Source organism: Spirochaeta isovalerica, assembly GCF_014207565.1.
In the GTDB taxonomy this organism is placed as follows: domain Bacteria; phylum Spirochaetota; class Spirochaetia; order DSM-2461; family DSM-2461; genus Spirochaeta_F; species Spirochaeta_F isovalerica.
On sequence record NZ_JACHGJ010000001.1, the window covers coordinates 980,416 to 1,095,758 of the forward strand.

100 protein-coding genes (2 of these 100 only partly in view) are annotated in these 115,343 nt (G+C 43.7%); 59 read left to right on the forward strand and 41 right to left on the reverse strand.

The features are described from left to right. From HNR50_RS04290 to HNR50_RS04305, 4 genes are all read right to left on the reverse strand, one after another. Positions 1-913: the 5' portion of an ABC transporter ATP-binding protein gene (locus HNR50_RS04290; RefSeq protein WP_221439799.1), read on the reverse strand. Its footprint begins 593 nt before the window's first position; the window shows 913 of its 1,506 coding nt (coding positions 1-913); its start codon is at positions 911-913; its stop codon lies off the left edge, out of view. A 324-nt stretch (positions 914-1,237) separates the two neighbouring features. Beyond that, entirely contained in the window at positions 1,238-2,323 is a 1,086-nt protein-coding gene (locus tag HNR50_RS04295; protein ID WP_184744178.1) for a BMP family lipoprotein, read from the reverse strand. A 132-nt stretch (positions 2,324-2,455) separates the two neighbouring features. Next, complete coding sequence (locus HNR50_RS04300; RefSeq protein ID WP_184744180.1) at positions 2,456-3,652, reverse strand: phosphopentomutase; 1,197 nt, start codon at positions 3,650-3,652, stop codon at positions 2,456-2,458. A gap of 56 nt (positions 3,653-3,708) precedes the next feature. Continuing rightward, entirely contained in the window at positions 3,709-4,842 is a 1,134-nt protein-coding gene (locus HNR50_RS04305; protein ID WP_184744182.1) for a thymidine kinase, read from the reverse strand. A 110-nt stretch (positions 4,843-4,952) separates the two neighbouring features. On the opposite strand from HNR50_RS04305, the gene HNR50_RS04310 reads away from it, so the two are divergent. The 4 genes from HNR50_RS04310 to HNR50_RS04325 all read left to right on the forward strand — a co-directional run bounded on the left by HNR50_RS04310 (position 4,953) and on the right by HNR50_RS04325 (position 11,502). Continuing rightward, the gene (locus HNR50_RS04310) at positions 4,953-6,032 is read left to right on the forward strand and encodes an adenosine deaminase (RefSeq protein WP_184744184.1); all 1,080 of its coding nucleotides are present in this window, start codon (positions 4,953-4,955) and stop codon (positions 6,030-6,032) included. 111 nt (positions 6,033-6,143) lie between these two features. Continuing rightward, on the forward strand, positions 6,144-8,657 hold the full coding sequence (locus tag HNR50_RS04315) for an ankyrin repeat domain-containing protein (protein ID WP_184744186.1): 2,514 nt from the start codon (positions 6,144-6,146) through the stop codon (positions 8,655-8,657). Positions 8,658-8,815: 158 nt separating this feature from the next. Continuing rightward, entirely contained in the window at positions 8,816-9,664 is an 849-nt protein-coding gene (locus tag HNR50_RS04320; RefSeq protein ID WP_184744188.1) for a phosphate/phosphite/phosphonate ABC transporter substrate-binding protein, read from the forward strand. Further along, the gene (locus tag HNR50_RS04325) at positions 9,664-11,502 is read left to right on the forward strand and encodes an ATP-binding protein (RefSeq protein ID WP_184744190.1); all 1,839 of its coding nucleotides are present in this window, start codon (positions 9,664-9,666) and stop codon (positions 11,500-11,502) included. Before HNR50_RS04320 ends, HNR50_RS04325 begins: the two co-directional genes overlap by 1 nt. A gap of 95 nt (positions 11,503-11,597) precedes the next feature. Here HNR50_RS04325 and HNR50_RS04330 read toward each other — a convergent pair whose 3' ends face one another. From HNR50_RS04330 to HNR50_RS04345, 4 genes are all read right to left on the reverse strand, one after another. Further along, a complete protein-coding gene (locus tag HNR50_RS04330) occupies positions 11,598-13,196 on the reverse strand; it encodes a response regulator (protein ID WP_184744192.1) in 1,599 nt (532 codons plus the stop codon). Then, positions 13,189-14,661 (reverse strand): sensor histidine kinase, encoded by a 1,473-nt coding sequence (locus tag HNR50_RS04335; RefSeq protein ID WP_184744194.1) that lies wholly within the window; start codon positions 14,659-14,661, stop codon positions 13,189-13,191. The genes HNR50_RS04330 and HNR50_RS04335 overlap by 8 nt, the downstream gene beginning before the upstream one ends. Position 14,662: 1 nt before the next feature. After that, positions 14,663-15,622, reverse strand: a complete 960-nt coding sequence (locus HNR50_RS04340; protein ID WP_343060089.1) for an ABC transporter substrate-binding protein — start codon at positions 15,620-15,622, stop codon at positions 14,663-14,665. 103 nt (positions 15,623-15,725) lie between these two features. Continuing rightward, the gene (locus HNR50_RS04345; protein WP_184744198.1) at positions 15,726-16,058 is read right to left on the reverse strand and encodes a cupin domain-containing protein; all 333 of its coding nucleotides are present in this window, start codon (positions 16,056-16,058) and stop codon (positions 15,726-15,728) included. Between the two features lie 124 nt (positions 16,059-16,182). Between HNR50_RS04345 and HNR50_RS04350 the strand changes: the two genes are divergently transcribed. Further along, positions 16,183-17,127 (forward strand): GGDEF domain-containing protein, encoded by a 945-nt coding sequence (locus HNR50_RS04350; protein WP_184744200.1) that lies wholly within the window; start codon positions 16,183-16,185, stop codon positions 17,125-17,127. Here the strand turns inward: HNR50_RS04350 and HNR50_RS04355 are convergent, their stop codons facing one another. The 3 genes from HNR50_RS04355 to HNR50_RS04365 all read right to left on the reverse strand — a co-directional run bounded on the left by HNR50_RS04355 (position 17,128) and on the right by HNR50_RS04365 (position 21,488). Next, the gene (locus HNR50_RS04355) at positions 17,128-19,179 is read right to left on the reverse strand and encodes a UvrD-helicase domain-containing protein (protein ID WP_184744202.1); all 2,052 of its coding nucleotides are present in this window, start codon (positions 19,177-19,179) and stop codon (positions 17,128-17,130) included. A gap of 207 nt (positions 19,180-19,386) precedes the next feature. Next, positions 19,387-20,835 carry a tetratricopeptide repeat protein gene (locus HNR50_RS04360; protein ID WP_184744204.1) on the reverse strand — a complete coding sequence of 483 codons (1,449 nt, stop codon included), beginning with the start codon at positions 20,833-20,835 and terminating at the stop codon, positions 19,387-19,389. Positions 20,836-20,951: 116 nt separating this feature from the next. Beyond that, entirely contained in the window at positions 20,952-21,488 is a 537-nt protein-coding gene (locus HNR50_RS04365) for a hypothetical protein (RefSeq protein ID WP_184744206.1), read from the reverse strand. Between the two features lie 95 nt (positions 21,489-21,583). Between HNR50_RS04365 and HNR50_RS04370 the strand changes: the two genes are divergently transcribed. Then, the gene (locus HNR50_RS04370; protein ID WP_221439780.1) at positions 21,584-22,156 is read left to right on the forward strand and encodes an FHA domain-containing protein; all 573 of its coding nucleotides are present in this window, start codon (positions 21,584-21,586) and stop codon (positions 22,154-22,156) included. 1 nt (position 22,157) lies between these two features. After that, positions 22,158-23,168 (forward strand): potassium channel protein, encoded by a 1,011-nt coding sequence (locus HNR50_RS04375; RefSeq protein WP_184744210.1) that lies wholly within the window; start codon positions 22,158-22,160, stop codon positions 23,166-23,168. Here HNR50_RS04375 and HNR50_RS04380 read toward each other — a convergent pair. Both HNR50_RS04380 and HNR50_RS04385 read right to left on the reverse strand, forming a co-directional pair. After that, positions 23,165-24,880: an EAL domain-containing protein gene (locus tag HNR50_RS04380; protein WP_246433865.1), complete on the reverse strand. Its 1,716-nt coding sequence runs from the start codon at positions 24,878-24,880 to the stop codon at positions 23,165-23,167. The genes HNR50_RS04375 and HNR50_RS04380 overlap by 4 nt on opposite strands. A gap of 2 nt (positions 24,881-24,882) precedes the next feature. Beyond that, positions 24,883-25,848, reverse strand: a complete 966-nt coding sequence (locus tag HNR50_RS04385; protein WP_184744214.1) for a GGDEF domain-containing protein — start codon at positions 25,846-25,848, stop codon at positions 24,883-24,885. Positions 25,849-26,016: 168 nt separating this feature from the next. On the opposite strand from HNR50_RS04385, the gene HNR50_RS04390 reads away from it, so the two are divergent. The 6 genes from HNR50_RS04390 (at position 26,017) to HNR50_RS04415 (ending at position 31,315) form a co-directional block, all read left to right on the forward strand. Further along, the gene (locus tag HNR50_RS04390) at positions 26,017-26,919 is read left to right on the forward strand and encodes an ABC transporter permease subunit (protein WP_184744216.1); all 903 of its coding nucleotides are present in this window, start codon (positions 26,017-26,019) and stop codon (positions 26,917-26,919) included. Next, positions 26,916-27,812 (forward strand): ABC transporter permease subunit, encoded by an 897-nt coding sequence (locus HNR50_RS04395; protein ID WP_184744218.1) that lies wholly within the window; start codon positions 26,916-26,918, stop codon positions 27,810-27,812. Before HNR50_RS04390 ends, HNR50_RS04395 begins: the two co-directional genes overlap by 4 nt. Then, positions 27,790-29,187, forward strand: a complete 1,398-nt coding sequence (locus HNR50_RS04400) for a M1 family aminopeptidase (RefSeq protein ID WP_184744220.1) — start codon at positions 27,790-27,792, stop codon at positions 29,185-29,187. The genes HNR50_RS04395 and HNR50_RS04400 overlap by 23 nt, the downstream gene beginning before the upstream one ends. Next, positions 29,166-29,909, forward strand: a complete 744-nt coding sequence (locus tag HNR50_RS22550) for a hemerythrin domain-containing protein (protein ID WP_184744222.1) — start codon at positions 29,166-29,168, stop codon at positions 29,907-29,909. The genes HNR50_RS04400 and HNR50_RS22550 overlap by 22 nt, the downstream gene beginning before the upstream one ends. 6 nt (positions 29,910-29,915) lie before the next feature. Beyond that, positions 29,916-30,521, forward strand: a complete 606-nt coding sequence (locus HNR50_RS04410) for an HAD family hydrolase (RefSeq protein ID WP_184744224.1) — start codon at positions 29,916-29,918, stop codon at positions 30,519-30,521. A gap of 71 nt (positions 30,522-30,592) precedes the next feature. Then, the gene (locus HNR50_RS04415) at positions 30,593-31,315 is read left to right on the forward strand and encodes a GIN domain-containing protein (RefSeq protein WP_184744226.1); all 723 of its coding nucleotides are present in this window, start codon (positions 30,593-30,595) and stop codon (positions 31,313-31,315) included. A gap of 45 nt (positions 31,316-31,360) precedes the next feature. On the opposite strand, the gene HNR50_RS04420 is transcribed toward HNR50_RS04415, so the two are convergent. After that, positions 31,361-32,248 (reverse strand): DMT family transporter, encoded by an 888-nt coding sequence (locus HNR50_RS04420; RefSeq protein WP_184744228.1) that lies wholly within the window; start codon positions 32,246-32,248, stop codon positions 31,361-31,363. 148 nt (positions 32,249-32,396) lie between these two features. On the opposite strand from HNR50_RS04420, the gene HNR50_RS04425 reads away from it, so the two are divergent. From HNR50_RS04425 to HNR50_RS22685, 3 genes are read left to right on the forward strand one after another with little or no spacing between them, the layout of a single operon-like run. Then, positions 32,397-33,083, forward strand: coding sequence for a Crp/Fnr family transcriptional regulator (locus tag HNR50_RS04425; RefSeq protein WP_184744230.1), 687 nt, complete (start codon positions 32,397-32,399; stop codon positions 33,081-33,083). A 5-nt stretch (positions 33,084-33,088) separates the two neighbouring features. Further along, positions 33,089-33,937: a DNA/RNA non-specific endonuclease gene (locus HNR50_RS04430; RefSeq protein ID WP_184744232.1), complete on the forward strand. Its 849-nt coding sequence runs from the start codon at positions 33,089-33,091 to the stop codon at positions 33,935-33,937. Then, positions 33,934-34,653 carry a protein DA1 gene (locus tag HNR50_RS22685; RefSeq protein WP_184744234.1) on the forward strand — a complete coding sequence of 240 codons (720 nt, stop codon included), beginning with the start codon at positions 33,934-33,936 and terminating at the stop codon, positions 34,651-34,653. Before HNR50_RS04430 ends, HNR50_RS22685 begins: the two co-directional genes overlap by 4 nt. Here HNR50_RS22685 and HNR50_RS04440 read toward each other — a convergent pair. Further along, entirely contained in the window at positions 34,650-36,218 is a 1,569-nt protein-coding gene (locus HNR50_RS04440) for a class I adenylate-forming enzyme family protein (protein ID WP_184744237.1), read from the reverse strand. The genes HNR50_RS22685 and HNR50_RS04440 overlap by 4 nt on opposite strands. Positions 36,219-36,414: 196 nt before the next feature. Between HNR50_RS04440 and HNR50_RS04445 the strand changes: the two genes are divergently transcribed. Further along, positions 36,415-36,813: a hypothetical protein gene (locus HNR50_RS04445; RefSeq protein WP_184744239.1), complete on the forward strand. Its 399-nt coding sequence runs from the start codon at positions 36,415-36,417 to the stop codon at positions 36,811-36,813. 26 nt (positions 36,814-36,839) lie between these two features. Here HNR50_RS04445 and HNR50_RS04450 read toward each other — a convergent pair whose 3' ends face one another. Beyond that, positions 36,840-38,378 (reverse strand): polysaccharide biosynthesis/export family protein, encoded by a 1,539-nt coding sequence (locus tag HNR50_RS04450; protein ID WP_184744241.1) that lies wholly within the window; start codon positions 38,376-38,378, stop codon positions 36,840-36,842. After that, positions 38,375-39,583: a GumC family protein gene (locus HNR50_RS04455; RefSeq protein ID WP_184744244.1), complete on the reverse strand. Its 1,209-nt coding sequence runs from the start codon at positions 39,581-39,583 to the stop codon at positions 38,375-38,377. The genes HNR50_RS04450 and HNR50_RS04455 overlap by 4 nt, the downstream gene beginning before the upstream one ends. Positions 39,584-39,673: 90 nt before the next feature. Here HNR50_RS04455 and HNR50_RS04460 point away from each other — a divergent pair, with 90 nt between their 5' ends. The 17 genes from HNR50_RS04460 (at position 39,674) to HNR50_RS04540 (ending at position 58,032) form a co-directional block, all read left to right on the forward strand. Next, entirely contained in the window at positions 39,674-40,345 is a 672-nt protein-coding gene (locus tag HNR50_RS04460) for a response regulator transcription factor (protein WP_184744246.1), read from the forward strand. A gap of 260 nt (positions 40,346-40,605) precedes the next feature. Then, a complete protein-coding gene (locus tag HNR50_RS04465; protein ID WP_184744248.1) occupies positions 40,606-40,947 on the forward strand; it encodes a PilZ domain-containing protein in 342 nt (113 codons plus the stop codon). Between the two features lie 120 nt (positions 40,948-41,067). Next, positions 41,068-42,210: a sugar transferase gene (locus HNR50_RS04470; protein ID WP_184744250.1), complete on the forward strand. Its 1,143-nt coding sequence runs from the start codon at positions 41,068-41,070 to the stop codon at positions 42,208-42,210. 32 nt (positions 42,211-42,242) lie between these two features. Further along, positions 42,243-43,034, forward strand: a complete 792-nt coding sequence (locus HNR50_RS04475; RefSeq protein WP_184744252.1) for a WecB/TagA/CpsF family glycosyltransferase — start codon at positions 42,243-42,245, stop codon at positions 43,032-43,034. After that, positions 43,034-43,993, forward strand: coding sequence for an SDR family NAD(P)-dependent oxidoreductase (locus tag HNR50_RS04480; RefSeq protein WP_184744254.1), 960 nt, complete (start codon positions 43,034-43,036; stop codon positions 43,991-43,993). The genes HNR50_RS04475 and HNR50_RS04480 overlap by 1 nt, the downstream gene beginning before the upstream one ends. After that, a complete protein-coding gene (locus HNR50_RS04485) occupies positions 43,990-44,934 on the forward strand; it encodes a glycosyltransferase family 2 protein (protein ID WP_184744256.1) in 945 nt (314 codons plus the stop codon). The genes HNR50_RS04480 and HNR50_RS04485 overlap by 4 nt, the downstream gene beginning before the upstream one ends. A 32-nt stretch (positions 44,935-44,966) precedes the next feature. Then, on the forward strand, positions 44,967-45,965 hold the full coding sequence (locus HNR50_RS04490) for a glycosyltransferase family 2 protein (protein WP_184744258.1): 999 nt from the start codon (positions 44,967-44,969) through the stop codon (positions 45,963-45,965). Continuing rightward, on the forward strand, positions 45,965-47,011 hold the full coding sequence (locus HNR50_RS04495; protein ID WP_184744260.1) for a polysaccharide deacetylase family protein: 1,047 nt from the start codon (positions 45,965-45,967) through the stop codon (positions 47,009-47,011). Before HNR50_RS04490 ends, HNR50_RS04495 begins: the two co-directional genes overlap by 1 nt. A gap of 11 nt (positions 47,012-47,022) precedes the next feature. After that, complete coding sequence (locus HNR50_RS04500; RefSeq protein ID WP_184744262.1) at positions 47,023-48,228, forward strand: glycosyltransferase family 4 protein; 1,206 nt, start codon at positions 47,023-47,025, stop codon at positions 48,226-48,228. A 24-nt stretch (positions 48,229-48,252) separates the two neighbouring features. Further along, positions 48,253-50,052: an asparagine synthase-related protein gene (locus HNR50_RS04505; protein ID WP_184744264.1), complete on the forward strand. Its 1,800-nt coding sequence runs from the start codon at positions 48,253-48,255 to the stop codon at positions 50,050-50,052. 159 nt (positions 50,053-50,211) lie between these two features. Beyond that, positions 50,212-52,104, forward strand: a complete 1,893-nt coding sequence (locus HNR50_RS04510; RefSeq protein WP_184744266.1) for a PKD domain-containing protein — start codon at positions 50,212-50,214, stop codon at positions 52,102-52,104. A gap of 97 nt (positions 52,105-52,201) precedes the next feature. Beyond that, the gene (locus HNR50_RS04515; RefSeq protein ID WP_184744268.1) at positions 52,202-53,287 is read left to right on the forward strand and encodes a glycosyltransferase family 4 protein; all 1,086 of its coding nucleotides are present in this window, start codon (positions 52,202-52,204) and stop codon (positions 53,285-53,287) included. 19 nt (positions 53,288-53,306) lie between these two features. Beyond that, positions 53,307-54,698 carry an oligosaccharide flippase family protein gene (locus HNR50_RS04520; protein ID WP_184744270.1) on the forward strand — a complete coding sequence of 464 codons (1,392 nt, stop codon included), beginning with the start codon at positions 53,307-53,309 and terminating at the stop codon, positions 54,696-54,698. Positions 54,699-54,933: 235 nt separating this feature from the next. After that, entirely contained in the window at positions 54,934-55,665 is a 732-nt protein-coding gene (locus tag HNR50_RS04525; protein ID WP_184744272.1) for a PIG-L deacetylase family protein, read from the forward strand. A 77-nt stretch (positions 55,666-55,742) separates the two neighbouring features. Then, positions 55,743-56,303 carry an acyltransferase gene (locus HNR50_RS04530; protein WP_184744274.1) on the forward strand — a complete coding sequence of 187 codons (561 nt, stop codon included), beginning with the start codon at positions 55,743-55,745 and terminating at the stop codon, positions 56,301-56,303. 55 nt (positions 56,304-56,358) lie between these two features. Further along, a complete protein-coding gene (locus HNR50_RS04535; protein ID WP_184744276.1) occupies positions 56,359-56,775 on the forward strand; it encodes a VOC family protein in 417 nt (138 codons plus the stop codon). 129 nt (positions 56,776-56,904) lie between these two features. Next, positions 56,905-58,032, forward strand: coding sequence for an acyltransferase family protein (locus HNR50_RS04540; protein WP_184744278.1), 1,128 nt, complete (start codon positions 56,905-56,907; stop codon positions 58,030-58,032). Between the two features lie 169 nt (positions 58,033-58,201). On the opposite strand, the gene HNR50_RS04545 is transcribed toward HNR50_RS04540, so the two are convergent. After that, positions 58,202-59,107 (reverse strand): glycosyltransferase family 2 protein, encoded by a 906-nt coding sequence (locus HNR50_RS04545; RefSeq protein WP_221439781.1) that lies wholly within the window; start codon positions 59,105-59,107, stop codon positions 58,202-58,204. 165 nt (positions 59,108-59,272) lie between these two features. On the opposite strand from HNR50_RS04545, the gene HNR50_RS04550 reads away from it, so the two are divergent. Both HNR50_RS04550 and HNR50_RS04555 read left to right on the forward strand, forming a co-directional pair. Continuing rightward, positions 59,273-60,505 carry a glycosyltransferase family 4 protein gene (locus tag HNR50_RS04550; RefSeq protein WP_184744280.1) on the forward strand — a complete coding sequence of 411 codons (1,233 nt, stop codon included), beginning with the start codon at positions 59,273-59,275 and terminating at the stop codon, positions 60,503-60,505. A 104-nt stretch (positions 60,506-60,609) separates the two neighbouring features. Then, on the forward strand, positions 60,610-61,905 hold the full coding sequence (locus tag HNR50_RS04555; protein WP_184744282.1) for a hypothetical protein: 1,296 nt from the start codon (positions 60,610-60,612) through the stop codon (positions 61,903-61,905). A gap of 5 nt (positions 61,906-61,910) precedes the next feature. Here HNR50_RS04555 and HNR50_RS04560 read toward each other — a convergent pair whose 3' ends face one another. Together HNR50_RS04560 and nadE are read right to left on the reverse strand one after the other, a co-directional pair. Continuing rightward, complete coding sequence (locus HNR50_RS04560; protein ID WP_184744283.1) at positions 61,911-62,429, reverse strand: serine acetyltransferase; 519 nt, start codon at positions 62,427-62,429, stop codon at positions 61,911-61,913. After that, the gene (gene nadE / locus HNR50_RS04565) at positions 62,407-63,432 is read right to left on the reverse strand and encodes an NAD(+) synthase (protein ID WP_184744285.1); all 1,026 of its coding nucleotides are present in this window, start codon (positions 63,430-63,432) and stop codon (positions 62,407-62,409) included. Before nadE ends, HNR50_RS04560 begins: the two co-directional genes overlap by 23 nt. A 184-nt stretch (positions 63,433-63,616) precedes the next feature. Here nadE and HNR50_RS04570 point away from each other — a divergent pair, with 184 nt between their 5' ends. Continuing rightward, positions 63,617-64,408, forward strand: coding sequence for a hypothetical protein (locus HNR50_RS04570; RefSeq protein ID WP_184744287.1), 792 nt, complete (start codon positions 63,617-63,619; stop codon positions 64,406-64,408). Between the two features lie 11 nt (positions 64,409-64,419). Next, positions 64,420-64,692, forward strand: a complete 273-nt coding sequence (locus tag HNR50_RS04575; protein WP_184744289.1) for an acyl carrier protein — start codon at positions 64,420-64,422, stop codon at positions 64,690-64,692. 1 nt (position 64,693) lies between these two features. Here HNR50_RS04575 and asnB read toward each other — a convergent pair whose 3' ends face one another. Then, positions 64,694-66,685, reverse strand: coding sequence for an asparagine synthase (glutamine-hydrolyzing) (gene asnB, locus HNR50_RS04580; RefSeq protein ID WP_343060093.1), 1,992 nt, complete (start codon positions 66,683-66,685; stop codon positions 64,694-64,696). An 89-nt stretch (positions 66,686-66,774) separates the two neighbouring features. On the opposite strand from asnB, the gene HNR50_RS04585 reads away from it, so the two are divergent. After that, complete coding sequence (locus tag HNR50_RS04585) at positions 66,775-67,731, forward strand: hypothetical protein (RefSeq protein WP_184744293.1); 957 nt, start codon at positions 66,775-66,777, stop codon at positions 67,729-67,731. Then, on the forward strand, positions 67,635-69,509 hold the full coding sequence (locus HNR50_RS04590; protein WP_184744296.1) for a fibronectin type III domain-containing protein: 1,875 nt from the start codon (positions 67,635-67,637) through the stop codon (positions 69,507-69,509). The genes HNR50_RS04585 and HNR50_RS04590 overlap by 97 nt, the downstream gene beginning before the upstream one ends. Before the next feature lie 242 nt (positions 69,510-69,751). Here HNR50_RS04590 and HNR50_RS04595 read toward each other — a convergent pair whose 3' ends face one another. Next, entirely contained in the window at positions 69,752-70,366 is a 615-nt protein-coding gene (locus HNR50_RS04595; protein ID WP_184744298.1) for a hypothetical protein, read from the reverse strand. Between the two features lie 17 nt (positions 70,367-70,383). After that, positions 70,384-70,800 carry a hypothetical protein gene (locus HNR50_RS04600; RefSeq protein WP_184744300.1) on the reverse strand — a complete coding sequence of 139 codons (417 nt, stop codon included), beginning with the start codon at positions 70,798-70,800 and terminating at the stop codon, positions 70,384-70,386. A gap of 136 nt (positions 70,801-70,936) precedes the next feature. On the opposite strand from HNR50_RS04600, the gene HNR50_RS04605 reads away from it, so the two are divergent. Next, complete coding sequence (locus HNR50_RS04605; protein WP_184744302.1) at positions 70,937-71,620, forward strand: hypothetical protein; 684 nt, start codon at positions 70,937-70,939, stop codon at positions 71,618-71,620. A gap of 239 nt (positions 71,621-71,859) precedes the next feature. Here HNR50_RS04605 and trpB read toward each other — a convergent pair whose 3' ends face one another. Next, positions 71,860-73,056: a tryptophan synthase subunit beta gene (gene trpB, locus HNR50_RS04610; protein WP_184744304.1), complete on the reverse strand. Its 1,197-nt coding sequence runs from the start codon at positions 73,054-73,056 to the stop codon at positions 71,860-71,862. 128 nt (positions 73,057-73,184) lie between these two features. On the opposite strand from trpB, the gene HNR50_RS04615 reads away from it, so the two are divergent. Together HNR50_RS04615 and HNR50_RS04620 are read left to right on the forward strand one after the other, a co-directional pair. After that, on the forward strand, positions 73,185-74,612 hold the full coding sequence (locus HNR50_RS04615; protein ID WP_184744306.1) for a LuxR C-terminal-related transcriptional regulator: 1,428 nt from the start codon (positions 73,185-73,187) through the stop codon (positions 74,610-74,612). An 89-nt stretch (positions 74,613-74,701) separates the two neighbouring features. Next, on the forward strand, positions 74,702-77,485 hold the full coding sequence (locus HNR50_RS04620; protein ID WP_184744309.1) for an alpha-amylase family glycosyl hydrolase: 2,784 nt from the start codon (positions 74,702-74,704) through the stop codon (positions 77,483-77,485). A 31-nt stretch (positions 77,486-77,516) separates the two neighbouring features. On the opposite strand, the gene HNR50_RS04625 is transcribed toward HNR50_RS04620, so the two are convergent. Next, a complete protein-coding gene (locus HNR50_RS04625; protein WP_184744311.1) occupies positions 77,517-78,725 on the reverse strand; it encodes an SPL family radical SAM protein in 1,209 nt (402 codons plus the stop codon). A 170-nt stretch (positions 78,726-78,895) separates the two neighbouring features. Here HNR50_RS04625 and vapB point away from each other — a divergent pair, with 170 nt between their 5' ends. Next, a complete protein-coding gene (vapB, locus tag HNR50_RS04630; RefSeq protein WP_184744313.1) occupies positions 78,896-79,126 on the forward strand; it encodes a type II toxin-antitoxin system antitoxin VapB in 231 nt (76 codons plus the stop codon). Beyond that, positions 79,127-79,528: a type II toxin-antitoxin system tRNA(fMet)-specific endonuclease VapC gene (gene vapC, locus HNR50_RS04635; protein WP_184744315.1), complete on the forward strand. Its 402-nt coding sequence runs from the start codon at positions 79,127-79,129 to the stop codon at positions 79,526-79,528. A gap of 197 nt (positions 79,529-79,725) precedes the next feature. Here vapC and galE read toward each other — a convergent pair whose 3' ends face one another. The 4 genes from galE to HNR50_RS04655 all read right to left on the reverse strand — a co-directional run bounded on the left by galE (position 79,726) and on the right by HNR50_RS04655 (position 84,548). Then, positions 79,726-80,739 carry a UDP-glucose 4-epimerase GalE gene (galE, locus tag HNR50_RS04640; RefSeq protein ID WP_184744317.1) on the reverse strand — a complete coding sequence of 338 codons (1,014 nt, stop codon included), beginning with the start codon at positions 80,737-80,739 and terminating at the stop codon, positions 79,726-79,728. 91 nt (positions 80,740-80,830) lie between these two features. Continuing rightward, positions 80,831-81,478, reverse strand: coding sequence for a class II aldolase/adducin family protein (locus HNR50_RS04645; RefSeq protein ID WP_184744318.1), 648 nt, complete (start codon positions 81,476-81,478; stop codon positions 80,831-80,833). After that, positions 81,475-82,947, reverse strand: a complete 1,473-nt coding sequence (locus HNR50_RS04650; protein WP_184744320.1) for an aminotransferase class III-fold pyridoxal phosphate-dependent enzyme — start codon at positions 82,945-82,947, stop codon at positions 81,475-81,477. The genes HNR50_RS04645 and HNR50_RS04650 overlap by 4 nt, the downstream gene beginning before the upstream one ends. Beyond that, a complete protein-coding gene (locus tag HNR50_RS04655; RefSeq protein WP_184744322.1) occupies positions 82,944-84,548 on the reverse strand; it encodes a xylulokinase in 1,605 nt (534 codons plus the stop codon). Before HNR50_RS04655 ends, HNR50_RS04650 begins: the two co-directional genes overlap by 4 nt. A 108-nt stretch (positions 84,549-84,656) precedes the next feature. Between HNR50_RS04655 and HNR50_RS04660 the strand changes: the two genes are divergently transcribed. The 6 genes from HNR50_RS04660 to HNR50_RS04685 all read left to right on the forward strand — a co-directional run bounded on the left by HNR50_RS04660 (position 84,657) and on the right by HNR50_RS04685 (position 92,241). Further along, the gene (locus tag HNR50_RS04660; RefSeq protein ID WP_184744324.1) at positions 84,657-85,139 is read left to right on the forward strand and encodes a hypothetical protein; all 483 of its coding nucleotides are present in this window, start codon (positions 84,657-84,659) and stop codon (positions 85,137-85,139) included. 93 nt (positions 85,140-85,232) lie between these two features. Beyond that, complete coding sequence (locus tag HNR50_RS04665) at positions 85,233-87,506, forward strand: efflux RND transporter permease subunit (protein WP_184744326.1); 2,274 nt, start codon at positions 85,233-85,235, stop codon at positions 87,504-87,506. Positions 87,507-87,619: 113 nt separating this feature from the next. Further along, a complete protein-coding gene (locus HNR50_RS04670) occupies positions 87,620-88,561 on the forward strand; it encodes an ABC transporter permease (RefSeq protein WP_184744328.1) in 942 nt (313 codons plus the stop codon). A 12-nt stretch (positions 88,562-88,573) separates the two neighbouring features. Beyond that, on the forward strand, positions 88,574-89,455 hold the full coding sequence (locus tag HNR50_RS04675) for a carbohydrate ABC transporter permease (RefSeq protein ID WP_184744330.1): 882 nt from the start codon (positions 88,574-88,576) through the stop codon (positions 89,453-89,455). 60 nt (positions 89,456-89,515) lie between these two features. After that, positions 89,516-91,138: an extracellular solute-binding protein gene (locus HNR50_RS04680; RefSeq protein WP_184744332.1), complete on the forward strand. Its 1,623-nt coding sequence runs from the start codon at positions 89,516-89,518 to the stop codon at positions 91,136-91,138. An 86-nt stretch (positions 91,139-91,224) separates the two neighbouring features. Next, positions 91,225-92,241 (forward strand): LacI family DNA-binding transcriptional regulator, encoded by a 1,017-nt coding sequence (locus tag HNR50_RS04685; RefSeq protein ID WP_184744334.1) that lies wholly within the window; start codon positions 91,225-91,227, stop codon positions 92,239-92,241. Positions 92,242-92,244: 3 nt separating this feature from the next. On the opposite strand, the gene HNR50_RS04690 is transcribed toward HNR50_RS04685, so the two are convergent. The 9 genes from HNR50_RS04690 to HNR50_RS04730 form a co-directional block, all read right to left on the reverse strand. After that, positions 92,245-94,101 (reverse strand): carbohydrate binding domain-containing protein, encoded by a 1,857-nt coding sequence (locus tag HNR50_RS04690; RefSeq protein WP_184744336.1) that lies wholly within the window; start codon positions 94,099-94,101, stop codon positions 92,245-92,247. Further along, positions 94,098-97,559: a hypothetical protein gene (locus HNR50_RS04695; protein WP_184744338.1), complete on the reverse strand. Its 3,462-nt coding sequence runs from the start codon at positions 97,557-97,559 to the stop codon at positions 94,098-94,100. The genes HNR50_RS04690 and HNR50_RS04695 overlap by 4 nt, the downstream gene beginning before the upstream one ends. A 168-nt stretch (positions 97,560-97,727) precedes the next feature. Continuing rightward, a complete protein-coding gene (locus HNR50_RS04700; protein WP_184744340.1) occupies positions 97,728-98,222 on the reverse strand; it encodes a ferritin family protein in 495 nt (164 codons plus the stop codon). A 75-nt stretch (positions 98,223-98,297) separates the two neighbouring features. Further along, positions 98,298-98,804, reverse strand: coding sequence for a 4Fe-4S binding protein (locus HNR50_RS04705; RefSeq protein ID WP_184744342.1), 507 nt, complete (start codon positions 98,802-98,804; stop codon positions 98,298-98,300). Positions 98,805-99,006: 202 nt separating this feature from the next. Further along, positions 99,007-99,777: a TPM domain-containing protein gene (locus HNR50_RS04710; RefSeq protein WP_184744344.1), complete on the reverse strand. Its 771-nt coding sequence runs from the start codon at positions 99,775-99,777 to the stop codon at positions 99,007-99,009. Next, positions 99,778-100,452: a TPM domain-containing protein gene (locus tag HNR50_RS04715; RefSeq protein ID WP_184744346.1), complete on the reverse strand. Its 675-nt coding sequence runs from the start codon at positions 100,450-100,452 to the stop codon at positions 99,778-99,780. A 4-nt stretch (positions 100,453-100,456) separates the two neighbouring features. Next, positions 100,457-101,059: a LemA family protein gene (locus HNR50_RS04720; RefSeq protein WP_184744348.1), complete on the reverse strand. Its 603-nt coding sequence runs from the start codon at positions 101,057-101,059 to the stop codon at positions 100,457-100,459. A gap of 102 nt (positions 101,060-101,161) precedes the next feature. Then, positions 101,162-101,869, reverse strand: coding sequence for a VIT1/CCC1 transporter family protein (locus tag HNR50_RS04725; RefSeq protein WP_184744350.1), 708 nt, complete (start codon positions 101,867-101,869; stop codon positions 101,162-101,164). Beyond that, positions 101,869-102,423, reverse strand: coding sequence for a rubrerythrin family protein (locus HNR50_RS04730; RefSeq protein ID WP_184744352.1), 555 nt, complete (start codon positions 102,421-102,423; stop codon positions 101,869-101,871). Before HNR50_RS04730 ends, HNR50_RS04725 begins: the two co-directional genes overlap by 1 nt. A gap of 128 nt (positions 102,424-102,551) precedes the next feature. Between HNR50_RS04730 and HNR50_RS04735 the strand changes: the two genes are divergently transcribed. Genes HNR50_RS04735 through HNR50_RS04745 form a run of 3 tightly spaced genes read left to right on the forward strand, consistent with a single transcriptional unit; the run spans position 102,552 to position 108,568 of the window. Continuing rightward, complete coding sequence (locus tag HNR50_RS04735; protein WP_184744354.1) at positions 102,552-104,645, forward strand: methyl-accepting chemotaxis protein; 2,094 nt, start codon at positions 102,552-102,554, stop codon at positions 104,643-104,645. A gap of 24 nt (positions 104,646-104,669) precedes the next feature. Continuing rightward, positions 104,670-106,751: a methyl-accepting chemotaxis protein gene (locus HNR50_RS04740; protein ID WP_184744356.1), complete on the forward strand. Its 2,082-nt coding sequence runs from the start codon at positions 104,670-104,672 to the stop codon at positions 106,749-106,751. 11 nt (positions 106,752-106,762) lie between these two features. Further along, positions 106,763-108,568 (forward strand): methyl-accepting chemotaxis protein, encoded by a 1,806-nt coding sequence (locus tag HNR50_RS04745; protein ID WP_221439782.1) that lies wholly within the window; start codon positions 106,763-106,765, stop codon positions 108,566-108,568. Here the strand turns inward: HNR50_RS04745 and pgl are convergent. Both pgl and zwf read right to left on the reverse strand, forming a co-directional pair. Next, a complete protein-coding gene (pgl, locus tag HNR50_RS04750; protein WP_184744358.1) occupies positions 108,565-109,269 on the reverse strand; it encodes a 6-phosphogluconolactonase in 705 nt (234 codons plus the stop codon). The genes HNR50_RS04745 and pgl overlap by 4 nt on opposite strands. Continuing rightward, positions 109,270-110,778 (reverse strand): glucose-6-phosphate dehydrogenase, encoded by a 1,509-nt coding sequence (gene zwf / locus HNR50_RS04755; protein ID WP_184744361.1) that lies wholly within the window; start codon positions 110,776-110,778, stop codon positions 109,270-109,272. Positions 110,779-110,934: 156 nt separating this feature from the next. Between zwf and bcp the strand changes: the two genes are divergently transcribed. Further along, positions 110,935-111,396 (forward strand): thioredoxin-dependent thiol peroxidase, encoded by a 462-nt coding sequence (gene bcp, locus HNR50_RS04760; protein WP_184744363.1) that lies wholly within the window; start codon positions 110,935-110,937, stop codon positions 111,394-111,396. Between the two features lie 33 nt (positions 111,397-111,429). Here bcp and HNR50_RS04765 read toward each other — a convergent pair whose 3' ends face one another. Further along, positions 111,430-112,410: a hypothetical protein gene (locus HNR50_RS04765; protein WP_184744365.1), complete on the reverse strand. Its 981-nt coding sequence runs from the start codon at positions 112,408-112,410 to the stop codon at positions 111,430-111,432. 300 nt (positions 112,411-112,710) lie between these two features. Here HNR50_RS04765 and HNR50_RS04770 point away from each other — a divergent pair, with 300 nt between their 5' ends. The 4 genes from HNR50_RS04770 to HNR50_RS04785 all read left to right on the forward strand — a co-directional run. Next, positions 112,711-113,679, forward strand: a complete 969-nt coding sequence (locus HNR50_RS04770; protein ID WP_184744367.1) for an acetylxylan esterase — start codon at positions 112,711-112,713, stop codon at positions 113,677-113,679. Between the two features lie 10 nt (positions 113,680-113,689). After that, positions 113,690-114,541: an MYG1 family protein gene (locus HNR50_RS04775; protein WP_184744369.1), complete on the forward strand. Its 852-nt coding sequence runs from the start codon at positions 113,690-113,692 to the stop codon at positions 114,539-114,541. A gap of 110 nt (positions 114,542-114,651) precedes the next feature. Then, the gene (locus HNR50_RS04780; RefSeq protein ID WP_184744371.1) at positions 114,652-114,999 is read left to right on the forward strand and encodes a PadR family transcriptional regulator; all 348 of its coding nucleotides are present in this window, start codon (positions 114,652-114,654) and stop codon (positions 114,997-114,999) included. Further along, positions 114,996-115,343: the 5' end (the start) of a hypothetical protein gene (locus tag HNR50_RS04785; protein WP_184744373.1), read on the forward strand. Its footprint extends 615 nt past the window's final position; 348 of the gene's 963 nt are visible here — the first part of the coding sequence; its start codon is at positions 114,996-114,998; its stop codon lies off the right edge, out of view. The genes HNR50_RS04780 and HNR50_RS04785 overlap by 4 nt, the downstream gene beginning before the upstream one ends.

The following is a 115,343-nucleotide window of genomic DNA, read 5'->3' on the forward strand; positions in this document are numbered from 1 at the left end:
ATTCAATCTTTTTGAGGCCGGTCAGGGCTTCGACAAGTTCTGTCTGTCCGTTTCCATCTACTCCGGCCAGTCCGACGATTTCTCCGGCTCTGACTTGAAGAGAGAAATCTTTCAGTCCCATAACGCCGTGATTTCCCATTACCGAGAGCTTATCGATATCAAGAACGAGTTCTCCCGGTTCCTGATCTTTTTTATCGACAGTAAAAGACACGACACGACCGACCATCATTTCAGCCATTTTGGCTTCGTTCGTATCGGCTACTTCTACTGTTCCGATCACCTTACCTCTCCGGATAACCGTACAGCGATCTGCTGCAGCTTTTATCTCTTTGAGCTTATGAGTGATAAGAAGAATGGACTTGCCCTCTTCCGTAAGGTTTTTCATTATCTTCATTAACTCCAGGATTTCCTGGGGTGTGAGTACCGCTGTAGGCTCATCAAATATAAGCACATCGGCATTGCGGTAAAGCATTTTAAGAATTTCGACTCTCTGCTGCATACCGACTGAAACATCTTCAATCAGTGCGTCGGGGTTGACATCGAGTTTGTATTTTTCTGAAAGTTCCTTGATTCTTTTGGAAGCGGCTTTCAGATTGAGAGTCAGGCCCTGTCTCGGTTCAAGTCCGAGAATGATATTTTCCGTAACAGTAAAGTTGTGAACGAGTTTAAAGTGCTGGTGAACCATACCGATGCCCAGTTCATTGGCCATATTCGGGTTATTGATTGTAACTTCTTTACCGTTAATCCTGATCTGCCCTCTGTCGGGTTTGTACAGACCGAAAAGGATACTCATCAGAGTTGATTTCCCGGCTCCGTTTTCTCCCAGAAGCGCGTGGATTTCCCCTTTCTTAAGATTGATTGAAATATCGTCATTGGCGACAATTCCGGGGAATTCTTTCCGGATATTATTCATCTCTACAACATATTCCACGATCAACCTCCTTTTTTTAAAATTGTATTACTCTTTTTTAAATATGAAACAAAACCGAACGGATAGCAAAACATATTAATCTGTTTCACTTTCATACCGTAATGATCAGTTTCAATCTCTATACTTTCCGGTTTTTTAAATCGAGCGAGTCCTTGATTCCGTTTCAAACCTGATTACCGATGATTCACTGACAAAAAAAGTATGGTCAAAACATTTCAGCAACAGTGAAACCGAAATAAACACGCCCGGTAACTGGCGAAAAAAAAGGGGTGTAACCACCCCTTTCATACATCTGTATCGATTAAATTATTTAATCAGATTGCCCTGTTCTGCAGCGACAACGACTGAACCGTCCTGAAGCTTAGCAAATACTTTAGCAACTTCAGCTTCAACAGAAGCATCGAGGTTGGGGTTCTCTGCAGGGATACCGACACCATTGTTTTTTGCATCGAAAATCAGAGTTTCTCCACCGGGGAAAGTTCCGTCGAGAACAGCTTTTACCATATCGTATGCTGCTACGTCGATTCTTTTCATTGCGGAAGTGATAACGACAGATTTATTACCTTCGTAAACACCATCGGGGTACTGGTTAACGTCTACACCGATAACCCAGACTTTCTCTCCGGTTTTTACTCTGGATTTAGCTTCGTTGATAACACCTACACCAACACCGCCGGCGGCAGCGAAGATAGCGTCAACACCTTTGTCATACATCTGGGCAGCAAGCTGCTGACCGGCGGCAACATCTGTAAATGTTCCCTGGTAGATGATGTTTTCAGCGTTGAGTTTGATGTTTGTTCCGTTGTTTTTATTGGCGTATGCAACACCCTGCTGGAATCCCCAGTTGAATTTCTGAACAGCGGGAATTTCCATTCCGCCAATGAATCCCATTTCACCTTCTTTGATCTGAAGAGCGGCAGCGTATCCGGCGAGGAAACCTGACTCATGCTCAGAGAAGAAGATGGAAACAACGTTTTTCTCAGCTCTGAACTCGCTGTAGTCCGCGCTGTGGGGAGTTCCGTCGAGGATTACGAAGTTAGCTTCAGGCCATTTGTCCTGAGCCGCGAAGATAGCCGCTTCGAACTTGAATCCGGGAGTTACGATTGTAGTGAACCCGGCGTCGTAGAGGTTACCTATCTCTTTGAGATAATCAGCTTCTGTTTCACCTACGGGCTTGAGGTATTTAGTTGTAACGCCGAAATCTTTTTCAGCTTCCAGAATACCTTCCCATGTTCCCTGGTTGAAGGATTTGTCATCGATAGTTCCTGAGTCAGTAACCATACCGACTTTGAGGGCAGGTGCAGCAGCACCGGAGTCACCCTGCTGGCCATTTGCGAAAGCAAAATTGGCAACAAGCATCATGGCGAGTAAAGCAACAATTACTTTTTTCATTTTAGCTCCTAATTCCTTTTTCTAATTTGACAACTTTAAATGTAGACCTAGTGATTGGGGTTGTCAAGCAAAAAAACAGATTGTCAGACGATCAGACAATAGCGTTACCCTCAACAACCTGTCTTTCCCCTTTCAAACCAGCATATCCGACCCGTTTTCAACTACCGGAGCACCGAAAAATGCCGCCAGAGTCTGGGCCGTATCGGCAAAAGTCTCACGGATTCCGAGATTCCTGACCTTCCTGTTTTTACCATAGATCAGCAGGGGAATATGTTCTCTCGTATGGTCCGTACCTTTATATGTAGGATCGCAGCCGTGATCGGCTGTAATGATGAGAAGATCTTCGTCGCCCATCTTGTCCATAAGTCCTTCCAGCCTCTGGTCAATGGCGGAGACGGCATCGCAATATCCTTGGGGATCCCGTCTGTGTCCGTATACCATATCCGTATCCACGAGATTGACAAAGACGAACTGATCCTTCTCCGGTCTGGAAGAAAATATCTCTTCCGTTCTGGCCAGACAGGCGGGGTTTCCCGCGTCATGATAGCTCACATCGATCCCCTGCTCGTCAAAGATCGAGCCGATTTTTCCCACGGCTACCGTCTCCACACCGTTTTTCTGAAGATGATCGAGAATGGTATCACCCGGAAGGGCAATGCTGTAATCATGCCGCTCTTTGGTTCTGAAGAACTCACCGGGTTTACCATCGAAAGGTCTGGCAATAACACGTCCCACATAATATTGATCACAGAGCTTTCTGGCGATTTCGCACATTTCATAGAGCTTATCAATCTTATAGATATCATTATGAGCGGCAATCTGAAACACAGAATCCCCTGAAGTGTAAATAATGGGATAGCCTGTTTTCAGGTGCTCTTCACCCAGTTCGGCTATGATTTCCGTTCCCGAAGCAGCTTTATTTCCCAGAACGCCTTTGCATCCGGTCTGTTCGATAAAATCGTTTACAAGCTTCTCGGGAAATGATGGGAAAGCCGACGGAAACACCGTAAAGGATTTCTCCAGCTGAAGCCCGGCAAGCTCCCAGTGTCCTGTAGTCGTGTCCTTACCCGGAGAGACTTCCTTCATCACTCCCCAGGAGGCAAGGGGTTTGTCAACTGGTTCGCATCCCGGAAGTGTGTTTCCAAGAAGTTCCGAGCCGTTGCCCAGCCCCATTTTTCTAAGTACGGGCCATTTGGAACCCGGTACGTTTTCACATATATGGAGAGCGGTATTCGCTCCTGTATCACCGAAATCTCCGGCGTCGGGAAGTTCGCCGATACCGAAACTATCAATAACCAGAACAGTTGCTCTTTTTGCTTTATCTGACATATTTACCTTCCTCTTTCATAAATATAGGTTAGAAGGCATTAAATCGACAAATAATATTATTTTTCCAGATCAAGATACCTTCTATTGTCTGATAATCTTACCATTAGGTATTTTCTGTCAAGATCCAAAGTTTCCGTTATGGTCCGAAAGAGCTCTTCGGTTAAAAGATTGTGCTCCGCATAGAGGTAAATGAGGGCCTTTTCAGCAATATACGGCACTTTCAGAGCATTCAGATTCATGGACCGCATATCAAATGTCCCTGATACCGGTTCGGAAATATTCTTGTACAATTCCGATTTTTCGATATGGTTTTTCAACTTATCCAATTCGGAGATAAGAGGCCCGGAATCGCCGGAAGCGGCCATTTCACCAAGTGGTTTCAATGTGAAGAAGGTGTATTCTTTTCCGGGAAGGTAGTGGTGCTCGTCACAGCGGGTGCAGTAATCGGGCTCTCCCGAGTCGCGCTTTTCCACATCTCCTCCAATTATAATGAGGGGATCAAAATAAAGAGCGGGACATTCCACGCCTCCGACTGTGTAATATCGATAGGTGTAAAAGGAGTCGCGGATGCAGTCAGAATGATCGCAATAGGCGGTCAGGGGAAAAACATCGCTCGCCGTTTCGAGAAGCAGAGCCGCTGTGGGGTTGAAAATCTCTTTCCGGAAGTTCAGGACCAGTGTCGGATAAATAAAGATCAGTCCTTTTCTTTCCGATGCGTACTTGATAACATAAGCCAGCCGTTCATCGTAAAAAGAGGCTTCATCAATAATCCATGTTCCCACATGGGGATGATCTTCTATAAGCTGTTCCAGATCGAATGAGTTTTTTATAAAGGCGATATTGGAACCGCACCGCTCATATCCGCCGCGGTACCCCAGCGCATCGACGGGATACTCGCTGAACCTCTGCTGATCCAGAATCGATCGGACAAAAAAGACATTCCTTCTGTCCGCGCCGTCGGTGGTCGTCAGTTCGGAGAGGGAATCGGATTTCTTCAGAACGACGCGGGAATCCCTCCAGACCCTGGCACTGTATTCCGTTTTTCCCGAGCCCATTGGCCCTATAACGAGGATTCTTCTCCCCGGTCTTGTAAAGTCAAAATGATTGAAGGAATGGTGTACGGACACAGAGGGGAACCCCAGGCTTTTCAGGAAGTTGTCTGTGTCCCGATTCTGATTAATCTCAGCCAATGTTAATTCTCCGGAATAAGTAAAAGGTAACGGTCATTATCAGGTCTTAACCTGTTTTTTTCAATGGCTAAAATTTGCCTTGAAGGAAAAAAGACTATATCATATCCAGTATGATAACAAAGGAAATAATCAAAAGACTGCCAAAGGTGGAATTGCACCACCATCTCGACGGCGCTGTAAGACCGTCGACAATCATCGAGCTTGCTGAAAAAAACAATATAGACCTTCCGGAAAACGAACCGGAAAAACTGGCCGACTGGTTTCACAGAGGAGCGGACAGAAAAAACCTGGCCCTTTATCTGGAAGGTTTCGGAGTTGTTCTCCAGGTCATGCAGACAGAAGAAGCGCTGACCAGAATAGCCAGGGAAAACCTGGAAGACCTGGCGGAGCACAATGTGGCCTACGCGGAAATCCGATTCGCCCCGGAACTGTGTGTCGAAGGCGGACTGAACCTGGAATCGGTTGTCGAAGCCGTTTTAACCGGATTAAAGGAGGGTAAGGAAAAGACCGGCGTTTCATTCGGTTTGATACTCTGTGCCATGAGAGACCGTCAGAACTCTCTGGAAATAGCGGAGCTTGCCGTATCCTTCCGAACAAAAGGAGTTGTCGGTTTTGATATCGCCGGAGATGAGCACGGCCATCCGCCGAAAAAACACCTGGAAGCTTTTCACTACATCCAGAACCGGAACTTCAATATTACAATTCATGCCGGAGAGGCATTCGGTGTCGAATCGATCTGGCAGAGCATTCAGGTATGCGGAGCTCACAGAATCGGCCACGGGACGAGACTTCTCGAGGATATGTCCATAAAGGGAACTCACATTGAAAGAATGGGGACTCTCTCCCACTTTATCCGGGACAGAAGGATTCCTCTGGAAGTGTGCCTCTCTTCAAACGTTCAGACCGGCGCAGCTGAATCGATAGATGAACATCCCTTTATCATTTTCTACAGAAACAATTTCCGCGTCCTCCTCTGCTCGGATAATCCGCTAATGAGCAATACAACGATTACCAATGAGCATATTATTGCGGCAGAACACTATCATCTGGATATAAGCGATTTTGAAAAACTCACTATTAACGCTATGAAATCGGCATTTGCCCATTACGATGAGCGTGTGAGAATTATTTACGATGTGCTGAAACCCGGTTTCAAGAGAATCAAGGAAGAGATCCATCATATCGACTAATTCCCGGCATTTGGGTAAAAAGACTGCTTCGGCGGTCTTTTTTTATCAACGATTTTAATATATAGCCGAAAATTATTGTGAACTACAGTAAATTTTTTGAAGGATTGGAAGATGAAATATTTCAAACTGCTTCTGGCACCGGTTATTTTAGTTCTCGCTTTGAGCTCCTGTGCTTCCGAACCGGAACCGGTTCCCGAAGAGCCGCAGGTCGTCGAGGACACGGGACCGGAAGAACCCCTTCTCCACAGCCTGATAGCTGAAAACAACAACAGAGAACTGTCCGATATGTTCAATATGGACCTCGATGTGGATGAGAAAGATTCCATGGGCAGGACAGCCCTGCATATAGCAGCCATGAAAGGCAATGTGCAGATGATCGACCGCCTTCTTTTATACGGCGCCTCCATCAACGCTCAGGATAAAGATGGAAAGTCTCCTCTTTCTCTGGCACTGGAAAACGTTCAGTACAGCGCTGCCGGAGTCCTTGTAGACAAAGGCGCGGATATTTATATTCAGGATAATAAGGGAAGCACTCCTGTGGACCATGCCATGGTCAAGGGGATTTCCGCTATCGAGCAGCTTGTTCGTGAAGACAATATCAACCTCCTCGGCCCCGCTGGAAACGGACTGATACACAGAGCCGCATCGGAGGGGATGAAAAGCCTGGTGGATTTTCTGATCGGAAAAGGTGCCGATGTCAATTTGAGAAACAGCGAGGGTATGCTGCCTCTGGATCTCTCTCTGGAGGACAAAATAGATTTAACATACGCTGAAATCTCCGCTGCTCTGATTACGGCCGGCTCGCTTAAGAGTTCCAAAACCGATTTCAACTATCTTTATACGGTTTTTCAGCTGGGAGACTTCAATGTTCGGGATGAATACGGGAAGACACCTCTTCACAAAGCGGCGGAACTGGGACATGAAGGCTTTGTCAAATATTTTCTGAACAATGATGCCGCACTTGACGCCAGAGACAAACCGGGCAACACGCCGCTGCACGAGGCGGTCAGAAGCGGCTATATCAACATCGTCAAAGCTCTTCTGGACAAGGGAGCCGATGTCAATGCAGAGGATTTTAATGAGAACACACCACTCCATGTTTCTCTCTCTGTCGAAAAGAACAGCGAGATCGCCGAGCTCCTCATCAGGGAGGGGGCCGATGTCAATGCGAAAAACAGCTTCGGTAACACGCCGCTCCACCTGACAGTTTCTCTTCAGGAATCAAAGGATATGGCGGAAATCCTCATCAATAACGGGGCTTTTATCGACTCCCGGAACAAAACGGGTAACACACCCCTCATGCTCGCCGTCGATAAGGAACACAGAGAGATCGCGACTCTCCTTCTTACCAAAGGTGCCGATATCTACGCCGTAAACATCAATCAGAAAACACCTGTTCAGCTGGCCCTGGACAAGGGACCGGAAGTCATTGAATGGCTGATAACTCCCTCGAATATAAACAAGAGCGACAACAGCGGTAACACGATTCTTCATATGGCGGTGCTTCTCGGAAAGGAAAGCGCCATAATCAATCAGCTGCTTACCATAGGAGCCATTCCCGATATACGGAACATGCAGGGCAATACGCCGCTTCATGAAGCCGTGATCCTGAGAGATACAGAGATAACGTCAACTCTGCTGGATTCCGGCTCATCTTTCTATATTACGAATAATGCCGGAGAATCCCCTCTGCTTCTCTCCTTTAAAAACGGACCGGAGTTTATCCGGGCGATTCTGACACCGGCTTACATTAATGTGACAGATGCCATGAAGAACACGCCTCTGTTCTATGCCGTCAACTGGAGTACGCCGGAAATGGTTCAGCTTCTTATTGCGCTGGGAGCCCAGGTGAACATCAGAAATATGAACGGATCGACGCCGCTCCATGAAGTCGTCCGCTCCGGTTCTATGGAAAGCGCCGAGATTCTCATTCAGAACGGCGCCGATATGGAAGCCACCGATGCGGCCGGCAACACGCCGCTTCACGAAGTCGTTTTCTGGGATGCTCTTGATGTGGGAAATCTTCTCATTTCCAAAGGCGCCGATATAGACGCCAGGAACAATGCTGGCAGAACCGCTATGCTGGAAGCTGTGAATATGGGCAGAGAATCGGTCGTTAAATTCTTTCTTGATCGGGGAGCCGATATCAATGCGGCTGACAGTTCCGGTAAAACAGCGATCTTCGATGCGGCCATTACGGGATATTACGATATCGTGACTCTGCTCCTTGACAATAAAGCCTCTCTTTCACGAAGGGATGACAAGGGGAATACAGTTTTACATGTATCGCTCATTTCCGGAAACAGAGAAATCTCTCAGATGCTCATCGGCAGAAACAGCGATATTTTCGCTTTGAACAGAAAAGGAGAATCTCCTCTGTCGATTGCCCTTTCACAGGGTGTCGATACGCTGCAGTGGTTCCTGACCGATGACAATATCAATGCCGTCAACAACGACGGCATGACTCCTCTGCACTATGCGGTCAAAAATCGCTCCGGCAGGGATGTCATTTCGCTGCTGATTGAAAAAGGTGCTCTCAAAGATGCGAGAAACTCCTTCGGTCTGACTCCTCTGGAATATGCCAAAGAGGAGAATTACCCGGAAGTCTGGGATTTGCTCAGATAATAATTAACAGATTTTCTCACAACCCGGTCATAATGGCCGGTTTTTTTTACGCTTTCTTAATTTCATAAAGCCCCGGCATCGCGCTATTCCGAAATACAAATCTATTTTCTCATGCTTTTTTTTAACATGTGTCTTATATTTTATTACAGGACAAGATAATGAAAAAGATTCTTATCATTTGCCTGATGTTTCTTGCTGCAACACTTTTCAGTCAAACCGTTTTGAAAATGGGTCTATTTCCCATTTACAATGCCAAAACCATGATTAGATTATTTGCTCCTATCGCTCAGAAACTGGAAGAGGATACGGGCTATTCTATTCAGCTTCTCTCCTCTCCTGACAAAGCGGACTTCAACAATAAAACTCTCAACGGCTATTTCGATATTTCCTGGACCAATAACTCCTGCTACCAGGAGGCTCGGGAAAAGGGGATCATATGCGCTGTTGCCAGAGGAACTCCTGCGTTTAGAGGGATAGTAATGGTTCGAAAAGACAGCGGGATAGACAGCATTGAACAGCTGAAGGGAAAGAAGATCGGAGCAATCGGCCCCTATTCTCTCGCGGGATATCTCTTTCTGAAAAATGACCTCATAGACGCGGGAATTGATATTAATAGGGATTGTCTACTCGAATTCAATCTGAAACCGGAAGCCATTCCCTTCAGAGTACACGACGGGGTCTACGATGCAGGCGTATTCAGTGAAGATACGCTTATCGGCTCGCCTCTTTTCGAGAGCATAAGGGATGATATGAAAATCATTCACAGCTCCATCCCCATTCCCCATTTTCCCTTTACAGTTAAAACTGACATGGATCCGGTTCTCAGGAATTCAATCCAGAGATCCCTGAACGGGATTTCTCATGAATCGGAGACCTTCCGTGAAATACTGGACGATCTGAATCTCGAAAAAATCATGGCCGTAGATGATTCCGATTATGATGAGTTTGTAGAGTTTTACCGGAAATCCATCAATTACGATTCAGTTGGAAATCAGGAAAAAAAATAGTGAAGATAAGAACGCAGCTTTTCAGCTTCATTGCTATTCTTGTCCTTTCGATGAGTTCATTAACGGTGTTTTTCTTTTCATCGGAATATAAAAACTTCGCTCTCAAAAGGTTGGAGGAAACTGGTAATTACATTATTGAAGATATAGCTTCCGAATCGGTTGATTATCTCTTCTACGAAACCTTTCAGACTCTGAACGAAATGGTCGAGACGAAAAAAAACCTTCCCGATATTGCGAGAATTGTGATTTTCGACAGGAATGGAAGAGTCGTTGCATCAAGCGAAGAGTCATTCATCGGCGAAGATTTATCAACCTGCTCTTCAGGCATCAACCAATTGGAAGATGAGATCTGTTTCGTAAGGAATATAGAGTACAGCGGGCGCGTTCTCGGTGTCATCCAGCTATTGATTTCCAAAGATAGAATTAATCAGGAGCTGCTTGAAAGTACGGGAAAATGGATATTTCTGCAAATGCTGTTTCTGGGGATCTATCTTTCAATACTGTTTTTTGCGCTTAACCGTTTTCTCTCTCCGCTCAACGACATGAGACGAGTTGCCGAAGCCGTTTCACAGGGAGACTTTTCGCTACAGGTCAAGGAAAGCCGTTCTCTGGAACTGAAGAGAATTGCTCTTGCCATGAACGAAATGAGCCTGGCTGTACTTCAGAGAGAACAGCAGAACAGGGAGCTGAAAGATTATCTTATCAATATGATCAATTCCATATCAGCAGCGATCATAGGAGTGGACAGGGATGGGAGGATTCATTACTGGAATAGAAAAGTGTTAGATTTTCTGGACCGCGATGTTTTCAATCAGGAACAGAAACTGGAAGGCATGCTTATTGACTCCCTTCCTCTCAAATTCGATTTGAAAAATGATTCACTTGAAGAAGCCATCAAAGCGGAAAAGATATCCCTTTTTGACAATCTCTATTATTACATTGAAGATGAACTTCAATTCGTCGAAATGAAAGTCTTTCCTCTCATTTCGGAAAAGCACAAGGGAGCGGTGCTGCTCATAGACAATATCAGTGAGAAAAAGCGATATGAGGGGATGCTGCTTCAAAATGAAAAAATGTTGACAATCGGCGGAATGGCTGCAGGAATGGCCCATGAGATAAACAATCCCCTATCGGGTATTATGCAGAATGCCGACTTGCTCAATCTCCGCCTTTTTTCCGAGTCTCCCAGAAAAAATAAAGCTGCGGAGACATTAAATATCGATCTGAAGGATATGGAAGAGCTCTGCCGTGAGCTGAAGATTCCCGCCTATATCTCCTATATCACAGAGTCATGCCGCAGAATCAGTGAAATTGTCCGGAATATGCTGAACTTTGCCCGACAGGAAGATACGACTTTTTCTCAATACAGAATCAGGGATTTGCTGGAGCAGACCCTCGTTCTGGCACGAAATGAATTAAACAGATCCCATGCCATCGATTTCAGACAGATCGAGATTGATCAAAATTACTGTGATGATAACCTCTGTCTTTATTGCCAGCCTCAACAGATTGTTCAAGTCATTCTGAATTTACTGAAGAACAGTGCCGAAGCCATGTTTGATACAGGAAGGTCGCCCCGAATCAGTATTGCCTGCCGGAAAGAGAAAGACAACATACTCCTGATTCTTGAAGACAACGGATCGGGGATACCGGAAAACATTCAAAGCAAATTGTTTACACCGTTCTTTACCACCAAGGCGAAAAGAGCGGGAACGGGACTGGGAATGTTTATTTCCTATCGTATCGTAAAAGAGATACATAAGGGCAATATCCTCGTAGAGTCGGATGGGGAAAGCTTCACCCGTTTCACTCTTCTCTTTCCCATAATCCAGAAATAGATCCTGATTTGGCCCGATCATGTCTCCCATCAGCCCATTTGAGAGATCAGACTATTTATTTTTTCAAGTGTTACTCATTGAGGGTAAAGCTGCATTTATTTAAGAGAATGGACGATTTTTTCAGAACGGAAGTCCCTGGGAGACAGACCCACATTCTTTTTAAAGATAAAACTGAAATAATGGGGATCATTGAAACCCGCTTCGTAGGCGATATCAGAACTCCTCAATTCGGTATTCCGCAGAAGATACTTCGCTTTGCCGATCCGCACCGATGTGAGATACTCGATAAAGCTCCGTCCCGTTTCCTGAGAATATACCGTGCTGAAGTGGTTCGGACTGGCATTGACATGTTCCGCTACCGAGTGCAGACAGATATCCGGATCGGCAAAATGGCTGTCTATATACTCATTGGCCTTTCTGATCATTTCATAATGTTTGCCTTTACCCTGTGAATCGCGGAAAGCTAGGACTTTTTCTATCAGATCCCGGACATGGAGAATGAAGCTCTCACGGGAACTGATCATATTGTTCAGCTTCTCCCGCAAAAGGAAAGAGGGAATAACTTCATGTACATCTCCGCCCAGTTCTCCGATTATCGCCGTGGAGGCGATGATAATATCGCCCAGCAGATAGTTGCTGAAAAAAGGAGAATAGGATTCGCTGTCGCCGAAGAGCGAAAGATACTCCTCCATGATCACATCGATCTCGCCGGCCGCGGCATATTTGAGCCTTCCGGCTATACGGCAGCTTTCAGGGGGAAGCAAACTGATTTCCCCTGAGGATGAATCCATATCTCCGGCTCCGAGAATAAGCTGTTGCCCCCGCTCCCCCATAAATCGGGAAACCCTGTCCGCTTCTTCATAGGAGAGGGGGATCTCCCCGATCCTTTTCACAGCTCGGCCAATGCCGATGCTGACAGGGCAGCCGGTCTGTTTGGTAACCTCGGATTTCAATCCCTGGGCGAGAGAATAGGCGGTTTCTTCCACCGATTCCTCTTTCGATTCCTTAACAATTAAAACATGGCGCCCCGGACGCTCGGAAAAGAATATGACATCCGCTCTTTTTGAAAGATGACTCTTGAGAAACAATCTGGCGGAAGGCAGCTCTTTTTTTCTCCCCTCGGGAGCCTTAACTTTTACGATAGCAACCGCGTAGGCTCCTGAAATCAATTCAATCCCGAGATCTCTCGCCTCTTCAATGGCACCGGCCGGAGAAACAAGACCAGCCGCCAGTTCCCGCAGCCATCGGTCCCGGAAAATTTCCTTCGATGAGAGAACCTGATTTCTCAGATTTTCCAGACTGACGATCTGTTCTTTCTCCTCTTCTATCGATGCAGCCACCTTATGAAGGATTTCGAGGAGCTCCGCTGAAGAAAAAGGCTTGAGCAGGTATTCCTCGACACCTATGGATATGGCCTCCCTGGCATAGCGGAACTCATCGTGTCCGGAGAGGATGATGATTTTCACCCAGGGCTGTTCCTTGCGGATGATCCGCGCCAGTTCCAGGCCATCGAGAAAAGGCATCCTGATATCGGTAATGAGAATATCGGGCTTCAACTCCTTGATCATGGACAGAGCCATCTCCCCGTCCGGAGCCTCCCCGACCAGGTTGAAAGGAGTTTCGTCCCAGTGAATATTGCTGCGGATCCCTTCGCGAAGGACAATTTCATCATCAACTAGAAAAACATCATACATAAGAGTTCACCACCGGCAGGGAAAAGAATACCCGGGTTCCTTCGCGGAACCGGCTTTCTATTTCCAATCTGGCAGCGCTGCTGTAATAGAGCTCCAGACGTTTGTTCACATTGTAGAGACCGTAAATATCATTATGAGAATCGGGCTCGGATATCTGGTTGATCTGACCGAGAATGTCCTCAAGCCTCTCTTCGGACATACCGATTCCATTGTCCTCAACGGAAAAACACATGCCCTGCTCATCCATCCAGCCCCGGACACGCAGGGTTCCCTTTCCCCGTTTATTTTTGATGCCGTGATAGAGTGCATTTTCAACCAGAGGCTGAAGAAGGAGCTTGACCATGACATTTTCAGCCATTGTCTTATCGTATTCGACTGTATAATCGAGTATATCGCGATAGCGTATTTTCTGTATGGTCAGATAACTCTCCACATGCTTGAATTCCTCCTCTACGGGAATCCAGTCTTTTCCTCTGCTGAGCGATGTCCGGAAAAAAGAAGAAAAAGCTCTGGTTACGCCGATCACCTGATCGTACTCCCGGGATTCTGCCAGCCAGACAATCGTATCGAGCGTGTTGTAGAGAAAATGAGGTGTTATCTGCGCCTGAAGAGCTTTCATTTCCGATTTTCTGTGATTTTTCTGTTCCTGAATGTTTTTCTCCAGTAGCTCCCGGATCCGCACAGCCATTGTGTTGAGGTGTTCCGTCAGGCTGTCCAGTTCCTTCACCTGGGGAAGACTGACGCTCACATCCAGATCGCCACCGGCGATTCGCCGGGACATCTCCTCCAGTCTCGCGATCGGTTTGTTTATACTAAGAGAAACAGATCTCTGGGCAAAAACTGCAAAAAGGACAACCAGGAGGAAAATAGCGCTCTGTACCCCCGCCAGAAGCCAGGTGGAACGTTTGATGGTTTCGTTGGTCTGAGCCGTGGACTCGATTTCCAGTACGATAAAATCCTGAAGGATATCGGAAATCAGCGCTGTGACCCCGCGGATCTCCTCGACGATCTTCTCATTTTCGAAAACCGATTCATTCCGTCTCATCTGGGCGCCCAGACGATCGACATAATCGGTCATGGTTCTGACAGCCCGTCCTGCCACTTCGAGCATTCTCCGGTTCTTAACGGAACTGGTCTGAGCCATGATTCCATCGAGCCTCATATGGATATCAGAAATAATCTGATACTGGTTCCCTTCGGAGAATTTTTTGTTTCCCGCAAAGATATCCCAGATCTCATCTGTTACGTCGCTAATGATAATCTGATTGAGCTGGTTGGCCATCTCCATATTAGTAATAATTCTGTCGTATCTCATGGTCTGCAAAACCGATGAAGTTATGCTGAATACAACAGGTATGAACATAATTCCGATGATGATGATGTTAAAAGTCCGTATTTTGTTTTTAATGCTGTAGGACCTGAGGAAAGGGAGCATCCCCTCCACGGTCCGGACCATTCGGCTCATATCAGTAACCCCTCGGTTCAATGGCGTCCAGATCATCCCATTCGGTAAAGACTTCCTCCTGAACGTGCATAAGCCTGGGGATGGTTTCGCCTTCCGCCAGTTTCCGTGCCAGATCCATAATGACAGGGCCCGTCCTGGGATTACACTCGATAACGCAGTTGACCTCCCCCTTCCGCAGCGCATCGATAGCCGCCTGTTCCGCATCGATTGTAACGATGACGATATCCTTACCGGGGCGGATCCCCCTCTCTTTCATGGCTTCGATGGCGCCGAGAGTCATTCCGTCATTGTGGGAGTAAAGTACATCGATATTATCTATCTCATCGAGAATTCCCAGCATAATCTCATAGCCTTTGGATTTGAGGAAATCCCCCGAGCTGCTGTAAATGATTTCAAAATCGGGATTGTCATCAATAATATCCCGGAACCCTTCGGCCCGGCCTATGACACAGGAAGCTCCGTCCGTACCGGAGATCTCGACGATCCTCACCGGTTTGTCGCGTTCGGAGGATGAGAATTTCTTCTGGAGAAAGAGAGCCGCCTCCCTTCCCTCACGGATGCTGTCGGTTCCGATAAATCCCGCATAGAGAGTTTCATCAGAGGTATTGATTTTTCTGTCCGTTACCAGAACGGGAATGCCCGCGTCTTTCGCTTCGGTCAGAACATTGTCCCACCCGTCTGCAACGATGGGAACGAAGGCGATAACATCCACCTGATAGACAATAAAAGAGCGGATAGCCTTTATCTGCTTTGCCTGTTTCTGCTCGGCATTTTCAAAAAGCAGCTGAATTCCCGCGTCTTCCGCCGCCTTTTTAACAGAATGAGAATTGAATGTCCGCCAGGCGCTCTCCGCACCGATCTGGGAAAAGCCCAGTATGATCGAATCATCCATATCCTGCTGGGGAACAGGTTCTTTTTTGGGAGCGCAGGATGTAAAGAGGGAAAGCGTTAACGTTAACACTACTATGTAAAAGAATATCGCTTTTCTTGATTTCATATAAATCCTCAATCTGTTGAATAGACAATTATAATACCGGAATTCTCATTCGCTCAAGGATAATTAATTACAAATGCGGCGCACAGGCCCAGGCGGTAACTGATTTTGTCTCGCCGATATTAACCGTGTAATGAGGTTCCCCTTCAGGTATGAGTATGCAATCGCCCTTTGCGAGTTCATGAACTTCGTCCAGCTCCGTCAGATGGATTGCCACCTGCCCCTCTATGACATAACAGGTTTCATCGGCTCCCTGATGCCCCTTATCCAGACAGGCTTTCTGGCCGGGCAGCAATGTGCTCACAGCGAAAATCAGTTTATCCGTATGAAAATAGACTTTGGTAAACTCCTCTCCTTCGAGAAGATTTTTCGTTTGGTTATATCTTACAACTTTTTGGCTCATAAATTCTCCTGAAACCATATTATATCCTTTTCCGCCATAGCGCACCCATTCTTTCCATTCGATAAGACAGGAGTGCAAAACAATATGCGGAAATGATGTTACCTATGAACTATAATTAAGCCATATGAATGGAACTCCCTTATTTTTCACACTGGAACCGGACAGCAATTCACCGGAAATACCCTTACGGCCGGGAAAAGAGTACCTGATCGGGCGGTCTCCCGCCTGCACGATTCTCCTGACCGACGGAGCCGTTTCCCGTGAACACGCCCGGCTGGTCTGGGGCGGATCGACATTCGAACTGAAAGATCTGGGAAGCACAAACGGAACCCGCGTCAACGGGGGGGAAATTAAAGAATGCGCACTGTCCAGCATGGACCGCATCACATTCGGCCGTATCAGCTTTACATTTAAAATCCGGAAAAAAACCGCCAGCGGAAATGTGACATTAACACCGGGCGATACAGCCCTTCTGGACAGGGAACTCGAACAGATCATCGAAAAAACCCTCGAGCCCAATCTCAAGAAGCAGCTCAATGATTTCAAGGAGAAGTTTTCAAAGGCAAAAAAAGGGTTGATGGATCTGGCCTATAACGATGATCTGACCGGACTTTACAACCGCCGTTATTTTGACCGGATGCTCGATACAGAGTGGCGCCGGGCCAGGCGATACGATCGGCCTCTCACACTGATAATGGCCGATATAGACCATTTCAAAAATTTCAATGATAAATACGGACATCAGAAGGGAGATTCCGTTCTCCGAACTGTCGCCACGATACTGAAGGAGAACTGTCGCTCCAGCGATATGGTCTGCCGGTACGGTGGAGAAGAGATGGCCGTCATCCTCCCGGAACAGCAGGAGGATCAGGGATTCGGTACGGCGGAGAAACTGCGCCGCGCCGTTATGCAGCATGCCGAGGAAATAGAAGGGGTCCGGATAACCCTGAGCTTCGGTGTCGCTACGACAGACGGGTTAATGAAGACCGTTGAGGATCTGATAAAGAAAAGCGATACCGCTCTTTACGAAGCCAAAAAGAACGGACGGAACCGCACAGAGAGAGGCTGATCAGTTTTCCATAAGCTCTATCAGATCGGAGATCACAGGATCATCGGTGCTCTTTTTTGTAAATATATTGAGATTTTCCATGGCTCTTGTCATGGATACGTATATAAGGTTCCGAAGGAGTTTTTCCGATTCTCCGCTCTCCAGTTCCCGGTTATAGAAAAGAACGGGAATAAAAAGCATAACGACGGGCATATCAATCCCCTTGCTAGAATGGAGAGGGGACAGTCTTATGCTGCCCCTGTTGTGAAAATCAAAATCGGGATCTTTTATATTGACCGAATCAATTCCTTCTTCTTTCAGCTTGGCAGCTATTTTTTCCAGAAACCGGCCGCCGGGAGCCAGAATGGAAATGTTTTCCCTGTCGTACTCGATCGTATTGACGAAAATCCGGACTTTATCGACCAGCATATTGTACAACTCTTCCGTGTCATCGGAGAGGTAAAGTTCCGGCACCGGCCCTTCCCGGAACGCCCGGGGAGAGATCGAGCCGTCGTAGGATTCATCTACCAGGCTCCGGAAACGCTCCGCCAGATTGTGAATAGGAAGACTGTTCCGGAAGTTGGTTCTGAGGATTTTTGTCCTGGCCGGAGTTGTAATTCCCGCCCGGCTGTAAGGCGCTCCCATGCCATAGATAGACTGATCCGTATCCCCGGCCAGAATAACCGATGAGGAGGACAGGTTCTTCAGAAGCCTGAGCTCCACGGGATATAAATCCTGGGATTCGTCGACAAAGATATGGTCGAATCCACTGTCTGCTTTCTTCTCGAGAAGAAGCAGTCTGGAATAGGCGCGGGAGATTTTCCCCTCTTTCAGCATATTTTTCTCAAGATCTTCCTTTATGGTCCAGATCTTCTCACGCTGTTCCGCCGACAGACGCTCTTTCAGTCCCTTGCGCCGGATCATCCGGTCTATATATTCCTCCCTGGTAATTCCGTAGCCCCAAAGGAATTCTTCCAATTCGAGAACCAGATGTTTCACATCGGAGAATATATCCTGTTCGCTTTTCCCGCATAACCTGCTGACAATCGTGTAATCAATGGCCAGATTGGGATACTGTTCCTCAAAGATTCTATTGAGGAATCGATCAGCTGTTGATATTTCAGCCTCCCCTTCTCCCATATTCATGATTCCGGAGATGTAGCGGTCATACTTCACAAGCGTGTTGGTATAAGTGAGAAGCAGAAGTTTTTTTGAAGCGAAAGCCAGAACCCCGTCGTTGGCCTGTTTCATAGCTTCCAGAAGAACAAGGGTTTTACCTGTTCCCGCTCCGCCTTTGACGAGAAAATCATTTTTCAAGCTGATGGATTTCAGTACATCCTTCTGCTCCTCGGTCAGCGAGGTCATATTGCGTTCGTAATCCATTCTTGTCCGGGAATACAGGCTGACACGAAGAAGATTCTTCAGATAGCGATCGACATGATCATAAGCGGGAAGTTTCCCCCGGACATCCTTCAGCTTCTCTGCCAGCTCCTCGCGGACTTTTTTCTCACCCTCCACTTCCCGGCTCAGGTTTTCCAGGCGCGATTCCAGGTATTTCTTAACGGTTTTCAACTCCTCCAGTTCGCGATACTGCTCCAGAAGGAGATCATTTTCCCGTTTCAATCGCGAGAGCTCTTCCTTGACCCGTTCAAGCTCAGCCAGATCTTCACTGATACTTTTTCTGTTTTCCCATTGGGAGAGATTCTTCTTCAGCCTGGAAAGAGACTCGTCTTCTATGCCGGCCACGCGGCAGAACTGCAGAAAATTAAAAGTAACGGCCCTCACCTCCTCGGCACTGACCGTGGCAAAGTCGCGATAAATATCTTCCACGAGAGAACTCATATCCATCAGCCCTTTGAAAGAGCTGAGTTCGACCAGATGTTTTCCGGGATTCTTTTCTATAAGATATCGTTTGTAATTGTACAGATTGGTACTGAAAGTTATGGTCCAGCTATCATCAAATTGCGGAAAATGGCGCCGCATATGATGTTCCAGATAAGACCGGACAGCCAGAATAAAAAAAGCTCCGTCGGCGCCGGCCATGCTGATAAGCCTGCTGATTTCATCATTCACTGTTCATCTCTCCCGGGACCATTGTACACGAAAAAAAAGAGCTGATCCACATAAGACCCGGCAACGCCTGAATCTCCTGCAGAACAGCCCCTATAAGAAGGTTGTGAAAATGATTTATATGCATAAGTGCTGAAATCATTTATCAATATATATTATTCATCTAATATATGCAAGTCCTAATTTTCTAAAACTGATTATCATTATGACTTATACGGAAGCCCTCGAATTATATTTCTTTACTAGCTTTATATAACCGGGATCTGTTTTAAGATTTTCCAGACCGGCCATTGTGCTGATTTTCCTGTTGACTTCATCGGGAGTCAGTTTCAGGTATTTTTCCAGATTAACAAGAGCTTCCTCTTTATCGCCTTTCTCCGCATGAACTGAAGCCAGCTTCTGATAGGTATCGGCATGATCCGGTTTCAGTGAGGCAACTCTATTGAAAGCGTCAACTGCTTCTCTGTCACGGCCCAGTATATTGAGGACTTTACCCTGCAGATACCAGGCTTTAGCAAAGTCGGGAACCATTTCCAACAGACTGACCAGATGGTCGGACGCCTCTTCATAACGTCCCAGCCGGGCCAGAATCCTGCATCGGCAGAAACGGGCTTCGCGGTCATCGGGCTTGATTTTCAGGATTTCCTCATAGGCTTCCAATGCCTCTTCGTTGCGGCCGAGCTCGGAAAATTTACTCCCCATGGCATAGTAGCTGTCCAGCGCCTCCTGCTCCCGCTCCAGCATTTCCAGATCGACTTTCCCATGGGAAAGGGGATTCTCCTCTTCGGGAACCAGCTTGATCAAATCCACAGCCATATTGCTGTAGGCTTCGATCGCTTCATCCTCACGACCCAGGCGGACAAGGGTATCTCCCATTCTGCCGTAAGTCTGCACGGCTTCCTCTTCTCTTTTAAGTTTTCTCAGATCCAGTCCCAGTTTCTTATAGGCTAAGGGATAATCAGGTTTCAATTCCACGGCTTTCCTGAATGATTCGACAGCCTCTTCATTCTGTTCCAGTTCTTCCAGAACAATTCCGAGATTGCAATATACTTCTGCTGTATCGGGAGAAATCTCCGCCGCCCTTCTGAAAGCTGTTGCGGCCTCTTCATAATTTTCCAGCTGACTGAGCACGAGACCTCTGGCGAAATGTAGCCTCAGGGAATCGCTTCCCCCGGAGAGAGCCTTATCAAGAGCATCGAGAGCCTGCTCCGGATCTTCCCTGTAAAAGAGTTCAAGGCCGCGCATAACCCAGTCTCCGGGCTGAAAACTCCGTTCCGTAACAGAAAGTTCAGCCAGATTACGGCTGTAATCCTTAATCATTAAGACCTCGCGTTCTCTTCCGGCTGCATCATCGGGAATAATCAGAGCGATTTTTTCTCTGTAACCTCCGAGAAGCTGCCTTTTCAAAGCTGTCAGCTCACGGGAAATCCTGCGGCGAAAGGAATAATTGGAAACCAGCAGGATTATGAGAAAAACCGTTCCGAAAATGGCGACAAGAATGAAATTGAGAAGATCGACCTCACCCAGTTTGGACTGGAGGATGGAAACCAGGCTTTCCAGTTCGACAATTCTCTCCTGCAACTGTTCTGTTGTATCCTGTGCGAGAACCGCAGCCGGTAGACAAAAAATTAAAAAGCCAAAGAGTCTGAACCTTTTCATATTAGAATATTATACAACTGCGGGACAGGAGTAGCCATAAGGATTATTTATGAAAAAACCGCCTCGGGAGTATGAGGCGGTTACAAACAGATTCTAATGAGTACTACTTTTGACTACTACTCAAGAAGCATTGTGTCCTGATTGATTCCCGCAAAGGAATCGATAATCATGGTCGTGGCCTGTTCGATCAGATCCTCCTGGTCCGATGCTGAAAGATCCTCCGGACAGACTACGATTTTATAGAGAGGCGAAGTCTGTTTTATCGGCCCGTCGAGAAATTTAATTCCCCTATCCAGAACCATGTTTTCCGCCAGTGTGCAACCCTCTTTCGTCAGCGTTTCGGGAACATCCTGCCTGAACCCGATACTGGTGTAATCCACTTTTCTGTCGCCTTCGACCATAGGCCCTATGCTTATGAGGGACCCGGAGTATGTCAGAGCCAGGGCTCCCCTTTTATCGTCGCTGTCAAACTCTCCCGTTTCATCCATTCCCATATTGCACATCTGGTCCCGGAAAGATTCCTCTTTATCCTGCCATCCCCGCACCAGCCGGGCCATTGTCTGCTCATCATTATCGAGTCCGAAAGTTTTTATAACGCTGTTGAGATGGCTCTGAATATTCTCAGGCAACCCTGTTATTGAAGTGCTTTCCATTATCAGCTCCTTTTTTTCCTTTTTTTTTTAAAATATCCCCCGGCGGCAGAGAAAAAAATATGCTGTTCGGTACGATCGGGGTTATGCTTAGATGTATGAGAGATAAAGCAGAAAAGACTCAATGGTACCTCGAAGGGGAAACCCGGGACAAAGCTCCCTGGATCATTCCCCTGAATGAAAATTTCTCCATAGGAAGGCTCGATTCCAGCGACCTGATCCTGTCATCGGGATCTGTCTCCAGACGTCATGCGAGAATGAATTTCGACGGGGAGGACCTCTATATACAGGACCTAAACAGCAGCAACGGAACGTTCGTCAACGGAAGCCGGATAAAAGAAAGATCACTTTTACGGCACGGAGACCTCCTGAAAATAGGCCAGACCGAATTCCGCGTTTCCGAAGGGATGCCTGCTTCAGGAGAGCAGGAGGAACACACTCTTGTCGGCATTGGAGACGGGCAGCTCGATTTCTCAGCTCACTACGGACTGTCGGAACGGGAAACGGAAATACTATATTTCCTTGTCAAAGGTTTCAATCTTCAGGACATAGGAGATAAGCTCTTCATCTCTCCGGGTACTGTTAAAAACCACGTTTTGAAAATTTACAAAAAGACGGGAAGCCACTCCCGCATAGAACTGGCAACAAGCTTCCGGGAATTCAATAGTTGAAATGACGCCTTTACGCCGCTTTATAATGGCACTTTTCTTTATTCTCTTTCTCATTTCCGCCGGAACCGCAGGGTTTATGATCATAGAAAGCTGGACCTTGAATGAAAGCCTGTATATGACCTTCGTAACTATTTCGACAGTGGGTTTCGGTGAAATCCATCCTCTCTCTCCGGAGGGCAGGATTTTTATGATGATTTTTCTGACTGTCAGCATTCTGACCGTCGGATTCACCCTGACGGCCCTTCTCTCTTTCTTTTTCGAAGGGCATATGAGCAAAACCGTTAAGGAGCGACGGATGAAACGGATACTCTCTTTAATCAAAGAACACTATATCATTTGCGGATTCGGAGATGTGGGCCGGGAAACCGCCGCCGAGTTTTCCAGAAAAAAAATCCCCTTTGTCATTGTCGATAATGACCTGCCGGAAACGGAAAAAGAGCTATTTAGCAGCTATGTCTTTATTTCAGGCGATGCCACAGAAGAGAGCGTTCTTGAAGAAGCGCGGATCAACAAAGCGGAAGGTCTGGTATCCTGTCTTTCAACAGACCAGCAGAACGTTTACGCGGTTCTGACGGCCAGGCAGTTAAACGGAGCCTTGAGAATCGTCGCCAAAGCTTCGGACGAACGGGCAGTGAAAAAACTTGAAACGGCCGGAGCCGACCGTGTCATCCTTCCCAAGCAGATTGCCGGAAGACGGCTGGCAACGGTGAGCACGCATCCGTCCATTGTCGATTTTCTCGATGTGCTCACATCGGGAGGCGATGAATTGATGCATATAGACTCGGTGGAGATAGGCAGCCATTCGCCGCTGACAGGCAAATCGCTGAAAGAGAGCAATATCGGCCAGAATACGGGAGCTATCATAATCGGAATACTGGACAGCCAAGGCCGGACCAGAATGAATTCGTCTGAGATGGCGTCGCTGTCATCCATGACACTGCAGCCGGGAAACAGGCTCATTGCTCTGGGGAATACGGAACAGATAATGAATCTTCAGAAATATATTGGTTAGAAAAGCCTGAGGAAGCTCTCCTGCGGGACAGCTTTGCTGAAGAGAAAACCCTGAACCTCATCGGCGCCGAGTTTTTTAACCAGTTCCAGGTGGTCTTCTTTCTCAACCCCTTCGACAACGACAGGATATTCCAGATCGTGCAACAGCCTGATAATGCTTTCCAGCATCCGGTCGCCTTTTCCCATAGCTGTTGCATTGAGTAGCAGGCTTCTGTCTACTTTAACCCGGTCGAAAGGGATTCTGTTGAGACAGGAAAGCGAGGAATATCCCGTGCCGAAATCATCGAGAGCAATGCGGATCCCCATCTCCTTTAGCTGATAAAGCTTGTTGACCGAAAGCGGGTTGCGGTCGAGAAAGGTCCTTTCGGTAATTTCAATCTCAACATTTTCAGGATACAGGCCTTTGAGGAGCATTTCCTTTTCGATAAGCGTCAGGACATCGAAGTGGTGAAGCTCGTAGGGAGAAATATTGATACTCACGATAAAATGAGGGTCAATATGATCACGCATATAACGACAGAAACTGAAAGCCTGGCTGACAACGATTTTTGTAAGCTTATGGATAAGGTTGCTCTCTTCGATTATATCGATGAAAGTATCGGGTTTGAATATGGATCCGTCCGGTTTTATCCATCGGATAAGCGCCTCGGCGCCGATATACCTCTTCTCCTTCAAGGACCATTGAGGCTGGAACCAGCTGTGCAGTTCTCCGTCATTCATGGCCTTTGAGATTTCTTCGAAAAGAGCGCCCGCATGGAGTTCCTCGCGATCCCGGCTGTCAAGCCTGTCGTAGAGGTTGTTCAGTCTATTGTTGAGTTCTTCGTTCCTCTGCCTGAGCGTATTGAGAGTCATGATCTCTTCTTTCAGTTTATCTCTGTCGTGGATTTTATGAACCCGGTTTCTATCCTCCCGGAACCTGTCGCTCTGAGAAATAAAGCGCTTCATATAATTATAGGATTTATCAAACTCTTTCCGGCGGAAGAAGACTTCAGCGATAAGCAGAATCAGCTGACCGAAATAATCGACGAAATCCCTCTCTTCGGCGATGCGGATGCCGCTGGAAAAAAACGTTTCCGCTTCGGTATTCTCCCCCAGCTCCATAAGCGTTTCTCCCGTATTGAGGAGCAGAATGACAAAATTGAGGTGCCGTTCCTTTTCTTTTTCCTTTTCATAAAGATCCAGGGCCCGGGTAAAGGCTTTCAACGCGTCTTCAAACCGTTTCTGGTGAAACATGAGAAGCCCCAGAGAATTGTAGGTATCGGCGAAGAGAATTTTATCTTCCAATGTTTCGCCGTATTCGAGAGCCTGCTCAAGATAAAAGAATGACGTTTCGTAATCCTGCAGAATGCTGTAAAGGGTGGCGAGCTGGCCCAGAGCCTTAACAATATAAAAAGTGTCATCGAGAATGAGGCTCAGCTTGTAGGCTTTCTGAATGCTCTCCAGAGCGTAATTCATCTCCTGGATGTATCGGAAATAAGAGAACCGGGACAGATGATAGTAAAACTGATATTCGGGGCTGTTGCTGAAATCTCTGTGATTGAGAATGATATTGGAGAGCCTGACAAAAAAGTCACCATTATAAATTGACAAACCGGCCATGAGCAGAGCGATCATCTCTTCAATATCGCCTTCCGGCGAGATATCAATAGAATCGATATTGTTTCTGTAATAGAGTCCCGGATCCGACCTTAGAAGCTTGTACCGTTCTTTCATTGTCACAGCGCTTCCACCTCTACTTTGTTTCTTCCCGATTCTTTTGCCCTGTAAAGCGCTTTGTCCGCCCTTCTGAACATGGAGTCCAGCGGTTCGCGTTCATCCGCTTTGGCTGCCACGCCGATACTGATCGTCATGGGACGGTCCAGACCGAAATCCGTCCCGGCCACGCAGACCCTCAATCTCTCGGAAATAGCCAGAGCTTCATCAATGGATAATTCGTTGAGCAGAACCACGAATTCTTCCCCGCCCCATCGATAGCAACTGTCCGATTCACGGATCATCGATGAGAGGATAGAGGAAAATTGAACCAGTACGTCGTCGCCTTTTTCATGGCCGAAATCATCATTCACCTTCTTAAAAAAATCGAGATCGATTTCCATGAGAACATTGATCCCTTCCAGTCCGGGATGCCTGAAGGAGTTTTCGAGTTTTCTCCGATTCAGCAAACCGGTCAGTGTATCGGTGGAAGCGATTTTTTCGAGGCTGACGGAGTTTTCAATTTCGCGGTCTATTATCTGCGAAAGAAAATTCATGGATAGCGTAATAAAAAGAGAACCGAATATCGCCTCGGCTGTTTCGACTACCGATCCCTCGCTGAGAACGCCCTTACCGGCCAATATCATAACATAGGGGATTCGCATGACAATCAGCAAATTGAAAAGGAAATACCCCAGATAGAGCTGATACTTGCGCACATGAATCGAGGTGGCAACAATCAGAGCAAGGGATATATGGATATAGAATACAAATGCTTCGGCTACAAAAAAATACTCCAGAGCTTTAAGAAATCCCGCTGCCAGCAGCGCCGTCGTCACAAAATGGATATGCCCTTTCCGGAGGAAAATAAAGAGAAAAGCGATAAAACCATAATAGATAATTGTACTGATAACCCCGGCCTGCGTAAAATTTCCCGTAATCCCGTCTATTATAAAGGCGGGAATAATGTAGAGAACGAGACAGGCCATAAAGAAGGCCGTATAGCGTGCTTTCTTTCTTTCATATTCGGGTTTCGGTGAGTATACATCCGTAACCAGATCAAAATAGTTTTTCAGCAGTTTCTCCTTTAAAGGCTTCCTATTATAGAGATCTTTATTCCTTGACTCAACAGACGGGCGGGCATACCATTCTTTTAGATGAATAAAGGGATTAACTCAACAAGCCGTTTTCTTAAATTTATATTTTACAGCTTTCTTCTGCCACTGTTTCTTATATTTCTTATGGCGTCCATGCCTCTTATAATAGGAAACAGTGACGGGCGGGTAAGGTTCCGTTTTCTCTACTTGCTGCTGACAAAGGATTATCTGAAAGGTCTTTTCGACGGTTCCTCTTTTATATTCAATGTAGGACAGTTTCAGTGGCATGCCTTCAAGGAACTTCCCCCTTATTTTCTGGTAACACTCTTCTATGCGGGAATTTCTTCATTAATCGGAGTCGCAGCGGGATTTCCCATTGGAATTCTCAGGTTTAAGAAGCTCAATTCTCCGTCGCAGAGCATTCTGACATTTATAGGATCCATTCCCGATTTCTTCATTATTCTTCTGCTTCAGCTCACTGCCATTTATTTTATGAAGTTTACGGGAAGGCGGCTCGCCAAGATCGCCATGACCAACGAGCTGCCCGTACTGCTTCCTCTCATTGCCATGAGTCTCTATCCAGTCGTTTATGTAACCAAACAAGTGAGCCGCGCCGCCTTTGAAATCAGCAGCAATGATTACATTCAGTTTGCCAGAGCGAAAGGCATTACCAGAAGAAAAACCTTTATCCTCCACCTCATTCCGGCCCTCCTTCCCGGGCTTGCAGCTGATTCCACAAAAGTGGCCATGCTGGTTCTGGCCAATGTCTTCATAGCGGAGAATCTCTTTTTCATAAAGGGCATAACCCACGTGATGATCCATTTCTCCTTTCAGAGCGGCGGAGGATATCAATTCGATTTCGTCGTGACCTGTCTGCTCTATATATTTGCGATCTACCAGATTATCAATCTGCTTCTCCGTCTTCTGATCAGGGGGGCAGCTTCGGCCAGGAGGTTTCTGTGAACCTGGAATTCAGATTCGGCATAGCCCTGCTCCTGATATTAATCCTCATAGCCATATTCGGCCCCCGTTTCGCCCCTTACGATCCCGAATTTTCTGAATCTGTCAGAACCGTCGTCGTGGACGGCCGTAACGAATACATCTTTGCCCCGGAACTGCCCGGCAAACGGCATCCTCTGGGAACCGACAAAGACGGGTATGATTTCCTGACCATGATTCTCTACGGTGCCAAATATACAATCGGCGCTTGCTTCCTCATTGCGCTTTTGAGAATTGTTCCCGGACTGGTCTGGGGTATAGCTGCGGGAATGAAAAAACCTAACTCGCGAAAAATGGAATCGGCCGGGGCGATCCCCGCTTTCGTCATCCTTTTTTTCATCCTGGCCGGTATGACTTTCAACACAACAATCAGCACGGGGAAACTGTTCTTTATCCAGACATCGATGATCGCTCTAATAGGAATCCCCGGTGTGATCGCCGCCATACAGGAGAAAACCTGGCTTCAGACACAGGAAACCTATATCGAAGCGGCCCGTTCCTGCGGTGCAGGAGGATTCCGAATCGCTCTGCGCCATATTTTCCCCCATTTGCGCGGCACCACCTTTACGGTTTTCATGACCGAAGTTATAAGCTCTCTGAATCTGATTGGCCAGCTGGCAATTTTTTCGATATTTCTGGGGGGCACAATTGCAACAGAAAGTCCACCTCTGCTACATTCCGCCACAAATGAATGGATGGGCATTATCGCTCTGACTAAAAACTCCATAAACAACCGGCCCTGGATGCTTTTTGTCCCGATGACCGCCTATCTGCTCATTCTCATTTCCCTGAACCTCATCCTCCACGGGATTGAAAAATATTACGGTGAAAAATATGGCAAAACTCCCTTCCTTTAAAATTACCTGCCTTGTCAGTCTTTTTATCCTCTTTTTTTTCTCCTGTTCACAATTAAGGGAAATTGAGCAGGCCGAATGCGCTTTAGCTGAAATTGATTTCACCCTGGATAACAATCTGGAAACCTACAGCGGAACCATGAAGTTCCACGGCACGAATGATCAGCCTGCGCAATTGGAGAGCATCGGATTCTTTCTTCTGCCCGAAAGGACCGGAGGCAACCTGGAGATCAGTAAGGTTTCCACCGAACAGTCGGAACCGCAGTGGAAGGTTGAAAATTCCATTTTGTCCATACATTTTACCCAGCCGATACAGCCGGGAGGAAATTATGATGTGCAACTGGCGTTCTCGGGATCGATCCCCCGGACATTAAAACTACCGGGAATCTTCTTCAGAACCGATAACACAGTGGCGCTCGGCCATTTCTACCCCATGCCCATTCCCCTGGACGGTCAGGGTTCCTTCGCTCCTGTTGAGCCTTCCTCCCACGGTGATCCCATAGAATCCATACTCAGCCGCTTCGATGTTGCGTTTCAAGCGCCTTCCCGCCTCAGATTTGCCGCCAGCGGACCGGTTATCAGGGAATCAGAAACAGGAGACCGGATAAACTGCAGGGTATCCACCGGTCCGGTCCGGGATTTTTACCTCCTTGGTTCCGCCGAATGGGATATGGTGACCAAAGTTCATGAGGGGATTAGAATTTCCTCATGGTATCCCGAAGGGAAAATGCAGCAGGGCATAGACTCTCTTTATGCAATGGAAGAGGCTCTGAAGATATTTGAGAAGCATCTGGGGCCCTATCCCTACAATACACTCAGCATTGTCAGCGGACCTCTGGGACCACAGGCCGGCGGAATGGAATATCCGGGAATCATCGTCCTCAATGACAATTATTACACAAATGAAGATTCCCATGCGCTACAGATCGTCATAGCCCACGAAATCGGTCATCAGTGGTTTTACAACCTCGTCGGGAACGACCCCGTCATGGAACCCTGGCTGGACGAAAGCTTTGCCCAGTACGCCACCTGGCTCTATTTCAACAAGCTTTACGGCGAACGAGCGGGGAATTCCATGATCACTTCATTTCAAAACCGCTGGACCCGGGTCAGGAAAGCCCCTATTCCCCTGAACCTGAGTGTCCATGAGTACGAAGGGAAGGAATACGGCGCCATCCCTTATGGAAAAGGACCGCTTTTCCTCTTTACCCTCAGAAGTTACTTCGGAGAAGAGCTTTTTGAACAGTTTATCCTCGATTACCAGAGAACCTTCCGCTGGGACAGGATGGATACGGAAAAGCTACGGGATTATATGTACGGCTATTTCGGAGAGAAAGGGGATGATCTTTTCAGAGAGTGGGTTTACGGAGAAACGTGACAACCGGTCTTTCACAGGTTATGATGAAAGAGAGGCTTACAAGAATGAATTACATTAAGGGAAAAGAAACATTAAGTGAGTTGGCGACAACTTATCCCTTCATCGTTGATATATTGAATCAATACCATCTGGATTACACGTTCAAAGGCGGCATAACTCTGAAAGACGCCGTTGAAAGAGCCGGACTGAGTTACGAGAACGTGACGGCCGATATAAATCTGGCAATAGACGAGTATATTGTGACGAAACCCGAAGTCATCTATTGGGAGAACGAACCCATCGATAAAATAATCGATCATATAGAAAAAAAGCACCACCGTTTTATGGAAAAGACCATAGAGGAAATAAGGAGCCTTTTCGATTCGCTTGAACTGACACCGGAACTGGAATCCCTGGAAAAAATCTTCGATGAGCTGCAGGAGGAAATCCTCTCCCATCAGCGTCAGGAAGAAATGGAATTGTTTCCTCTCCTGAAAGAATACAGCGGAAACCGCAGCGCGGAAATAAGGCATAAGTGCGTCGACTACATGGAACGGGCCATGGATGAACACGACAGAACGGGACAGGTTCTGAAAGATATCAACAGAATGACTGATCACTTCATGCAGCCTGTCGATGCCACAGCTGAATTGAAAGAACTCTATGCCAGGATGGATGCACTGGAAAAGGATACTTTTCTCCACATTCATATGGAAAACAGCATACTTTTTAAAATGATTTGAGGATTTATGATAAAAAATATTATTTTCGATCTCGGCAACGTTCTCATAGATTTTCAACCATACAGCTATCTGGTTTCTCAGGGATGCTCAACCGCTGAAGCTGATTTCCTTTATGAAGAAATATTCCGGAGCGCCGAGTGGGTCGAACTGGACCGGGGGACGATATCAGCGAAACAGGCAATAGAAGCCATAAAGAAGAGGAATCCCGGGCAGGAAATTCTCATTGACCGCTTCAGCGATTTTATGCCCATTCTCACGCAGATTGAAGAGAATACAGTGCTTCTCGATGACTTAAAATCGGAGGGATACCGGCTATTCTATCTGACCAATTACCACGAAGAGCTGTTTTCCAGAACTAAAGAAGCCTATTCATTTTTCGATCATTTCGAAGGCGGCGTCGTTTCGGCTCATGTGAAGAAAATCAAACCGGATCCCGAAATATTCACGATTCTTCTGGGGAAACACAATCTGATCCCTGAAGAGACGCTTTTTATCGATGATTCGCTGGCCAATGCCGAGGCGGCGGAAAAGCTGGGGATGGAAGTGATTCATCTGGAAAAACCGGAAATGCTCAAGGAAGAGCTGAACTCCAGGCTTTCGGCAGAAGAATAACAATAAAAGAGTAACATTTATTCTCTCTTTCAGGGTTAAACAGATATACCTGAAACAGGAGAGACAAAAATATGACCTATCTGAAAATCTCAAGCGCTATACTTCTTCTTTTAATATTGCTGAGCGGCTGCGCCTTATTCGGCATACGGGGATCGGGATATCTTGTAACAAACACCTACGCTCTGGATAATTTCACTTCAGTCAGTGTTGACTCCACTTGCGATGTCAAAGTGATGAGGGGAGATTATTTCACCGTTCAGATTACGGTTGACGATAATATCCTGCCCTATGTCGAAACCTATGTCAGCGGCAATATTCTTCATATAGAACTGGCATCCGGCTACAGTTACCAGAGTATGGATTTCAGCGCTACGGTCGTTTTGCCGCAGTTGACTTACCTTGAAGTGGATGGCGTTTCATCAGCTGAGGTATCGGGATTTTCCAGTACGGGGACCTTCCGCGCCGTAATCGAGGGGGTGAGCAGCGCGGAAATCGATTTCATCAGTTCACAGGATATGAGCTGCGAGGTAAAGGGAACCAGTTATCTGAAAATAACGTCACTCAGCTCAATAGGGAATTTGAACCTTGTATGCGATGGCGTGAGCACGGCGGATCTTCGGGGCGTGGCAATGACAGGCGGGACTGTCCTGGTGGACGGCGTGAGCGATGCCTACATCAATGCTTCGGGATGGCTCAATGGCAATGTAGCCGGCTTATCGACACTGTATTATACAGGCAGTCCGAATCTCGGAAGCCTGGTCATCAGCGGCGGTTCTTCGCTTAATCACCTCTGATTCTATAAGGCTCCGGGTTTGCCCGGGCCTTTTCATGAAAGTCCTTCAGACCATTTGGACCGATGGGCTACTCCTTTTTTCCAGGATCATATTGATAAATAATCCCCCCAGCACCAGAATGACACCGAAAAGCCTGTTCAGCGGCAGAGTTCCCGCAACTATCAGATCTGAAAGAATACCCGTCACTGCCTGACCGGCGAACAGAAGGATCGACGCATAGATAACGGGAATCTCCGGGAGGATTCTGTTGCTACCCGCAACGATCAGAACACCGAGAAAGCCGCCGCCGAAAATAAAAATGGGATGAACCATGTTAAAAGCATTCAAAAGCGGCTCGGGTGACGGCCTTAGAATGATCAGAACCAAAAGCGAACCTGCCAAACCGGCCAGATAATTCCTTCGTACCCCCCGGAAAGTCCCTATGAGAAGAGACAATCGGCTGTTGATAATCATGGATAAAATAACGAAGGTCCCGGCAGTTAGAGCCATAATGACAGGAATGACATCGCCTTTCCAGCTATCGGTCATGACAACTGCGCCGGCCAGGAGAAAGAAAAGCCCGGTAAGCTTTCTTTTTTTAAAAGGATATTTCTCCATTCCCAGAAAACCGGTCGAATCGGCAATCATGGAAGCGATTGTCTGGCCGATAATTCCCAGAGAAAGTGTCAGGGACGCTCCGAGCTGATCGAAACAGTAATTATTGAACAGAACAAGCAGAACACCGAAAAGCCCGCCCGTATTGAGGTAAAAAGGTACCTTCTCCCGGCTCTTTTTCTCCCCGGATATTAACAGAATAATCGATACCATCAACAGACCTGAAAGATGGATAACCGGTAGAGAGAGAAGATTCCCGATATGCGAAGAGAGAATTCCGTTGGAAATTACCATAAAAGCGATAAACACCCCGACCAGCGAGGCTGCGGCTTTGTACATGGGCTGTGAACTCCTTGAACTGAAGCGGACCCGTACCGAAATCAGGAGCTAACTGCAGGATACGGGCGGCTTCATTGACTGATTAATAGAACATCTCCTACAATTCAATTAGGACATATGTCCCATTTTCGAGAAAAAGAGGGTAATTTTGAACGAACAGGTGAATATCAGCTTTTATCTGAACCGCTACGGATTGAATTCTCTTCTCCCAGCAGAAGTGGTAGAGGATCTGAAAGTTTTCCGGTACAAAGCGGGAGAGCACGTTGTCCGCAGCGACGAATATCTGGAATACCTCTATTTCTTTGTGGAGGGAAAAGGAAAAGTCTATTCCCTTCAGGAAAACGGGAAATCTCTACTGGTCAGGTTTTACACTCCCCCCGATGTGATTGGCGATGTAGAGCTCTTCTCCGACAGGCGTTCGGTCTGTAACCTCCAGGCGATCAGCGAAGTCACCTGCCTGGCCATTGAAATGAAAAAAATGCAGCTGGCCTGCCGGAACAATCCCTCCCTTCTGGAATACTTCTGCCGCAGCCTCAGCGGAAAACTGCAGAATTTCAATATCTCCAGCGCCATCAACCTCACCTATCCCCTGGAAAACCGCCTGGCCAGCTATCTCATCGCCATCTCGGAAAAAGGAGAAGATGAGACGACCGTCGACAGAATCTATACGGATAACCTGACCGAACTGGCCGATCTGCTTGGCACAAGCTATCGCCATCTGACCAGAACGATAAGAGATTTTACGGAACGGGGAATCATAGAGAAAAAGAACAGGCGGATTGAAATTAGAGACTACAGGCGATTGAAGGAAATGGCCCGGGAAATCTATACTTAAGGAATATGAAGCGATTATTGATTTTTTTTATATCCCTACCACTCTTCGCAGGCGATTTCGACCTGAAACCTGTTATTCTGGACCGTAATTACGAACACGACCGGTGGGTGACCGAACCGAAGGATCAGCTTTTCGAATTTGCCGCCTACACCGTCTCCTTTGACGGCCCTGATGACAATAACGGCGATGAAGTGAGTGATTTATGGGGCATAGCGGAATGGGTCTCCTATGAGATAAAACGGCTTGAGACCGATCATCCCCTGGAAGACCGCCCCTCATGGAAAAGCGACCGGAACCTGTATGAGGCGGGAATTGCCCCGAAAGACGATACCTACGCCGTATCGGGAGTCAGGGATCTTAAGGAAGTTAAAACCGATTACCGTTTTGTCCGGGGGCATCTCTGCCCGAAAGACACGGCCGAGAGAATCAGCGCCGACGCGGCTTACAATACTCATACGGTGCTCAATGCCGTACCGCAGCTCCAATGGCAGAACAACGGCATCTGGAAAACGCTGGAACAGGATGCCAATGAATGGGCGGACCGTTACGGCAGGATCTGGGTGATCACCGGGCCGGTTTTCTTCAACAGAACGCCGGCCCTCTGGCTCGGTCAGGACAATGAAAAAAAAGCCGCCGTACCCGATGCGCTGTTTAAAATCATCATCAAAGAAAACAACTACATGATCGATACCCTCACTTTTCTCATTCCCAACATCCTGCCCAAAGAGGAAAAGGAACCGGCTGACTTTCTGACGGATCTGAACCGGATTGAAGATTTAACAGGCCTGACCTTTTTCGTTTTCACCAATAAGGACAGGATCAACCAGCAACTCGACGGGGAGATAAACTGGTGATAAACCGCCCCCTCTGCGGATATTGCAAACGCCCCGTGACTGACCAGTATTTCAGAGACTACTGGGGGAACATGTACTGCGCCGTTCATCTGAACCGGGAACCGCAATGCGACTACTGCGGACGGCTGATCTCCCGGGAGCTGACGAAAGGCGGCATGACCTACAGCGACGGCCGGAGAATTTGCGGATTGTGCAAGGCTACCTCCGTTGATAAAGAGGATAAGGGGTTGAGGCTTCTTCAGCTTGTTCACGATGTACTGGCTTTTCAGGGTATTGAGATATCTCCCTTCAAACCGGAATTTTATCTGATCGACAGAAGCCGCCTGAAAAAACTGGGATCGAAATCGGAAACAAGAGGATTCGCCCGGTATACGAAAGAGACAGTCAACGGGAAGGTGACGGATTTCAGGCTGATGATTTATATCCTGAAAGGAATGCCGGAATCGTCCTTTATTTCCGCCTGCGCCCATGAGCTGATGCATATCTGGTTTTACAGCCGGGGGCTTACGGGACTGTCACCCAGACTGGAGGAAGGAAGCTGTAATTATGCGGCCTATCTGATTCTGAAGACTTTGAACTCACCGGAAGCGGCTTATCGGATTCATGAGCTGATGGAGGACAGAAGTCCGGTTTACGGGAAGGGGTTTCAGAAGGTGTTGAAAATGGTTGAGGGGCATGGGGTGCCGTATTGGCTGGAGTACCTACAGAAACGCTAGGAAACCACGCTGGTTTTACCGGAACGGTCCTTTTTGTTTTCTTCCCCTTTAATCTGAGCCTTTAGAATTTTTCCGGAACTGTTTTTCGGAAATGAATCTCTGAATTCTATGTAAGCCGGCTGGCTGATAGCGGGGACTCTTTTCTTTAAATGATTACGAATTTGTTCTTTACCATTCCAATCTTTTTTTCTGGGAATAATAAGAGCCAGGATCGCTTCTCCAGTCAAAGGATCATCAACACCGACAACAGCAGTCTCGACAACATCTTCCAGTTCCAGAATGGCATCTTCAATCTCTTTAATCCCGACCCTGAATCCTTTTACTTTAATCATCTCCTTTGAACGTCCGACTACATAGAAAAAACCATCTTCATCAACTTTGCCGAGGTCTCCCGTGTAATACATTCCGTGTCTGAGAACTTTGGCTGTTTCTTCGGGATCACGCCAGTAGCCTATCATGATATTTGACCCCCGGGCCGTAATCTCCCCGACTTCGCCGGGAGGAAGCTCATTCCCCTCAGAATCACAAACCAGCAATTCTACATTATCCACGGGTTTTCCGATCGATCCCCGCCGTTCAAAAAGATATTCCGGTTCAAGATAGGACAACCGGGGAGCCGCTTCCGTTGCTCCGTACATAATGTACAACTGCGCCGGAGAAAAAGCCTTGACGACCTCTTCCTGGACCACAGGAGCCATAGAGCCTCCCGCCTGGGTTACATAACGGAGAGATGAGAAATTTCTCTCTCGAACTGTTGATCGGTTCAGAAGAATCATGTATGTGGAAGGGACTCCCGAAAAGCCTGTTACTTCCAGCTCCTCCATTGTATCCAGTACCTTGTTTGGAAAAACAAAGCGGTTGTCTATAACGACCGAAGCTTCTTTTAATACATGGGTCAATAGGAGAGATTTACCGTAAATGTATGTGAACGGCAGAATGACCATCATCCGGTCATTTCCGGTCATATGCAAGTAGGAACTGATGGCTTTCATATTGGTAACAAGATTCAGATGGGTCAGCATGACACCTTTCGGCTTTCCCGTGCTTCCGGACGTGTAGACAATCTCCGCCAGATCAATATCGATTGTGCGGGGAAATTCTCTCCTAACAGATGCAAACTCCAATTCGGAATACCTTTTATACAGGATTCTCCCATTTTCCGGGACTGTTCCTGTATTTTCTTCAAGAAGGATTGCTCTCAGGGACGTAAGCTCTTCTGTGGTCTGATTCACAATCTTCATAAATCGTGTCTGGGTGATAAGAATCCGAGCTTCCGAATCATTGATCTGATACTGCAATCTATCAACTGTCGCATCAGTACTGATTCCTACAACAACTCCGCCCGCCTTGAGAATAGCGAAATAGGAGGCAACATAAAAATGGGAATTCTCCAGGAGAAGAGCCACCCTATCGCCCTTTCGAAACTCCTGATTCAGAAGAAAAGAAGCAATGCGATCGGTAGCATCTCCCAACTGACGATATGTCATCCATTCGTCTTTGTACCAAACGGCATCCTTTTCCGGGGAATTAATTGCGGCATAATTAAGTAGATCGTGAACCTGCATTGAGAACTCCTTATGTCTTTTTTATGATACAGGGATTCCTCTTTTTTTACCTCACTAAAATTTTCCCAATTGTCTTTAAGGCTTTACCTTTAGTAATACTTTATCATTACTTATTTAATCTTATTTATTCTAATATTATTGTTTTATAATACTTAAGTGCTATATTTTCCAATTATTAGCTATTGGAGGGGGATAGATGCCAAAAATTAAAATGAAATATTTTTTGCAATTTAGCACTTTTGGTCTAATGCTTTTTTTTGCTTTCTCATGTGCTATGCCAACAATTACACGACTCTCAACTGATCCGGAAACCGACACAGTAAAACAAATAATCCGGTCAAGCTCCGAAATTACCCTGGAATGGGATTATTATCCGGGAACTGCAGCTTCATACAATCTTTACTATAAAACCCATGGAGACACTTCATGGAACAGCCTGAACTCTATGTCATCGGAAACACTGTCATTTACAGTATTATTTTCTCAACTTGGCTCTGGAAGCTGGGATTTCGGAGTCTCTGCGGTAGATTTTGAAGGGAATGAATCGGAGATACACTCCAGTCTCGATGATACAGCTGAACCTGAGACCGGATGATACCTCACATGGGAAGAAGGTTGATTTTATTCAGCTCCTGAATAGTTTAATGCCGTTGCAATAGAAATCATTGTAGTAATCAGCCCCAATCCCGTCGCAATAGCCGGAAAATACTGATTAAAATTATAGAGAAAATCATTGGAAATGGCATTGATTGTATCTCCGGGTTCAATGGAATCTAATTCACTCTTCCGAGATCCGGTTGAATCGGTGATGATAACTTTACCGTTTTTATTGCGTAGATTATCAAATCCACCTGCCTGGTTAACATAATAGATATAATCAGCATTTGGATTATAGGGAAAAGGTCCTGGAAAATTGGCAGCGCCGGTAACATAAACAAGTGGCCTGTTTACAGGAATGATAATTTGATCGAAGGGCTCAAGCAGAACATCATCTTCTATATCGTAATTATAGATAAGCCGTTCCATATTGACTGCAATCGGTACTCCGTCCCTGAGAATATATCCATTCCTCAGTGAAGCAAACGGAGCAAATGAATCACGGAGAGAATCCAGAATATCATACAGAGTCTCTCCCAGGCTTATGGGATAGGATATGCGGTCATATTCTTCTATTTGATCGATAGTATCGACACCAAGAGTCTGAAGAACTTCGGAATTTAATATCCCGCCTTCCACATAAACAACAGGCTGAACCCTGATAATTGAAGGAACCGTGACAATATCCCCATTATGGAACTCGAACTCGCGGCTATAGTCCTCACGATTAATGAAGAAAGTACTGGGATGGTTTCCAGTAAACCGGTCAATACGAATTCTTTCCGCATTGGCCATGGGAGTGAAACCGCCTGTATAACGTTCAACGTGATCTATTGTATCGGAATCGAGAAGCTGATAAACACCGGGCTTATATACCTCTCCCCTCATTTCAATTTCTCTATGAATACGATTGATGATTATTGTATCATCTGGACGAATCGTCGGATTCTGAGCAAGGTCTCCCTGATTCAAGGCCAGTAGAAGATCGTAGGAGTTCGTAACCCCATCCCTGGAGAGAATCTGTATGTCCCGGACTGAAGAATAGTCACCGAGAATACCGTCGAGAACTTCGCTCAAACGGGACAATCCCCAGGCTGTAACATATCGGGATTCAGGGATTTCACCTCTTACGGGGACCTGAAAAACACCGACAGATATAATATTCAACGAGGGAAGACTGCGGGGATAGGCATCGGCAATTTTCTGTTCGATAACAGGCTTAAGCTGAGCAAAAGTCATACCGGAAGCATTAAGCTTACCGAAAATAGTCATATTGATTGTATAATCGCTTTCAACAAGAAGAATATTGGAGACTGTTTCACCGGCAAGCAGGAATGTTAATTCATAAACATCACCAGGGGTGACAGGATATTGACGATTGGAAATGGCCAGCTGAAGATTTTCAGCAGTCTCCGGAACTGCACTCAAAGGCAGAACAGCCTGGGGAATGTATTGTGTTTGACTTACTCCGTTGTCAGGTTCTCCTGCTCCCGGCATGGTAAACTGCTGAGCCCAGAGAAAAGTACTGATTGTAAAAATGAGTAATGGTATAAGTTTTTTCATGCTTCCCCTGTCAAAATTTTTCTGTTTTTAGGATCGTTAATTATTTTTTTTAAATATTCAATAATTAGAGCCAGTGCGATCATGGCAATAAAAGCACCGGCTGTAACCTGTATGCACATCTTTCCCCGACTGGGACCGATTTTCTCTTCGGGAACTTCGGCGTATTCTAATACCGTAAAAGCACCGGCATCGGCAGCGACAAGTTTTGTCACTTCATAACGCTCAGAAAGTGTCTGGTAGAGCTGGGTTTTCAGTTCCAGTTCGGCCGTTAAGTGAGAAAATGTCAAAGAAAGCTGGGGAAGTTCCGCTAGGGATGGCATGGTCCGTCCGTCACTGCTGGTATAACCCGATTCAATCCGGCGGATCTGGGTAATGACATTGTCCCTCTGGTTTTTAAGAGAAGTAAGCGCCGGATCTTCAATCGTGGAGTACTCGGAATAGGAGCGAATCTGCAACTCGATCTGGTTAAGGGATGTTCTGAGATCGGTGAGCATAGTGGATTGAGCTTCGGCAATTTCACGGATGTCGAGAACACCGTGCTCCAGTTGAAAAGTTTCAATATCAGCCTCAACATTCTTAATATCCTGAGAAAGCTCTTCGAGTTTCTCTTCCATTAGAGATAGTTCATTTGATCTTACGGAAATATTCTGTTCCAGGAACCACTGCTCAAGCAACTCGATTTCATAATTAACTACTTCCGAAGCAAAGAAAGGATCTGTAGCACTATAAGAAATGACCAGAGCTCCGGAATCATCATAAAAAGTATTCTGGGAACTATTCCGGAAAATAGTCCTGGACCGGTTTTTAATATTTTCTTCGATATTATATTTTTCGATCATACCAAAATGATCAATAACTTCATCAATGAACGAACGGCTGTTTATGATATGCATGGCCAGCTGGGAAGGAGAAGAACCGGCTCCGGATGAATCGATCCCGAAAGCCGACAGCATGGCAGACATATTTATTTCACTGCCCCCTTCCTGGAAAAGGACAACTCCCGAAGCCTGGTAAACATTGGGCATAGGGCTGACTTCTGCCGGCAGCTTTAGCGACACCATGGCAAAGGCGACAACAGCAACAGCTGCAACCGATGTGCCGGTAATAATCAAGACTTTATATTTGAGTAGGAGCATGACATATTTAAGTATTGTCTGTATAAAGGTTTTCTCTTCCGGGTTTTCGATCACTTGAGGCTGTTCCATAGTATGATACTATATTCAAATGCAAGAAGTTGTCCAGTCGGATATTTTTGAGTTGAAATCTTAACCCCCATAGAGTATTCTGAGAGTAATATGGCCATCGACAGTAATACTTATCCGAACACCAGGGTCTTTATTATAGGACCTTTAACTTTACAGAATGAATTTCTACTCTATGTAATTAAAAAAGAGATAGGTATAGAATGCACTATATATGACCAGGAGCTTAACTCGTTTCCTGCCAATCTGAAAATCGACAACATAACATATGACGAAAAAATGCTCATCCTGATTGACAGTGAACATCAGAGTTTCGAAGAAATCCAGAAGAGCATTGTCACCAATGAAAAGCTTTCCAAATGCCTGATAGCCCTTTTTAATCTCCATGAAAGCGCTGGTGTAGAAAAGAAAGCTCTAGCACGCCGGATCAGAGGTTTTTTCTATAAAGATGATCATTTTGAAGTATTCCTTAAAGGTATACGATTCATTCTGAACGGTGAAATTTGGATTTCCCGGGAAATCCTTCTCAAATATGTATTTGACAGCCTGGAAGAAAAGCAGGATGCTATCGCTGAAAAAACATCTCTGACTCCCCGGGAGATTGAAATCCTGACTCTTGTCAGTATGGGGTCTTCTAATGAAGAGATATCCAACAAGATTTGTATAAGCACAAATACAGTAAAGACACATATGTACAATATCTTTAAGAAGATAAATGTGCAGAATCGTTTGCAGGCTGCTTTATGGGCAGCTACGAATCTATAATAACTACTTTCCCTAATCCTTCCCTTCTCACCCATAAATAGATGATGAATATAAGTACTATTCTGCCAATACCGCTTAAATATAAGATTTTCATGAATAATTTCTATCTCATCCTCAATTTCATGACTCAGTAGTAACAGGTAATACCGGAGTACTACTCCAAGCTAGTGCTTTTGTCGATAGAAACATCTGAAATTTCATACTGCAACCTCATTTACGACAATGCAGACAAGTCGTAAAGTGTGTACAAGAGCAAAACTATGTACGGTGTAGAAAAAAGACAACAGGAGAGATACTCACTACGCGCCCCCGTTCAACTTCGTAAAGAAGACGGGTCAGTTCGTATCACCGACGGGTTTCTCACAAAAGACATCTCGTCCAAAGGTGTCTGTATCGAGTCCAACGATCCATCTCTTCTGCCGGGGGAAAAAGTCCACCTGGAAGTCACACTGACAATAGATAAACTCAGGGAGCTATTTGACTGTTCGGAAAAAATCATTCTGAAGGTTGATGGATCCGTTGTTCGCTCAAAGAATGAAGGAGTGGCGATAGAGTTCGATAGAAAGTACTCTATTTTCCCCGAAATCCTGCGAGCTAATTGAGGCAGCATGTTCCGGCAGCGCCTCGATTCACCGATTTGTTTCATTGGACCTTCAGCAGGGATGCTGGAGCATTGGAGAAGGTCCGTTCACATGAGAAAAGCACAATTGGAGAATGGGAAAATGGGAAGAACACTTACCGGCATTAAAAGAATAAACAGTACATTTGAGAATATTTTTACATACGAAGAGTTTCGCGCTCTGATCACTTATGAAAGATCGCGGTCCGACCGGAACGGCAGTGTTTTTTCGATCATTGTTCTGGACACATCACAAAAGCAGCAGAAAAGCCTGAAGAATATTGTCAATAAGATTACTCATGTAGCCCGGACGATTGACTGTATAGGCTGGTATGAAGATGACAATATTGCCATTCTTCTGCCTGACACCCGGGAAGAAGGGGCTATCGTTTTCGGAAATAAGCTGGTAAGTGAATTGAATCTTATTAAAGAAAACATTCATCTGGAGATTTATTCCTACCCCGATCACTGGCTGTCCAATATGGATGAAAAAAAAACAGCTAAAAACAGAAATAACAATAGTCTGAAAAATATGATGGAACGGCAGTTTGTCATGAAAATGCCCTTCTGGAAAAGGGCTCTTGATATTTCTGTGTCAATTTTGATGATTATTCTATCCTCCCCTATTCTTTTGTTTACGGTTCTGTATATCAAGATCGTGTCTCCCGGGCCTGTTTTTTTTACTCAGTCCAGAATCGGTTATAAGGGGATGCCCTTCAAGTTCTACAAATTCCGTTCCATGCATTATGGAAATAATCAGGGATACCATGGAAAACACGCCCAGAGTTTTATCAAGGACGGAGATGTTCCCATGGAAAAACTCGATGAAGCTGACCCGAGGATTATTCCCGGTGGGCGGATATTGAGAAAATCCTGTATTGATGAGATGCCTCAGCTCATTAATGTTTTAAAGGGAGAGATGAGTCTTGTGGGACCTCGTCCCTGTATTCCTTATGAAGCTGAAGAATATCTTCGGTGGCATACGCATCGTTTTGATACTGTTCCCGGAATGACGGGATTGTGGCAGGTCAGCGGGAAGAATAAGTTGACTTTTAAACAGATGATCAGGTTGGATATTCAGTATTGCAGGAATATGAGTTTAAGAAGAGATATCGGTATTATAATCAAAACTCCTTCAGCAATTGCATTTATGATAATTGAATCAATTAAGAATAAATTGGAAAATAAGCGAATTACTGATTTTCAAAGGCATCAGGTTCAAAAATCTTCAAAACCTATTATTTAATGAAAACACATCTCTAATTATCCCACAAAAAAATGAAAAAAATACTTTTAGGCAAGATTCATGCTGATTTTGTATCCATGAATGAAGCAATAGAAATAATTATAAACAGGGCTAAAACAAAACAGGGTGGATATGTTGTAACGCCCAATGTTGATCATATAGTCATTGCAGAAAAAAATAAATCCCTTGTAGAAGCATATGCAAACGCATTTCTATCACTAGCTGATGGAAAACCAATTATATGGATGAGTCATATCGCTGGATATCCATTACTAGAAAAAGTATCCGGATCAGATCTGATAAAGCCGCTCCTCCAGAGGGCGGCAGAGGAATCTTTGAGAGTATATTTCCTAGGTTCTGCTCCGGGAGTTGGTAAAACTGCAGCTGAAATATTATGTAACGAAATACTTCATTTGAAAGTTGTTGGCGTAGACTCCCCACCTATGGGATTCAATTCTGATCCGGAACTGGAAAAAATCGCAAGAGAGAAAATGCTTAAGTCAACTCCGGATCTTGTTCTTTTTGCTCTTGGTGCTCCCAAACAGGAGTTACTTATGTATCGCTGGCAAAAAAATGATGAAACAATAGTGATGATCGGAATCGGTGCAGGTCTGGATTTTATTTCAGGAAAAGTGAAAAGAGCCCCATCCTGGATGTCTCACTCAGGTCTGGAATGGTTATACAGATTAAGCCGTGATCCGAGAAGGCTTGCTAGGAGGTATCTCGTTCGGGATATTGGAATATTTCCCATATTCTTTCGTATGTTGAGAACACCGAAATCTCAGAGAGTAAAAAAATACATTCAGGAGACACGGAGTAATTAATGGTTTATGATTTTAAAGGTTTCAGGGTTCTTGTTCTTGGCGGGGCTGGTTTTATTGGAAGGAGTTTATGCCAATTACTTCTTGATAATGGAGCTGCAGTCCGATGCTTAGATAGGGGAAAGCCCCAGGGCGATCAATACCTTGAGGATCTGAAAAATGAAATGGAATGGGTATCGGCTGATTTTTCTGATGAACAGAAAATCAGAGAAGCAGTGGAAGGGATGGATTATATTTTTCATCTAATTTCGACAACAATTCCAGCGTCTTCGAACCAGGACCTTCTATTTGATTTAACATCAAATGTGGTTCCAACTCTTAAATTATTGGATATCGCCAAAGATGCGAAAATAAAAAAACTGATATTCATATCTTCCGGTGGTACTATATACGGAATCCCTCATTCCGTTCCCATACCAGAAAATCATCAGACAAATCCACTTTGCGGATATGGGATTCACAAACTTGCAATAGAGAAATACCTGAGTCTGTATTACTATAACTTCAATTTAAATTATTCCATTCTACGTTTATCCAATCCATACGGATATGCTCAAATTTCTGATAGACCGCAAGGAGTAATAGGGAAGTTTATCTATCAAGCGCTCAGAAACAAACCTCTGGAGATTTGGGGAGATGGAAGTGTTGTTCGTGATTATATTTATATTGATGATATACTAGACGCATTTCTTCGAGCTATGCTCTATGAAGGAAAAGAAAAAGTATTTAACGTCGCTTCCGGAATAGGACATTCCTTGACAGATATCATTTCTTACATTGAAGGTGCCGCAGGGTATCCTTTAAATGTTTCCTTTTCCAGTTCTCGTCATGTAGATGTTCCTTTGAACGTCCTCGACATCTCTCGTATTAAAACAGAACTGGGTTGGTGTCCCGAGACGGACATGGCAACTGGAATCGGAAAACTATTTGAATACAGCCGGCAATTGAAGAACTTGAAATGAAAAAACGGATTTGTACTATTATAATAAACTATAAAACTGCCTTGATTACCCGGAATTGTGTTGAAAGCCTGGTACCTCAACTGAACTCAGATGCCGACCACATTATCATAGTTGACAACAATTCTGGTGATGCGGAAATTGAACTTCTGAAGAGCGGACTCATGGATTTCACATCTGCCGGAATTGTAACGATTCTTCCTCTTAATGCAAACAATGGCTTTTCTTCAGGTAATAATGCTGGAATTACTGCCTGTCCTGCAGAATTTTACTTACTAGCGAATTCGGATACTCTTTTCCTCCCGGGAGCCATTACCGGACTTCTTGAAGGAGCATCAAAACACCCAGATGCAGGTCTGCTCAGCCCCAGGCTTGAATGGCCTGATGAAATTCCTCAAGTATCGTGCTTTAGATTTCCTTCCCCCCTTACTGAAATCATACGCTCAGCCAATACTGGTCCAATTACTAGTTTATTCAGAAGATATGATGTGCCGCTTGCCCCTGAGAAACATGTCACTCACCCGGAATGGACAAGTTTTGCCTGTGTGCTGATACGAGATAAAGTAATAAAAAAAATCGGTTTACTGGACGATGGTTTTTTTATGTACCATGAAGATATTGATTATTGTCGCAGACTTCGCCAAGCAGGTTTTAATATCGTCAACTGGCCGGAGGCTAGAGTTATACATTTGCAGGGAAAGAGTTCAGAAGTTGATAATAACAAGCGCGAAAAGAAATCTCTTCCTGATTATTTCTACCACTCCCGAGCTCGTTATTACAGAAAATATTACGGAAATATAGGATTTCTTACCGCGAATATTCTCTGGATTATCGGTCGCGGGATTTCAATGTTCCGTCAGGTTTTTATGGGCAATGAAAGACCCGTTCCCCAACGGGAGTTTTTCAATATATGGAAGTCGAAGTCTCTGCGTAAAGGCATGTAAATTGATTGAGAATATATAAGGCGAAAAAGCTGATGACAGAAGATAAAAATCCAGAGGTCGGAGCCGTTGTAATAGGCCGAAATGAAGGAGATAGATTGAAACTCTGTCTTTCTTCAGTTATAGCTCAGATTGAGACTGTAGTATATGTAGATTCAGGATCTCATGACGGAAGCCCCGAATATGCGGCCACTCTTGGTGTAGAAATAGTAGACCTTGACATGAGTATACCATTCAGTGCAGGACGAGCGAGGAATGAAGGTTTTAATAGACTTCTACAACTTGGCAAAAAACTTGAATTTGTGCAGTTTATCGATGGTGACTGTGAATTAAACGGAAACTGGATCACATACGCGAAACAATTTTTAACAAAACAGTCCTCTTATGCCATAGTAAGCGGCCTATTAGAAGAAAGAAATCCTGAAAAAAGCATATACAATGAATTGTGCAATATTGAATGGAAGAGGCCCGAAGGTGATGCACTTTCTTGCGGGGGAATATTCCTGGCAAGAATTACAGCAATTTCTTCTGTCAATGGTTTTAGCTCTGAAATGATTGCCGGGGAAGAACCTGAACTTTGTTTCAGATTAAGACAAAAAAACTGGAAAATATATAATTCAGGTATAAATATGGCATTACACGATGCGAATATGCTTTACTTTAAGCAATGGTGGAAAAGATCTGTTCGCAGCGGTTATGCTTACACTCACAGGTATTTTATCCATACGTATAACAACGATGAATACCTGAAAAAAGCGACAATTCGGATATGGTTCTGGACTATAATACTGCCCTTCTTTGCATTTCTTCTTTCTATTATGATAAGTCCATTATTTATGATAACCTTATTGGCTTATCTTGTTCAATTGATCAGGAGTTACAGACACACTTTACGATTTACAAGGAATAAAAGAACATCATTTCTTTATTCTTTTTTTAATGCCCTCGGGAAATGGCCTCAGCTGATCGGACAGATCACTTTTATTTACAAAAGATTGAAAAATCAACAAAAATCTATTATTGAGTATAAATAATGTTTAAATCTCTGGTTCGTTACTTTATAGCTTTCGTCTCCTTTTACACAGGGACAACCATATTTGCAGAATCAAAATTAAAAAAGTCCTTAACAATATTATGCTATCACAGAGTTCTTCCCAAGCATGAAAAAAATTCTTCACTATTTCCTGATCTGATTGTTACTCCGGAGACATTTAATCTTCATTGCCGGGTTCTCGCTCGTCATTATGATATTTATCCGCTTTCTGAAGCTTGTGATTTAATGCGGAAAGGATATAAGTCCAAACGGCCGTTAGCTATTATTACCTTTGATGATGGTTATTGTGATAACATTGAATATGCTTCACCTATACTGGCTTCACATGGATTAAGAGCGACTTTCTTTATTATAACGGGATTGATTGGAAAAGAGGAATATCCCTGGTATGATAAACTCAGCCATGCAGCTGATGTTTGTATATCAAAAGGAATACTAAAAGAAAATCTTGAAAATTCATTATTACACTACTTATTCGAAAACGGGAATAATCCGACTTTAAAGGAAATTGTACAGGCAGCTAAAAAGATATCTTCAGAAGACAGGTCTTTGTTAATTACAAAATTATTGAAAGCATCCGGATCAGAGATTCCAGACTCGGAATTAAATCGGATTATGTCGGATTCTGAAATTAAGTCTCTACAAAAGAAAGGTCATGAAATTGGATCCCATACTGTTTCTCATGAAATTCTTTCACTTTTAAATGAAAATCAGCTCACCTATGAAGTTACTAAAAGCAAAGAAATACTTGAATCCCTTTTAAAATCATCAGTACGAAGTTTCTGCTATCCCAATGGGGACTATAATTCTACTACTTTGGAAGCTGTAAAGGCCGCTAAATATTCCTATGCCTGTACAACTTTCAAAGGAAAAAACTCTATTTTGTTTTCACCATTCGAATTAAAGCGCTGGTTTCTCCATGAAGACCGTTTGCTATCTCCTGTAGGCAAACCTTCTTCCCTTTTGTTCAGACTTGAGATCTCGGGTTTAGCTGATCGTTTTTTCAGGAGAAAACCCATTAAATGAGCATATAGTAAATGAAAATAGCCTACATAGTCAGTAAATATCCTGCGGTATCACATACTTTTATCCTCAACGAAATACAAGCCCTGAGAGCTCTCAAGGTCGAAATCAGCACTTTTTCCATCCGAAAAGCTGAAATTAGTGATATTCTTGGTGATATTGCATCAAAAGAAGCGAAAGCAACTCGCTCAATACTACCAATTCCTGTTGTGGAATTATGTAAATCAATTGGATGGTGTCTTTTACATCGTCCTTCAGAACTAATGAAAGTCACTTATAATTACATTGTAAAACAAGGTGTATTAGTCGAGAAAATCAAATGGTCAGCTTATCTATTTGAAGGTGTGCTGTTGGCATACTGGCTGATTAAAGATCAATACGACCATTTACACTGCCATTTTGGAAACAGCGGATCAAATACAGCTTTAATTGCTTCATTAATTGCTCATGTTCCCCTAAGCATCACTTTTCACGGATCGGAATTGAATTCTCCTATATCTTTTCGTATACCAGAAAAAGTCAATAAAGCTGCATTCATTGCGTGTATAAGTAAGTATGGAAGAGCTAAGTTGATGCATATATGTAAAAGAAGCGATTGGGATAAGATCAAAATAGTAAGATGCGGAATAAAAGAACCTGAACCTTCAGAATATCCAGTTAATATCGATGGAGAACAGCAAATTCTCTGTGTCGGACGTCTATCCCCGGAAAAAGGTCATCATATTCTACTCGATGCTTTTGAAATCATACAGAAAAGAAATAATAAAGTCTCTATGATACTGGTAGGTGACGGACCGCTAAGGGAAGAATTGGAAGAACGTGTAGGTTCACTACAAATACCGGCAAAAATAATGTTTACAGGCTCTTTGGAACCTGAAAAAGTATCTGATCTATACAAGTCATCTTCTCTAGCTGTTCTTGCAAGCTTCAGTGAAGGTGTTCCCGTTGTCCTAATGGAAGCCTTTTCTCATGGTAGACCTGTTGTTGCGACATTTGTAGGAGGAATTCCTGAACTTGTGGAGAACGGTATAAATGGACTGCTTGTCCCTCCGAGTGATTCTGAAAACCTAGCTGATGCAATCGAAGAAATTCTAAGGAACCCGAAACAAGCTGAAGAAATGGGTTTAAATGGTGTTCTAAAAATTAATAAAGAATTTAATGAATTGGTTTCAGCAAAAAAATTAAAAAATTTGTTTGAAACTAGTATCTTTCAGTCTTAATTTGACAGGAGCAGATTTTTTACTATGACAATAAAACCAGTATCAATAACCAGAAATATTACAGACAATTCCCGAGGTTTTTTAGCAAAGATCAATTGGGAAAATGAAACCCTGGTTGAAATTATAATTAATGAATCAACAAAAGGTCATCAAGCAACTTATTATGAGCATGAATCAGGGGATCTTCTTTTAATTTGTATTGGACACCTATACTCTATAAACGCTAAATCCTTTTCAATAAATGAATCACTCGAGTTGTTGGCAAAAATCTATAAATCTGATGATCTTGATACATTAAACTCAGCAATTGGTGGTGGTATCTTTACTTTGCTAATCATCGATAAACTTCTAAATAAAATCATTGCACTGACTGATTTTCTCGCATGCATGCCATTATTTCATCAGGAAATAAATAATGGATATCTTCTGGGAACCAATCAATTTGATTTTCCTGAATCAGACAATCCATCTCTTATAGCTTGTGGAGAATATCTCTCTTATGGATACCTTCCATTTCACGAATCACTTTTCGCGAAAGTTCATCGAATAGGGCCAGGTCAAATAATCAAGATAAATTGTGCTGATTCGGGGATCGTTATTGTTTCTGAAAAAAAATATCCAAAATATCCACCACAGGAAAAAAGGATTGCTAATGAAGATGAAGCTATTATGCAACTGGATACATTACTTTCGAAGTTTTTTTCAAGATTAGGTAACGAACCGATCGCTGCAGGTTTAAGTGGAGGTTATGATTCCAGGCTTATTGCAGCGTACTGTAGAAAGAAAGCAATACATCTGGTGACTTATGATAATCCCAAAACAAAGGAAGCCTGTTATGCTAGGCAAGTAGCTGATATATTAGGTCTCCAGACAGAGGTCTTTAATATTCCCGGGGATGCTCCGAGCCGATTTTCTGATGATTTTTTCTATGGTATGGGAACAATAGATAGCTTGGAAAGCAGTCATGTTTTTGGAAATCTAAATATACTTATAAAAGACAAACCTTCATATATCATTGATGGTCATATCGGTGATGTTGTCTTTGGCGGAGGTTTTTATTCAAAACTAAAATCAGATAGTGAGCCCTTATGGAAGTATCTCATTGGAATCGATAAATATCAGTCTGCAAAAAAGGAAAATGTTGTCTACTTAAAAAAACTATCCTCTGGATATGGACGTAAAATTGACGGTTTAAAAAAAGAGTTAGCAAATCAAGTTGATGAATATGGAAATAAAGTTCTTTTCTCTCTAATAGAAAACCTGAAAGAAAATTGCCACTCTCATTCTGATATTGTCGAAATACTGTTGCAAGTCTTTCGCGGAGCAGCATTGGCTTCAGGAGGACCTGTTACCTTCTTACGAAGAACTCCGACTCTATGTCCCTTCTATGATAAAGAGATATTTTTTACTTGCATGTCTATAGACAAATCATTGCGTGCTGGAGATCGTTTGTATAATGCCTTTTATCGTCACATTTTTCCTGAATTGACTGATATTCCAAAGGAAAACACAAGGGGGACTGCGTCTCAAGGAGTAATATTTTATCGAATGACACACTTAAAAAATGCATTACTTCGAAAAGTTGTGAGGTATCTGCCGAATATGATGCAAAAAGGAGGAGGTGTCGGTGGAGATATAGATGATTTCCTTGATCAATATCTTAATAATGAAACAAATGTGAAATTTTTCAAAAGCATTTTAGCAAATACTTCAATCAGCATTAAAGAGATTAAGTCTCATCTCTTAGACTTCACAACAATCGAAGATAACAAAGCTCTTTATTTGAGATATATTTCCTTAGCATTTCTTTTGAAGAAACAATAATTCATTTTATTACAGATATTTAACCATAAAAGCTTAAAATCAGATTATTTTGCGTTATCTTTGTCATATCTTATGATTTTTTCACAGATTTATTATCGCAGGATATTATACTAAGACATTAATCTTGGAAAATATCAGTACAGATATTCGGAGGTAGAAATGGGTAATCTTGATGAAAGGACATTGTATAGAATATTTCACTTTTTTTTAAGATATACATTATTATTAGAAGTAATATTATTATTAATCAATTCTGCAAATAGCTTTGCTCAAGAGGTTCCTTCAGGAATACGCATTGTTGCATCTGAGCCTGTTCGATTGTATGATTCAGTCACATCAAGTAGAACAGGCGGCGTAGCGCCCCTCAGTGTTCACTTTTCTACCAACTTCACCTGCGAACCAGAAGATGCATCAGCTTTTCATATTTATGATTACACTTGGGATTTTGGAGATCCTTCAAGCGGTAACTGGGGTACTACTGGTAAAACAAAAAATATAGCAAAAGGTGGAATTGCTGCCCATATCTTTGAGGAACCAGGGACGTTTTCAGTAAAGCTCACTGTAAGAGATCAAAAAGGGATAATAGATACAAAATCTTTTACAATTACTGTTATAGATCCAGATGTCTACTATTCAGGTTTAAAAACAACCTGTGTAAATCCTCTGGGGGATAGTGATTTTTCTATTGCTCCTACAGGAGCTCGTCTAATTTCAACAGATGATTTATCAACTATTACTCAATATGCTACTGCTGGTAGCAGAATTCTCTTTAAAAGGGGTGCAACATGGACTACTTCAGGATTAACATGGCCCAATAATAGCGGACCCGTGACTATTGGAGCGTATGGAACAGGTATTTTACCTGATGAAAAAGGAATCTTTTCAAACGCTCCAATTATCAGAGTTGACTCTGGCACGTTTTTGCCTATCGATTATAAAAGAGACTGGCGCATTATGGATCTACATTTAAGTGATTCATCAAAAACAAATGGTTCTTTTGGAGGGGCAACAGCGTTTCAGAAGATTTTGTTTCTCAGACTGCAGATCGATGGCTTTAATATCCCTCTTGCCTGGACATTTTGGAATAATCCGGATCAGAATCTCCAAGCAGATCAAATGGCTGTAGTCTCATGTGATTTATCATCTGGAGCTACCAATATCATGTATGTAGGCAGCGAACGATTAGCATTATTAGGAAATAATGCTAGAGACGCAGATCTTTCACATGTAGTAAGAGTATGGCAATCTTATCAAGGAATAATCAGCCATAACATGTTTTCCGGCTCAAGTTTAACATCTAGTGCAGGAAGACATGCTCTAAAATTACACGGACCCAGTGAAAGCATTATATACTCTTCCGGGTGGGATCATTTAGGATTTAGAACAGAATTCTCAATTATTTCAGATAATATTTTTGGCAGTTCAGGACCGGCTCCTATTGCTATAAAAGCACAAAATGATCAAGAAGATGAAAGATTATCAAACATTATTTTTGAGCGGAACTTATATTCAGCCGAATATGGAAATCCAAGTCCAGCATCAATTCCACCTCAAGCAATTTACACTTTTCATGCTCAACAATTGACTGTACGTAATAATATAATTGATGCGACAGGCTATGGGTCCGACGATTTTGATGGAATCATGATAAGTAGCAGTGGAGTTGTTCCTGTACCAGTAGATATATGGATATACAACAATACAATTTATAAACCAGATATGCCTTTATGGGGAAGACGAGGGATAACAATTGATGCTGGAGTTGAATCAGCTATAATTAGAAATAATCTTGTTTCATTTCCGGGGACAATAAATGGTAGTGTTTTAATTAACGATAATGGAGTTAATACAATCAAATCAAATAACTTATTAAATGGAACTATTTATTTTGTTGATCCAGAAAACATTTCACCCTTATTACGATCTTTTGACTTAAAACTGAACTCATATAGTGCTATTGATCAAGGTTTATATATTAATTCAATATTTGATGATTTTTCTGGCGGTTCTAGACCTCAAGGAAACGCATTTGATATTGGTGCTCATGAATAATATACTATGAATTTATTTGTTTTTCTTATTCTTTTAGTCTAAAAAATCTTTTCTAAGAAATGAAAACTGAATAATAAAAGGCTGATACGGAAATATAATGAACATTACTTTTGTTTGTCCTGCTCAAGTTAAATCGGGGGGAACCCGTGTAATTGCAATATATGCTAAAAAGCTTATAGAAAAGGGTCATAGTGTAACAGTAGTTAGTCCTATTATTAATAAACCTAAAATAAAAAACCAAATTAAATCTCTTATTAAAGAAAGGAAATGGATTAAATATGTTCCTAAATATGATTCTTATTTTGATTTCATGAACATACCAGTAAAATATCTAAAAAAACAAGGTCCAGTACAAGCTGATGATATACCTGATGGAGATATACTTGTTGGAGCCTTTTGGATTATTGCAAATTGGATAAGTAAATTTCCTCCAGAAAAAGGGATAAAAGTACATTTTATTCAAGGATATGAAGTAACACCTGGTATGAATACAATTCATATAGATGACGCTTGGAAACTACCGATGAAAAAAATAGTAGTATCCAATTGGCTCGCAAACATAAGCTATCAACTGTTTAACGATGATACGTACTCAATAGTACAAAATAGTGTCAACTTTGAATTCTTTACTGCACCGAAAAGAACAAAACAAAGTGTTCCAACAATAGGTTTTACGTATAGTGATCATTGGTGTAAAGCGCCAGAAATTGCTATTAATGCATGCAAACTTGCTTCTACTAAGTATCCAAACTTAAAAGTCTGTTTAGTGGGATTCAAACCTCCATCTCAATCTAATCTTATACCTGATGATTGGCAATGCTTTTGGGATCCATCACAAGATGAACTTCCTTTAATATATTCTCAATGTGATGCATGGTTGTGGACTAGTAGACAAGAAGGTTTTGGGCTTCCAATTATAGAAGCTATGGCATGTAGAACACCTGTAATTGGAACTAGAGCAGGTGCAGCTCCAGAGTTATTAAATGAAAATCGAGGAATCATAATTGATATCGATGACATAGAGAATATAGCAAATGCTATAACTGAAATTATTGAATTATCTAATAAAAAATGGGAATTGATGTCACAGTCTTGCTATGATTATGTTCGGGAGTATTCTTGGGATAAAGCAGTAAATAAACTTGAAAGTGTTTTTCAAGAATTGATTGATTGTTCAATATAATTGAGGTATATTAAAAACTTTGAAAATTACAACAAAATTTTATAGATCTTTGAATAAAGAAAATTTAAAAAAATTGAGTTTTAAGCAAAAAGCCATTGAATCTGCATCTTTTATTATATTTGGTTATGGAATTTCACAAGGAATAAGACTATTTGGTAATATAATATTAACACGATTACTTGTACCTGAATTATTTGGTTTGATTACTCTCGCAAGAGTATTTATTTTAGGTTTAAATCTCTTTACGGATATTGGAATTGGACCTGCCATTATTCGTAGTAAAAGGTCAGCTCAGTCTATTTTTTTAAACTCAGCATGGACGCTTCAAATTATTCGGAGCAGTATTCTTGCATTATTTTCATTATTAGTTGCCTATCCTATTTCATTATTATATAAACAACCTATTCTTATATTTTTAATTCCTTTTATTGGTTTTACTGGTTTAATTAATGGCTTTAAATCTACTTCACTTTTTATCTTAAACAAAGAACTAGAGCAAAAAAAAATAGTATATATTGAAGTAGTAATTCAATTGATTAGTTTAATTTTTACGATATCTATAGCATATTACTTCAGAAATATTTTTGCACTTCTAATTGGTGATGTTGTGTCTTCTATCATTAGAGTATTTTGGAGTCATATACTTAATAAGGATACACGGAATAGGTTTCAATTAGAGAAGAGCTCTGTTAAAGAAATATTTTCTTTTGGAAAATGGATATTAATAGCAACGGCTATGACTTTTTTGGCAGGACAAACAGATCGCATATTACTTGGAAAACTTTTTTCAATGACTATACTTGGTGTATATACAATTGCTATTAATTTTGCAGAAATTCCTAAGGAAATAATATCAAAACTAAGTAGTAATGTAATTTACCCACTAATTGCTAAATATCTTGACAACTCTCGGGAAGAACTGAGAATCAAAATTCGAAATCAAAGAGGAAAGTTCCTTTTAATAATAGCATTTTTGATTGGAATTTTTTCTTCCTTTTCAGATTACATAATCTATTTTCTATATGATGAACGATATTATAAGGCCGCATGGATTTTACCATTATTGACTATAGGGATGTGGCCATTTATTTTAACGACATCTATAGATGGAAGTCTTTTTGCTATTGGAAAACCAAAATATCATGCTCTAGCAAACTTTATAAAATTTATTTATATGTTAATTGCTTTACCAATCTCATTCAGATTCGGTGGATTTTTCGGAGCAATTATTGCAATAGTAATTAATGATATACCTTCTTATATTGTCATTAATTATGGTCTGGCAAAAGAAAAACTATCCTTAATCTCACAAGATACTATAATAACATTTGTCTTAATTATATTCACTTTACTTCTATTATTATTACGTTCTTTTATTGGCTTAGGAATGCCTGGTATGAACTATATTTGATATTATTATCTTAGTTCTTTATTTAAATGTTGAAAAATTAAAATTTAAATATAGCTGTTAAAAATATAAAAATTGATTAAATATTACTATTATGAAAAGGTCATTCATTTACATGGAAAATAACATTTTATATAAATATACTAGAACATATTTTGAGTTTCTTCGTAAACTTGACAAATCATTAAAATTTAAAAAGCTGTTATTCATTTCTAAGAAAATAAATATTTCACAGTTAATGGAAACAACGATTGTATTTGCTCCTCATCCAGATGATGAAGTACTTGGTTGTGGTGGAACAATTGCACTAAAAAGAAAGTATAATTGTAAAGTATTAATTGTTTACATGACAAATGGAGAAAATGGAAAGCTAGAAAAATTTAAGCCTGAATTTTTAGGAAAAATGCGTCAAAAAGAGGCTATTTTATCATCCCAAAAACTTATGGTTTCTGAATCAAATATCTTTTTTCTCGGCTTTAAAGACGGAAAGCTATCAGATGATTATATTAAGGCATTGATCAAAATTAAAAAAATTTTAAATTACTATAAACCACAACAAATATTTATTCCATTTGAAAATGATGGTCATCCAGATCACACTGAAACTAATAGAATTGTAATTAATGCATTAAAATCAGTGAACTTTTCCTTTACAGTCTTTGAATATCCATTGTGGATATGGCTTCAATATCCATGGATTCGAGAAACATCAATAAAACAATTTGTTAAGAAATTTATAAAATCTAATATTTCGAATTCAAACTTCAATTTGATTAAGAATTTAAATACTTATGTAGATATTTCCACTACAATTAACAAGAAATCTTCAGCTCTCAGATGTCATGAAAGCCAATTAAATAGAAATAATTTTTCAAATATCAATTCTTTATACGATGTAGGTAATGGTGAGTTTTTGTCATATTTTCTAAAAAAACAGGAGTTTTTCCACAAAAAAAGAAGCTTTTTATAAAATTTTGGCATTCTTCTGTTATGGGATTTAAATTTGTTTATTCAATATAGTAATTTTTTTCCGAGGTAAATGTATTTATGAGTAGATTAGTAAATAAGGTTAAAAAAAAAATAAGAGAGCCTCTTGGCCACTTCTTTTTAAGTTTAACAAATATTATTTGGGGTAATTCAAAAGTTGCGAATTTTTATATTAGACCATTTGTTTTATCTTTAGCTGGAGTAAAAATTGGTAGTAATTGTGTAATAATGAAAATTGATATCAATGGTGTATTTAGTAATCTTCGAATAGGAAAAAATACATGGATAAATAGAAATGTGCTTATAGAATGTCATGGAAATGTTAGTATTGGAAATCATGTTGGCATCGGTCCTAATTTTACAGTTATTTCTTCAACACATGATATCGGACATAACTATTCAAGATGTGGAGAAGAGATTCTTTATCAAAGTGTAGCTATTGGTGATGGTGTATGGATTGGTGCGAATTGCTTTGTAGGTCCCAATACTACAATTGAAGATGGTTGTGTTTTAAGTTCAGGTTCTATATTACAAAAATCGATACCCAAAAACTCCATTGTAGCTGGAAATCCTGCAAGAATAATTTCACATATCGATGGAGAAATAATTAAAATTGATTGATACTGTTTTATAATGATATTAATAGATTTTTTATTCATAAGGACTAGGTATTAAAATGATTATAGACCATATTGGAATAGTAGTAAAATCACTTGAAAAATCAATTCTTCATTGGGAAAATGTTTTTGGTTATAAACAATATACTACGATAATTACAAATACAAGACAAAAAGTAAAAGTTGTATTTCTAAAAAAAAATAATTCTATAATGATTAAATTAGTATCACCTTTATCTGAAAATTCTCCGATATTCCAATTTATGAAAAAAGGAGGAGGAATTCATCATCTTTGTTTTAAATGCAATGATATTAATGAACAATTGATAGATTTAAAACAAAAAAAACTTAGAATCCTTGTACCTCCCCAACCTGGAGAAGCTTTTATGAATCAAAACATTGCATTTGTTTATGCAAAAGAAGGACTAAATATAGAATTAATTGATACAGAAATTAAAACAGGGATTATTAAATGATCATAATAATATAGTCAATTCTTGAGAATTAGTAATCTCTTATCCTTCATAACTATTTAAAATATCTATTTTCTTTGCTGTAATCCTCACCTGATCCCCTCCCTGAAATACCTTACTACTGAGGTAAGCATGTATCTGGAAGAAAACATGAAACTTGATTCATCAATGGATTTAAATTCTAAAAATAATGATTATTTAAGATCAATTGATGGGTGGCGAGCAATCTCTATCATATTTGTTCTACTATTTCATGGAAAAGAACAAATTTATGATTTTTGGGGAAATTCATCTATACTCACAATTCTAACAAATACAGGATTGTTAGGTGTTAGATTTTTTTTTGGAATTAGTGGATTCTTAATAACTTATAAAATATTAAATGAGATACAGAATAAAAAATTCCTCTTAAAAACATTTTACATAAAAAGACTTTTTAGAATATTCCCAGCTCTTTTATTATATTGTATAACAATTGCTATATTGAATTTTACAAAAATAATTAATTTTAATTTATTTGAATTACTCAGTGGTCCATTATTTTATGCAAATTTCATTAACAAAGGATGGTATACTGGTCATTTCTGGTCTCTTTCTGTTGAAGAACATTTCTATTTATTCTGGCCTATAACGCTTATTTCTTTTCAATTATACAAAAAGAAGAATATAATTTTTTTATTTATTTTATTAATAGTGATCTGGAGATTTATTTCTTGGCGGTTTTCTTTTTATCGTTCTCCTAGCTTATTTTGGGGTCGAACAGACATTCAAATCGATGGTTTATTATGGGGAGGGGCTATAGCGATAATATATAAGACAAATTTAAAATCTTCATTATTTGATAAATTGTCTTCATCCTATATTACAATTCTTTTATTCTTCTTTATTTTTGCAACAAGTTCAATATTAAAATATAAATATTATCAGTTAGATTTTCTATTTTACTCACTAAATGCATCACTAATACCTATAATGCTTTTTTCTACAATTCATAATAAAAATAATATTATATCAAAGTTTTTAGAATTAAGTGTGTTTAGATTTTTAGGGAAATTGTCATATAGTATATATCTTTGGCAACAATTATTGATTACACCTTTAGAGAATAAAGTTCCTACATTATTTTTTCTTCAGAGATTTCCAATTAGTTTTCTTGTTACAATTTTTTTATCACTATTAAGTTATTATCTAGTTGAGAAAAAATTCATTTTGATAGGCTATAAATTATTAAAGAAACAAAATTCATCAATTCTTGCATAAAACTGAAGATTATTATGCACTTGATACTTCTAAAACATACTTATAATATATAAGTATATATTCAAGTTTAATTCATTCTAAATTGGTTTCTTTTGTATTAGCATAAATATTTATTTGATATGATATTTTTGGTTAATAGAATTGAAGCTATTTTTAACTTTTATATACATTATAGCATCTTTCTTAGGACTCTTTTCTTTCCCCAAAATAGGATTTTCCATTGATATTGTCGTAAGTATTTTCGAAAATCACGGTTATTATAGCGTGGTTTAAGAAGAATAGCGCTTTTTAGCCATCCCCACAAAATAGCCAAGCTACCAAGTATATAAGGTTTCTGATTTAATCTAAACAAAGAACTAGCAATTATAAAGAATAATCCAGTTCCCATAAAATACTGACCGTAACCATGCCGAATTCTTCCTGTATATATACTGTTTTGACTTGACCCCATGGGTCTTAAGTGAATGAAACGCAGTTCTGGTTCATCCCAGCTGCATGCTATCCAACCCTTCATTCGACATAGATGACAATCAATTCCATCCCACATAACTTCACTTACAAACCCTCCAATATCTATAAAACTTGTTGTTCTGTAAAACTTCGTCATTCCTAATGACATATCATCACCATGTCGTTCAAAAATCAACCGATTTCCATTCTTTATATACGCTTTACCGCTACAAGTTGCAATCTTTGGGTTTTCTTCCATACGTTCGATAAGAATTTCAAAGTATTTAGGAGGAAGGCTCAAGTCAAGATCAAGCTTACATAGATATTGAAAATCCATTGGATTGATAACATTATATCCTTGATAAAACGCTTCAATTACACCAGGACCTACAGAACGTCTTCCTCGATTAGCTCTTGTAACAACTTGTATGAATGGATATTTCATCTCGTATTCTGCCAATATTTTAGGGGTCTCATCAGTAGAACCATCATCAACTATTATCCACTTGCTTGGTAGAATAGTTTGAGAGAGTACAGAATCAAGAGTAATTTTCATGTATTCAGCTTCATTTCGGCATGGAGAAATTAATACATAACTTCGATTCATAGTTAAAATTTGACTCAAAATTTCAGTTTCCTTAATATTTTTATATTTTATATAATAAAAAAGTATGCTAATTTTTATCTAAATAATTTTATATGATATATCTATTTGGTTGCAATAATCATTTCCTTTATTTACTATAATTAAAATTTTTTAAATACTTTAATGAATCCAAAAGAGACATCTATGCATAAAACAAAGAGAATTAAGGCTTTTTACCCCAATTTTTTTAGAGATAAACTTATTTCATATGTAGTAATACGATTAGTTTATTTTTTTAGGAATGAAATCGTTGAATCAGATGTTATGGGTTATTGTTCAAAGAAAGGTTTTGATAAAGAGATTTATGAGAAATTGACTGTTAATGATTTTGTAGGAACTCGTTCAAAATCCAAAGTTTATTATAACGCTATACCACCAGGTATAACCTGGTCAATAATACAAAAAATATTTTCAATAAAGCAAATTAGATCATTTTCTGAATGGTGTTTTTTTATGAGTCTGCAGAAAGGAGATATCGTTTACTTATGGCCTAATGCTTCATTAAAACTATATTATAAATTAAAAACATCAGGGTTTATAATCGTAAGTGAACGAATAAATACACTTCTCCAAACAAGCCATCAAATCTTAAATAAGGAATATAATAGACTCGGAATTACACCACAAGAACCTTTTTCTACTGAAGAAATAGCAGAAGAACTTGAGTGTATGAATCTTTCTGATTATATCTTTAGTCCAAGTCCTAGTGTCACCGAATCAATACTTCGTGTCGGAATTTCACAATCTAAGATCCTTCAAGTAAGTTATGGCTTAGAAGAAGATGAGATCATCTACAATGAAAATTACAAGTCTTCAAAAACGACAATTACAGCTCTTTTTGTTGGAACTATATGCCTTCGCAAAGGTGTCCATTTATTATTGTCATCATGGGAAAAAGCAAATGTTAACGCTCGACTCATTTTCATAGGTAATATCTCCCATGAAATTGCAAATCTTTTCAGCACTTCAATAAAAAATCTTCATAATATTGAGCATATAGGTTTTGTCGATGATTTGAATCCTTACTACAAAGGAGCTGATTTTATGATATTGCCTAGCCTTGAGGAGGGCAGCCCTCTTGTAACTTATCTTGCACTTGGTGCAGGTCTGCCCTCAATTGTTTCACCTATGGGTAGTGGAGGAATTATTCAAGATGATGTAGAAGGTTTTGTCATTGACCCTTTCAATGAAAATGAGTTTGTCTCAGCTATACAAATGATGGTCAACAATTCAGAAATTAGGAACAAAATGGCACAAAATTCAGTAAATAAAGCCAAGGATTATGTATGGGAAAAAGTTGCTTATAGAAGACGGGAGTTGCTTTTTTCCAAGTTATCAAATCTTCATAAAGACCCAAATTTGAAAAAAGAAAATTAAACTTTATGTATATAACGAATTATATAGCCCTATTCGGGTGGATTATAGTTTCAATAAAACTTTTTTACTCATTACCTTCAAGGCAAGCAGTTTTTATAACAATAATGGGAGCATTTCTCTTTTTACCCATGTCAAAGATTGTTTTTCCTTTACCTCTTTTACCCGATATAACAAAGGGAGTAGTAATTGCTTATGGTTTATTGCTTGGTGAGCTTATATCAAATAAAAAATTAAATTCTCCTTTAAAGTTATCAATTGTGGATCTTCCTATGTTATTGTTTTGTATAGCAGTTCCCCTTGCCTCATCTCTATCTAATGGACTTGGATTATATGATGGTATAGTTTCAATAATCAATAATTATTTAACTTATGGTGTACTCTTTTGGGCAGGAAGACGCTATTTTAACAAGCCAGAAGATCTTCGAGCTCTTACAATAGGAATGGTTTATGGAGGATTGATTTGTGTCCCGTTAGTTATTTTTGAAGTGAGAATGAGTCCTCAACTTCATACTTTAGTTTATGGTTTTTTTCAGCACTCTTTTCTTCAACACTTCAGGCAAGGTGGTTTTCGGCCTATTCTTTTTATGTCACATGGACTTATGGTTGCCCTTTGGATGTCAATTACAACAACTTTATGTTTCTGGTTATGGCAATCTCGAAGTGTTAAATATTTTTGGAAAATCCCGGCAGGCCCAACTTTTTTCCTTTTAGCAATTTCTACTATCTTATGCAAATCAGCAGGAGCTATATCATTTATGTTAATAGGGATTTCATCTTACTTTGTTTATAGAAGACAATCATCTTTTAAACACTTAAAATGGTTAATATTGCTTATTCCAATTTATCTTTACTTTCGAATTTCAAACCTGATAACTGCATCAGTAATTGAAAGCATGGCTGGTAATTTGTTTAGTGATGAAAGAGTTTCATCATTGATGGTGAGAATAATGCAGGAAGATTTATTTGGAGATAAGGCAGCTCTTCATCCTCTCTTCGGTTGGGGTTGGATGGATCGCGCATGGCCGGTTGATCCTGGAACAGGAGAAGTATTGGTCCAGATGGTTGACGCCTTCTGGATTATTATATTCAGCACAAAGGGATTTTTTGGTCTGATAACGATTTATCTTGCATTGGGTTTTGGATCTTATTCTATCTTATTCGGTATGGTCAAACCTAATCATTTTATTAATCTTAAAAGTTCACCATATAAAGTGGACGCAGTAGTTCTCAGTATTGTTATAACTATTTTTCTATATGATACACTATTAAATGGTATGGTCACGCCGATTTATATTTTATGTACAGGAGCACTAACAAGTTGCTATACTAATTGCAAGACAGAAAGATTTTCTGAAACTTATACTGAAGAAATATCAATCAATAAAATAGATATTAATTAATAATTTCAAATAGAGGAAACAACTTTTGCAGGGATTCCAACCACAATTTCATTTTTTGCAACATCTTTAGTAACTACAGCATTTGCACCTATTTGAACATGATCTTCAATTACGACTGACCCAATAATTTTGGCACCAGCACCTATGTCAACATGTCCTTTAATTTCCGGAACTCCACCTGCTCGTGTGGTTCCTATTGTAACCTGATGATTAATCAAACAATTGACACCTATGATTGCATCGGGATGTATGACAATGCCATTTGGATGAGGAATAAGAAGTCCACCTCCGATATTACAATTCAAAGGAATATCTGCTCCACTTACTGTTGACCAGAATATATGGCGGAAAACACAATATTTACATATCAGTTTTGCGATTTTTCCTTTTCTCTTCTTCCATTTCTGGTAGGTTCGAAGAGAAAGAAGAAGTTTCCGCCCTGGATCCCAGAATCGCCGAGGTCTTTCACGTTCCCAGTCCGGTTCTATTGCGGAAGTATAATTATCTTCTATTGAAATTGCCATTTTTTAACTTCTCTAAGATAAAGTCCGGAATCAGATTCTTAAGAATTTGCGGAGCCATATGCAGATATCTGGTAGTCCTTCTCTTCTGCTCGATATCTCCATATACCCTTTTCAACTGCTCCACCGTTATCCCTGCAGCTCCCGCCACTTCCTCATCTCCCAAGCTATTATTCAATCCATACAAACACAAATCCATTTTGTCATATGGTAAAGAGAAGTAAAACTCATCCTGCCCTTGTGGCATGGAATAGGTATCGGTCGTCGGAAGTCTCTTAAGAATATTTTCTGGAACACCGACATAGGCTGCCATTTGATAAACCTGAGTTTTATACAGATGAGCTATAGGCTTTATATCCGCTGCCCCGTCTCCCAGTTTCACAAAAAAACCCTGATCATACTCCTGTAGGTTGGGAGTACCAGTTGTGGCAAAATTCAGCCTGTCCGCATGGTAATACTCCAGCATTTTCCGGACTCTCTGCTTGAAATTTGTCGCCGCAACAATCTCCAGATAAGCCTTAGGAGTCAACCTCTTTTTAACAATCTTACCATCGGGACTCTGGGCAACCACGGAAAAAATCCTTAGAGAATCAGAATTGATGACACTAGGTAGAACTATTTTAGCCTTCCAATCCTTTGTATATTCAGGAATGACTTTTCTATAAGCTTCATCCTGCTTCTCATAACATCCAAGAGAATCGAGAATCGGGCTGATATTAACATACTCATAATCAATTCCGAAATTCTCAGCAACACTTCGGCTCAGTTCCAAAGTTTCTTCTGAAGAATGCTTTTCCGGCATCAGGAGACCGAAAACCCGCTCTTTACCCAATGCTTTCACAGAAAGACCAGCGACAGTGCTGCTATCGATCCCTCCTGACAATGCCACAACTACACCTTGCCTCTTCAATTTCATTGGTACGGTTTCAACAATAAAATCTGTTATCGCCTTGCATTCTTTCTCAAGATCAAGTTTGAGTGTTTCTATTGAAAATTTATCTGTCATTCTCAATTCTCCCTTTTCACTTTTTTTTCTTTCAAATTGTTTTTCATAATCTTTCCTAATTTGTTTTGGGGAAAGAACTGGTGATTGTTTATACTGACTCTTTTAAAACAATAAATAAACTTTTTTTAATCATTGAATAAATAAATAATTGAAAAAGTAATGTTTCAATCATATAGTGTTATTTATGAAAAAAGCCACGATTTTTTTATTCATCGGACTATTTTTTTTACCAGTTTTACTATCATGCAAAAATCAGGAAACAGCAATGACAGATTACAGTATAGAAAAATTGAACATCGATAAACTGGCTGATAAATACATCTACTTCGGCCATCAGTCAGTCGGGAAGAACATCCTCGATGGCATTGCAGAAAGTGGTATCAATATACAAATTTCCGAAATTACTGAAATCGGAGATAAGAATACTGGTTTCATTCATTCTTATATTGGAGAGAATACCAATCCTTTATCGAAACTTGAAGATTTTTCAGAAACAATAAAATCAATTAATGGCGAAATTGATATTTCGATTATTAAATTTTGCTATATTGATTTTAATGAAAATACAGATATTCAATCTTTACTTTCTAATTATATGAAAGTCTTTGATCAACTACATGACGATTATCCCGGAATACTGTTTGTTCATATGACAATACCGCTCGTTGAACAGCAAAACGGAATTAAAGCCTTTGTAAAAAGGATTCTTAAGCGGCCGATTTATGGTTCAACTGAAAACCTGGTAAGGCAGGATTTTAATGCTTTACTACGAGAAAACTATGCGAATATCTTCGATCTGGCAGCCATTGAATCGACTCGTCCTGATGGAACACGATTAGAACATATGCTGAAAGGACGGAAATATTACAGCCTCTATCCAGGATATACCGACGATGGTGGCCATCTCAATGAAACTGGCAGACGGATTGTTGCTTACGAACTGCTAAAATATTTATCAGAAATGGATACAAAATAAAAGGAGACAATATGGCTGAACTCGGCATCAAAGACAAAAAGGAAATAATTCAGGAAATAAGGAAGTTCATAATCGGGAATTTTCTCTTTGGAAATGCTTCGGAAATGGTAGGTGAATCGGATTCCTTCATGGAAAACGGAATCATCGATTCCACTGGGATTCTAGAGCTGATCGAACATGTTGAAGAACAGTACTCCATCACTGTGGAAGATGATGAACTGATCCCAGAGAATCTCGATTCCCTGGAAAATATCTCCGCGTTCATTCAGAAAAAAAATAACTGAATCAGACTCTGTCAACGATATGCTCGGGACTGGAAAACTTCTTTTCTGGTCCCTTTTCTTTTCTAATAATCTGTTTGAAATTTAACATGGTTGAAATTATCCCCACAATCCTCATATTATCAGTATTACCCATTTTCTTTTCAGGCTTCTGTGTGCATTTTTTTACAAAACGACTGACCATCTCAGGCTGGAATATCCCAGCTTCTTTCAGCATTTCCATCGACAGAATCTCTTCCATCCATTCATGCCTTCCTGATTCGAAAAAGAAACTCTGTGCGTCGGGAGCCCGGTAGGGCTGCTTAGGTCGATGGATTATTGACTCAGGAATGATATTTTTGAAAGTCTTTTTCAGCAGATATTTTTCTAATAAACCATTTAGTTTCAGATCAGCCGGTAGATTGTCGGCAAAATCGTTGAATATGTGATCAAGAAAAGGGAAACGCCCTTCTACCGAATTTCCCATGAGCATTCGATCTCCCTGGGCTGATAGAATATAACCCGAGAGCAGTGTTCTGTATTCAATCCACTGATCCCGCTGAAGAGAATTCCACTTGGAGAACTGCTCCGGAAGGGTGGACTGCAGAGCATGAATGACGCTCGCAGATGATACAGTCCCCAGAAAATCAGGATTGAACATCTTTAAAATATTTGATGCAGTTTCCCACCGAGTTCTGTGAGATAGGAAAGGATCTGTAATATCCAGATTTTTACTAAAAAAAGACTTTGCAAAAGCCGGAGTATTGGTTGGCGACCGTTCCATCCAGGGGTAGAGTTGCCCGATCAGTTCCAGATTCTCAGAAGAGTTGGGATTCTTCGCTATAATACGCCGCACTTTTGCTTCCCGGAAGATATCGTAGCCAGCCAGGGTCTCATCAGCCCCCTCACCTGTTACGACAACCTTGAATCCCGATTCCCGCACGAGGCGGGACAAAAGAAAGAGAGGCGCCGGAGCGGTTCTCAGAATCGGTCTTTCCGCATAATAGACAACTTCCGGGAAAACAGAACCAATATCCCGATTGGAAATCATAATACTGTGATGCTCTGTACCTAGCTTTTCAGCCATCTCGTTCTGATAGATTCCCTCATCAAATTCGGAATCTTCAAATCTCAAGGAAAAGGTGTTCAATGAAGTAGTATACTGACTGACCAGTGAAGCCGTTATCGAACTATCAATTCCACCTGAAAGATAAGCTCCAACAGGAACATCACTTCGTGTAAAACGTAGTCGGCAGGCTTCACGCAGCTTCTCTTCCAGGATCTCTAGATATTCTCTTTCACTTTTTACTGGTTCAGATTGGAAACTGATTTCCCAATAAGGCTTGATTGTCATTTTACTATCTTTATATATAGCAAAAGTCCCTGGAAGTAATTCACAGATTCCTCTGTATGCAGTTTTAGGAGCCACCGGACTCCAGTACGTAAAAATCTCTGTCATACCATCGGGATCAAATGCTCGTTCCAAAGAATTATCACAAAATAGGGCTTTTATTTCGGAACCGAATAAAAATCTACTCTTTCTATCCGCATAATACAATGGACGAATCCCATGACGGTCTCGAGATAAAATCAGTTCCTTTTTCCTTGTATCCCACAGTGCAAATGCCCACTGCCCATTAAATTTCTCAAAACAATCCTGTCCCCACTCTTCCCAGGCATGAACAATGGTTTCCGTGTCACTTTTTGTTTTGAACTTATGCCCTTTAGCAATTAATATGTCTCTCAATTCTAGATAATTGAAAATTTCTCCATTAAAGGTAATCCATAGAGTTTCATCTTCATTCGAAAGAGGCTGAGCTCCAGTCGACAAGTCAATAATGGAAAGCCTGGTATGACCCAGACCAGCTTGTTTATCCCTGTAATACCCACATGAATCGGGTCCTCTATGGTAGAGAGAATCAATCATTTCCCTCAGTAGAACCTTAGAAGGAATCTTTCCGTTGTTCTCAATTATTCCGCAAATACCGCACATTATCATCCTCCTGTTTGTTTTCATTAGTTTAAGATAAAAAACAGCTGAGTAAAACTTGTTTTTTTTTAAAAGCGACTTATAATGTTTAACAATTACGAATAAAGGGAAGAAACATGAAAAACGGTCTCATTGTTCTCTCTCTCATTTCCTTTTTGTTTTTTAATAATTCCTGTTCGGGAAATTCTCTTTTAAATGAATTAAAGAATCCGGGAGATGATTCTGATACATTAACAAATCTTCCCATTATCGCAGATCATAGTTATGCAAACAAAGAGACCTTACAACAGATCCCTTTATCTGCTCTTGAAAAAACCAAAGCGAATCTTCACATAGCATACGGGCACACATCACACGGAAGCCAGATAACTTCCGGTATGACAGGTCTGGTATCCTTCGCCAACAACGGGGCTTTGGGCAACCAGTATGTAAATGACTTTTTTGCTTGGGAAGAATCCTCAAATACAGGAACCCTGCATCTTCTTGAGGGTGACGGGTATGGAGACGGACCTTTGGATCACGATGCAGGATACTATCCCTCCTGGTATAATGAAACTGTTGAATTTCTCGAGAATCCTTCCAATTCACAGTATAACGTCATTATATGGTCCTGGTGCGGTCAGGTTTCCTCGAAGACAGAGCAGACCATGATCGATCAATATCTCGATCCCATGAATCAGCTTGAACAAACCTATCCTGATGTCACTTTCGTTTACATGACGGGACACCTGGACGGATCGGGATTGACGGGAAATCTGCACTTACGAAATGAGCAGATCAGAGATTACTGTCGAAAGAACAAGAAAGTTCTTTTCGACTTTGCCGATATAGAATGCTATGATCCCCACGGTACTTATTTCGGGAATAAAATTCCCAATGACAATTGCGATTACGATTCCAACAATGATGGATCGAGAGACAAAAACTGGGCCACAGAATGGCAGAATAGCCATACAGAAGATGTAGACTGGTACAAATGCAGTTCAGCACACAGTCAGGCACTGAACGCCAATATGAAAGCTTACGCTGCATGGTGGCTCTGGGCCAGATTAGCCGGTTGGGATGGAAAATAAATAAGGATGAACCGATGATTAAAAGTTTCAAAATTCTCATTTTCCTCACATTTTCAATTATATTTTTCTCCTGTGATGTACTTACTCTCTTTCAGGATGATGACGAACCCTTTACTCCGGAACCGGAGGTAGAGCTTGAGGCTCCGAATCAACTGGCCATAGATTTATATACAGCGACTAGCGTAGTCTTAACATGGATTGATATGTCTGATAATGAAGAAGGCTTCTCTATTGAACAATCCTATGATGGTACTTTTTTTAGTGAGGTAGGGACTGTCAGCTCAAATATTGAAACTATCACGATCAACAGTTTAACTGCTAATCATCAATACTATTTCAGAATAAAAGCCTTTAATTCCGATTCTGAATCTGATTATTCAGCAATTGTAAGTGTTACAACATTATCCGAAACTTCCAATGAGATATCGACACCGGAGAACCTTGCAATAAGCTCAATAACAACATCCAGTGCTGTACTCATCTGGGATGATATGTCTGACAATGAAGAGGGTTTCTCTATTGAACAATCCTATGATGGTACTTTTTTTAGTGAGGTAGAGACTGTCAGCTCAAATATTGAAACTATCACGATCAACAGTTTAACTGCTAATCATCAATACTATTTCAGAATAAAAGCCTTTAATTCCGATTCTGAATCTGATTATTCAGCAATTGTAAGTGTTACAACATTATCCGAAACTTCCAATGAGATATCTACACCGGAGAACCTTGCAATAAGCTCAATAACAACATCCAGTGCTGTACTCATCTGGGATGATATGTCTGACAATGAAGAGGGTTTCTCTATTGAACAATCCTATGATGGTACTTTTTTTAGTGAGGTAGAGACTGTCAGCTCAAATATTGAAACTATCACGATCAACAGTTTAACTGCTAATCATCAATACTATTTCAGAATAAAAGCCTTTAATTCCGATTCTGAATCTGATTATTCCAACTCAGTTCAATTGACAACTCTTCCACAAACACTTGTTGATATAACTCCTCCTGTTTCAACGGAGAAATTAATTTTTATCCATCATTCCTGTGGAGATAACTGGCTAAGCAATTCTAATGGTGATTTAGGAAATAGTCTGGGAAGTAGCAACTATTACGTACGTGACATTTATTATGGATGGGATGCACCATATAATGATAATATCGGAGATAGAACAGATACAATTAATTGGCCAACTTGGTTTGCTTCAGAAACCTTACAAGGCAATGGAGAGACTCAAACTAATAATATTATGAATTCAGTTTATACTTCAAATTCTCAATATTCATCCTATACTTCAATTAGTGATCCAGGAGGTGAAAATTCCATCATAATGTTTAAATCCTGTTACCCAAATTCAGAAGTTGGAAGTAGCATTGATGATGAAAAGGCAATATATAATAGCCTACTACCTTATTTTGCCTCTCACACAGAAAAGCTTTTTATTTTAATAACACCTCCTGGAGAGACAGATGTTACAAGTTATATCCTTACGAAAGAACTAAATCAATGGCTTGTTAATATGGATACAGGTTGGCTCTCATCCTACTCAGAGAAAAATGTAGCTGTTTTTGATTTCTACTGCGTCCTTTCTGAAAACGATTCTCATCATACAGTCGAAAATGATGAAATTGTTTATATTTATTCTGATGATTATGATGGAAAATCACCATATCACAATAATTATGATGATCACCCTAATAATATTGGAAATCAAAAATCTTCAGCTGAGCTACTACCTCTATTGAATTATTTCTATAACAGATGGAAAAATAATTAAAAAAGCATTCTATAAATTCACTTAGAATTCCTATCTGAACCTCCTTATTGATTGGGCGTTGACTAATAAGAGACATTTCTACATCCGCCAGAAGCATCAATTATATCTTCATTAAGTTATTTAGCATAGAATATGCAGAAAAGGATCTTCATGGAGGTCAATCATTAGGAGAAGTCTCGAGAGAGATCATTTAACAAGCAGATCTTATAAATTATTTGCCAGGTGCGATCAAAGCCCAGTAATCACTTCCTGTCAATGACAATCACATCATCAAGATAAATGACAATACCCAATCTTCCACTATTACCGATTCCAGTTTGGATATCCCAATTCCAGCTGGAGACTTCTTCAATAACTCCATACGTACTAAGTGAGTTTTTTACGTAACTTATACCTGCAGAAACTTCATATTCGGCAAAAAAAGAAATAAACTCTAAAAGAAATACTTCTACCCCGAGAAAAGCATTAGCTTCCAGAGGAACAGTAAGTAATTTCTCCCAATTATCCTCATTTGTTTCTGCTTTTTCATGTATTATTCCTGCCTGAAGCCCTCCACCCCAATAAGGTGTAATTCGGCCATTTCTCACTTTTTTTTCAATGGCAATCCCTAAATCACCGGATATTACTTCACTACTTTTTGAATAGCCAAAATCTCCCATGATTCTAAAATTTATAGAAGGAAGAACTAATTTAATGCCAATTCCTCCATTATAGTCATCAAGATCAATTAATAATGTCTCTGTAGAAAAAATAAATCCAATATGATTTATTTTTTTTTCTTCATTTTTCTGAGTATCCTGACCGATCAGGTAATGAGTAAAAACAACAATAAATAGAACAAAAACAACTTTTTTCATAAATCATGCCTCACTAATTATGGAGTCCAATTAACATACCAGCCTACGGCAGGTTTAGCAGTTGAATCAAGAGAACTGTGCATTTCTGTTTCAAACCCCTTTTCATCTACATAACTAACAGCGAAATCATAAATACCAAAATCTAAAATACTATTTGAAATCAATAATTGCGGAGTATCAGAGATCGAACTCTCAGACAAGAATGTCCATGTTAACCTACCATGTTCCCGATAATAAACTCTGTAATAATCTGACAATCCATCATTTATAAGTTTATTATAGTTATGATCCCAGGATAGTAAAAAAGATTCATCATAAACTGAAATTTCAAATGGACCAGTGTTATTTCCAAATAATACATTACATGATGAAAACAATATGATAGAGAATATTACTAAAATAAATACATAAAATAAAATCTTCCTGGAAAACATATCGATCACCATATTAATATGACACATTATCAATCACATTTGTAGTATCAGATCATATCTTTTCAAATTATTTTATTCTTGACCTGACGACACAAACAAAATACTCTTTTAGTAACTTACTTTTCCAGGATATTTTATGTTGAAAAAACTATTTTCTGTCACGGTTCTAATATCAGCGTTCCTCCTGCCTGCAGCAGCCCAGAGCCTTTATCTCGAAGACGGTATAGGTGGTTCAGCATTCGGTTTATCGACAACAATCAACGGAGATGGATTTAAGTCCGCTGAAGTTTCAGCAGCCTACTCTATCGGTGGTATGATGGACATAGGATTTCAACTGAACAGGATATCAGGGGAAATTCTCACCTACGAAAGTACAGACTGGAATTTTGAGTTTCTCTACAATCTCATTGTCCTGAAGCAGGGTGACTACAACCCTGTAAATCTCCAGCTTGAAGGCTTGTTCGGCTATTCTAATATTACATCAGTCGTTTATGACAATAATTCCATTACCGAAGAAGGAATGGGGTTTCAGATCGGAACTACCATATCTCATGAGTTTTTCAAAGAACGACTTTTCAGTTTTCTTATCGGGGGAAAAGCCCATTACAAAAATTATCTCTATACTAAGACAGATCCTAACGAAGTTCCTACTGTATCAACAGAAAGATATGAAAGTCTGGCAGCCGGCGGTTTGGTCGCCATTTCACTGCGTCCTGAAAACTTTCCTATTGTTACTGTCGAAACATCAATAATTTATGATATAACAAATGATAAACTGAATGTAACACCGACTCTATACCTTATATCACCGCGGTACTAAATGAAGGTTAAACCCGGATCTGATGATAAAAGACTAATCTATAAAATTCTAAACGGAGTTTACATTACTTTCGGACTTATTCCTGTATTTCTGATTATAGCGCTGACAGCTTTCCTGGCATTTTATATAATAAAAACATGGCTGGGAATTGATCTCTTCTCAGAGATACATCTTCTGGATTTTTTCGAATAAAAACAATCCCGCCTCGCGGCGGGACCATTGATAAAAAAGTAGCTGAGTTACCGGATCCCGTAATTCTCCACAACAAAATCGATATCCTTATCCCCTCTTCCGCTGAGGTTCACCAGGATCGACTGTCTCGGCTTTTCTTTCGCCAGTTTCATGGCGAATGCCACGGCATGGGCGCTTTCCAGGGCGGGAATAATCCCCTCTTTTTTACTCAGCTGGAAGAAAGCATCGAGACACTCTTCATCATCTGCTGTCACGTAATTCACTCTACCCAGATCCTTAAGCATGGAATGCTCCGGACCGACTCCCGGGTAATCGAGGCCGCTGGCAATGGAATAAACCGGCGCCGGTTCGCCTTTTTCGTCCTGAAGAGTGTAGCACTTGAATCCGTGGATCATTCCCGGAGTGCCGTAAGTCATGGTTGCGGCATGCTCTCCCGGTTTGAATGATTTTCCGAGCGGTTCCACACCGTAAATGTTCACATCCTTATCATCGATAAATCCGGAAAAGAGCCCCATGGCATTACTGCCGCCGCCGACGCAGGCGACCAGGTTGTCGGGTAGCTCTCCGGTCATTTCATAAAACTGCTCTCTCGCTTCAATCCCCACGACTCTCTGGAAATCCCGAACCATCATGGGAAAGGGATGGGGTCCTACAACCGATCCGATACAGTAAATCGAAGTGATAGGGTCTTTCAGGTAAGCTTCAAAGGCCGAATCAACCGCTTCCTTCAGAGTTTTCAGTCCGTGGCTTACGGGAACGACTTTCGCCCCGAGTATTTCCATTCTCACGACATTGGGATGCTCCTTGGCAATATCCACTTCGCCCATATGAATTTCACATTCCAGACCGAAGTAAGCCGCAGCTGTCGCCAGAGCGACTCCATGCTGTCCTGCACCTGTTTCGGCGATAAGTTTCTTCTTTCCCATATATTTTGCCAGGAGCGCTTCACCCATACAATGATTCAGTTTATGAGCTCCTGTGTGATTCAGGTCTTCCCTTTTCAGATAGATGCGGCCTCCGCACTCATCGGAGAGTGTTTTGGCAAAGTAAACAGGAGTCGGTCGTCCCTGAAAATGCTTTCGTATGCTTCTCAATTCAGAGATAAACTGATGGGATTTGCTGATGGAATAATAGGCATCGGTTATTCGATTCATCTCCTCCTGAAGATCGGGGGGAATGAAGCTCCCGCCGTACTCACCGAACATCCCCTGTGTATCGGGATTGCTTTTAAAATAATCACCCATAAAGCGTTTCTCCTTGTAGTAACATTGACTTATAGCGATTCTAATATGTGTTTTTGTTTCTGTCTATAGAAATATTGGAAATTGTTGACATTTTTAAAGGCTCAAAGGAAAATAGATCCCATTAAATTATGTTAAAAAAAATTGCCGTTCTGTCTTCTATCATCCTTTCAGCCATTGGCGTTTATCTCCTGTCCGGTCTTATAGACACTGAAGTTCTTTCCCGCGGAGAGTTTACTTTCCAGCTTCCCCTGCCGGAAGAGATTGCCCGCCAGTACGATGTGCCTCTCTACCCCGATGTGGAGAAGGTCATTCTCACAGGATTCTTCTCCGATTGGGATGAGAATGACGAAAATTACGCTATGGTTCCCGAAACAGACGATCCCCATAATCAGAAATGGTCGACGACCATTATCCTTCCCCCGGGCGAACATCAGTACAAATACGCGGTGTATATTAAGGGATTGGATAATCCTGTCTGGACGCAGGACAGGTTTTCACCGGAACAGGTCAACAACGGCATGAACGGTTACAATTCCATTATCAGAATCGGCCGTTTCTCCCTTTTCAGAGAGATTCTCCGCTATCTGATCTACGCTCTGCTTGTACTATTGTTTATTCTGCTTTTTCCTCTGATCTTTCACGGAACCGGAAGAAGGAGAGCCCTGATTCTTCTGACATGTCTTCTGATGGCTTCCAATGTCGGTTTCTTCCTTTTTCATCTTATAAGTGACCGGCAGTACTACAATTTTATTTCCCGGTCCGTTATTTCGATCCTCGAGAACGATCTTAATCACAGCACGGACAGTCCCTACTCTGTTTTCAATCGCTTCCTCTGGCATAAAATGGATAAAATCGGCATCAGGAACTTTGAAGACCGTTACAAATACGCTTCTCTTCTCTTCTTTGACAGGGAATTCCATTTGAAGGATTTCGATTACAGGACATTTAACAACTATCACCTGGACAATCCCCTTTCGCTCAAATCTTCAGGAGAACTGGTTTACCCTTACTTTAGAAATCAGATAGAAAAACTGCAGAAACAGGATGTAAACGAAAAAACCTATCTGCTGCCGGCGTCTCTGAGGCTCTATTACAAAAATCATCTTCCCGGAACGGGAAAGAACCTGGAAAGCGGAAAATCTTTTATTCAGTTATCCGCCCGGACCTATCTCTTCCCCTATATCGAAGAGAACAGCATGACAGGCTATCTGGGCATATATTTTTCCGACCGGAACAGAGTCATTGTCGATTCCTATCTGATTTTCAATATGGCCGCACTTCTCTTCTTTACAGCCCTCATCTTTTTGTTCAATGCTCTGAAAAAAGATGATGAAAACCTCGACGACCTTCTTGCAGTCTTTGCGGAAAGATACGGGATTACCGCCAGGGAATGCGATATCATCCCCTACATTCTCGAGGGAATGACAAATAAGGAGATTGCCGGAGATCTCAATATATCAAAACGGACTGTGGACAATCATATCTACAACATTCTCCATAAAGCGTCGGTGAAAAACCGCGTGGAATTGATCCACATCATTAAAAACTCCCGCTGAGTATATATACCTGTTCCCTATTTCAGGTACTTATACTCATTGCCGGCTCAGAATTCCCCTCTGATAATGGTCCGGAAAGGAGTATTATCATGAAAAGAATTTTAGTCCTGCCGCTTTTTCTGATTATGTTCGGATGTGCGACTATGAACCGGGAAGCCTCTGAGTTTCCCGAATTCAGTCTGGCCGGCGGCGTATACAGGGAAGCCATCGACGTGTCTGTTTCCTCAGAAAGAGGAGACAGGGTTTTCTACACACTGGACGGTTCCACACCGACACCGGAATCAACAGAATACGAAGGACCTGTTCATCTCGACAGTCCGTCCCTGTTGAGAGTTATGGCTCTTAAAAAAGACGGCACGATGAAATATGCCATGTCCATGTATGATTTTGATCGGGACCCCGATCTCGAAGCCCATCTCCCCTCTCCGGTCTGGACCGATCAGATCATCTATTTCGCTCTCCTGGACAGAATGAACAATGGCGATCCCGGGAATGATGACCAGGGTTACGGAGAAGCCAATGTATCGGAAGAGACCTGGTACAGCGGTGGTGATTTCAAGGGACTGGAAGAGAAGCTGGACTATATTAAAAACCTCGGGGCCACGGCTGTCTGGATAACCCCTCCTGTAAAGAATCAGTGGTCGGAGGGGAATTTCGGAGGTTCCCACGGATACTGGGCGTCCGATTTTATGGCTGTCGATCCCCATTATGGCGATCTGGAAGCTTACAGATCTTTTGTAAAGGCAGCCCATGACAAAGGTATTTATGTGATTCAGGATATTGTCGTCAATCACACAGGGGATTATTTCAATATTGACCGCAAGACAGGTCAGTGGAGTCTCAAGGAAAAATCCGAACCGGCTGCTTCCCCTGACCAGCTCCCCTGGAGCCTCAACGATCCTTCTGTTTTTACAGAAGACGAGCTGAAGAATAATTCCTTCTACCACTGGACACCGGCCATTTCGGACTTTAACGACCGGTCACAGCTTTTCACATACCAGCTGAGTAACCTCGATGACATCAATACAACAAATCCCGATGTAAGAAACCTCCTGACAGGATACTACCGATACTGGCTCGATAAGGTCGATGTTGACGGATACCGGGTCGATACGGTCAAGTATGTGGAACCGGAGTTTTTTGAGGATTTCGCCGAAGATGGTATTCGAACCTATGCCCGGAAAATGGGTAAAGAGGATTTTATACTCTTCGGAGAATCCTGGGACGGAGACGGAAAGTTCAATGCCTCCTACACTCAGGGCAAAAACGGAGAGAAGCGGCTTGATTCGCTGATCTATTTTACGCTCAACTTCGCCATAAGAAATGTATTCGGAAACGGAAATCCCACCAGCGAGCTGACGGAAGTTCTCTCGAAGCGATATGAGACGGGCTATCAGGACCCGAAAAAACTGGTCACCTTTGTGGACAATCACGATATGGAAAGGCTCATCAACTCAACCACTCCGGAACTGGTCAAAGAAGCCTATGCCTTTATTATGACCATTCCCGGGATTCCCCAGCTTTACTACGGTTCTGAACAGGGGATGACAGAACGGAGAGGAGCCATGTTTGCCGGCGGATTTGAAACAGCCGGAAAAGCGAATAACCGGGATCTCTTTGATGAGAACAATACCTGGTATAAATATTTTCAGGAACTGACGGAACTGAGAAAGCAGAACTCGGTCTTCCGGAACGGGAAAATGACAATTGTCAAGGACAATTCCGGCTCCAACGGCCTGTTCGCCTACAAACTTATCGAAGGAGAAGGCGGGTCCGGCAGGGAAGCTTTTGTCATTTTCAACACATCGGCAGAGGGAAAAGTATCAATCGACATGGATACGCAGTTTGAACCGGGAACGACTTTCCGGCTCCTCGATCCCTTTCAAGGTGATGTTCAGAAAAACATCACAGCCGGCGAATCGGGACAATTAACAGTTCTTATGCCCGGCCAGTCCTTTGCCGTTTACCTCAAAGAGGGCGAAACAAGGGAAATGAACACTCAGAATAACAGCATTGCCATCACCAGCCGTTTCGAAACGGAAATGTCCGATCCCGAAGTCAAAGTGGAAGGTACAATAGACAAGCCTGCCACAGTGGGGCTCTTTGTCGACGGCAATTATTACAGCAGTAAACTTTTTTCAGCTGGTGAAACTTGGTCCGGAGAGATAGAGTTGACCTCTCTGATGAATGGCGAACATGAAATTGTCTCGTTTATCAAAGGCGATGATATCGATGAGAATATCTATTCAGCGCCGGTAAGCATCATTGTGAAAAAACCGTTTATTCTGAGAACATCGGTATCAGATCCGTCGGGAGATGAAAATTACAGAATGCCGACCAATGAGTCCTTTGTCCATCAGCAGGATATTCTGGGAGCCGAAGTTTACACATCGGGTACGGATATCCGAATCGACCTTGAAATGGCGAAGACGACTGATGTGTGGAGCCCCACCATCAACGATTTCGATCATGTCCTTCTCAATATCTTCCTGAAGAAGGGAGATGAAACCGGCGGTATTGAAGAACTGCCCGGGTTGAATGCTTCAGTTCCCGCATCGATGGGATCCTGGGATTTTCATGCCGCTCTGGCCGGCTGGGCATCGGGAATCAGCGACAGCTCCGGAAAAGCCTTAAGCCCTTCTCCCTACGGCGAAGTGAATCATGAGAAGAATGTTATCTCCGTTTTTATTCCATCGTCGTCTATCGGCAATCCCAGATCTCTCGATGGATGGAAGATCTACATTTCTACGTGGGATGAAGATTCAGGGAATCCCAGAAAACTCACTCCCGATGGCGCGGAATGGGTCTTCGGAGGAGGAGACAGTACGACAGATCCTCTGATTATGGATGATCTTGAGGTTCTGGAATTGTAATCGGAATATCCTTTTACAGGCTCCCCCGGATTTACCGTTGTCCGGCGGGAGCCTTTTTCAGTTTGAGAACTGTAGAATCGAATATTTTTTCTTCCAGAAATATTTCAGTGACAAAGGCTGACAGTTTATCATTTCCCAGAATACTTTTAATTTTCCCTGACCGGCACAGGTCGGGAACTAATTGATTCATTGTCTCAGTGTTGAAAGCGATATCCTTCCCGAGATTTTTCTTCTCATCGGACAGAAAACCGGTGTATCTGTCGATGCTTTTCCGGAGAGATGACACATCAATCCCTTTTCTGCTGTAGACATCACTCATCTGTATCAGAAGAAGAAATAGTTCATCGCTGTTGTGAAGGGTATTCCGGTAGACCTGATGAGGTACCATTGTCGGGACAGCCATTTCTCCTGTTATCCTATCCATCCTTTTCGCAATTTCATCGCGGTAGTTCTTCAGAGGATTGCCCGACTGCAAGTTATTGCTGAACAGTTCTTTATAGGGGTCAACAAGTCCGGGATAATGTTCCTTCAATCTGGTCAGATAAAAATCTTTTTGTCTCCCCGGTCTCAGGGTGAGCCATCCGGGCATAATGAAATCCGCCCCTCTGTTAATAACTTCATCGAAGAGAGTTTTCAGATGCTCTTCCGAATCTCCCAGATAGGGAAGAAAAGGCATAGCCAGGACTCCAACCGTGCATCCGGCTTTTTTCAGTTTTTCTATAAGAGACAATCTCTGCTCCACCGTCGCCGCTTCGGGTTCGAAAATCTCCCGGATTCTGTCATCAAGATGTACCAGGGATATAAATACGGAAACTCCCGATCGACCGGCAATCTTCTCCAGTACGGGTATATCCCGCTCTATCAGGGCCGATTTTGTAAGTAGATTGACCGGCAGATCAAACCAGGAGAGAACATCGAGACATTTCGCCGTTATCCCCAGCTCCTCTTCCACCGGCTGATAGGCGTCTGTCACCCCGGAACTGATGGTGACCGGTCCCCTCTCGCGGATATTGGACAGTTCTTTGAGAAGCAGCTGATCGATATTATCCCGGACAACGATATCTCTCTCAAAATCGCCTTCCACATAGTATTTTTCCGCTCTGCCGTCGCAGTAGGCGCAGCCGTGAGAACAGGCCATATAGGGGGAGAATTTATAACGACTCACCGTAAAGTTGTCGGGAAACAGTTCTTTGCGGAGTGCTTTTTTTACCTGTTTTCTATGGAGATTGTAGTTCATCATCATTCAATTTTAATCAGCTTACGATTTCCCTTTTGTAAAATAGAAGGATCTATCCATTTTTATATCATCTGCATTAAGTAAAAAACAACAGAATATTTTTATCCAATTATCTTCAATAATCTTTGTATTTGTATACACGGCGGTATATACTTACAAAAGAGGGTATTAAAATGCAAGTAGTTAAAGTTTTTAAAAGCGGAAACAGTCAAGCTGTACGAATTCCAAAAGAATATGCAATCGACGATAAGGAGATGTTTATCCACAAAGTCGGGAACTCCATCATTCTCACATCCAAAAAAGATATTTGGGATTCGTTCCGGAACAGTATCGATCAGTTTTCAGATGATTTATTTGAGGACGGCAGAGAAGAGCCGGAAATGCAGGAGCGGGAAAGCTTCTAAATGTATCTACTGGATACAAACATCTGCATTTACCTGATGAAAAACAAATATCCCCATTTACAGGCAAAAGTAGAAGAGAAACCAATATCCTCTTTGGCCTTGTCATCCGTCACATTAGCAGAACTGGAGTATGGTATATCTAAAAGTAAATACCCTGAAAAAAACAAGGATTTACTATATGGATTTATATCACCCTTTGACATTGTATCTTTCAGTGAGCTGGATGCTGAGAATTTTGGCTATATAAGAGCGATTCTGGAGAGATCAGGGACACCAATCGGTCCATATGATCTTCAGATTGCCGCTCAATGTCTTACAAGAAACCTATGTCTGATTACAAATAATGTGAAAGAATTCGAACGCGTCCCGAATCTGAAAATTGAAAATTGGATTGATGAATAAAGTTGAAAAAAATTACATTGGCAAGAAGCGGAGGCTTTTTAAAAGTTAACAGATTAAAAGAGAAGAGATTTCCTCGGGATAAGATCTTCTTCAGTTCAAGGCAGGCTTAACTTCGAGATGAGCTGCGAGACTCGCAGCAGCGAACTTTGTTCAAATGCACCGCAGAAGTTAAGCCTAACGCCGAAATAGAGAAGAGATTACCCGAGGTAACCCTGAGGATTGTTCTTCTGCCACCTCCACGAATCAGCGCACATATCATCCATATTCTTTTCCGCTTTCCACCCCAGCTCTTTCTCGGCATAGGAAGGTTCGGCGTAGCAGGTGGCGATATCTCCGGGTCGGCGTTCCGTTACTTCATAGGGGATATCTTTCCCGGACGCTTTGCGGAATGCCTCGATAACATCCAGAACGCTGTAGCCTTTACCGGTTCCAAGGTTGTAGATAACCACACCGGGTTTGCTGTTCAGTTTTTCCAGAGCTTTCAGATGCCCTGCGGCCAGATCCATCACGTGGATGTAATCGCGGACCCCCGTTCCGTCGGGCGTATCGTAATCATTTCCGAACACATAGACCTTCTCTCGCTTCCCGACGGCTACCTGGGCGACAAAGGGAACCAGGTTGTTGGGGATACCGTTGGGGTCCTCCCCTATCTGCCCGCTTTCATGGGCTCCGATGGGGTTGAAGTAGCGGAGAATGGCCACATTCAGGGATTTGTCGGCGACCGCCAGGTCCTGCAGGATCTGCTCGAGCATCAGTTTGGTCTGCCCGTAGGGATTGGTGGCATGGAGTGCCGCGCTTTCTGTTATGGGAACGGTTTCAGGATCGCCGTAAACTGTGGCGCTGGAACTGAATACGATATTCTTCACCTTATGCTTGTTCATCAGAGAGCAGAGATTGAATGTTCCCGTCAGGTTATTGTGATAATAATGGAGGGGAATGGATACCGATTCTCCGACTGCTTTCAAACCGGCGAAATGGATAACCGAATCGATTTTGTTTTCAATGAACGCGCGTTCAAGATCATCAATATTTAAAAGATCGACATTGTAAAACTTAAGCTCCTTACCGGTGAGCTTCTGCACTCTTCTGAGAGATTCTTCCGAACTGTTGGAGAGATTATCCACGACAACGACATTATGTCCCGCTTCAAGAAGCAGCAGACAGGTGTGGCTGCCGATGTATCCGGCGCCGCCGGTTACTAAAATATTCATTCCGACTCCTCTATGTTTTTTTTCTTTTGTTTCATTTTAAAGCCAGAACACAGGGCGTGAATAGATACAACGTTAAATTATCTAAAAAAAATCATTTCCGCTTTGCATATTTCCTTAGATAAAACTGTCTCATAAGCACAGCATCGAACTTGCTCAGCTCTTTCGCTCCGCCCAGAAATTCTGCTTCGATAAAAACCTTACAGCTCTTCTCCAGAACCTGCGCCACGGCGAAACAGTCATCCATGGTCGGTGCCGCGCACACAGCCCCGTGGTTGGCCAGTATGCAGGCATTCCGTCCCTTCATAGCTTTGAGGGTTTCCCTGACCAGTTTCCCCGTGCTGGGAAGAGCGTATTTGGCGATCCGGACATCGGGGCCGATCAGCTGGGCCATATCGTCCAGGACCGCCGGCATGACCCGGTGAGCCGCTGCTATAGTTGAAGCATTAACCTGATGGGTGTGTATTATGGCATTGATGTCCTTACGGGTTTTATAGAGTCCCGCATGGACGCCTTTTTCCGACGAAGGCTTCACATCGCCTTCGTGTTCACCGGTAAGATAATTCATAATCACAATGTCTTCCGGCGTCATCTCTTCGTAGGCCTTGCCGCTGGGAGTAATGGCGCAGAGCCGGTCATCGATCCGGACGCTCACATTCCCCCAGGTGCGGGCGACCAGTCCCTCATTGAGAAGTTTCATTCCCGCATCACAGACCTGTTTACGTGCTTCATCTTTCGTCATGCTTTGACCCCTTCCACATTTTTGAATACCCGCTCGAATCGCACCAGAGCGTCATCGATGATCTCATCCGTATCGGCTGCGGAGGTGTACATCCGGCTTCCCGCCAGTGTGACAAGCCCTTCCGCCATATAAGCGGCGCCCATATGGGTCATTTTGTCTTTCCGGGAATGAATTTCCTTCAGTTTGCCGGGAACCTGCCAGATTTTCATGATGTTGATATCGAAGAGCATAGTTCCCACTGTTTCCAGATGGCAGATCGATCCCTGGTTGTAGGCGACAAAGGGCAGGTCATATTTTTTGATAAGAGCTTTCAATCCTTCGGTCAGTCTGTCCCCGGCTCGTCCAGCTTTTCCAATGGCGTTTGTTTCGGCGATTTTTTTCAAAGTGAAATAACCGGCTGCCGAACTTAGGGGATTGGCCGCCAGCGTTCCGCCCACATGGGCTTTTTTCGACTTCTTCCCGCCGAGTCCGCCGGCCAGATAGGCCATGTACTTTTTCTTTCCGCCCAGTCCCCCGGCCGAGGGATATCCGCCGGCTACGACTTTTCCGAAAACTGTCAAATCGGGAGAGACATTGAAATATCCCTGGGCGCCGCTCATGGCGATACGGAATCCCGTAACCACTTCATCGAAGATGAGAAGAGCCCCGTATTTGTCGCAGAGTTCCCGCACTTTACCGTTGTAGTCATAATCAAGCGGCCGCGTTCCGCTTTCCGGTCCGACAGGCTCCATTATAACAGCAGCCGTTCCGCCGCGGAGTCGGTTTCTCTTCAACATTCGCTCCATCGCCGCGATATCGTTGGGATAGACTTCCTGAGTGTATTTGTAATAAGCCGACGGTATGCCGTGAGACTCAAGCCCGCCCACTCCGGGGATACGGTTCCCGTAGGAAAGCTGGTCGCTCCATCCGTGATAGGCTCCCCCGAGTTTAATAATGTTCTTCTTTTTTGTCGCCAGCCTTGCCACTCGCACGGCAGCCATGGCCGATTCGGTTCCCGAATTAAGCATACGGAACATCTCTACCGAGGGGAAATTTTCGCAGATCAGTTTGGCCAGTTTCATTTCATACTCATGAAACAGCCCCGTTACCGATCCCGTGCTGTCCAGGAGCTCTTTCACTTTCTCCCTCACTTCCGGATCGTTGCTGCCCAGAACGGTCGGACCGCCCGCCTGAAGGAAATCGATGTATTTGTTCCCGTCAAGATCCCAGAGCCAGGCGCCTTCAGCTTTGGTAAAAACCAGGGGAAAAGGATAATTGAAAGCCAGATTGTGCTGAACCCCTCCGGGAATATACTCCTTAGCTTCCTCGATCATTTTCTTCGAGGCAGTACATTTCTCTTCATAGTACTTCAGATATTCCTTCATCGCTTTTTTTGTAATGCTTCTCGAGGGCTGCGCGATGAGAGCGTTAAGCTCTTTCATGACCTCTTGCGTGTTGTGATATTCTTTAATAGCGAATTGTTCCTTCACTTATGTCCTCCGTTCAGTTGGGAAAATGATTTTTTGTTGGTTCCATAGAGCCTTTTGAATACGGCGAAATTCTTATTATAAATATGACGGTTTTCCTTCCGGGGCTGGAATGTCTTTCTCAGGGGTATAAGCGCTTTGACCTCTTCATATCCTTTTATAATCCCCAGCCCCAGTCCGCAGAGTATGGCAGCGCCCGCGGCGCCGGTATTCTTCGAATCAGCCAGAGCTTCCACGGTTTTTCCCGTAATATCCGCCAGTATCTGGCAGGTTACATCGGACCGGGCTCCCCCGCCGGCAAAGCGCACAACATCTCCCACCGGAACATTTTTCTCAATGGACTCAAGGAGCCACCGATTGTGAAAAATCATCCCTTCCACAACAGCGCGGATCATGTCCCGTTTCCCCGTATTGAGATTGATATTGAAGAAGATGCCTCTCGCGTTGGGATCTTCGAAAGGGGCTCTGTTACCGTGGAGCCAGGGAGTGAAGATCACCCCGTTCGAGCCGGGCGGCACTTCGCTGATCACTTCGCTCATATACTCGTAAAGCGTGTTGTACACCGTTTCCGGATCTTCCGAGATCTCTTTTTTTTCCAGATAGATGCCGATGGAATCGAGAGCCAGATGGTCCCTCACCCATTCGAGGCATTTACCCGAAGTTTCCTGTTCGCCTATATAATTGTAATATCCCGGACGGGCTCCGAATATGGAGGCGATCATGCTGTCGAGATCCACTTTCCGGTTTTTAAGAACCGACGCCACCCATCCCGAAGTCCCCATATAGATATGGGTGTCATTCTCTTCAGTCATTCCCGAGCCGAGAGATATGAGCGTCAGATCTCCTCCGCCGCCGAAGACCGGGATTCCCGCTTTCAGTCCGAGGCTTTCCGCGGCACTTTCCGTCAGCCCCCCTGCCGATTCTGTGGCTCCGATGATTTCAGGCATATGGGAAGACTTCACGCCGAAGATGCGGCAGAGAGTCCGGCTCCAGCTCCTCACGCCTTTTCTCGTATTATATATAAATGTGGCATTGGCCGAATCGTCGGTCATGACAAACCGGTCCGTGCAGCGGAGAATCAGGGCCTCTTTAACATCGAGCCACTTGTGAACGCGGGAAAAGATCTCCGGTTCATTATCCTCGACCCATTTGTACTTCCACAGGGGATCCTTGACGCTGGCCGAAACGCCCCCTGTCAGAAAAAGGGAAACCAGGAGCCGGAAGGCATTCATTCCGGCAATTTTCACACCTCTCTTTAATCCCCGTTTCTGTTGAAGGCCGCCTCGCTGATCCATGTAACTCATGGCCCGTCTCAGAGGTTTCCCCTCTTTATCGACAAGTACCAGCCCCTGCATCTGGGAACAGAATGACAGGCCTTCGATCTTGTCTGCCGGGACGCCCGACTCTTTCAGTACGGCACGGGTGGTAACTGTCATGGCATTCCACCAGTCTTCTACATCCTGCTCGGCACCGCCGTTGTCGAGAATATAAAGAGGATATTCACATAAATCACTGGCGACCAGTTCCAGGGAACCGCCGATTTTATAGAGGCACGTCTTGGCGCCGGTGGTACCGATGTCATAGGCCAGAACATAACGATCCATTCAACTTCCTTTCAAAAAGTGAGCAGCTACTCACTTTTATATCATATTAACACATAAGAGAAAAAAAACAAGCTTGAAATTCCCGGCAGGGCAGCCATACACTGACATATGGGTAAAAAAAGTCTCGCTGTCCTCCTGCTTCTTATCACCTCTGTCTCACTTTACGCTGAAGGAAAAGACATCCTGACACTATCTCTTTCGGGAGGAATGACTCTTGATATCGCGGAGTTCGGTCTGGAAAAAAAGTTCCTTTCTGCTGGAATAGCCTTTCAGTTCCCGCGCACGGTTTCTCCCGGATTCAAGCCTCAGTTCTCCTTCAATAACGATACATGGAGCCTCTATCTTCCCGCTGTTCTCTCTCTACCCATACAATCAAGATCAAACAGAAAAATCACTCTGGAACCTTACATGGGAGGCGGTGCGGTCTATTTCAGTGATGACAAGGCTTTTTATCCTCTAGTAACAGGAGGATTGATATTTCATATCGGTTCTTTTTTCACCGATGTCCCCCTCTATTGGTATTTTCATGACAGAGACAGCGACTTCCTTATCGGACTGAACCTGGGTTGGTCCTTTGCCTTCCCGCGATAATTAAGGCTTTTTTCATATTCTGACCTTGCTGGAAAAGGAAAAAAAGAACAAACACTCTTTCATAAAAATGTCCCTTATTTTAAAATTAATACTATGATCAGATTTTTTCTTCGTCATCGCAAGGCGGTTCTCATAATAGGTATTGTTTCCACTGTTCTTCTGGGGGCCAATGCCCTCTTTTTAAAAATCAACGGCAGTTTCACCACAGTCCTTCCCAAGGATGATCCCGACTTTCTCTACAACCGTTATGTGGAGGATACCTTCGGACATTCCGATGAAATCATTCTGCTTCTCACTGACGAGGAATCGATTTACAACGAAGAGGTTATCAGAGCCGTCAAAGGCATCACCGAAGATCTGTCGGAACTGGATCTGATTGAATCAAACAGCATTTTCACTTTCCTGACCGCATCGGATTTCGATTTTAACGCCTTGAGCGACGACAGGGCGGCGAATGATGAATTGATCGCCGAACTGAAGAATTTTATGGAGACCGACCCTTTTTCAACGGGCATCGTTACGAGCAAAGACGGTTTCAGCTGTCTCATCATAGCCCCGGTTTCGAGCGAGCTGACACTGGACGAGGAAAGCCTGACGGAAACGGTCAGCGCCGTCTACGAGATAACCGATAAATACGAAGCTATGTACCCCCGCATTACCATAGAACAATCGGGTCATCCCGTTGTCAACTCGGAGATCATGGCCCGGATCACGACAGATCTTCTGGTTCTCTTCATCGTAGCCATTGTCACCGTAGCGATTATGCTCCGCCTGATTCTGGGAAGTTTTAAAGCCATGCTGGTCCCCATAGTCATCACGGCCATTTCCGTTCTCTGGACTTTCGGCCTCAAGGGACTGCTCCGCTCCGACCTGACCATAACAGAAGCCGTCATTCCCGTTATCCTCATATCGGTAGCCTGCGCTGACGGTATTCACATCGTCAGCGAAGTGTTTCACTTCATGCACCACGGCCATTCGACGGACCGGTCCATCCGCATGACCATGCACCGCCTCTGGAAACCGGTTGTACTCACAAGCCTGACGACGGCTACTGGTTTCGCTTCCTTTGTATTTTCAAGAGGCGAATCGCTCCGCAATATGGGGCTCTATCTCGCTTTTGGCGTGCTGACGGCCATGCTGTTTTCTCTTATTTATATCCCCGTAATCATGTCCTGGTTCGAACCGGTACAGATCCGCAAGCACAACAAACATTTCTCCCGGCAGCTGAAACTGCTCCACAGGATCGAGCTGATAGTGGAAGCTATTATAAGAAAGAGGGTTTTCGTTATCATAGGAGCCTTTGTCATACTGGGACTTTCCATCTGGGGCATGACCAATATCAATACGGATACCGACGAAATCCGCTATTTCAAAAAGGACAATCCCGTAAGGATTTCGGCTGAAAAGATTGAGAGAGAGATGGGAGGGATCAGCGCTCTGCAGATCATTCTCGAATCGGACCAGAAAAATATTTTCCAGGAGCTTGATATCCTGCAGGCCATGGCGGAGTTTCAGAAAATACTCAATGCCAGGGATGATGTGAGCTACAGCCTGTCCCTGGCCGATTATGTGAGCAATTTCTACTTCCGCATGAGAGGCAGGAATCCCGAAATGTATGAGATTCCCGAAAACCAGCTTTTCCTGACCAGAATGTTCCGCATGATCGACAGTACTGAGGATCCCCGGATCGAGAGTATCAAAGCTTTTGTCGATGAGGATTACCGCCGGGCGAAAATAACAGTGAGGATCAACGACTCCAATACATCTGTCATGGAGCAGATTCTGGCTGATATCAAACCGGAACTGGAGCGTCTGTTCGATGACCGGATCACCGTCGGCTATGCCGGGGATTTTCTGAGGCTCAGCAACGGACGGATTATCGTCGAGAGCCAGGTTATGAGTCTGACGGCAACCCTGGGTGTTATCCTTATCGTTCTGTCCTTTATGTACCGCTCCCCCATTATGGGCATTGTCGTATCCCTGCCGGTGATCATCGCCGTCATGTTCAATTTCGCCATCATGTGGCTCTTCAATGTCTCGCTCAACCCCGCCACGTCCATCATAGCGGCGGTCGGCCTGGGTGTCGGAATCGATTACTCCATCCATCTATACTCGCGGTTCCGGTTTCTGTACAGGAAAAGCGGCCGGAAAGAGGAAAGCATCGTCAACGCGGTCGTTGAGACATCGAGAGGGATTTTATCCAATGCCCTGTCTGTGGGGCTGGGATTTCTGATCCTGCTTTTATCGGCTTACAGCATCATAAACGATATGGGCTGGATTGTGGCTCTGTCCATGGTGACGACATCCATAACATCACTGGTTCTTCTGCCGGTTTTACTCTCTTATATCGTCCCTTCAAAGAAGTAAGCCGGAATCTGTCCAGAAAATCCGTATTTTTTCCTCAACAAAAATGTTTACGGAAACATTTTTCGGTGATACACTATGTTTACGCAAACAAATTAGAACCGTAAAGGACTGATATGACAAATCAAATAGACCATATTCCCTTGAGGAAACTGAGTCTGAAATCGAGAATCTATCATCAGCGCTACCTGCTTTTCATGGCCCTCCCGGCCGTTATCTGGATGATCGTTTTCAATTACATTCCCATGTACGGGATCATTATAGCTTTCAAGCGCTACAGAATCATTAAATCCATAGCCGATGCTCCCTGGGTGGGACTGGACCACTTCAGAGAATTATTCACGGAAGGCGACTTCGTCATGGTTATTAAGAACACGCTGGGCATCGGATTCATGAGGCTTTTCATCGGGTTTCCCCTCCCCATAATATTTGCACTTTTTCTCAATGAAATTAAGCATGCCGGGTTTAAAAGAACAATCCAGACCATTTCCTATCTGCCCCACTTCATATCCTGGGTTGTTCTGGGGGGAATCATGATGAACTGGCTTTCAGACGCCGGTCTTTTCAACGAGATCCTCATGAAAATGGGAGTCATCGATGAACCCCGCTTCTTCCTCGCCGAGCCGGAGTCTTTCTGGAACATCGCCGTTTTCTCCGACATATGGAAAGAACTGGGATGGGGCGCCATTATCTATCTGGCGGCCATTTCCGGAATAAGCCCGACCCTGTACGAGGCGGCGACAGTAGACGGAGCCAACCGCTGGCATAAAATGATGCACATAACGCTGCCATCCATTATGCCGACTGTCTCTATCATGCTCATTCTGGCCATAAGCGGGATCCTGACGACCAACTTCGATCAGATTCTGGTACTCAGAAATGCCGTAAACCAGTCTGCCAGCGATGTTATAGACATTTTCGTCTACCGCGTGGGCTTTAAAATGAACCGTTTTTCCTACGCTCAGGCCATCAGTCTGTTCAAATCGGTCGTCGCGCTGATTCTCCTTCTGGGAGCCAATCAGATCTCCAGGAAAACTCAGGGTCACTCCCTTTTCTAACAGGTATCGCATATGAAAATTAAAGAAAAAAAACTGGAATTGTTCCCGAAAATAAACACCCTGTTGATGATCCTGATCTGTTTCATCACGCTCTACCCTATATGGTATACCATTGTACTCTCTTTCAATGATGCCAACGATGCCCAGATGGGCGGCATCTACTGGTGGCCCCGCCTTTTCAGTCTGAAGAGTTACAGCGCCGTGTTCGCCAATGCCAACATCATCAACGCCTTTACGATTTCTGTTCTCAGAACGGTAATCGGAACGCTGACCCATGTCTTTTTTACGGCCATGACGGCTTATGCTTTCTCAAAAAAGAGGCTTGTCGGAAGAAATGTCTTTCTGGCAATCGGTACTTTCACCATGTTTTTCAACGGCGGGCTCATTCCCTTCTTTCTTCTGCTCAAAAATCTGGGAATGCTGAACAATTTTATCGTCTATATCGTGCCGACCATGTTCAACTTCTTCCATCTGATAATCTTCACTTCTTTCTTCAGAGGCATTCCGGGAAGTCTTGAAGAATCGGCCATGATAGACGGAGCTAATGAGTTTCGCACCTTCATTCAGATAATCATTCCCCTCTCCATGCCCGTCCTGGCTACGATCGCCCTGTTTCACGGTGTGTGGAACTGGAATGATTTCTTCTGGGGAGTCATTTTTGTCAATGACGAATCTCTCCAGCCAATCGGCACCTATCTCTACAGGATAATCGCCGAAACAGCATCTTCCAATATGAAGATCAATATGCCGGGAGCCATCAGCCTCAAGGCCGTGAACTCCCAATCAATCAAACTGGCAACAATGGTTGTCGCCACGACTCCCATCGTGCTCACCTACCCCTTCCTGCAGAAGTACTTCGTAAAAGGTGTCATGATCGGATCGGTTAAAGAGTAAATCCGGCTTCAGGGATATGTCCCGAAAGCCTGATGATATTTAGAGGAGGATTTTTCTATAATGAAAAACAAGCTTATCAATGTATTCGCACTTGCGATTTTCTTCCTGACCGCGACTCTCTTCGCCGGCGGTCAGCAGGGCGATGAAGCAGCGGCTCCCGCGGCAGATCTCGACCCTGATGTCCCCGGATGGACTCTCGATACGAGCCCTGTAGAATTCGACTGGTATCTCCACTTCTCCTGGTTTCCCAATCAGTGGGGTGTTGATCCTCTGTCACAGTACGTAACAGAGAAAACAGGTGTCGATATCAATTTTATCGTTCCCGCCGGAAGCGAAGCGGAAAAACTGAACACCCTCATTGCCGGTGATCAGCTCCCGGACTTCATCACAATCGGATGGTGGGAAGGTTTTGTCAACGATATGATCGAAGGCGATATGGTTTACGCCCTGGACGAACTGGCCGAACAGTACGATCCTTATTTCTTCGAAGTCGCCGTTCCCTCCAGACTGGGATGGTACGAGAGAGAAGACGGACACGTTTACGGCTACCCCAACGCTTCTTATTCTCCCGAAGACTACGAAAGATATGATGTTCCCGCCAACCAGACTTTCCTGGTTAGAAAAGATATGTACGAAGCCCTCGGAAAACCCGATATGAGAACTCCCGAAGGATTTATCGCCGCCCTCGAAGCCGCAAAAAAAATGTTCCCCGAAGTTAACGGGCAGCCCCTTATCCCCTTCGGATCCCATGAGTTCGGAGACCAGGGAAGCGACTCCTTCGGTAAATTCCTCCAGGACTTCCTGGCCATCCCCTACGAAGAAGCAGACGGTACAATGAAAGACCGTTTCGCCGATCCCGAGTACAAGAGATGGCTCAAAGCCTTTAACGATGCCAACGACAAGGGTCTCATGTCTCCCGACATCTTCATCGACAAAAGAGCTCAGATGGAAGAGAAAATCGCCCAGGGCCGTTACTTCTCCATGCTCTATCAGAGAACCGACTTCGCAAGCCCCCAGATGACTCTTTTCAAAAACGATCCCGATTCGGTTTACATCGCCGTTCCCGGACCTTCCAACTCGAAGCTGGATGATCCCACACTGGCAGCTGTCGGCATCTCCGGATGGACTGTGACTCTTATTTCCAAAAACTGCGAGAATCCCGAAAGAGCTATCCGCTTCATGTCCTACTGGATGAGCGAAGAGGGACAGAGAGATTTCTATTATGGTGTCGAAGGCGTTACCTGGGAAATGGTGGACGGCAAACCCCAGTTCATCCCCGAAGCCAAAGAGATGATGGATACGGACAGACCTGCTTTCGACAAGCAGCACGGTGCGAACCAGACTTTCTGGATGCTTATGGACAACCCCATGTTCGAACAGTGGCAGCCCGCACCCGTCGAGCCTTTCAAGCAGATGATCGAATGGACCTATCCGTACACTGTCAGCGTTTCCCAGTACGACAACACCGAGCCCACTCCGGACCTGGATGAAGGTATTGTTCTCGGAAAAGTTAAAAACATGAGAGGAAAATACATTCCCGCTCTCGTTACAGCAAAAAGTGATGCCGAATTCGAAGCGATCTGGAATGAATGGCAGCAGAAGAAAGCTGATCTCGGGTACGATGATGTTCTCGAATATCAGACTGAAAAACTCGAAATCAATAAAACCAAACTGGGCTTATAATTAGCGTATTTTCAATATATACTGATTGTCAGTAACCGCTCCCTCCTTCGGGAGGGAGCGGTTCTTTTTTTTACCGGAGAATATTAATGGCAACACAGAAAGATGTGGCAAAACTTGCAAATGTTTCATTCATAACAGTATCCCGAGTCATCAATGATATGGGAAATGTAAAAGAGGAAACGAGGCAGCGCGTTCTTGATGCCATCAAGGAACTCAATTACTATCCCAACACCATAGCCCAGGGATTGAACAGGAATAAAGTCCGGACCCTGGCCATACAGGCTCCGATCCCCCGGAATGTCAGCATTGAGGAAACATCCTATTACAGGCGGGTGCTGATCGGAATAGAGAAATACTGCATAGAAAAAAATTACGATATTCTTCTTTCAACCCAGAGAGGTGACATAGATTCCTTTGACTACCTCAAACCTTATTACGAAAGAAAAGCCGATGGAATCGCCCTTTTGGGAGCCAGACCCACAGACGAGCAGTTCGACAATATACTCAAAGACAATATTCCCTGTGTCGTTGTGGGTGACAGACCTCCCGGAGATAAGGTTTATTACATCGATACGGACAACTTCCGCGGCATGTATGAGGCGACTAAAGCGCTGATTGAAAAAGGCCATAAGCGAATAGCCTACATCCACGGCAACGTATGGACAAAGAACGCCACTGACCGCTATGACGGTTACCGCTCGGCCATGGCCGATTCGGGATTGGATGTTAAGGAAGAGCTGGTCTATCCCGGAGAATTTACCAAGGAATCGGGCAGCGAAGCTTTCGCCTCATTCACATCTCTAAAGAACGTTCCCACAGCGATACTAGCCTCCACGGACCTCATGGCAATCGGTGTCTATGAAGCGGCGAAGAACAGCTCTTTCAGCATCCCCGAAGACATATCGATTATCGGATTCGACGGTCATGAAATATGCAGTTATACAAGTCCGCCCCTGGCAACGATATATCAGCCACTCGAGGAGATGGGAGAAGAGTGCGCCAGAATGCTTATCGGGCAGATCGAGGAAGATTCCGATCTGGAAAGGCGGAAGATCTTCCCCGTTACTCTCATACCCGGCGAAAGCATTGCCGACAGGCGCTGAGTATCAATCTTTCCATAACATTATATTGTCAAGGATTATGTCGGGATTGGTCGCGCCGCCGCTCACAGCCGGCAGAAATGCCGCTTTTCCGTTTTCAATAGGCGCATCAACAGTAAAATCCATTGTGTAATGTCTCTTCACCGTACTCAGATCGACGGCTTGCGGCTCTGCGGCTATAGTCCCCTGTTTGTCAAGAAATGCCGCGTACAGCTTCCTGTTCCCGCGGGCATAGGCATCGAAAGAAAGATGCCATTTTTCTCCCGCTTCGAAGGAAAACCCTTCCTGATAGAGCCGGATCCCGTTCATGTCCCCGCTGGAATCCAGAATGGAAAGGTGACCTTCCCTGGTGTAAATCTCCGGAGAAACGGAGAGCCAGGCATCGCTGTTCCCATCATAATCCAGTTTCCAGAAGGCTTTTCTGTCATATCCCTGATCAAATGTACCATTGTAGATATAGTTGCCCGAATCGAGAGGAGTTCTGGCCATATAGTCTTTTTTAACACCGGGATCACCGACAAGCTCCAGTCTCGGATTATCTATCCAGAGATCCGCCGTATGGAGCCCCATATTAAACTCATACCGGGCATGGGCATCGCTCTTCTCCTCCATGGTAAATTCGAAGGAATAAGCTTTCATGTCCGTTCCGATAGAGATGTACTGCTCTCCCGAATAAGCAGCCCAGCCGCGATCGCCCAGACCGCCCATCTTCACCATAATATCCCGGGGAGCGGCCGCTCTGGCATCAAAGGAGACTTTATAAGTCTGGCCCTCCTGAAGGAACATATCGAGCTGAATTAGCTGGTTGGCCCAGATCTGACCGCCCGCTCCGCTTATGGCAATATGCATTTCCCCGTTTTCAACAGCAGCATTTCCCATACCGCCTTCATAATTACCGAACTCCCACCACTTCATCTGATCATCAAAGGTACTGTTGAAAACGTAATTTCCGTCATCCAGAGGATCCCGTCCCGTGATTTCCGCCTCTTCCACCGGTTTTTTGACCGGAGGCTTTCCGTAGCCATCGGCGGCTTCGTAAACTCTAACCCAGTCGATTTCCATCCTCTGGGGAAAGACAGTAGTTTCATCGGGATACCCGGGCCAGTTTCCGCCCACGGCGACATTCAGCTGAAGGTATAAATCCCGATCGAAGGGCGCATTGAAAGCAAAGGCTTCCTCCCGGGAGTTCTTTTGGCTGTACCAATCGTCCTGGGTCTGGACCAGTTTCCCGTCGACATACCATTTTATCTCTCCGGGAAGCCATACTAGCGAAAAGATATGAAAGTCGTCGCTGAATTTTCCTTTTTCAAGAGTATAAGGCGAACCGGTATATTTCCATGGCATACCGTAATGCAGAGTCCCATGGACCGTGGAAGGTTCATGACCGACCAGCTCCATAATGTCGATTTCTCCGCAGGAAGGCCAGCCGCCATAGACTTCCATATCGGCGGGCATCATCCATATAGCAGGCCAGATGCCCTGGCCTTCAGGGAGCCTGGCTTTGAAATCAAAACGCCCGTAAGTCCACTCTCCTTTTCCTTCGGTCGTCAGCTTGGCTGAAGTGTAGGGGCTCCCCTTATAGGATTCTTCTCTGGCCTCGATTACCAGATTACCCTTTTCTATACGGGCGTTTTCATTGCGGGGGGAATAATACTGCAGCTCATTATTTCCGTATCCTCCGGCGCCTTCTATAAAATTCCATTTCCCGTCAGAAATGATTTCGTCATCGAAATCATCTTCCCAGACAAGGATCCAGTCTTTTTCCGCCTCGACTTCGCCGGCGGTCTTTTCCCCGGTTCCTGCGCAGGAAATCAAAATTAAAGGAATGATAAAGGCGATTTTAAAGGGATTGATGTTTTTCATAGTACGGTAACCTCAAGTTGTGAAATTGTATTATCTCTGCTGTAAATAGATTTGCAGTATTCACCGGGCAGGACAGAGCCGATGATTGTTTCTGTCTCTCCGTCAGTAAAAAAGACTTTTATGGAAGCCTTATCTCCTTTGCCTATTACGAAAGGCGTATCGCAGAAAGTCAGTCCCATGGAATTACGGGGAAGAGTCATCCTGCGGGTTTGTCCGCCGGCGGTGACAAGCTGCCATGTCTCATCGCCGGAGAATAGCTCTTGCGGATCGATTAATGTCCCGTCAAAGGCGATTTTTCCATCGATGATTCGTATGCCCGTTTCAGCAAGCCTTGTGATAACTTCTTCTTTAACCTGTCCTGTCATTCCCGGCTGTTTGGCTCCTTTGCCTTCGGGACTGTGAGAGTAGGGATCAAAGGGAAAAGCGCCATAGACAGTTGCGGGTTTGTTATATCCTATCCCCGCGCGGACATCATAATAGTGTTTTTTCAGCGACTCGATAACATCGGCCGATACGCCGCCGTCGACAGCCCGGAAAAGATTTTCCTGAACAGCCAGAAGAAGTTTGCTCACCATATGCCAGTAGATGCTCCCCAGTCCTTCATAGGCGAAAAAAGTTCCCGACCGTCCTGTGAAGGACTGATGATTGAATGTCGCTTCAAAGAGATGTTCAATTGAATCCCGCTCTTTCTCGACAAGTCCGGCATATTTCACTTCCCGGGATAATTTGTTCAGGACATCGCCGACCTGCCGCGCATTGTGAAAGTCGCCGTTGAAATGGCAGATTCCCTTGCTGTCCATGAGAATGAGATCTTTGTTGCCTTCTTCAATCAGCGTGGAGAGAAGCACGGAGGATTTCACACTTTCCCTGTCGATATTGTTTTTTTCGAGAAACCCCGGAAGTGTTCTGTTGGGATACAGCATATAACTGTTCTGATCGGGCCGGTAGAGAGAGCTGCCCCGCAAGGCTTCAAGCATTTTCAAAGATTCTGCCGGTTCAAGCCAGTTTGCCGACAGAACGGCGACCTGCCCTTCCAGCATTTCATAGAGGTAGTGGATTTTCAAACCATCTGTTCTTATTTCAAGAGTGTTATAGGAATGAAAGAGGTCGTCATCCCTTCTGTTTTCCCCTAGAGTCTGATCAATGCACCTGAGAGATGTGGATAAGAATTCGATCAGCCTATCCCGGGAAAGAGTTTCCCTCTCTTCCGTTCTGCCCCTTTCGTATAAACTGGATCTGTAACGTTCCGATGCCCGCCCGAGACGGGAAACGACATCGAGCCTCTCTTCGGGATTGACTGATTCTTTCATGGAATCGATACGGCTCATGACTTCCGAAATGGCTGTAAACCAGTCGTGAACATCTTTATGCACTGTAAATGAGCTTCCGCTATCATGAGACTGAAAAATTCCGAGCAGAAAGGCGGCGAATCTTCTGACATAGGCCAGAGTGACGATCGAAACCCCCTTGCCCACCAGAGCGTTATTGGCGTCATTCCATTCGGGCCGCTGGGTATTCATCCATATACCGCCGCCGGGAACAAAATTCCCCAGTTTCGCCAGGAGAAGAATCATGAGTTTCTCGGTCATGCTGGCCAGGACGATTGAGCCTTCGGAGGTGTGGAGCATTTTTCCTTCGGCGCCAACCTGCTCTGTCCTTTCAAGAATGATTTTATGCTTATTCTCATTGAAAACAATTGTATTGTAGGGATCTTTCAGAATCTCGTCGAAAGATTTTATTTCATAAGGCACTTCGGCAAAAGTAAACTCCCGGCTGTCCAGATCGGCGAGAATTCTGTCTCCGAAGAAGTTACGGTACATCTCCAGCAATTTGAGAAGATAGATTATCTGATGATCGCTCCAGTAGCCGATGTTCGCCCAGGGATTTCCCGGCTCGGGAACTTCCCAGTCGATGCCCGAGCGGGACAGGCGGTAAGGGTTGTATCCGTCAGCCGTAGTAGCATTGAGGAACTTCCCGACCATATGTCTTATAAAGAGGGGATAGGAATAGCTGAGGGCTTCCCAGTTCTGAAATATATCTCTCCAGTTTCCCTGATAATCCAGTTTAGGCGATCCGTCGGCTTTTTCCGTCTCTATGGAGAAAACATTCCAGGGACGGCTGGGGTCTCCATGCCTTCGGCTGAAAGAGAGCGGTAGATATTCATACCAGAGCCTCGTCAGGTTTACGTCATGACGTGAGAGGACGAAATCCAGGACCTGGCCGTACTCCGCGGTCTCTCCCAGCTTCAGAAGAGACTCTTCATAGAGAGCGCAGACCTGTTTATTTGTGGAATGGATATATTCAACGAAGTCCGCCACGGGTATGGTATTTCCGTTGAAAAAATAACCGCCTCTCATAATGTTGTAAAGAACATTGGCCTGATGATGGGCGCAATTCATAACACCGGCAGATTTCTGCATGCCATCATTCAGGGCGAGGATTTCATCCAGTTTCCTGTTTCCCTCGGCGGCATCCTCTTCGATTTCTCTCGAACCGTCAAATCCTGAATCAAGCAGCATCGACCTCAGGCTTTCGACAGCGCTGTGATCCTTGTCCACATCGCCGGACAGATACCAGACTTTCTCTTCTCCCTTGTCGAGAGCAAAGGAAGAACCGACGAAATAACCGCCTCTATCCCCTTTATTGACCCATTCCGGTTCGGCTTTCGATCCTGAAGAAATTTTTGCCAGCTGCTTTTCATTCAGAAGGTAATAAGAAACATCCAGCCCCCATTGCCAGAAAACGTTGGCTTTCAGTGATTCGCTGGGCTCGGCCAGATCGGTCAACGTGGCGCTCAAGGCGAATAGGCCCAATCCTGTTTCCCTGTCAATTTCGCTTTTTTTATAGGCGTTAAGCAGATTTCCGAAGGTATTCTGAATATGGGAGCTGGTTCCAGCAGGTATAATGTTCATGACCCCGTCGGTCAGCTCGATATTGACACATTCGCCGCTATTGTTTTTCAGGATTGATTTTTTTACCCAGCCGAAGCGGCGGCTGTTCATCCACATATAGGAAAATGAAAGCCCCAAAGTCTCATTTACTTCTTCGAAAATGACCCGGTTGCCCCGGACATTGCGGTAGAGATTGAGATGAACCGTGTAGACTCTCCCGCTCTCCCGGCAGAAAGGTTCCCAGAGGAATTTCTTATCGCCCTTTTCCGCCAGAATGACAGTTGCCGGTCCTGTATTGCCGGTGTTTTCTGTAATCCGGTCATCGGTGTAATAAGGGAACAGTGAGAATTCGCTATTAACGCGCCCGGCTGTCAATCCTCCGGTTGATGAGATGAACATCCAGTGATTCGAATCACTGGTCACAGTCATAAAAAAAGGCTCCATGGCTGTGTAATTTTCTATTTTATAATAGATCTCCCCTTCCCTGTCGCAAAATCCTTCTTCAACCTGGAACTGTTCGTTTATAAAGGGTTGGTCACCCAGAAATACCTGCCGCCTGACGTTCATAGTTATCCTCTTATTTTATTCAAAATTATTATTGATTATAAATGTTTGCGTAAACATCTAATCATTATAGGAGGTAAATACTATTTCATCAAGTTTTAATTTTCACGGGTAAAGGAAAATGAAGCTGATTCATCAGAATCCATAAAGGGGGATGAATCAGCTATTGAATCAGTTATAATCTTCCTGGGTCAGATTAAACTCCGCATCATCGACGCGCCACTGGTCTTTTTCCAGCATCTCAATCAGATTTTCAAGGGTCTGGATATGATAGAGCTCCTGATTGGACAGACACCTCAGCAGATGGAGGGCTTCTTCCGTCCCCAGCTGTCCCAGGTTTTCTCTGTAAAAATCAAGACCTTTCTTCTCGATATCCAGAATCAGTTTGTAATCTTTCAATTCATCATCAGATAAGGGAATTTCATCTATGTGTTCAATCATATCCCTGTATACCGTCTTCATTTCCGGTAAATGATTTTCGGTCTCTCCGCTGTTCTTTTTGAATTTTCTCTCCAGAACGGCAACAGCCCGGCCTTCCCTCTTCTCGTCCTCAGCCATCATATTAAAAATGTTTCTTACACCGGTTGAATTGGCTCTGGAGGCAAGATTCCTATAGAGTTGTTCTGCATCCCTTTCCATTGTATGGGCGAATTTATACATGTTCATAGGTTCCTCCTGTTATTAGCTAAACCTACTTAAAGTATAAGAACAGAACTCTATAATGACAACTATTTTTGTGAACTATTTTTCAGACCTGCCGAAAGGAAGAAATGAGTATTTCAAACTGCCTTTTGGACAGGAGGAAACGCATTCAAGACATCGCGAGCAGCTGAACGAGTTTCCCGAAGCTTTTTTTTCAGCTTTGTAGAGACTGAAGTTTTCATTGAGACTGGAAATATAACAGTTCCTATCGCAAACGCCGCAGGAGGTGCAGCTCTCGGGGTTATGTCTGATTCTGAATAAACTGAATTTATTCAGAATACCGCCGATCCAGGCTATGGGACAGCCCAGTTTATGGTACTGATACATCTGTCCGGCTTCAGAACCCTTTTTGTTTCCCATAAGCAGTTCCATAATAAATCCCATGGGACACATCCAGCGACAGAAAACTTTACCGAGTATAATCCCCAGAATGGACCCGGCGATCAGAACATAGAGAAGTGAAATGTGGAAGTAGAAAACCAGGACATAGAGTGAAGCGCCGACAAGTCCCTGAACGATTCGCCGTTTTGATATTATATTTTTCATATATTTCATTATACATATATACAAAATTATGACGATACTTGTCAATTTAGCAGAGGGCGTTACCGGGAATCTGATTTCATATTGTATAGCATTAAAAGGAATGCTCCCGTCATGGCTGATGCGGGCGCTTATGCATTCAGAGACGGTGTTTCCCGGGGATCCATGCAGATCCCCTGAGAAAATCCTTAATTATATATGGGTTTTACCAACCTCCGGAAGCACCGCCGCCCCCGAAACCGCCGCCTCCGCCGGAGAATCCTCCCCCGCCGAAACCGCCGCCGGAAAAACCACCGCCACCGAATCCGCCGCGCCGGCTTCCTCCGCTGAGAACCGAGCCCCAGAATAGAGCATGGAACAATCCGCCCCGACGCCTCCGTCCTCTTGTCAGAGCGGAGAGGAAAAAGATGATCAGAAATATAATCACATTGAGAAATCCGCCAGAGGAAGTATGTCTGGAACGGTTTTGCGATTCGGCTATATCTTTATCGGAGATGACCATTGTCCCCCCGATAACGGAACTGACTGCTTCAGCCCCTTTATAGAGACCTGTGCCGAAGTTGCCTTTTTGAAATTCAGGAATGATAATATTGCGGATGATATAACCGCTTTTAGCATCGGTCATGGATCCTTCAAGACCGTATCCCACTTCAATCCGGACTTTTTTTTCAGCCATGGACAAAAGAATGAGAATGCCATTGTCCTGGCCTTTCTGCCCCAGTTTCCACTGATCGGCCGTTTTGATGGAGAAGCTCTCGATGTCGTATCCCTGAAGATCATCAACGGTTAATACGGCGATCTGGGCCGATGTTGATTTTTCCAGAGATGACAGAAGGCTGGTGATCTCCCGTTCTTCCGAGCTGGAAATCACACCGGCATAATCATTGACATATCCTTTCAGTTCGGGAATATTCTGGGCTCCGAGGGGAAGGAGGAGGAGAAAAGCGGTTGATAGAATAAATAAGAGTTTCTTCATTCAGTCCTCCAGAATGTGAACTTGATCGGACAGTTCATTCTCATCGTCGGGCTTGATGGGAAAATGCTCGATCAACCTGTCCCCGCAGCTCTCCACCGCTTTGACAAGGCCGTCGACCATTTTGCCGTGTTTGATATTGCCCACGAGCTCATCGACGATATCGCCCCAGGCTCCCGTATCCACTTTATCGTTAATCCCCTTGTCGGCGAGAAGCTCCACTCTCTTTTCCCGGAGGGAAATGAATATGAGTATGCCGGTGCGGTCTCTCGTATCGAATAATCCGGCTTCGGAGAAAAAGAGCAGAGCCCGTCTTTTCACTTTCATAGAGATAGTCGAAGCCGGTACGATCAGCCGGTCCACGCCTTCCACATTGGCAAGCAGATAGAGAATTCCCATAAACAGAATGGTACCAATCCCGATGAAAAGAGCCGGCCAGGATTCTTTATAGGACCAGAAAGTCCTTTCGAGAAAATTGGCGATTGATCCATAGGACAGAAGAGATACGGTGTAGAAAATAAATCCGCCGAACATAGCGGCCAGCAATTCGTGGAAAGCGTAATCGGAACTCTCGCGGATGATAGCTGTGACGATCTCTCCCGATGTTTTCGACTCGGCTTTGGATACGGCTTCGGCAATTCGTTTATTGTCTTCTTCAGACAGAATCTGTTTTTTCATAAGCTCAGAATTTCACTGCCGGTGCGGTGTCGGCCCCTTCGGTAGCCTGGAAGTAGGCCATTTCATCGAAACCGGACATGTTGGCGATTATCATGCGGGGGAACTGTTTGATATAGGTATTGTACCCCCGGGCGGACTCATTAAAGCGCATGCGCTCAACGGCTATGCGGTTTTCCGTACCTTCCAGCTGATCCTGCAACGCCAGAAAATTCTGATTGGCTTTCAGCTCCGGGTAGTTTTCCGAAACGACCATCAGTCTCTGCAGAGCTCCTGATAATTCCCCCTGAGCTTGCTGAAAGCGCTGGAAAGCTTCCGGGTCCTGAAGGACCTCATCGGAGATGTTTACCATACCGCCGAGTTTAGCCCTGGCCTCGGTAACGGCTGTAAGGGTTTCGCTTTCATGAGCGGCATATCCCTTTACGGTCTCTACCAGATTGGGAATCAGATCGAACCGCCTCTGGTAGACGTTTTCAACCTGGGACCAAGAGGCTTTGACGGTCTCTTGCATCTGAACCATTTTATTGTATGTGCCCTTGAACGATGAATAACCGGCTATGATGATAACGGCTATTATTATGACCGGAAACAGCCATTTATTCGATTTCATTCTTCAGTCTCCTGTTAACAAAAAAATACCGGGCGGAAATCCGCTCCGGTACTAATATAATACAATTAAATAGGAATAAATATAAACTTTTGTTTACAGCTTTTAAAAAGGTATGAACAGACCGATCGCATAGGATACGGTGAAGGCGAAAAATCCCACGATGAGCATCTCCACACCTGACTTGAGCCAATTGACTCCCGTGACGAATTTTTTCAATGCGCCGGCCAGGAAAAGACCTCCGACAGTCACTGCCGTGGCTATCTTGAAAATAAAGAAGGGCTCCACGGGAAAACTGATCATAAAAACATAGGGAAGTGTGGGAAAACAAGCCCCCAGAATGAATGAAAAGAAGATGATAATGACCGACTTAAAGTCTGCGCCCTGTTCGATTTCCGTAACCCCCAGCTCATCGTTGACCATTTCTCTGACCCACCGGTCCCTGTCCTGAGAGAGATGATCGACGATCTGTTCAAGCAGCTCTCCTTCAAAGCCCTTTTCCTTATATATTTTTCTTAGCTCGTCTTTTTCGATTTCCGGACAGAGTTTGATCTCCAGGGATTCCTGTTCTATTTCGTGATTGTAATAGTCGGCTTCGCTCTTGCTGCTGATAAACTCTCCCGCCGACATGCTGAGGGCTCCGGCTACGGTTGCCGCGAGAAGAGTGATCAGAATGATTTTCGGTTCCTGCCCCGCTCCGGCCATCCCGGCGAGAAGAGCGAAAATGCTCACGACGCCGTCATTCATTCCAAAAGTAACCTGTCTGATAAGCTCTCCGCCCTGCAGATGAAATTTATCCGTATAAGTGGCCATTACTCATCCCCTTTTATCTGCTTGAAGAACTGGGTATCATGTCCGCAGACATCGCAGACTTCTCCCGGATCATCGAACACGATATTGCCGCACACTTTGCAGAGATAGATTTTGTCGACCGGTAGATCCCGTCCGTTCTTAATCGCTTTTCTCGCTTTCTTTAAAAGCCTGGCATGTTCTTTTTCAACTTTTCTGGCCCAGGTCATCGATAGTCTGGCCACCTTGCCGTATTCACCGCTCAACTCGCTTTTTATGGAACGGATGAGCCGCGGGTAAAGTCTCCGGCTTTCCTCCGATTCCCCCTCGATGGCTGCATTCAGGTTTTCAAGTGTCGAACCGACTTCTGTCTTTTGAGTATCGGGGGTGAAATCCTCTCCTAATGATTGAAGATGATTTTTTATATGTATGCTCTCAGCCTCGGATAAGGCCGTGAAAAGAGCTGCTGTGTTGTACCACCCCTCTATTTCTGCCTTCAGAGCGAAGGAGGCATACATAGCGACAGCTTCGGTTTCCCCTTTTATAAGAATTTTCAGAGCGTCCCTGCTTTTTTCCATAAAGTCTCCCTGAGATCCACAATAACAATTACCCCTCCGGGACTGCAAGTCAATTTCGCTGGTAAAATTCGCAAATGACGATCCCTTCCCCTATAATTTGTAGAGAGAGAATATTAAGGAGAGACCAATTGAAACTGACAGCAAAATTCCTGTTACTTCTGATCGGTGTGCCATTAATCATATTAGTTGTAACAAGCACGATTACTTTTAATATCCAGAAAAATACAATAAAAAAAGAAATATTATCTCAACAGCAATATCTGCTGAATGATGTTGCCAACGGAGTATACGGAGAGCTTCAGCAGCTGAATCAGAAAGTGAAGAATATCGCCATACTCCCCATTTCAGAACAGATGCTTACCGGGGCTCCGACGATAGACTACAACCGGGACGAATTCAATAGCCATCCGGCCTATGAGGAATACCTGGATACCATAAACCGCTTCATCGACAGCAACGTCAGCCTCGCCTATCTTGTCAGCGAAGAAACCGGAGCTCTGATAATCAATCGATGGATCGAATTACCGGAAAGATATGACGGCAGGGTGAAAGACTATTATAAAAATCCGGTTATAAAAAACGGTCTGGCTTTGTCAGAGCCCTATATGAACGCCGAAGGAACCGATGACCCGACTGCGATAACGATCTCCTATCCGGTGAAAAGTGAAAACAGACTTCTCGGAGTGGCGGCTATCGATATAGGATTAGCCGGGATTGTCGAGTATATCTCTGAAGAAAACAGAAAATACAATGCCAGTATCAGCATATATACCGATCAGGGAAATTACATTTATTCTCCCGATATTAAAGATATGACCAGGATTATCAACCTTTACGAGTTAAAAGATTCCCTGGGTCTTGAAGATGTCGATACAGTTCTGGAAAATATTCTGTCCGGAAAATCCCACAATTTCAAAGTCGTTCACAGTGCTGACGGCAGTGTCGACCTGGGTTTTACAGCCCCCATAAAAGACACCAACTGGATTGTCAGCGTCTTTTATCCGGAAAAAGATATTTCAGCGAAAATAACGGCTTCGGTTCTTCCCATAACCATCCTTTCCGCTGTGGTTCTTCTTCTGACTCTTGCAGCGGTTGCTATCATTTTGAATATAACTGTCATCAGAAATATCCTGACCACTTCCGGTTACCTGAAAACCATTTCCTCCGGAGATCTGGTCATAGATATCGATCCGAAAATACTTTCAAGAAACGACGAAATCGGAACCCTTGGCCAATCGCTCGATGATATGACCAGAAATCTCCAGGACATCGTCGGCAAGGTGACCGATGCGGCCAATTATATTTCTTCGGGAGCCAACCAGGTCAGCGATTCCAGCCAGATGCTCTCGAACGGAGCGACGGAACAGGCGGCCAGCGCCGAAGAGGTTTCCAGCTCCATGGAACAGATGAGCGCCAATATAAGCCAGAACGCCGATAACTCGAGCCAGACGGAAAAAATTGCTATAAAAGCCGCCCGCGATGCAAGAGAGAGCGGTGAAACGGTGAGCGAAGCTGTCGAAGCCATGGGACTCATTGCCAATAAAATTACCATAATCGAAGAAATATCCCGCAGTACGAACCTCCTGGCCCTCAACGCCGCCATCGAAGCGGCCAGAGCTGGCGAACACGGAAAAGGCTTCGCTGTGGTGGCCACCGAAGTGCGCAAGCTGGCGGAACAGAGCCAGAAAGCGGCAGGCGAGATAACCGAACTGGCATCGAGAACCGTTGAGCTGTCACAGGGATCAGGTGAAAAGCTTTCCAAACTCGTCCCCGATATCGAGAGGACTGCCGAGCTGGTTGAAGAGATCAGCGCCGCCAGCAATGAACAGCAGTCGGGAGTCGATCAGATTACGACCGCCATCCATCAGCTCGATAAAATCATTCAGAGCAATGCTTCGTCATCGGAAGAACTGGCATCGACATCGGAGGAACTGGCAGCCCAGGCGGAACAGCTGAAAGCGACCATCCAGTACTTCAAAATAAACCGGGACAGAGATTCCGGGAAGATGCATCAGCTCCATCAGCCTCCGCGCCGGAGCACGATAAAAAATGAACCTGTAAAATCCGCACCGAAGCAAACGGATAAAAAAGAAGAAAACAAGCCGGTGAATAATCAGCGCCCGCCTTCGTCGGCTTCGGGAGAAACCGGCATTACCATAAGCTCCGGATCCCGGAAAAGGGAGACGGAAAAAATATATGATGATGACTTTGAGTCATTCTGAAAAAAAATTACAAGGAGATAACCTATGAAACTGACCGCCAAGTTTCTCTTGCTTTTAATCGGAATTCCCTTCGCGATATTGTCAATCACCAGTGTTGTTACATTCCAAATACAAAAGGGTACGATCGAAAGAGAGATCCTGACTCAGCAGGAGTACCTTGTTAACGAAGTAGCGAACGGTGTATATGCCGAACTTCAGAAACTGGGACAGAAAGTAATTGACATATCCTCCATGCCTATTACAAAAAGCATTCTGAAAAACCCCCCTCCGCTCGGATATGATGAAGCCGTCTACAGGCAGCTCCCCGATTATGATGAATACCTTCTGACCATTAACGGTTTTGTCGATACAAATGTCGCATTGGCTTATGTAATCAGCGCCGAAACAGGTGCCTTGATACTCAATACATGGATTCAGGTTCCTGCCGATTATGACGGCAGGGAAAATGATTACTATACGGGGCCCGTGAACAAAAACGGCCTTTACGTAACCGAACCTTATTTGAATCCCGAAGGGGTCGAGGGTACGGACCCGACAGCCGTGACGATCTCCTACCCCATTAAAGACAACGGTCAGCTGATCGGAGTTTCCGCTATTGATATAGGACTGGGGAACATTGTCAGCTATGTCGAAGCAAAAGGAAAAGAATACAACGCAGGCATTGGTGTCTTCACTATGAACGGATCAGTTATCTACAACAAAAATATCACCGACAACAGTAAAATTTACAACTTTTCAGAATTACTGGAAATGCTAGGCACTGAAAACATAAACGAAGTGGAAACTGTCCTGTACGGCGGGAAAAAAGCGAGGGTCGCTGTCGACGCTGCGGAAGACCTCTATGCCGTAGCCTCCCCCATTCCCGGAACGAACTGGATGGTGAGCGTTTCTTTTCCCGTAGCTGATATCACGAACAAAGTTGTCTCATCGGTGCTTCCGGTCACGATTATCTCTACCGTCATACTTCTTATAACATTAGCTGTCGTGGCTGTAATATTGAATCTTACAGTAATTAAAAACATCCTTCTCACTTCGGATTATCTGAAGACGATTGCTTCGGGAGATCTGGATATTTCTGTCGAACCGGATCTGCTGATCAGAAAAGATGAGATCGGCACCCTGGGAAAATCTCTTGACGAAATGACCCGGAACCTCCGGGACATCGTCGGTAAGGTGACCGATGCAGCCAATTATATTTCTTCGGGGGCCAACCAGGTCAGCGATTCCAGCCAGATGCTCTCGAACGGAGCGACGGAACAGGCGGCCAGCGCTGAAGAGGTTTCCAGCTCCATGGAACAGATGAGCGCCAACATAAGCCAGAACGCCGATAACTCCAGCCAGACGGAAAAAATCGCTATCAAAGCCGCCCGCGATGCAAGGGAGAGCGGTGAAACGGTGAGCGAAGCTGTCGAAGCCATGGGACTCATTGCCAATAAAATTACCATAATCGAAGAAATATCTCGTAGCACTAATCTCCTGGCCCTCAACGCCGCCATCGAAGCGGCCAGAGCTGGCGAACACGGAAAAGGCTTCGCTGTGGTGGCCACCGAAGTGCGCAAGCTGGCGGAACAGAGCCAGAAAGCGGCAGGCGAGATAACCGAACTGGCATCGAGAACCGTTGAGCTGTCACAGGGATCAGGCGAAAAACTTTCCAAACTCGTCCCCGATATCGAGAGAACAGCCGAGCTGGTTGAAGAGATCAGCGCCGCCAGCAATGAACAGCAGTCGGGTGTCGATCAGATAACGGCCGCTATCCATCAGCTCGATAAAATCATTCAGAGCAATGCTTCGTCATCGGAAGAACTGGCATCGACATCGGAGGAACTGGCAGCCCAGGCGGAACAGCTGAAAGCGACCATCCAGTACTTCAAGATAAACAGGGGAAGACAATCCGCTCAGAAACAAGAGCCCCCGCGCCGGAGCACGATAAAAAATGAACCCGTAAAATCCGTACCGAAGCAAATGGTAAAAAAAGAAGAAATTAAGCCTGTGAATAATCAACGCCCGCCTTCCTCGGCTTCGGGAGAAACCGGCATAACCATAAGCTCCGGATCCCTGAAAAGCGAGACGGAGAAAATATATGATGATGACTTTGAATCATTCTGAAAGGATTGGAAATGAAAATATCATTTAAAATACTTATACCGACAGCATTAATGCTCATACTTGCCGCATCTGCTGTTTCCTTTATCGGCTACAGCAATATTTCCAGAGAAATCGATAATGTAATGGAGATAACCACTAAAGGAACTCTGGACGACATCAATAATCTGATTACAGGGGGAGAAAAAGACAGCGAAACCCTAAAAAGATCGCTTAATAAAAACTTTCTACGCATTGCCCGGAGCCTGGCTGCTCTGGTCGACGAAAAGCCCTCCCTGACCGATACGGATGCCATGATTTCCCTTGCCGCCCGTGTAGGTGTCGATGAGATCCATATCGTTGACAATAAAGGCGTTCTCTACGCGGGATCCGTCCCGGGTTTCTTCGGCTTTGACTTCTCGACCAATGATCAGACAGCGCCGTTTCTGAAAATGCTTGATGATAAATCATTCGAACTGGCTCAGGATCCTTCCTATCGCGCGGTCGACGGTGTGCTGTTTCAGTATATCGGGGTTCCCCTGAAAGAGCCGAACGGGCTGGTGCAGATCGGTGTAAAACCGGAAGAGCTGCAGCAATTGCTCGAAACCAGCAGTCCCGGTTATATCATCGAAAATTACCTTTATAAGTCCGGTGGTTTCGCCTATATCATTGATCCGCAAACCGGGACGATCACAGCTCATTCCGATGCGGAAAAAATCGGCGCAGATCTTGGATCAACAGATTACGGACAGGCTATTCTGACCAAGGGAACGGGGAGCTTGATATATGAAGATGAAGGAAAGAATATATTCTCCAGTTTCGAAAAGACCCCTGAAGGAATCATTGTATCGGCTGTTCCGGCCAATTCCTATAGAGACCGTCTGGGACCGATTCTGGTTGCCCTGATTATTACATCTTTAGCTTCGCTCGTTATTTTGATGGTCATAATGATGATTCTTGTAGCCAGGATAGTGGCTCCTCTGGGCAAAGCCAGCCATTATCTTGAAGAGATAGCCGCAGGAGATTTAACCATCACGATCGACCCCGCACTTATTGCGAAAAAAGACGAAACGGGAGACTTGGCCCGTTCTCTGGAAAATATGGCTTCGAAAATGCGCGAAGTCGTAAAGGAAGTCTTTGATGCTTCCAATAAAATAGCCATAGGAAGTATGCAGGTAAGCGATTCGAGCCAGCAGCTCTCCAGCGGAGCCACGGAGCAGGCGGCCAGCGCCGAAGAAGTGTCCAGCTCCATGGAGGAAATGAGCGCCAATATCAGTCAGAATGCCGATAACTCCAGCCAGACAGAAAAAATCGCCATGAAAGCGGCGAAAGATGCACAGGAAAGCGGAACAACCGTAAAAGAAGCAGTTGAAGCAATGATGCTGATCGCCAATAAAATCGGCATTATCGAAGAAATATCGAGAAGCACCAATCTTCTGGCTTTAAACGCAGCCATTGAAGCTGCCAGAGCCGGAGAACATGGAAAGGGCTTTGCCGTGGTAGCGACGGAAGTGCGAAAACTGGCTGAGCAGAGCCAGAAAGCGGCGGGAGAGATAACAGAACTGGCCGGCCGGACTGTGGAACTTTCCAAGGGATCGGGCGAAAAACTGGACAACCTGGTTCCCGGTATTGAACGAACCGCAGAACTGGTGGAAGAAATAAGCGCGGCCAGCAATGAACAGCAAAGCGGCGTCGATCAGATAACCACGGCCATTCACCAACTGGATAAAATCATTCAGAGCAATGCTTCTTTCTCGGAAGAGCTGGCCGCGACCTCGCAGGAGCTGGCCGGACAGGCCGAACAGCTGAAAGAAACTATTGAATATTTCCGGTTATCCTAAGAGGGGTCGGCCCCTTTATCGAGATAAAACAAGAGCTCTCCGCTCTTTGGCTGAACCAGAGATGCGGGATAGACAGGGTCATGACGGAATATTTTTTCCATCATGGCCCTTTTTCCATCGCCGGTGACAAGGAACACGACTTTTTTTCCTTTGTTTATAACCGGTCCGGTAATCGTTATCCGTCTTTGTCCGGAAACCGGATGTACAGCGGTTTGACAGATTTCGGAGGAATTCATCAGACTTATCTGATCGGGAAATATCGATGCGGTATGGCCGTCATCCCCCATTCCAAGAAGAATCATATCAAAAACAGGTATCCCCTCCCCGGAAGGAACTAACTCTTTTAATGTATTTCCATAGCGCCGTGCTTCTTCTTCCGGATCCTCTTCCCCTCTCATTCTGAATACATTTTCTGCAGGAAGAGGGATATGATCGAGAAGTGTCTCGGATGTCATCCGGTAGTTGCTCTCCTCATGATCAGGAGAGACGCATCTTTCATCGACCCAGAAAAGCCGGACTTTGCTCCAGTTGACGACCTTCTGATACTTGGATGCCAATAGGGAAAAAAAACCGGCAGGCGTGCTGCCTCCCGAAACAGCCAGATTGAAATAACCGGATTTTCGGGCGATTTCTCCAGCGGCGTATTCAGCGAGAGCTTCCGCCGCCTTTATTTTACTATCAAAAACATTCTTTTTCATCATTTACAACTCACAGAACATGCCGTCGCTGGCCAGATTTTTACAGGGATAACGCCAGGTCACGCCCTCTCCTTCTATAAGATCATCGGCGCAATCGGGTCCCCAGCTTCCCGCGGGATAACCATAGATTTTAGGAGGATCATCGGAATTCTCATAATCGAGAAGAGGCTGAATAAACTCCCAGCAGGCTTCGACGGCGTCACCTCTGGCATAGAGAGTGGAATCGCCATGCATGCAATCGAGCAGCAGTCTCTCGTAAGCGGAGGCCATTTCCACGCTGGACAATTCGGAATAACGGAAGCTCATATTGGCTTCTTTCACATCGAAACCGGCTCCGGGCATTTTCATACCGAACTTGAGGAGTATGCCTTCATCGGGCTGAATCCTGATAATGAGTTTATTAAAATTATCCTGGGTGCCGAATGCCTTTTTGAACAATTTATGGGGAGTCGATTTGAAATGGATAACGATTTCAGAAACACGGGTAGGCAGTCTTTTTCCTGTTCTGATGTAGAAGGGAACGCCACCCCATCGCCAGTTTTCAATATAAAACTTCAAAGCCGTAAAAGTTTCGGTTCTCGATTCGGGGTCGACACCTTCCTCTTCCCTGTATCCTTTGACCTTTTCCCCTTTAATTGTCGATGCTGTGTATTGCCCGCGAATGAAACAATTATCCAGCTCATCGCGGTTGAGGGGTTTTAAGGACTGAAAAACTTTCAGAGTTTCGTTCCTGATCGCATCGGACTCGAAAGACGCCGGCGGTTCCATGGCGACCATGGCCGTAAGCTGCAGCAGGTGGTTCTGCACCATATCCTTCAGAGCTCCGGAACTGTCGTAGTATCCCCCCCGCTTTTCCACGCCCAGGCTTTCCGCTGCGGTTATTTCGACATGGTCTATGAAATTGCGGTTCCAAAGAGGTTCAAAAAATCCGTTGCCGAAACGGGTGACCAATATGTTCTGAACTGTCTCTTTTCCCAGATAGTGGTCTATTCTGTACAGCTGGCTCTCATTGAAATACTTGAGGATCTCCCGGTTCAATTCTCTGGCGGACTGAAGATCGGTCCCGAAGGGCTTTTCCACTATGAGACGTTTCCATCCACGTTCTTCGCTGTTCAACCCCTGTTCGCTCAGAAATCCGGGAATAAGAGAATAGAGACGGGGCGGAGTGGCCAGATAGAATATATAATTCCCCTCTGTCCCGAGCTGCTTATCCAGACCGGTGAGTTTGTCTTTAAGCTTCACATAATCATCGGGCGAAGAAGTATTGAGCGACTGATAATAGATATCCTGGAAAAAAGAGGAATTCGCTTCATCGCCTTCCATTTCCATATCAGCCTGCAGCTTTTCTCTGAAAGACTCTTCGCTGTACTCTGTCCTTCCGATTCCCAGTATAGCGAATCTGTCAGGCAGATGCCCCCGTTTCTTCAGGTCATAAACGGCGGGCACCAGTTTTCTTTTGGTCAGATCTCCCGATGCCCCGAATATAACGATTATGCAGTTGTCGCTGTTCATGTTGTGCTCCTGTCCCTTAAAACTAATCAAAGATTGATAAAGGTACAATTGTTTTGTTGACAATCTTAATTCTTATTAGTAATTATTACTATATAGAGTTAAAAAAATGAACAGCTACAGCTTAAAAGATTTATATTGTAATAAAAGAGGAAGACAATGGGTAAACTGTCAAAAAATGAAAAAGCACCTGATTTTAAATTACTCGATCAGGACGGAAACTATGTAAGCCTGTCTGATTTCAAAGGGGAAAAAGTGTTCCTCTATTTCTATCCCCGGGCGAATACGCCGGGCTGTACCACCCAGTCCTGCAATGTGCAGGAGGCGCTGCCCGATTTTTCCGATTTGAAAGTCAAAGTACTGGGAATAAGCCCCGACACACCGGACAAGCAGAAAAAATTTGCCGACAAATACGACCTGAAGTTTCCCCTGCTCTGCGATGTTGAAAAAACTGCGGCGGAAGATTTCGGCGTCTGGGGCGAAAAGAAAATGTACGGGAAAGTGTCCATGGGCATTATCCGCTCTTCCTTTCTGATCGATGAGGACGGGAATATACAGGAGACCTGGTACAAGGTAAGTCCGAAAGACACTGTGCCGAAGGTCATGGAAATTCTTCAATAATAAAGAGGGGTCGGTACTATCCGCCCCTCTTTTTCACAGATAAAACAAACAAGACTCGATCCCATTAATAACAGGTACAGTTTCCCTGAACAGAAAGTTGTTGTCAGAATCGAAGAAATCCAAAGTTATGGTGGGAAAGGACAATCCGATCAAAATATCATCCAGTTTATTGAACAGCTGATCCTCGTCAAAAACGTCCAGTCCATTTAAAGATATATCTGAAACATCATCGTCGAGATCGATTGTAGCAACGACTTTACAGCCCGGCATATCAGGATTCCCCGAAGAGTAAACCATAGCCATTTTAAGAGTAATTGCTGCATCAAAACTGAAAGAGCCGTCAAGGAATTCCAGAGAATCATTAAGATCGTCTCCCGTAAGCTCTACAGGCAAACCCATAGTTGTTAAATCATCACCTGATGCTGAGAGTGAGACATCTGCCAGTAACCGGAAATACTCCAGCCGAATCCCATCGGATCCGGTTGCACCAAGGACTTTTACATCAACATCCGACAAACCGGCACTTGCTGAAATGCTGGCGTTTTGAAATTGGAGAATTTTCTCCTCGTTACTATTAAGGATATAATCAAACACAGGCTCATAGGTATCCTGATCTACCACAATCAGATTTTCATGGTTTAAAGTCGCAAAAAGATCTCCTGTGAATTCAGTCCCGCCGAAAGCTTCATCAAAACCGATAACGACGCTGCCCGTATAAGTCAACGGATCGATTTTAACAAACCGGGCAGTTCCGTAATCATATTCGCTCTCTCTTCCCTGAATGAGATCAACAAAGCTTTTCAGTTCGGAGATTTCCTCATCTGTGCTTAAAACGGACAGTTTTCCCATTTTAGTATAAACGATTTCCAATCCACGGATCAGAGGTTCAAAAAAGTCCAGACTGTCCTGCCGGAGATCAGCTCCCGAATAGGAATAAGCCTTCATTTCACTGAACTCATCGGGTATGACGGGGATAACAGCCGAATCTCCGCCGGTGCTACCGTCAGGTGTCACCAGACCGTCATCTCAACCGGCCAGGAATAAAACTAAAACAATTGCGGCAATGACCGCCGGAACCAGGATTTTTTTCATCAACTCAACTCCCTTCAAGCTTTCAATCATGTTACACAATGAGAATTTTAAATCCTTATTAAATAAAGAATTATCCTGTTCAAATAGTACCATTACGAAGAGTGAAACCGAATACTACTACAGGTGTATTTTTCACTAGTCCTCAGTCAGAGCAGAACTAATACCCTGTGCTTTCCAATTGTCATCAATTCAACTATATTTAAAACTGAACAGGAGGAACTGATGGCACAACTGGATTTCCCGTTTGAGGAACTGAAACAATATAGGGGAGTCAATCCCTGTCCCGATAATCTCGATGAATACTGGGATAAAGCGCTGGAGGAACTGGATTTGTTCCCCTGGAATGTCAACCTGCAGAAATCCGCTTTCCAGGCGCCTTTTGCGGAGTGTTTCGACTTGTACTTTACCGGAGTGGACGGCGTAAGAGTCTATGCCAAATATGTCAAACCCCTGAATCAGTCAGATCCCCATCCGGCTGTTATCGAATTTCACGGATATCATATGAACAGCGGAGACTGGTCGGGAAAACTGAAATACGCCGCCGCCGGTTTTTCCGTTGCCTCCATGGACTGCCGCGGCCAGGGCGGAAAGTCGCGGGACAAAATCGAAGTGTCCGGCCCCACGCTGGAAGGCCATATAATCCGGGGTCTGGAAGACGGACCGGACAAGCTCATGTACCGGACACATTTTCTCGATACGGTTCAGCTAGCCCGCATAATCATGAGTTTTGAAGAAGTCGATGAAAAGCGGATAGGCGTAACAGGGGCGTCACAGGGAGGCGGGTTGACTCTCGCCTGCGCCGCACTGGAGCCGCGGATAAAATGCGCCGCTCCCGTATATCCTTTTCTCAGTGATTATAAAAGAGTCTGGGATATGGATCTCGACCTCGATGCCTACGGGGAATTGAGAGCCTATTTCCGCGCCTATGATCCCCATCATGAACGGGAAGATGATATTTTTCATACATTGGGTTATATTGATGTGAAAAACCTGGCCGGCCGGATAAAGGGGAAGGTTCTTATGGGTATAACGATTATGGATAATATATGCCCCCCTTCTACCCAGTTCGCCGCCTATAATCGCATTGAAGCGGAAAAGAGCTGTCTGATTTACCATGACTACGGCCATGAAAATCTACCGGGTATGGAAGATAGAATCTTTACTTTCATGTTGGAAACGCTGGCCGGTTAAAGGATAGATTATGGCCTATAAAATAGTTGTGCACGATGGAAAAGCCCATATGGATGAGGTACTGGGTGCCGCATTGCTGGCTCTTTATATGGGAGAGGAACCGGAAGAAATTATCCGGATGAACTCCTCCGATGCGGAAAGGCAGGTCGCCGAAGGTTCGCTGCCCCCCGATTTATGGTATATAGACTGCGGAATGGAGTTCGATCCCGAAAGACGATTATTCGATCATCATCAGAACAGGGACCTCGATTGCTCCGCTCTTCTCATATTCAAGCGCTATTTCAAGCACCTTGAGGGAACAGAGCTGCACCAGTATGTGGAACTGGTTTCGAAAGTGGATACCAAAGGAGCCATGAGTCTGGATGATTTTCATCTGGTCAGCGAAAGCCGCGATTATTTTTCCTTCAGCCACAATATACTGATCCGGACTTTCGAGGACAATCCCATGATGGTCCTGAAGCTCATGCTTGCGGGACTTGAGGATAAAATTGCCTTTGAACAGGCAAAACAGGTGGCTTCGCTCTGGAGAAAGGAACCGGGTAACATGGAAATTGTTACGGTTTCGGGTATAAAAGTTCTTATTTATCTCACCATGCCGCCCTCTGAACTGACGGCACCGCTCCGCTCTGAAATCAGCCGGCTCGTAGATGAGAAGGAGATAGGGGCGACTCTCTCTTTCGATGAGAAAGTGCCCGGAGCCAGGACTCTCTACAGGACAAATTACGGTCACAATCTCCTGGATTTTACCAGGTGCCGCCCCTCGCAGACTCTATTCTGCCATACCGGTGGTTTCCTGCTGAAATTCAAACCGGAAGATGAAGTAGAGTGGATGCGCCTCCTTTCCGATTCAGTAACCGGATAGAGGATTTTTTCTCATATAAAAGACCGATTCTTTCATCAATGTGCAGAGTCGGTTATTTTTTTATTGACATTACTGTGCATCACACATTATATTATATTCAGGAGGTCAGCATGAGTGAAAATGAAAAAATCATAGATAACCTGCTTCAGGAACTGAAACGGGGAACTCTCGTGCTTACGGTTCTTCTCAATACGGAAGAGTCCTGTTACGGCTATTCGCTGGTTCAGAATCTCAAGGAAAAAGGCGTGGAAATTGAACAGAACACGCTCTACCCTTTACTGCGCCGCCTGGAAAAACAGAATCTGCTGGAAAGTATCTGGGACACCAGCGAAAACAGACCGCGGAAGTACTACAGGATAAGCGAATCGGGAAAAGATGTACGGGATTCGCTGCTGAAAGAATGGCAGCGGACGAATGCTGTTATTGAATCAATGTTGTCCAGGGAGGATGGAGAATGAAAATCATAGAACAATACATTTACGCTATTGGACAGAAACTTCCGCTGAAAGGAAGAAAAGATGTGAAAGAGGAGCTCCGATCGCTCCTTCTCGATGAAATCGAAGCGAAATTCGGTTCCGATCCCTCGGAGGAAGAGGTAAAATCCGCCATAAGCGATTTCGGTTCACCTTCAAAGGTAGCCCGGAGATATTCCGGTGATCGTCTTGTTATCGCTACTGGGTTTACAGATATTTACTATCTTATTTTCTGGATCATAATCTTCGCTATGGCCGTGGCTTTTACGACCATTTTCTTTATCAATCTCTTTACAAAAGACCTGGCAGGCATAGGGATTCTCATGGAA

What these genes read in the sequence shown, in the direction of transcription:
- HNR50_RS04315 (WP_184744186.1), top strand. Translation starts at nt 6,144, where the DNA reads ATGAAATATTTCAAACTGCTTCTGGCACCGGTTATTTTAGTTCTCGCT.
- HNR50_RS04295 (WP_184744178.1), bottom strand. Translation starts at nt 2,323, where the DNA reads ATGAAAAAAGTAATTGTTGCTTTACTCGCCATGATGCTTGTTGCCAAT.
- HNR50_RS04515 (WP_184744268.1), top strand. Translation starts at nt 52,202, where the DNA reads ATGAACATTACTTTTGTTTGTCCTGCTCAAGTTAAATCGGGGGGAACC.
- HNR50_RS04495 (WP_184744260.1), top strand. Translation starts at nt 45,965, where the DNA reads ATGTTTAAATCTCTGGTTCGTTACTTTATAGCTTTCGTCTCCTTTTAC.
- HNR50_RS04675 (WP_184744330.1), top strand. Translation starts at nt 88,574, where the DNA reads ATGAAAATTAAAGAAAAAAAACTGGAATTGTTCCCGAAAATAAACACC.
- HNR50_RS04600 (WP_184744300.1), bottom strand. Translation starts at nt 70,800, where the DNA reads ATGTTTTCCAGGAAGATTTTATTTTATGTATTTATTTTAGTAATATTC.
- zwf (WP_184744361.1), bottom strand. Translation starts at nt 110,778, where the DNA reads ATGAACAGCGACAACTGCATAATCGTTATATTCGGGGCATCGGGAGAT.
- HNR50_RS04475 (WP_184744252.1), top strand. Translation starts at nt 42,243, where the DNA reads ATGAAAAAAATACTTTTAGGCAAGATTCATGCTGATTTTGTATCCATG.
- HNR50_RS04620 (WP_184744309.1), top strand. Translation starts at nt 74,702, where the DNA reads ATGAAAAGAATTTTAGTCCTGCCGCTTTTTCTGATTATGTTCGGATGT.
- HNR50_RS04665 (WP_184744326.1), top strand. Translation starts at nt 85,233, where the DNA reads ATGATCAGATTTTTTCTTCGTCATCGCAAGGCGGTTCTCATAATAGGT.
- HNR50_RS04345 (WP_184744198.1), bottom strand. Translation starts at nt 16,058, where the DNA reads ATGAGCCAAAAAGTTGTAAGATATAACCAAACGAAAAATCTTCTCGAA.
- HNR50_RS04770 (WP_184744367.1), top strand. Translation starts at nt 112,711, where the DNA reads ATGGCACAACTGGATTTCCCGTTTGAGGAACTGAAACAATATAGGGGA.
- trpB (WP_184744304.1), bottom strand. Translation starts at nt 73,056, where the DNA reads ATGGGTGATTATTTTAAAAGCAATCCCGATACACAGGGGATGTTCGGT.
- HNR50_RS04455 (WP_184744244.1), bottom strand. Translation starts at nt 39,583, where the DNA reads ATGGAACAGCCTCAAGTGATCGAAAACCCGGAAGAGAAAACCTTTATA.
- HNR50_RS04660 (WP_184744324.1), top strand. Translation starts at nt 84,657, where the DNA reads ATGGGTAAAAAAAGTCTCGCTGTCCTCCTGCTTCTTATCACCTCTGTC.
- HNR50_RS04595 (WP_184744298.1), bottom strand. Translation starts at nt 70,366, where the DNA reads ATGAAAAAAGTTGTTTTTGTTCTATTTATTGTTGTTTTTACTCATTAC.
- HNR50_RS04440 (WP_184744237.1), bottom strand. Translation starts at nt 36,218, where the DNA reads ATGCAGGTTCACGATCTACTTAATTATGCCGCAATTAATTCCCCGGAA.
- HNR50_RS04570 (WP_184744287.1), top strand. Translation starts at nt 63,617, where the DNA reads ATGAAAAAAGCCACGATTTTTTTATTCATCGGACTATTTTTTTTACCA.
- HNR50_RS04300 (WP_184744180.1), bottom strand. Translation starts at nt 3,652, where the DNA reads ATGTCAGATAAAGCAAAAAGAGCAACTGTTCTGGTTATTGATAGTTTC.
- HNR50_RS04585 (WP_184744293.1), top strand. Translation starts at nt 66,775, where the DNA reads ATGAAAAACGGTCTCATTGTTCTCTCTCTCATTTCCTTTTTGTTTTTT.
- bcp (WP_184744363.1), top strand. Translation starts at nt 110,935, where the DNA reads ATGGGTAAACTGTCAAAAAATGAAAAAGCACCTGATTTTAAATTACTC.
- HNR50_RS04730 (WP_184744352.1), bottom strand. Translation starts at nt 102,423, where the DNA reads ATGGAAAAAAGCAGGGACGCTCTGAAAATTCTTATAAAAGGGGAAACC.
- HNR50_RS04365 (WP_184744206.1), bottom strand. Translation starts at nt 21,488, where the DNA reads ATGGAAAGCACTTCAATAACAGGGTTGCCTGAGAATATTCAGAGCCAT.
- HNR50_RS04490 (WP_184744258.1), top strand. Translation starts at nt 44,967, where the DNA reads ATGACAGAAGATAAAAATCCAGAGGTCGGAGCCGTTGTAATAGGCCGA.
- HNR50_RS04500 (WP_184744262.1), top strand. Translation starts at nt 47,023, where the DNA reads ATGAAAATAGCCTACATAGTCAGTAAATATCCTGCGGTATCACATACT.
- HNR50_RS04350 (WP_184744200.1), top strand. Translation starts at nt 16,183, where the DNA reads ATGAATGGAACTCCCTTATTTTTCACACTGGAACCGGACAGCAATTCA.
- HNR50_RS04420 (WP_184744228.1), bottom strand. Translation starts at nt 32,248, where the DNA reads ATGTACAAAGCCGCAGCCTCGCTGGTCGGGGTGTTTATCGCTTTTATG.
- HNR50_RS04775 (WP_184744369.1), top strand. Translation starts at nt 113,690, where the DNA reads ATGGCCTATAAAATAGTTGTGCACGATGGAAAAGCCCATATGGATGAG.
- HNR50_RS04605 (WP_184744302.1), top strand. Translation starts at nt 70,937, where the DNA reads ATGTTGAAAAAACTATTTTCTGTCACGGTTCTAATATCAGCGTTCCTC.
- HNR50_RS04540 (WP_184744278.1), top strand. Translation starts at nt 56,905, where the DNA reads ATGTATCTGGAAGAAAACATGAAACTTGATTCATCAATGGATTTAAAT.
- HNR50_RS04680 (WP_184744332.1), top strand. Translation starts at nt 89,516, where the DNA reads ATGAAAAACAAGCTTATCAATGTATTCGCACTTGCGATTTTCTTCCTG.
- HNR50_RS04740 (WP_184744356.1), top strand. Translation starts at nt 104,670, where the DNA reads ATGAAACTGACCGCCAAGTTTCTCTTGCTTTTAATCGGAATTCCCTTC.
- HNR50_RS04575 (WP_184744289.1), top strand. Translation starts at nt 64,420, where the DNA reads ATGGCTGAACTCGGCATCAAAGACAAAAAGGAAATAATTCAGGAAATA.
- HNR50_RS04700 (WP_184744340.1), bottom strand. Translation starts at nt 98,222, where the DNA reads ATGAACATGTATAAATTCGCCCATACAATGGAAAGGGATGCAGAACAA.
- HNR50_RS04470 (WP_184744250.1), top strand. Translation starts at nt 41,068, where the DNA reads ATGGGAAGAACACTTACCGGCATTAAAAGAATAAACAGTACATTTGAG.
- HNR50_RS04720 (WP_184744348.1), bottom strand. Translation starts at nt 101,059, where the DNA reads ATGAAATCGAATAAATGGCTGTTTCCGGTCATAATAATAGCCGTTATC.
- HNR50_RS04360 (WP_184744204.1), bottom strand. Translation starts at nt 20,835, where the DNA reads ATGAAAAGGTTCAGACTCTTTGGCTTTTTAATTTTTTGTCTACCGGCT.
- HNR50_RS04385 (WP_184744214.1), bottom strand. Translation starts at nt 25,848, where the DNA reads ATGGCCTGTCTCGTTCTCTACATTATTCCCGCCTTTATAATAGACGGG.
- HNR50_RS04705 (WP_184744342.1), bottom strand. Translation starts at nt 98,804, where the DNA reads ATGAAAAATATAATATCAAAACGGCGAATCGTTCAGGGACTTGTCGGC.
- HNR50_RS04555 (WP_184744282.1), top strand. Translation starts at nt 60,610, where the DNA reads ATGGGAGCATTTCTCTTTTTACCCATGTCAAAGATTGTTTTTCCTTTA.
- nadE (WP_184744285.1), bottom strand. Translation starts at nt 63,432, where the DNA reads ATGACAGATAAATTTTCAATAGAAACACTCAAACTTGATCTTGAGAAA.
- HNR50_RS04480 (WP_184744254.1), top strand. Translation starts at nt 43,034, where the DNA reads ATGGTTTATGATTTTAAAGGTTTCAGGGTTCTTGTTCTTGGCGGGGCT.
- galE (WP_184744317.1), bottom strand. Translation starts at nt 80,739, where the DNA reads ATGAATATTTTAGTAACCGGCGGCGCCGGATACATCGGCAGCCACACC.
- HNR50_RS04670 (WP_184744328.1), top strand. Translation starts at nt 87,620, where the DNA reads ATGACAAATCAAATAGACCATATTCCCTTGAGGAAACTGAGTCTGAAA.
- HNR50_RS04710 (WP_184744344.1), bottom strand. Translation starts at nt 99,777, where the DNA reads ATGAAGAAACTCTTATTTATTCTATCAACCGCTTTTCTCCTCCTCCTT.
- HNR50_RS04510 (WP_184744266.1), top strand. Translation starts at nt 50,212, where the DNA reads ATGGGTAATCTTGATGAAAGGACATTGTATAGAATATTTCACTTTTTT.
- HNR50_RS04725 (WP_184744350.1), bottom strand. Translation starts at nt 101,869, where the DNA reads ATGGCCACTTATACGGATAAATTTCATCTGCAGGGCGGAGAGCTTATC.
- vapC (WP_184744315.1), top strand. Translation starts at nt 79,127, where the DNA reads ATGTATCTACTGGATACAAACATCTGCATTTACCTGATGAAAAACAAA.
- HNR50_RS04615 (WP_184744306.1), top strand. Translation starts at nt 73,185, where the DNA reads ATGTTAAAAAAAATTGCCGTTCTGTCTTCTATCATCCTTTCAGCCATT.
- pgl (WP_184744358.1), bottom strand. Translation starts at nt 109,269, where the DNA reads ATGATGAAAAAGAATGTTTTTGATAGTAAAATAAAGGCGGCGGAAGCT.
- HNR50_RS04445 (WP_184744239.1), top strand. Translation starts at nt 36,415, where the DNA reads ATGCCAAAAATTAAAATGAAATATTTTTTGCAATTTAGCACTTTTGGT.
- HNR50_RS04690 (WP_184744336.1), bottom strand. Translation starts at nt 94,101, where the DNA reads ATGAAAAACATCAATCCCTTTAAAATCGCCTTTATCATTCCTTTAATT.
- HNR50_RS04525 (WP_184744272.1), top strand. Translation starts at nt 54,934, where the DNA reads ATGGAAACAACGATTGTATTTGCTCCTCATCCAGATGATGAAGTACTT.
- HNR50_RS04390 (WP_184744216.1), top strand. Translation starts at nt 26,017, where the DNA reads ATGAATAAAGGGATTAACTCAACAAGCCGTTTTCTTAAATTTATATTT.
- HNR50_RS04695 (WP_184744338.1), bottom strand. Translation starts at nt 97,559, where the DNA reads ATGAACGTCAGGCGGCAGGTATTTCTGGGTGACCAACCCTTTATAAAC.
- HNR50_RS04715 (WP_184744346.1), bottom strand. Translation starts at nt 100,452, where the DNA reads ATGAAAAAACAGATTCTGTCTGAAGAAGACAATAAACGAATTGCCGAA.
- HNR50_RS04415 (WP_184744226.1), top strand. Translation starts at nt 30,593, where the DNA reads ATGACCTATCTGAAAATCTCAAGCGCTATACTTCTTCTTTTAATATTG.
- HNR50_RS04410 (WP_184744224.1), top strand. Translation starts at nt 29,916, where the DNA reads ATGATAAAAAATATTATTTTCGATCTCGGCAACGTTCTCATAGATTTT.
- HNR50_RS04465 (WP_184744248.1), top strand. Translation starts at nt 40,606, where the DNA reads ATGTACGGTGTAGAAAAAAGACAACAGGAGAGATACTCACTACGCGCC.
- HNR50_RS04320 (WP_184744188.1), top strand. Translation starts at nt 8,816, where the DNA reads ATGAAAAAGATTCTTATCATTTGCCTGATGTTTCTTGCTGCAACACTT.
- HNR50_RS04745 (WP_221439782.1), top strand. Translation starts at nt 106,763, where the DNA reads ATGAAAATATCATTTAAAATACTTATACCGACAGCATTAATGCTCATA.
- HNR50_RS04485 (WP_184744256.1), top strand. Translation starts at nt 43,990, where the DNA reads ATGAAAAAACGGATTTGTACTATTATAATAAACTATAAAACTGCCTTG.
- HNR50_RS04335 (WP_184744194.1), bottom strand. Translation starts at nt 14,661, where the DNA reads ATGAGCCGAATGGTCCGGACCGTGGAGGGGATGCTCCCTTTCCTCAGG.
- HNR50_RS04505 (WP_184744264.1), top strand. Translation starts at nt 48,253, where the DNA reads ATGACAATAAAACCAGTATCAATAACCAGAAATATTACAGACAATTCC.
- HNR50_RS04450 (WP_184744241.1), bottom strand. Translation starts at nt 38,378, where the DNA reads ATGAAAAAACTTATACCATTACTCATTTTTACAATCAGTACTTTTCTC.
- HNR50_RS04400 (WP_184744220.1), top strand. Translation starts at nt 27,790, where the DNA reads ATGGCAAAACTCCCTTCCTTTAAAATTACCTGCCTTGTCAGTCTTTTT.
- HNR50_RS04380 (WP_246433865.1), bottom strand. Translation starts at nt 24,880, where the DNA reads ATGAAAGAACGGTACAAGCTTCTAAGGTCGGATCCGGGACTCTATTAC.
- HNR50_RS04430 (WP_184744232.1), top strand. Translation starts at nt 33,089, where the DNA reads ATGAAGCGATTATTGATTTTTTTTATATCCCTACCACTCTTCGCAGGC.
- HNR50_RS04560 (WP_184744283.1), bottom strand. Translation starts at nt 62,429, where the DNA reads ATGGCAATTTCAATAGAAGATAATTATACTTCCGCAATAGAACCGGAC.
- HNR50_RS04645 (WP_184744318.1), bottom strand. Translation starts at nt 81,478, where the DNA reads ATGACGAAAGATGAAGCACGTAAACAGGTCTGTGATGCGGGAATGAAA.
- HNR50_RS04685 (WP_184744334.1), top strand. Translation starts at nt 91,225, where the DNA reads ATGGCAACACAGAAAGATGTGGCAAAACTTGCAAATGTTTCATTCATA.
- HNR50_RS04310 (WP_184744184.1), top strand. Translation starts at nt 4,953, where the DNA reads ATGATAACAAAGGAAATAATCAAAAGACTGCCAAAGGTGGAATTGCAC.
- HNR50_RS04590 (WP_184744296.1), top strand. Translation starts at nt 67,635, where the DNA reads ATGCAGTTCAGCACACAGTCAGGCACTGAACGCCAATATGAAAGCTTA.
- HNR50_RS04370 (WP_221439780.1), top strand. Translation starts at nt 21,584, where the DNA reads ATGAGAGATAAAGCAGAAAAGACTCAATGGTACCTCGAAGGGGAAACC.
- HNR50_RS04460 (WP_184744246.1), top strand. Translation starts at nt 39,674, where the DNA reads ATGGCCATCGACAGTAATACTTATCCGAACACCAGGGTCTTTATTATA.
- HNR50_RS04655 (WP_184744322.1), bottom strand. Translation starts at nt 84,548, where the DNA reads ATGGATCGTTATGTTCTGGCCTATGACATCGGTACCACCGGCGCCAAG.
- HNR50_RS04550 (WP_184744280.1), top strand. Translation starts at nt 59,273, where the DNA reads ATGCATAAAACAAAGAGAATTAAGGCTTTTTACCCCAATTTTTTTAGA.
- vapB (WP_184744313.1), top strand. Translation starts at nt 78,896, where the DNA reads ATGCAAGTAGTTAAAGTTTTTAAAAGCGGAAACAGTCAAGCTGTACGA.
- HNR50_RS04330 (WP_184744192.1), bottom strand. Translation starts at nt 13,196, where the DNA reads ATGTATGATGTTTTTCTAGTTGATGATGAAATTGTCCTTCGCGAAGGG.
- HNR50_RS04375 (WP_184744210.1), top strand. Translation starts at nt 22,158, where the DNA reads ATGACGCCTTTACGCCGCTTTATAATGGCACTTTTCTTTATTCTCTTT.
- HNR50_RS04530 (WP_184744274.1), top strand. Translation starts at nt 55,743, where the DNA reads ATGAGTAGATTAGTAAATAAGGTTAAAAAAAAAATAAGAGAGCCTCTT.
- asnB (WP_343060093.1), bottom strand. Translation starts at nt 66,685, where the DNA reads ATGAAAACAAACAGGAGGATGATAATGTGCGGTATTTGCGGAATAATT.
- HNR50_RS04780 (WP_184744371.1), top strand. Translation starts at nt 114,652, where the DNA reads ATGAGTGAAAATGAAAAAATCATAGATAACCTGCTTCAGGAACTGAAA.
- HNR50_RS04625 (WP_184744311.1), bottom strand. Translation starts at nt 78,725, where the DNA reads ATGATGAACTACAATCTCCATAGAAAACAGGTAAAAAAAGCACTCCGC.
- HNR50_RS04535 (WP_184744276.1), top strand. Translation starts at nt 56,359, where the DNA reads ATGATTATAGACCATATTGGAATAGTAGTAAAATCACTTGAAAAATCA.